This is a genomic window from Psychrobacter sp. 1Y11 (assembly GCF_052259045.1).
Lineage (GTDB): Bacteria > Pseudomonadota > Gammaproteobacteria > Pseudomonadales > Moraxellaceae > Psychrobacter.
In genome coordinates this window covers 173,014-288,356 of record NZ_JBQQER010000003.1, presented here as the reverse complement: position 1 = coordinate 288,356, position 115,343 = coordinate 173,014, and the positions used below count along the sequence as shown (strand labels likewise).

General features: G+C 44.6%; 101 protein-coding genes, 1 tRNA gene and 1 pseudogene (2 of these 103 only partly in view). 54 read left to right on the top strand and 49 right to left on the bottom strand.

Translation table 11 applies throughout. The features are described from left to right. Both ACTXGJ_RS04370 and ACTXGJ_RS04365 read left to right on the top strand, forming a co-directional pair. Positions 1-116: the end of a glutamate synthase subunit beta gene (locus ACTXGJ_RS04370; RefSeq protein WP_439241889.1), read on the top strand. It extends 1,306 nt beyond the left edge of the window; 116 of the gene's 1,422 nt are visible here — the last part of the coding sequence; its start codon lies off the left edge, out of view; it ends in the stop codon at positions 114-116. 180 nt (positions 117-296) lie between these two features. Next, positions 297-1,541: an FUSC family protein gene (locus ACTXGJ_RS04365; protein ID WP_439241887.1), complete on the top strand. Its 1,245-nt coding sequence runs from the start codon at positions 297-299 to the stop codon at positions 1,539-1,541. 89 nt (positions 1,542-1,630) lie between these two features. On the opposite strand, the gene ACTXGJ_RS04360 is transcribed toward ACTXGJ_RS04365, so the two are convergent. Continuing rightward, entirely contained in the window at positions 1,631-2,764 is a 1,134-nt protein-coding gene (locus ACTXGJ_RS04360) for an ABC transporter substrate-binding protein (RefSeq protein ID WP_439241885.1), read from the bottom strand. 238 nt (positions 2,765-3,002) lie between these two features. On the opposite strand from ACTXGJ_RS04360, the gene ACTXGJ_RS04355 reads away from it, so the two are divergent. Together ACTXGJ_RS04355 and ACTXGJ_RS04350 are read left to right on the top strand one after the other, a co-directional pair. After that, the gene (locus ACTXGJ_RS04355; protein ID WP_439257390.1) at positions 3,003-3,797 is read left to right on the top strand and encodes a 3-oxoacyl-ACP reductase; all 795 of its coding nucleotides are present in this window, start codon (positions 3,003-3,005) and stop codon (positions 3,795-3,797) included. 52 nt (positions 3,798-3,849) lie between these two features. Beyond that, positions 3,850-4,113: a hypothetical protein gene (locus ACTXGJ_RS04350; RefSeq protein ID WP_439241881.1), complete on the top strand. Its 264-nt coding sequence runs from the start codon at positions 3,850-3,852 to the stop codon at positions 4,111-4,113. Between the two features lie 244 nt (positions 4,114-4,357). Here ACTXGJ_RS04350 and ACTXGJ_RS04345 read toward each other — a convergent pair whose 3' ends face one another. Then, the gene (locus ACTXGJ_RS04345) at positions 4,358-5,188 is read right to left on the bottom strand and encodes a Cof-type HAD-IIB family hydrolase (protein ID WP_443565231.1); all 831 of its coding nucleotides are present in this window, start codon (positions 5,186-5,188) and stop codon (positions 4,358-4,360) included. A gap of 33 nt (positions 5,189-5,221) precedes the next feature. Continuing rightward, positions 5,222-6,733: a cryptochrome/photolyase family protein gene (locus ACTXGJ_RS04340; RefSeq protein WP_443565230.1), complete on the bottom strand. Its 1,512-nt coding sequence runs from the start codon at positions 6,731-6,733 to the stop codon at positions 5,222-5,224. A 196-nt stretch (positions 6,734-6,929) separates the two neighbouring features. On the opposite strand from ACTXGJ_RS04340, the gene ACTXGJ_RS04335 reads away from it, so the two are divergent. Continuing rightward, positions 6,930-7,553, top strand: a complete 624-nt coding sequence (locus tag ACTXGJ_RS04335) for a hemerythrin domain-containing protein (protein ID WP_439241875.1) — start codon at positions 6,930-6,932, stop codon at positions 7,551-7,553. 116 nt (positions 7,554-7,669) lie between these two features. Here the strand turns inward: ACTXGJ_RS04335 and ACTXGJ_RS04330 are convergent, their stop codons facing one another. Next, a complete protein-coding gene (locus ACTXGJ_RS04330; protein ID WP_439241873.1) occupies positions 7,670-8,677 on the bottom strand; it encodes an NYN domain-containing protein in 1,008 nt (335 codons plus the stop codon). Next, positions 8,677-10,980 (bottom strand): DNA topoisomerase IV subunit A, encoded by a 2,304-nt coding sequence (parC, locus tag ACTXGJ_RS04325; RefSeq protein WP_443565229.1) that lies wholly within the window; start codon positions 10,978-10,980, stop codon positions 8,677-8,679. Before parC ends, ACTXGJ_RS04330 begins: the two co-directional genes overlap by 1 nt. A gap of 311 nt (positions 10,981-11,291) precedes the next feature. Between parC and ACTXGJ_RS04320 the strand changes: the two genes are divergently transcribed. The 6 genes from ACTXGJ_RS04320 (at position 11,292) to ACTXGJ_RS04295 (ending at position 19,682) form a co-directional block, all read left to right on the top strand. Continuing rightward, positions 11,292-13,094, top strand: a complete 1,803-nt coding sequence (locus ACTXGJ_RS04320; protein ID WP_443565228.1) for a vWA domain-containing protein — start codon at positions 11,292-11,294, stop codon at positions 13,092-13,094. 301 nt (positions 13,095-13,395) lie between these two features. Further along, positions 13,396-15,123 carry an AMP-binding protein gene (locus ACTXGJ_RS04315; protein WP_439241867.1) on the top strand — a complete coding sequence of 576 codons (1,728 nt, stop codon included), beginning with the start codon at positions 13,396-13,398 and terminating at the stop codon, positions 15,121-15,123. 280 nt (positions 15,124-15,403) lie between these two features. Further along, positions 15,404-17,155, top strand: coding sequence for an AMP-binding protein (locus ACTXGJ_RS04310; protein ID WP_443565227.1), 1,752 nt, complete (start codon positions 15,404-15,406; stop codon positions 17,153-17,155). A gap of 160 nt (positions 17,156-17,315) precedes the next feature. Then, the gene (gene rph, locus ACTXGJ_RS04305; protein WP_201558964.1) at positions 17,316-18,032 is read left to right on the top strand and encodes a ribonuclease PH; all 717 of its coding nucleotides are present in this window, start codon (positions 17,316-17,318) and stop codon (positions 18,030-18,032) included. Between the two features lie 90 nt (positions 18,033-18,122). Then, positions 18,123-18,620 carry a hypothetical protein gene (locus tag ACTXGJ_RS04300; RefSeq protein ID WP_443565226.1) on the top strand — a complete coding sequence of 166 codons (498 nt, stop codon included), beginning with the start codon at positions 18,123-18,125 and terminating at the stop codon, positions 18,618-18,620. Between the two features lie 330 nt (positions 18,621-18,950). Continuing rightward, positions 18,951-19,682, top strand: a complete 732-nt coding sequence (locus ACTXGJ_RS04295) for a hypothetical protein (protein WP_443565224.1) — start codon at positions 18,951-18,953, stop codon at positions 19,680-19,682. 96 nt (positions 19,683-19,778) lie between these two features. Here the strand turns inward: ACTXGJ_RS04295 and hemJ are convergent, their stop codons facing one another. The 6 genes from hemJ to serB form a co-directional block, all read right to left on the bottom strand. Then, entirely contained in the window at positions 19,779-20,213 is a 435-nt protein-coding gene (gene hemJ / locus ACTXGJ_RS04290; protein WP_439241857.1) for a protoporphyrinogen oxidase HemJ, read from the bottom strand. 69 nt (positions 20,214-20,282) lie between these two features. After that, positions 20,283-21,464, bottom strand: coding sequence for a biotin synthase BioB (bioB, locus tag ACTXGJ_RS04285; RefSeq protein WP_443565222.1), 1,182 nt, complete (start codon positions 21,462-21,464; stop codon positions 20,283-20,285). Positions 21,465-21,609: 145 nt separating this feature from the next. Then, a complete protein-coding gene (locus ACTXGJ_RS04280) occupies positions 21,610-22,116 on the bottom strand; it encodes an SCP2 sterol-binding domain-containing protein (RefSeq protein WP_439241853.1) in 507 nt (168 codons plus the stop codon). Between the two features lie 267 nt (positions 22,117-22,383). Further along, positions 22,384-22,785, bottom strand: coding sequence for an AciT family ciprofloxacin tolerance protein (gene aciT, locus ACTXGJ_RS04275; RefSeq protein WP_439241851.1), 402 nt, complete (start codon positions 22,783-22,785; stop codon positions 22,384-22,386). Positions 22,786-22,927: 142 nt separating this feature from the next. Then, positions 22,928-23,926 carry a DUF368 domain-containing protein gene (locus tag ACTXGJ_RS04270; protein ID WP_439241849.1) on the bottom strand — a complete coding sequence of 333 codons (999 nt, stop codon included), beginning with the start codon at positions 23,924-23,926 and terminating at the stop codon, positions 22,928-22,930. Between the two features lie 179 nt (positions 23,927-24,105). Beyond that, the gene (gene serB, locus ACTXGJ_RS04265; protein WP_439241847.1) at positions 24,106-25,338 is read right to left on the bottom strand and encodes a phosphoserine phosphatase SerB; all 1,233 of its coding nucleotides are present in this window, start codon (positions 25,336-25,338) and stop codon (positions 24,106-24,108) included. Between the two features lie 403 nt (positions 25,339-25,741). On the opposite strand from serB, the gene ACTXGJ_RS04260 reads away from it, so the two are divergent. From ACTXGJ_RS04260 to ACTXGJ_RS04230, 7 genes are all read left to right on the top strand, one after another. Beyond that, positions 25,742-27,253, top strand: coding sequence for a hypothetical protein (locus ACTXGJ_RS04260; protein WP_443565221.1), 1,512 nt, complete (start codon positions 25,742-25,744; stop codon positions 27,251-27,253). Between the two features lie 140 nt (positions 27,254-27,393). After that, positions 27,394-27,639 carry a PA3496 family putative envelope integrity protein gene (locus ACTXGJ_RS04255; RefSeq protein WP_439275990.1) on the top strand — a complete coding sequence of 82 codons (246 nt, stop codon included), beginning with the start codon at positions 27,394-27,396 and terminating at the stop codon, positions 27,637-27,639. 156 nt (positions 27,640-27,795) lie between these two features. After that, positions 27,796-28,356 carry a UPF0149 family protein gene (locus ACTXGJ_RS04250; RefSeq protein WP_443565220.1) on the top strand — a complete coding sequence of 187 codons (561 nt, stop codon included), beginning with the start codon at positions 27,796-27,798 and terminating at the stop codon, positions 28,354-28,356. Between the two features lie 72 nt (positions 28,357-28,428). After that, positions 28,429-28,902 carry a YbjQ family protein gene (locus ACTXGJ_RS04245; RefSeq protein ID WP_439241839.1) on the top strand — a complete coding sequence of 158 codons (474 nt, stop codon included), beginning with the start codon at positions 28,429-28,431 and terminating at the stop codon, positions 28,900-28,902. A 78-nt stretch (positions 28,903-28,980) separates the two neighbouring features. Continuing rightward, complete coding sequence (locus tag ACTXGJ_RS04240) at positions 28,981-29,484, top strand: YbjQ family protein (RefSeq protein ID WP_443565219.1); 504 nt, start codon at positions 28,981-28,983, stop codon at positions 29,482-29,484. Between the two features lie 57 nt (positions 29,485-29,541). Then, entirely contained in the window at positions 29,542-30,450 is a 909-nt protein-coding gene (locus ACTXGJ_RS04235) for a hypothetical protein (RefSeq protein WP_443565218.1), read from the top strand. 428 nt (positions 30,451-30,878) lie between these two features. Next, positions 30,879-31,772, top strand: coding sequence for a bile acid:sodium symporter family protein (locus ACTXGJ_RS04230; protein WP_439241832.1), 894 nt, complete (start codon positions 30,879-30,881; stop codon positions 31,770-31,772). Between the two features lie 140 nt (positions 31,773-31,912). Here the strand turns inward: ACTXGJ_RS04230 and ACTXGJ_RS04225 are convergent, their stop codons facing one another. Further along, a complete protein-coding gene (locus ACTXGJ_RS04225) occupies positions 31,913-33,094 on the bottom strand; it encodes a formate/nitrite transporter family protein (RefSeq protein ID WP_443565217.1) in 1,182 nt (393 codons plus the stop codon). 295 nt (positions 33,095-33,389) lie between these two features. Between ACTXGJ_RS04225 and ACTXGJ_RS04220 the strand changes: the two genes are divergently transcribed. From ACTXGJ_RS04220 to cspE, 4 genes are all read left to right on the top strand, one after another. Next, a complete protein-coding gene (locus ACTXGJ_RS04220) occupies positions 33,390-36,350 on the top strand; it encodes a valine--tRNA ligase (protein ID WP_443565216.1) in 2,961 nt (986 codons plus the stop codon). Between the two features lie 345 nt (positions 36,351-36,695). After that, entirely contained in the window at positions 36,696-37,184 is a 489-nt protein-coding gene (locus ACTXGJ_RS04215) for a hypothetical protein (protein WP_439241805.1), read from the top strand. Positions 37,185-37,400: 216 nt separating this feature from the next. Further along, complete coding sequence (locus ACTXGJ_RS04210; protein ID WP_439241802.1) at positions 37,401-37,823, top strand: YbaN family protein; 423 nt, start codon at positions 37,401-37,403, stop codon at positions 37,821-37,823. A gap of 239 nt (positions 37,824-38,062) precedes the next feature. Continuing rightward, complete coding sequence (gene cspE, locus ACTXGJ_RS04205; protein ID WP_025644841.1) at positions 38,063-38,272, top strand: transcription antiterminator/RNA stability regulator CspE; 210 nt, start codon at positions 38,063-38,065, stop codon at positions 38,270-38,272. Between the two features lie 235 nt (positions 38,273-38,507). Here the strand turns inward: cspE and ACTXGJ_RS04200 are convergent, their stop codons facing one another. Next, the gene (locus ACTXGJ_RS04200; RefSeq protein ID WP_439241800.1) at positions 38,508-39,590 is read right to left on the bottom strand and encodes a YeiH family protein; all 1,083 of its coding nucleotides are present in this window, start codon (positions 39,588-39,590) and stop codon (positions 38,508-38,510) included. Between the two features lie 248 nt (positions 39,591-39,838). Here ACTXGJ_RS04200 and ACTXGJ_RS04195 point away from each other — a divergent pair, with 248 nt between their 5' ends. Beyond that, the gene (locus ACTXGJ_RS04195; RefSeq protein ID WP_443565215.1) at positions 39,839-40,768 is read left to right on the top strand and encodes a LysR substrate-binding domain-containing protein; all 930 of its coding nucleotides are present in this window, start codon (positions 39,839-39,841) and stop codon (positions 40,766-40,768) included. Between the two features lie 227 nt (positions 40,769-40,995). Here ACTXGJ_RS04195 and ACTXGJ_RS04190 read toward each other — a convergent pair whose 3' ends face one another. Beyond that, entirely contained in the window at positions 40,996-41,451 is a 456-nt protein-coding gene (locus ACTXGJ_RS04190) for a universal stress protein (protein ID WP_439241795.1), read from the bottom strand. Positions 41,452-41,599: 148 nt separating this feature from the next. Then, positions 41,600-42,061: a universal stress protein gene (locus ACTXGJ_RS04185; RefSeq protein ID WP_443565213.1), complete on the bottom strand. Its 462-nt coding sequence runs from the start codon at positions 42,059-42,061 to the stop codon at positions 41,600-41,602. A gap of 276 nt (positions 42,062-42,337) precedes the next feature. Between ACTXGJ_RS04185 and ACTXGJ_RS04180 the strand changes: the two genes are divergently transcribed. Beyond that, the gene (locus ACTXGJ_RS04180; RefSeq protein WP_443565211.1) at positions 42,338-45,388 is read left to right on the top strand and encodes an insulinase family protein; all 3,051 of its coding nucleotides are present in this window, start codon (positions 42,338-42,340) and stop codon (positions 45,386-45,388) included. Between the two features lie 84 nt (positions 45,389-45,472). Here the strand turns inward: ACTXGJ_RS04180 and ACTXGJ_RS04175 are convergent, their stop codons facing one another. Beyond that, on the bottom strand, positions 45,473-46,036 hold the full coding sequence (locus ACTXGJ_RS04175) for an NUDIX hydrolase (protein ID WP_439241788.1): 564 nt from the start codon (positions 46,034-46,036) through the stop codon (positions 45,473-45,475). Between the two features lie 341 nt (positions 46,037-46,377). On the opposite strand from ACTXGJ_RS04175, the gene ACTXGJ_RS04170 reads away from it, so the two are divergent. Further along, positions 46,378-47,151, top strand: a complete 774-nt coding sequence (locus ACTXGJ_RS04170; RefSeq protein ID WP_443565210.1) for an NUDIX hydrolase — start codon at positions 46,378-46,380, stop codon at positions 47,149-47,151. A 40-nt stretch (positions 47,152-47,191) separates the two neighbouring features. Here the strand turns inward: ACTXGJ_RS04170 and ACTXGJ_RS04165 are convergent, their stop codons facing one another. The 3 genes from ACTXGJ_RS04165 to nhaA form a co-directional block, all read right to left on the bottom strand. Beyond that, complete coding sequence (locus ACTXGJ_RS04165) at positions 47,192-48,547, bottom strand: oxygenase MpaB family protein (protein WP_439241783.1); 1,356 nt, start codon at positions 48,545-48,547, stop codon at positions 47,192-47,194. Between the two features lie 144 nt (positions 48,548-48,691). Further along, positions 48,692-49,264: a DUF2799 domain-containing protein gene (locus ACTXGJ_RS04160; RefSeq protein WP_439241780.1), complete on the bottom strand. Its 573-nt coding sequence runs from the start codon at positions 49,262-49,264 to the stop codon at positions 48,692-48,694. A 91-nt stretch (positions 49,265-49,355) separates the two neighbouring features. Then, positions 49,356-50,555, bottom strand: coding sequence for a Na+/H+ antiporter NhaA (gene nhaA, locus ACTXGJ_RS04155; RefSeq protein ID WP_439241778.1), 1,200 nt, complete (start codon positions 50,553-50,555; stop codon positions 49,356-49,358). A gap of 454 nt (positions 50,556-51,009) precedes the next feature. Between nhaA and ACTXGJ_RS04150 the strand changes: the two genes are divergently transcribed. Continuing rightward, on the top strand, positions 51,010-51,765 hold the full coding sequence (locus tag ACTXGJ_RS04150; RefSeq protein ID WP_439241776.1) for a TSUP family transporter: 756 nt from the start codon (positions 51,010-51,012) through the stop codon (positions 51,763-51,765). A 107-nt stretch (positions 51,766-51,872) separates the two neighbouring features. On the opposite strand, the gene ACTXGJ_RS04145 is transcribed toward ACTXGJ_RS04150, so the two are convergent. Both ACTXGJ_RS04145 and radC read right to left on the bottom strand, forming a co-directional pair. Continuing rightward, positions 51,873-54,845, bottom strand: a complete 2,973-nt coding sequence (locus ACTXGJ_RS04145) for an acyl-CoA dehydrogenase (protein ID WP_443565209.1) — start codon at positions 54,843-54,845, stop codon at positions 51,873-51,875. A gap of 298 nt (positions 54,846-55,143) precedes the next feature. After that, the gene (gene radC / locus ACTXGJ_RS04140) at positions 55,144-55,827 is read right to left on the bottom strand and encodes a RadC family protein (RefSeq protein WP_443565208.1); all 684 of its coding nucleotides are present in this window, start codon (positions 55,825-55,827) and stop codon (positions 55,144-55,146) included. A gap of 348 nt (positions 55,828-56,175) precedes the next feature. Between radC and coaBC the strand changes: the two genes are divergently transcribed. Continuing rightward, complete coding sequence (gene coaBC / locus ACTXGJ_RS04135) at positions 56,176-57,528, top strand: bifunctional phosphopantothenoylcysteine decarboxylase/phosphopantothenate--cysteine ligase CoaBC (RefSeq protein WP_439241768.1); 1,353 nt, start codon at positions 56,176-56,178, stop codon at positions 57,526-57,528. Positions 57,529-57,551: 23 nt separating this feature from the next. Here coaBC and ACTXGJ_RS04130 read toward each other — a convergent pair whose 3' ends face one another. The 3 genes from ACTXGJ_RS04130 to ACTXGJ_RS04120 form a co-directional block, all read right to left on the bottom strand. Continuing rightward, positions 57,552-58,472 carry a histone deacetylase family protein gene (locus ACTXGJ_RS04130; RefSeq protein ID WP_439241766.1) on the bottom strand — a complete coding sequence of 307 codons (921 nt, stop codon included), beginning with the start codon at positions 58,470-58,472 and terminating at the stop codon, positions 57,552-57,554. Between the two features lie 125 nt (positions 58,473-58,597). After that, on the bottom strand, positions 58,598-59,380 hold the full coding sequence (locus tag ACTXGJ_RS04125) for a YbjN domain-containing protein (protein ID WP_443565207.1): 783 nt from the start codon (positions 59,378-59,380) through the stop codon (positions 58,598-58,600). A gap of 83 nt (positions 59,381-59,463) precedes the next feature. Continuing rightward, positions 59,464-60,576, bottom strand: a complete 1,113-nt coding sequence (locus ACTXGJ_RS04120) for a hypothetical protein (protein WP_443565206.1) — start codon at positions 60,574-60,576, stop codon at positions 59,464-59,466. Positions 60,577-60,799: 223 nt separating this feature from the next. Here ACTXGJ_RS04120 and ccmA point away from each other — a divergent pair, with 223 nt between their 5' ends. The 5 genes from ccmA to ccmE all read left to right on the top strand — a co-directional run bounded on the left by ccmA (position 60,800) and on the right by ccmE (position 64,566). After that, positions 60,800-61,474 (top strand): heme ABC exporter ATP-binding protein CcmA, encoded by a 675-nt coding sequence (gene ccmA, locus ACTXGJ_RS04115; RefSeq protein WP_443565205.1) that lies wholly within the window; start codon positions 60,800-60,802, stop codon positions 61,472-61,474. 134 nt (positions 61,475-61,608) lie between these two features. Next, the gene (locus ACTXGJ_RS04110; RefSeq protein ID WP_439241758.1) at positions 61,609-62,367 is read left to right on the top strand and encodes a heme exporter protein CcmB; all 759 of its coding nucleotides are present in this window, start codon (positions 61,609-61,611) and stop codon (positions 62,365-62,367) included. Positions 62,368-62,613: 246 nt separating this feature from the next. Further along, on the top strand, positions 62,614-63,402 hold the full coding sequence (gene ccmC / locus ACTXGJ_RS04105; RefSeq protein WP_439241756.1) for a heme ABC transporter permease CcmC: 789 nt from the start codon (positions 62,614-62,616) through the stop codon (positions 63,400-63,402). A 214-nt stretch (positions 63,403-63,616) separates the two neighbouring features. Beyond that, positions 63,617-63,826 carry a heme exporter protein CcmD gene (gene ccmD / locus ACTXGJ_RS04100; RefSeq protein WP_439241754.1) on the top strand — a complete coding sequence of 70 codons (210 nt, stop codon included), beginning with the start codon at positions 63,617-63,619 and terminating at the stop codon, positions 63,824-63,826. A gap of 239 nt (positions 63,827-64,065) precedes the next feature. Then, positions 64,066-64,566: a cytochrome c maturation protein CcmE gene (ccmE, locus tag ACTXGJ_RS04095; protein ID WP_439241752.1), complete on the top strand. Its 501-nt coding sequence runs from the start codon at positions 64,066-64,068 to the stop codon at positions 64,564-64,566. A 123-nt stretch (positions 64,567-64,689) separates the two neighbouring features. Here the strand turns inward: ccmE and ACTXGJ_RS04090 are convergent, their stop codons facing one another. Beyond that, positions 64,690-65,538, bottom strand: a complete 849-nt coding sequence (locus tag ACTXGJ_RS04090; protein WP_443565204.1) for an aldo/keto reductase — start codon at positions 65,536-65,538, stop codon at positions 64,690-64,692. Positions 65,539-65,905: 367 nt separating this feature from the next. Between ACTXGJ_RS04090 and ACTXGJ_RS04085 the strand changes: the two genes are divergently transcribed. Together ACTXGJ_RS04085 and ACTXGJ_RS04080 are read left to right on the top strand one after the other, a co-directional pair. Next, entirely contained in the window at positions 65,906-67,120 is a 1,215-nt protein-coding gene (locus ACTXGJ_RS04085) for an MFS transporter (RefSeq protein ID WP_443565203.1), read from the top strand. 56 nt (positions 67,121-67,176) lie between these two features. Next, positions 67,177-68,433, top strand: coding sequence for an amidohydrolase family protein (locus tag ACTXGJ_RS04080; RefSeq protein ID WP_443565202.1), 1,257 nt, complete (start codon positions 67,177-67,179; stop codon positions 68,431-68,433). A gap of 98 nt (positions 68,434-68,531) precedes the next feature. Here ACTXGJ_RS04080 and ACTXGJ_RS04075 read toward each other — a convergent pair whose 3' ends face one another. The 6 genes from ACTXGJ_RS04075 to ACTXGJ_RS04050 form a co-directional block, all read right to left on the bottom strand. Beyond that, positions 68,532-69,488 carry a MetQ/NlpA family ABC transporter substrate-binding protein gene (locus ACTXGJ_RS04075; protein ID WP_439241743.1) on the bottom strand — a complete coding sequence of 319 codons (957 nt, stop codon included), beginning with the start codon at positions 69,486-69,488 and terminating at the stop codon, positions 68,532-68,534. A gap of 303 nt (positions 69,489-69,791) precedes the next feature. Next, positions 69,792-70,478, bottom strand: coding sequence for a methionine ABC transporter permease (locus tag ACTXGJ_RS04070; protein WP_443565201.1), 687 nt, complete (start codon positions 70,476-70,478; stop codon positions 69,792-69,794). Between the two features lie 30 nt (positions 70,479-70,508). Then, the gene (locus ACTXGJ_RS04065; RefSeq protein ID WP_439241739.1) at positions 70,509-71,279 is read right to left on the bottom strand and encodes a methionine ABC transporter ATP-binding protein; all 771 of its coding nucleotides are present in this window, start codon (positions 71,277-71,279) and stop codon (positions 70,509-70,511) included. Positions 71,280-71,542: 263 nt separating this feature from the next. Next, positions 71,543-73,654 carry a sensor histidine kinase gene (locus ACTXGJ_RS04060; protein ID WP_443565200.1) on the bottom strand — a complete coding sequence of 704 codons (2,112 nt, stop codon included), beginning with the start codon at positions 73,652-73,654 and terminating at the stop codon, positions 71,543-71,545. Positions 73,655-73,735: 81 nt separating this feature from the next. Beyond that, entirely contained in the window at positions 73,736-74,455 is a 720-nt protein-coding gene (locus tag ACTXGJ_RS04055; protein ID WP_439241735.1) for a response regulator transcription factor, read from the bottom strand. A 386-nt stretch (positions 74,456-74,841) separates the two neighbouring features. Beyond that, positions 74,842-76,095, bottom strand: coding sequence for an efflux RND transporter periplasmic adaptor subunit (locus tag ACTXGJ_RS04050; protein WP_443565199.1), 1,254 nt, complete (start codon positions 76,093-76,095; stop codon positions 74,842-74,844). Between the two features lie 402 nt (positions 76,096-76,497). Here ACTXGJ_RS04050 and pilG point away from each other — a divergent pair, with 402 nt between their 5' ends. From pilG to ACTXGJ_RS04015, 7 genes and pseudogenes are all read left to right on the top strand, one after another. Beyond that, positions 76,498-76,875 (top strand): twitching motility response regulator PilG, encoded by a 378-nt coding sequence (gene pilG, locus ACTXGJ_RS04045; protein ID WP_025644776.1) that lies wholly within the window; start codon positions 76,498-76,500, stop codon positions 76,873-76,875. A 91-nt stretch (positions 76,876-76,966) separates the two neighbouring features. Then, a complete protein-coding gene (locus tag ACTXGJ_RS04040) occupies positions 76,967-77,329 on the top strand; it encodes a response regulator (RefSeq protein ID WP_025644774.1) in 363 nt (120 codons plus the stop codon). A 3-nt stretch (positions 77,330-77,332) separates the two neighbouring features. Next, complete coding sequence (locus ACTXGJ_RS04035) at positions 77,333-77,863, top strand: chemotaxis protein CheW (protein WP_439241730.1); 531 nt, start codon at positions 77,333-77,335, stop codon at positions 77,861-77,863. 506 nt (positions 77,864-78,369) lie between these two features. Continuing rightward, positions 78,370-79,419 (top strand): annotated as a pseudogene (locus ACTXGJ_RS04030) (methyl-accepting chemotaxis protein); the annotation flags it as partial. A 64-nt stretch (positions 79,420-79,483) separates the two neighbouring features. Continuing rightward, positions 79,484-79,648: a hypothetical protein gene (locus tag ACTXGJ_RS04025; protein WP_439241728.1), complete on the top strand. Its 165-nt coding sequence runs from the start codon at positions 79,484-79,486 to the stop codon at positions 79,646-79,648. Next, on the top strand, positions 79,632-85,538 hold the full coding sequence (locus ACTXGJ_RS04020; RefSeq protein WP_443565198.1) for an Hpt domain-containing protein: 5,907 nt from the start codon (positions 79,632-79,634) through the stop codon (positions 85,536-85,538). Before ACTXGJ_RS04025 ends, ACTXGJ_RS04020 begins: the two co-directional genes overlap by 17 nt. A gap of 126 nt (positions 85,539-85,664) precedes the next feature. After that, complete coding sequence (locus ACTXGJ_RS04015) at positions 85,665-86,213, top strand: hypothetical protein (RefSeq protein WP_443565197.1); 549 nt, start codon at positions 85,665-85,667, stop codon at positions 86,211-86,213. 219 nt (positions 86,214-86,432) lie between these two features. On the opposite strand, the gene minE is transcribed toward ACTXGJ_RS04015, so the two are convergent. The 5 genes from minE to ACTXGJ_RS03990 all read right to left on the bottom strand — a co-directional run bounded on the left by minE (position 86,433) and on the right by ACTXGJ_RS03990 (position 91,141). After that, complete coding sequence (gene minE / locus ACTXGJ_RS04010) at positions 86,433-86,723, bottom strand: cell division topological specificity factor MinE (protein ID WP_439241722.1); 291 nt, start codon at positions 86,721-86,723, stop codon at positions 86,433-86,435. Between the two features lie 2 nt (positions 86,724-86,725). Then, the gene (gene minD / locus ACTXGJ_RS04005) at positions 86,726-87,538 is read right to left on the bottom strand and encodes a septum site-determining protein MinD (RefSeq protein ID WP_439241720.1); all 813 of its coding nucleotides are present in this window, start codon (positions 87,536-87,538) and stop codon (positions 86,726-86,728) included. A gap of 362 nt (positions 87,539-87,900) precedes the next feature. Next, positions 87,901-88,731, bottom strand: a complete 831-nt coding sequence (gene minC / locus ACTXGJ_RS04000) for a septum site-determining protein MinC (RefSeq protein ID WP_443565196.1) — start codon at positions 88,729-88,731, stop codon at positions 87,901-87,903. Positions 88,732-89,001: 270 nt separating this feature from the next. Beyond that, positions 89,002-90,057: a hypothetical protein gene (locus tag ACTXGJ_RS03995; RefSeq protein ID WP_439241716.1), complete on the bottom strand. Its 1,056-nt coding sequence runs from the start codon at positions 90,055-90,057 to the stop codon at positions 89,002-89,004. 94 nt (positions 90,058-90,151) lie between these two features. Then, positions 90,152-91,141 (bottom strand): acyltransferase, encoded by a 990-nt coding sequence (locus ACTXGJ_RS03990; RefSeq protein WP_439241714.1) that lies wholly within the window; start codon positions 91,139-91,141, stop codon positions 90,152-90,154. Between the two features lie 546 nt (positions 91,142-91,687). Here ACTXGJ_RS03990 and ACTXGJ_RS03985 point away from each other — a divergent pair. The 7 genes from ACTXGJ_RS03985 (at position 91,688) to ACTXGJ_RS03955 (ending at position 100,000) form a co-directional block, all read left to right on the top strand. Continuing rightward, positions 91,688-92,344: an OmpA family protein gene (locus tag ACTXGJ_RS03985; RefSeq protein ID WP_439241712.1), complete on the top strand. Its 657-nt coding sequence runs from the start codon at positions 91,688-91,690 to the stop codon at positions 92,342-92,344. Positions 92,345-92,588: 244 nt separating this feature from the next. Beyond that, a complete protein-coding gene (locus tag ACTXGJ_RS03980; protein WP_439241710.1) occupies positions 92,589-94,034 on the top strand; it encodes an imelysin family protein in 1,446 nt (481 codons plus the stop codon). Between the two features lie 353 nt (positions 94,035-94,387). Then, a complete protein-coding gene (locus ACTXGJ_RS03975) occupies positions 94,388-95,935 on the top strand; it encodes a di-heme oxidoreductase family protein (RefSeq protein WP_439241939.1) in 1,548 nt (515 codons plus the stop codon). Between the two features lie 45 nt (positions 95,936-95,980). Then, positions 95,981-97,141, top strand: coding sequence for an imelysin family protein (locus ACTXGJ_RS03970; RefSeq protein WP_443565195.1), 1,161 nt, complete (start codon positions 95,981-95,983; stop codon positions 97,139-97,141). Positions 97,142-97,207: 66 nt separating this feature from the next. Next, entirely contained in the window at positions 97,208-98,659 is a 1,452-nt protein-coding gene (locus ACTXGJ_RS03965; protein WP_443565193.1) for a DUF1513 domain-containing protein, read from the top strand. 12 nt (positions 98,660-98,671) lie between these two features. Next, positions 98,672-99,361 (top strand): M48 family metallopeptidase, encoded by a 690-nt coding sequence (locus tag ACTXGJ_RS03960; protein ID WP_443565192.1) that lies wholly within the window; start codon positions 98,672-98,674, stop codon positions 99,359-99,361. 36 nt (positions 99,362-99,397) lie between these two features. Beyond that, a complete protein-coding gene (locus tag ACTXGJ_RS03955) occupies positions 99,398-100,000 on the top strand; it encodes a methyltransferase domain-containing protein (protein ID WP_443565191.1) in 603 nt (200 codons plus the stop codon). Here ACTXGJ_RS03955 and ACTXGJ_RS03950 read toward each other — a convergent pair. Beyond that, complete coding sequence (locus tag ACTXGJ_RS03950) at positions 99,981-100,664, bottom strand: HD domain-containing protein (protein WP_443565190.1); 684 nt, start codon at positions 100,662-100,664, stop codon at positions 99,981-99,983. The two genes, ACTXGJ_RS03955 and ACTXGJ_RS03950, sit on opposite strands and share 20 nt — an antisense overlap. A 7-nt stretch (positions 100,665-100,671) precedes the next feature. Further along, on the bottom strand, positions 100,672-101,580 hold the full coding sequence (locus ACTXGJ_RS03945; protein WP_443565189.1) for a hydrogen peroxide-inducible genes activator: 909 nt from the start codon (positions 101,578-101,580) through the stop codon (positions 100,672-100,674). A 387-nt stretch (positions 101,581-101,967) separates the two neighbouring features. Between ACTXGJ_RS03945 and ahpC the strand changes: the two genes are divergently transcribed. After that, positions 101,968-102,534: an alkyl hydroperoxide reductase subunit C gene (gene ahpC / locus ACTXGJ_RS03940; RefSeq protein ID WP_439241697.1), complete on the top strand. Its 567-nt coding sequence runs from the start codon at positions 101,968-101,970 to the stop codon at positions 102,532-102,534. A gap of 153 nt (positions 102,535-102,687) precedes the next feature. On the opposite strand, the gene ACTXGJ_RS03935 is transcribed toward ahpC, so the two are convergent. Then, positions 102,688-102,936 carry a YdcH family protein gene (locus ACTXGJ_RS03935; protein ID WP_439241695.1) on the bottom strand — a complete coding sequence of 83 codons (249 nt, stop codon included), beginning with the start codon at positions 102,934-102,936 and terminating at the stop codon, positions 102,688-102,690. Positions 102,937-103,394: 458 nt separating this feature from the next. Between ACTXGJ_RS03935 and ahpF the strand changes: the two genes are divergently transcribed. Then, complete coding sequence (ahpF, locus tag ACTXGJ_RS03930; protein WP_443565188.1) at positions 103,395-104,981, top strand: alkyl hydroperoxide reductase subunit F; 1,587 nt, start codon at positions 103,395-103,397, stop codon at positions 104,979-104,981. Positions 104,982-105,066: 85 nt separating this feature from the next. Here ahpF and ACTXGJ_RS03925 read toward each other — a convergent pair whose 3' ends face one another. From ACTXGJ_RS03925 to ACTXGJ_RS03905, 5 genes are all read right to left on the bottom strand, one after another. Beyond that, on the bottom strand, positions 105,067-105,927 hold the full coding sequence (locus ACTXGJ_RS03925; RefSeq protein WP_443565187.1) for a bile acid:sodium symporter family protein: 861 nt from the start codon (positions 105,925-105,927) through the stop codon (positions 105,067-105,069). Between the two features lie 301 nt (positions 105,928-106,228). After that, on the bottom strand, positions 106,229-106,561 hold the full coding sequence (locus tag ACTXGJ_RS03920; RefSeq protein WP_443565186.1) for a protein tyrosine phosphatase family protein: 333 nt from the start codon (positions 106,559-106,561) through the stop codon (positions 106,229-106,231). Positions 106,562-106,665: 104 nt separating this feature from the next. Continuing rightward, on the bottom strand, positions 106,666-106,992 hold the full coding sequence (locus ACTXGJ_RS03915; RefSeq protein ID WP_443565185.1) for a protein tyrosine phosphatase family protein: 327 nt from the start codon (positions 106,990-106,992) through the stop codon (positions 106,666-106,668). Between the two features lie 142 nt (positions 106,993-107,134). Then, complete coding sequence (locus ACTXGJ_RS03910; protein ID WP_439241685.1) at positions 107,135-108,844, bottom strand: SulP family inorganic anion transporter; 1,710 nt, start codon at positions 108,842-108,844, stop codon at positions 107,135-107,137. 87 nt (positions 108,845-108,931) lie between these two features. Continuing rightward, positions 108,932-109,213 carry an ArsR/SmtB family transcription factor gene (locus tag ACTXGJ_RS03905; RefSeq protein WP_439257395.1) on the bottom strand — a complete coding sequence of 94 codons (282 nt, stop codon included), beginning with the start codon at positions 109,211-109,213 and terminating at the stop codon, positions 108,932-108,934. A 392-nt stretch (positions 109,214-109,605) separates the two neighbouring features. On the opposite strand from ACTXGJ_RS03905, the gene ACTXGJ_RS03900 reads away from it, so the two are divergent. The 3 genes from ACTXGJ_RS03900 to trxC all read left to right on the top strand — a co-directional run bounded on the left by ACTXGJ_RS03900 (position 109,606) and on the right by trxC (position 111,680). Then, positions 109,606-110,475 carry an MBL fold metallo-hydrolase gene (locus ACTXGJ_RS03900; RefSeq protein WP_439241681.1) on the top strand — a complete coding sequence of 290 codons (870 nt, stop codon included), beginning with the start codon at positions 109,606-109,608 and terminating at the stop codon, positions 110,473-110,475. Positions 110,476-110,520: 45 nt separating this feature from the next. Further along, complete coding sequence (locus ACTXGJ_RS03895) at positions 110,521-111,141, top strand: class I SAM-dependent methyltransferase (RefSeq protein WP_443565184.1); 621 nt, start codon at positions 110,521-110,523, stop codon at positions 111,139-111,141. Positions 111,142-111,245: 104 nt separating this feature from the next. Continuing rightward, positions 111,246-111,680, top strand: coding sequence for a thioredoxin TrxC (gene trxC, locus ACTXGJ_RS03890; RefSeq protein WP_443565183.1), 435 nt, complete (start codon positions 111,246-111,248; stop codon positions 111,678-111,680). Between the two features lie 123 nt (positions 111,681-111,803). On the opposite strand, the gene ACTXGJ_RS03885 is transcribed toward trxC, so the two are convergent. The 4 genes from ACTXGJ_RS03885 to ACTXGJ_RS03870 all read right to left on the bottom strand — a co-directional run bounded on the left by ACTXGJ_RS03885 (position 111,804) and on the right by ACTXGJ_RS03870 (position 114,075). Further along, on the bottom strand, positions 111,804-112,205 hold the full coding sequence (locus ACTXGJ_RS03885) for a hypothetical protein (RefSeq protein WP_439241675.1): 402 nt from the start codon (positions 112,203-112,205) through the stop codon (positions 111,804-111,806). 84 nt (positions 112,206-112,289) lie between these two features. Continuing rightward, a complete protein-coding gene (locus ACTXGJ_RS03880) occupies positions 112,290-112,649 on the bottom strand; it encodes a SirB2 family protein (RefSeq protein WP_443565182.1) in 360 nt (119 codons plus the stop codon). A 70-nt stretch (positions 112,650-112,719) separates the two neighbouring features. Further along, positions 112,720-113,049, bottom strand: a complete 330-nt coding sequence (locus ACTXGJ_RS03875; protein ID WP_443565181.1) for a BolA family protein — start codon at positions 113,047-113,049, stop codon at positions 112,720-112,722. Positions 113,050-113,262: 213 nt separating this feature from the next. Further along, positions 113,263-114,075: a M48 family metallopeptidase gene (locus ACTXGJ_RS03870; RefSeq protein ID WP_439241669.1), complete on the bottom strand. Its 813-nt coding sequence runs from the start codon at positions 114,073-114,075 to the stop codon at positions 113,263-113,265. A gap of 420 nt (positions 114,076-114,495) precedes the next feature. Here ACTXGJ_RS03870 and ACTXGJ_RS03865 point away from each other — a divergent pair. Beyond that, a tRNA-Gly gene (locus tag ACTXGJ_RS03865) sits at positions 114,496-114,570 on the top strand. 124 nt (positions 114,571-114,694) lie between these two features. Here ACTXGJ_RS03865 and ACTXGJ_RS03860 read toward each other — a convergent pair. Then, a protein-coding gene (locus tag ACTXGJ_RS03860; RefSeq protein WP_439241667.1) for a class I SAM-dependent methyltransferase crosses the window boundary here: on the bottom strand, positions 114,695-115,343 show its 3' portion. The gene runs 887 nt beyond the window's last position; only the last 649 of its 1,536 coding nucleotides appear in the window; its start codon lies beyond the right edge, outside the window; the stop codon is at positions 114,695-114,697.

The following is a 115,343-nucleotide window of genomic DNA, read 5'->3' as shown; positions in this document are numbered from 1 at the left end:
ACAACCCCAAAATATTTGCCGGTGGCGATATGGTGCGTGGCTCTGACTTAGTCGTTACCGCGATATGGGAAGGCCGAGAAGCCGCTGAAGGTATTTTAGATTATTTAGACGTTTAAAAAGTAAAGATCAGATATAAAATAAGTTTTTTAAACGCTATTGATAATATAAATAACGTCTTTTAAACGCGCACAAGTTTTAATTTTTATATTCTATGCTAGCATGTTTATATCCATAACGCCTTTTGTCCAGTAATGGATAACAGGCGTTTTTTATTATATTAATAAGAGTGTTGTTCAGTGAAATCGTCCCTTTGGCAGCGTATTAGTGCGCCATTCGTTGAGCCTTATGCACGGTACTTGCATGCCGATGTTTTGCATGCCATGCGCTTAGGTGTGGCGGTATTGACCGCTTTGCTGCTCAATAATCTGACCAACTTACCCCATGGTGAGTGGACGACTATCACCGTGTTTGTGATTTTGGGTTTGCTGCAATATCAAGGCGCAATCTATACCAAGGCCAAAGAGCGTATCTTAGGAACCATACTTGGGGTGGTAGTAGGTTTAGGGTTTATTTGGCTGAGCAAAGACATCGGTGAGTGGATATGGCTTTACTACCTATCGATAGGGGTAATTAGCGGGATTATAGGCTACGTCGCGGTCAAGCAGCTAGGCTACATCGGACTGCTTACCGGTATTACCATGTTGATGATTGTCTCAAGCCCTGATCAGAGTAATATCGGCCAAGACGGCTTATATCGCGCTTTTAATATCTTAATTGGCGCAGGCGTTGCAGTAGCCGCCACGCTGATTTTGCCACTGAAATCGACGCTGATGTGGCGGTTTTTATTGGCTAATAATTTAGAGTCTTGTAGTAATCTCTATGCTGGGGTCGGTGATCATATCGATGCCGAGAGCCTAACCGATAGACCTTTTCAGTATGCTGAGGTGACAAGCTTACCTGATCTTATTCATCCGACTTATCCGGCTAGGAGCGCTATCCCTGATGTCCCTGTCAACAAGGCGCTGATTAAAGAGCTACAAAAGATTAATAAGCGCCTGCTAGCCGTGCGGCCCCATATGGCAGCAACCGCTAGCGAGTCTGGTATTGACAAAGAAACCCTTGAGACCATCCAGCGCTCACATCGCAATATCATTGGTACTATTGATTTGTTGTTAAGTGCGGCGCCCCGCTTAGCCAATATCGAGATCGACGAGGACAATCACATCCTGCTGATGCATTATCAGCACGAGTTGACCCACGCGATGCAGCATATGGCGGCCGTACTACGCAGTCCAAGCGATGAGGTGTTTCGCCCGATTACTCGCATCAAAGTGATTGAATATCCAAGCGTGCAGCATCTCGCCTTTGAATGGCAAGGCTATTTTTGGTTAACGCAAACCTTGCAAGCGCAGTTGCAGCGGCTTAGTGATCTATTACAAACCACTAATTCGCAGTGGTATTCAGCCTCTGGTCTGAGATATCAACGCCGCGAACAGCATAGAATGAGAGAGCAAGGTCATGAGACGGACTTGCACTTATAAGCAATGTACAACAGACACTAAGCTCAAAGAATAAAAAAACGCTAACGATTAAAGTTAGCGTTTTTATTATTTATGATCAACTTTTTTATTTAACGACTTGTCTTTAGCATATCCCAATACTGCTGATACACTTGCAGTGCTTCATCACCGACATCTTCTTGGAATTCGGCTTTAGCAAGTACTTCTTTAGACGGATAAATCGTTGGGTTATTACGCACGCTCTCGTCCATCAACTCACGCGCTGCTAAGTTAGGCGAAGCATAACCAATCTCTTCGCTAACGATTTTGGCATTTTCAGGCTGCAAGAGATAATCGATAAATTGATGCGCAGCGTCGACGTTTTTAGCATTTTTTGGAATGACAAAGTTATCCATCCACAGTATCGCGCCCTCAGTTGGATATTTATAAACTAAGCTCGTTAGACCTTCGTCATTCGCCATCACCGCTTCACCGTTCCAAGTCATCCCTAGATTGGTCTCGCCTTCGATATAAGGGATACGGGTGGCGTCTGAATTAAAGGTTTTGACATTGGGCATGATAGTGGTGAGCTTATCATAAGCCGCCTTAATCTCGTCAGGATTTTTACTATTGCCAGAATAGCCTAGAGTCAACAGCGCCATACCGAATACTTCGCGCATGTCATTCATCAGCATCACCTGATTCTTGTACTCAGGACGCCACAAGTCATCCCAGCTATTGACCGTCGCCGGATCAACCGCGTCACCGTTAATCGCAAGGCCCGTGCTGCCCCACATATAAGGGATAGAGTATTTATTATCGGGATCGACTTTAGTATTAGTAAAGGAGGTATCCAAATTGCTAAAGTTGCTCAGCTTTGATTGATCAATCTCTTGCAATAGCCCTTCGTTTGCCATTTTTTCGACATAATAAGTAGAAGGCACGGCAAGATCATACTGGCTTGAATCATCGAGTAATTTAAGCTTGGCATACATCGCTTCGTTAGAGTCAAAAGTGGTGTAATTGACCGAAATGCCGGTCTCCTTCTCAAAGCCATCAAGGATCTCTTGCGGCATGTACTCTGACCAGTTATACAAGTTCAGGGTGACTTCGCTATCAGCCGCGCCTTCGACTGCTGAATTATCAGAGTTGCTACAGCTTGCTAGTGCTAAGCCTACGGCTATGCTAAGCAATAGTTTTGGCATAATTGTTACAACCGAGCGAGTGGCAGGATTTGCAGAAAATCCGTGTAATGATGGGCTCAAAATATCTCTCCTAAAATAAATATAAGTCAGTAATGCCTATTTATATCTTTATGGTTATGATTTAGCCTGATTTAAAGGCCATTGTCAAAATCAGCTCGCTCTAATAGAGAATAATAAACTAAGGGTAGCTAGGTTAATGCGCGCTGTAAATAATGCTAGGTATGCTATGATTGCTAAAATTTATGTCAGCACCGATAAAACGTCCAATATTAACTATCATAATATAACAAAGGATAAAATGATGACTCAGATGGCTATACCCAAACTTCTTATTGATAAAGTAGTCCTCGTCACCGGTAGTAGCCGGGGCCTTGGAGCTCAAATCGCTCAGCAAATGGCTGCTGCTGGCGCTCATGTCTGTGTCAATTATCTAAACAATGAAAAGGCGGCCGAGCAAGTCGTTACCGATATCAAAGCCGCTGGTGGCCAAGCTTTTGCTTATCAAGCGGATGTCACTGAGCTAGAAGAAGTGCAAGCGATGGCGCAAGCAGTGATTAAACATTTTGGCCGCCTTGATGTATTAGTCAATAATGCCTTGCCTCATTATCAATTTGACCCTAGCGCTGACAATACCAGTATCGAGACCGTCGAGTGGTCGCATTTCTCTCAGCAGATTGACGGCATCGTCAAAGGTGCGGTCAACACTGTACAAGCGGTGTTACCACAGATGAAAGCGCAGCAAATGGGTAAGATTATCAATATCTCAACCAACCTAATCTACAACCCTGTAGTGACTTACTATGATTACACTACCGCCAAATCTGCGCTAGTAGGGCTCACTCGCAACCTAGCCAGCGAGCTTGGACCGCACGGTATTCGCGTTAATTTATTAGCAGGCGGGCTACTAAAAACCACTGACGCCAGTAGGTTAACGACTGAGGAGGTGTTTGATTATATCGCCACCACTACGCCGCTGCGTCAGGCGACCTCGGTTGCCGACTTTGCCAACTCAGTATTGCTAATGGCTTCAGATTTGAGCGCCGCTATAACCGGTCAGTCCATCGCCGTTGATGGCGGTTTGACCATGCCCTAGAGCTTGAGGGTGATAAATATAATAAGAAGAATATTAAGATAAGAGAGATGATATGAACAACCAAAAACGCGCAGGAATCATAACCGCTCTAATCGGGCTAGTCGCTTTAATTGTCTTACTAAACGCTAGTACTTCTGCGTCTATTATTAATTGGCCAATGGAAGCTTACTTAGGGACGGTCTTCACGATTGGATGGATGACGGGCGTGCCTGACTTTTTAGCTTATATTTTAGCAATTGTGGTTTTTGTGGTTGTCATTGGCGTTTGTTATAAATTGGGCAGTTGGCTTTATAAGATAATGTCAGCGAAAGGGTAGTTGTTCAGAGCGTGGCGTGAGTGTGTATGCTTGATTAACCGCATATAAAAAGACAAAAAATATTAAAAATGGCCTCAACATCGCCTTCTTTAACAGATAGAAATATGCAGGTTATAGGCCATCTTTCTTTAATGGTTTAGCTCGGCGCTTGTCCCTCGCGCAAAAGCAGAGCATAGCTTTCCCTTTGCAGACGGGCAAAGCAGTGCTTTGCTATTTCCGTCCTCACGCACAGCTCTCGGCTTCTTTAAGACGCCAAATCCAAACGCTCAAGCACCGCTTGAATGCCGCGCTCCTCAATAGTGCCCGTGACAAAGTCAGCGCGTGCTATTAAGGCAGGCTGCGCATCGCCCATCGCCACCGCGAAGCCAACCAGATCAAACATCTCTAAATCATTAAAACCGTCACCAAACGCCATACAGTCACTAGCATCAACGCCGTAATGCTGACAGACATCCAAAATACCGCGCGCTTTTGAGGCTTCAATCGGTAAGATATCTGCACCCGTATTGTGCCAATGCACAAGCTTGAGATCGTACTTGGCAAAGTCCACCTCTTGCATCTTCTCTTGCTGATTATTAAAAAATACTGAGCACTGATAGACTTCACTAGTCTGGTGATAAAAGGGATCGACGATAGAGTTTGGCGTACGCGCATTAAACTCACGCAAGCGCTCATTTTCACCTGACCAGGCGATATGGGTCGCTGAATCAAACTTGTGTATCAAATCGCTGGCTTGGCATAGCTCTACAATTTTGGTTGTTTGTTTATTCGACAAGGGATAGTGACTGATTCTATTATGATTATCAAAACTATATTGACCATTCATACAGATGATCGAATCGAGTACGTTGGCCTCTAGTAGCACCAAAATATCAGGCGGCAGTATCGCTTTTGAGCGCCCTGTCGAGATGACGAGTTTGACATCAGACTGAGCTAGCGCTTCAAGCGTCGCTTGATTATGCTTAGCTATAATGCCTTTACGGCTGAGCGTGTCATCGATATCAAAAAAGATGATCTTGGGTGTCGGGATTTTACTCGCCGCTCGCGCACCGCTGGCTTTGAATTCGGTAAACATAGCTATCCTTGTCTTACTTAAATTTGCATTCTTTTAAGCTTCTTTATCTAACTGCGCTAAAAACTCATTGGCATTTTTTAGGTGCTCTTTTTGCTGAGATTTATCCATCTTATCCCACATCGACAGCAGCATACCGATACGCGGGTTCTTTGCAAAAAAGTCGCGATGTACATGCATAAAGCGCCAAAACAGTCCGTCCCAAATAGCCGCCCATTCGAGTAGCTCGCCTTTGGACTTGGTCTGATAATCACTCATTTTATTAATATAGTTACTACCACTGATATAGGGTTTCGTCGCCATTAGGCCACCATCGGCGAACTGACTCATGCCATAGATGTTGGGCACCATCACCCAATCATAGGCGTCGATAAATAGCTCCATAAACCACTGGTAGACCTCATCAGGGTCAAACTCACAGAGCAGCATAAAGTTGCCAAAGATCATGAGGCGCTCGATGTGATGCGCATATCCTGTTTTCAGCACTTTTTTAATCGTCGTATCGATCGGCTCAATGCCAGTATCACCGGTATAAAAACTTGGCGGTATTTTGCGCGTAAAGCCCCAAAAGTTACTGCTGCGCTGTTTGCGACCGATATACTCGTAGAGTCCGTACATAAACTCGCGCCAGCCAATAATCTGGCGGATAAAGCCCTCTAACGAGTTAATCGGAATATCGTATTCCTCGCTAACCTCAAGCGTACGCGTCACTACTTGCTCAGGGGTGAGCAGACCCGTATTAAGCATGGGCGTCAATATACTATGATGCAAGACATGCTCGCTTGCGACGATAGCGTCTTCATATTTACCAAAGTCTTTAAAGCGTGTCGCTAAAAAGTCCTCAAGCCACACTTCCGCCTCGTCATGAGTGGTCGGATAGCGAAAATCAGGATTCGCCTCGCCATAATGGCTGCCAAAATTGTCCTCAACGTAGCTTATCGCTTCCTCGTACCGCTCAGTTAACTTAGGAAACTTGATCGCAGGCGGCGTCTGTTTACGTGGGTATTTTTTACGGTTGTCCTCATCAAACGACCACTGTCCGCCGATAGGCTCATCGTCTTCATTAACGAGTATCTTTTCACGCTTGCGCTGCTCTATATAGAAGTCATGATGGAACAGGCGGTTGTCGCGAAAAAACTCGCAATAGACAGGCAAAGGATTCAAAAACATCGGCGTTGGTGAACAATCAAAGTCAATATCAGCGTCTAGTACGGCCTGCTGGACGTACATACTCAGCCAGTCATCAACCAGATCAATACAATAAATTTTTGCAATAGCAGCATCGTTTTTGCTGCTGACAAAGCTCGCAACCAGCTTGCGGCAGTCGCTATACTCATGGCTTGATTCGATGTAGTGTACGGTTTTGCCCGCGTCCTTTAGAGTTTGCTCATAAGCTTTCATACTCGCGCGGTGCAGTACTAGCTTTTGCTTATGAAAGGGATACTGAGTAAAGTATAAATCCTCTTCAATTAGGTAGCACACGTCCTGCCAAAGGCTCACGTTGGCAAACAGCTGATGCGGGAAGATTAAGCTGACTTTTTTACTCATAAGTTAAGCTTATATTAACTATGACAACTCATTATAAATGAGCTATTGCCGTGTTGTAAGGTAGGGTTGTGTTACTGATTAAGTGCTAAAACGCTACGTAAGATTTTATTGTTGCCCATAACCGAAAAGACTTTTGTTTTAGACGCTCTATAAATCACATGGCAAAACCACCATATACGTAAGCACTAAACCGAGTATGAATAACAAAAATGAGAGCGAGCCAATGACCACAGCGACCAACGACACAAGCCAGCGAGAGCGCGACGATGATTTATTTAGCATCACGCCACGTCACCCTGATAGTCGCCTTGAGGCGGATTGGTTGTTTCTGTATAACAAGTTGCCGCCTGATCAATGGTTTGGCGCGGATTACGCCTACAAGACCTCAGGCTGGCTAAAAGTGCATACCAATATACGCAAACGCCAACGTATATTGATGCAAATCAGTGACGCCTATCAAAACGGCGAGTTTGATTGGGCAGAGTATCGCTCGCAAATCCTTAAACGCATCAATATGCATATCCTAAAGTTGCATCAGCATCATGGGGTAGAGGACGAAGGATTCTTCCCTGAGTTTGTCAGTATGTACCCCAAGCTTGCGCCTGCCTTTGAGATACTGGGTAAGGATCACGACTATCTCAACGCGCTGCTTGATGAATTGCAAATTCAAAACGATGCGCTGGCAAGAAGTGAGGTAGAGGATAAGGCGCTGGCTAAGGAATTGCACGACACGCTAGTCAAAGTGACCGATTTACTGCAGCAGCATCTGACCGATGAAGAGGATTTAGTCATTCCTATATTGGGGCTGAGGCAGAGTTAGGGGTGATTTATCACTTTTAAAGTGTGTTCTACGTATCTTTTCAAGATGCTACTAACTCAATCGGTGCGTGAAACGTATTCTACGGTAATTTAGTTTTTTAAACCAAAATCCATATTTTAAGACACAAATTGAATAAGGCTTCTGTCGTTGTTAAAATTAACATATTTTGAATCGATGGCTAATATTTTTTGTTCAATTTCATGCTCTGAAAGATGCTGCAATATCGTATGGTTTGGAACTTGAGACTTCAACTTATCAACTAAGTTAGATAAGACAACCCAGTTTTCGGTGTTATTGTTTTCTTTAGATATTTGGATAACCGTTTTATCAACTATATCAATAAAGAGGGGAAAGTTGAATTTTCTGACAAACATATGGCTGTCTTCGATTTTGCATTCAAACTTAACTAGTTTTTTTAATAGTCCTGACAGCTTGGCTCGTCCATACGTTCGGGTGTCAAAGTCTGGTCTAACGTTATTAATATAATTGCCTATTATCGCTAAACTCGCCCAACCTTCATCATCTGAATTGTCTTTAATAGCTTTATAAATTAAATTAAGAGTAGGGATATCAATATCAGAGTTTTTACTGTCAGTTGAGCTTGATTGCACACCTGCTAATTTGCTCTCACTTCTGATTTTATCTGAGCTAACCTGAGAAGCTGTTTCGCTTGCTATTGATATTTTATTTTCAGAGTCAGTTAGTAAATTTTCAACATAAATAAATTTATCACAAGCATTCACGAATGATTTAACAGTACTTTTTTTCCCAAACCCATAGACAAGCAAGCCGCTTTCACGAATGCGAGAGGCAAGTGGAGTGAAATCACTATCACTTGAAACTATACAGAAACCATCGACATCTCCTGCATACAGTATATCCATAGCATCAATAACTAATTTCATATCGGTAGCATCTTTTTGAGCAACATAAGCAAACTGTTGCACAGGTGTGATAGCGTTTGGCAATAACTTATCTCGCCACGATTGAAGTGCTTCTACACTCCAATCACCATAGATACGTTTGACACTAGCAATGCCATATTTTGCAATCTCTTCTAAGATAGGCTCTATACTGCGATGTGATGAGTTATCAGCATCGATTAATACGGCAAATTTTTTCATCAACCAACCTCAACCCCAGTCACATTCTGAAAGCCCCTCGGCAACTGACCACCGCGATTACCACGACTGCCTTTATAATTTGCCAAATCCATCGGCTTTAAGGTCACATGACGTTTGCCAGCGGTGATAATTAAGCTGTCCTGTAAGCTTAATGGCGTGACAGCCAATACCTCTTCATCGCCTTTAAGCGTAATCATCTTATTACCTTTGCCGCGCGCTTGTTCCGGTAAATCATCAAGCGCAAATATCAGCAAGTAACCTGCATTCGTCACCACAGCGACATTATCAGGGGCAGCTTTATTGGTACTATCACCGTCTTCAGTGTTAGCGCTATTCTCTATTGCTGTATCGATACGAACGACAGGCAACAACTTGCTATCCGTCGCTAGAGTGATGATTTTCTTACCTGCTTTTTGGTTACTATCAAGATTACCGATAGTATTGATAAAGCCATAACCTGCGGAACTGGCAAGAATGATACGTTGGTCGTCCGCGCCGGTTAATAGCTGCTCAAAGCTTGCGCCTGCAGGTGGTTTAAGGACACTAGTCAGCGGATCGCCTTGACCACGCGCGGAGGCGAGATTGTGCGCATCGATACTATAGCTACGTCCGGTACTATCGAGCACGTAGATTTTTTCGTTAGACTTACCGCGTACATAAGCTTGATAGCTATCACCAGAGCGATAGCTCATACCTTGGGCATCGACTTCGTGACCTTTAGCGGCGCGTATCCAGCCCGCTTTAGATAAGATAGCGGTAATCGGCTCGCTAGGTATAAGGTCTGACTCTTTGAGCGCTTGCGCTTCATCGCGCTCGACCAGTGGCGACATACGCTCGTTGCCGTGCTCTTTCATATCCGCCGTTAGCTCATCGATAATAAGTGCTGTTAGGCTCTCTGGATTATCGAGATATTCTTGTAGTTTGGCACGCTCAGCAGCGAGCTCGTCTTGCTCGCTACGCAGTTCGATCTCCTCAAGTTTAGCCAATTGACGCAGACGTATGTCCAAGATAGCATTGGCTTGAATGTCAGTGAGATCATAATCTTGCATCAAAGTGGCTTTGGGATCGTCCTCTTCACGGATGATACGAATCACTTCATCGATATGCAGATACGCTATCAATAATCCTGCCAAAATATGCAAGCGCTTATCGATTTTATCGAGGCGGAACTGAACGCGGCGGGTAACCACCGAACGCCGGCAGACCAGCCATTCTTCCAAGATTTCTTTCAAGTTTTTGACTTGCGGCTTACCGTTAAGGCCAATCATATTCATATTGACGCGGTAATTGCTCTCAAGATCGGTGCTGGCAAACAGATGACTCATCACGCGCTCAACATCAACCCGCGTTGATTTGAGCTCTAAGACGATACGGCAAGGGTTTTCATGATCAGACTCATCATGGATATCGACCACCCAAGGCAGTTTTTTATCCGTCATGAGCTTAGCGATTTGCTCTTGAATTTTATTACCGGAGACTTGATAGGGTAGAGCGTCGATGATGACGAGGTTCTTTTCTTTGGGGTCGATATGGAAAGTGGCGCGCATTTTATAGCTACCGCGTCCGCTCTCATACATAGCTTGCAGATCTTTTTTACTGGTGATGATCTCAGCAGGAGTTGGCAAGTCTGGTGCCGGTATCGATTGTGTCAACTGTTTAACCGAGAGCTCAGGATTTTTTAGCAGGCGAATTGCAGCGCGCACCACCTCATTAAGGTTGTGCGGCGGGATATCCGTTGCCATGCCTACCGCGATACCTGTGGTGCCATTGAGTAAGATATTGGGCAGACGCGCGGGCAGAGTCATGGGCTCTTGCATAGAGCCATCGAAGTTATCTTGCCAATCGACTGTGCCTTGTCCCAGCTCGGCAAGCAAAGTATTGGCATAAGCGGACATTTTGGCTTCGGTATAACGCATCGCGGCAAAGGATTTGGGATCGTCAGGGCTACCCCAGTTGCCTTGACCGGTGATCAGCGGATAGCGATAGCTAAACGGCTGCGCCATCAGCACCATGGCTTCATAACAGGCGCTGTCGCCGTGTGGATGGTATTTACCAAGTACATCACCGACGGTACGCGCTGACTTTTTTGGTTTGGCGCTCGCTTTTAGACCCAGCTCGCTCATCGCGTAGACGATACGGCGCTGTACGGGTTTGAGACCATCGGCGATATTGGGTAGCGCGCGATCCATGATGACGTACATGGCATAGTTGAGATAGGCTTGTTCGGTGAATTCCGCCACAGAACGACTATCCATCGCCTCAGTTGCTAAGAGGGCAGGATCGTTATCGATAATATCAGACATAACTTGAGGTTCGCTTTTGCAAAGGGATTATTTTGGAATGATGTTTTAAAATGACGATTAAAATTGGCGTCATACAATGCAGTTATTGATTATAAAAATAGCTATATTATAAAGATAAAAGGAATAAGGTATAAAAATTCGTTAGTGCTATCGTAAAGCAATTTATGCTATTTAAAAAGACCTATAGCACAATAGACGACAGGTCATGACGCCCTGATACTCTATCTTAAATAGGGCTTTAGGGATGGATTTTATAGAGGGAGTTCAGTAGTATAAATAAAGGCCTACCTCTCATTACAAGGATGTTACTTATGTCACTCTCATCTACTAAGGACTTTCGCTTGCAAGAATTGTCGACTAGTACCTTACTTGTCAGTATTTTGGCGGCTCTAAGTTTAAGCGCTTGCAGCTCACAGCAAAGCGTCGCGACGGCTAGCGACAATAGCAGCCGCATGATAGAAAGTGAAGTTTCAGTGACTTCTGCGCCGGTTGTAGTGTCAGCGCCAGCATCTCAAGTCAGGCGAAAGGCCACAAACTCGCAAGCGACAAGCCAATCTATGAGCCAGGCCAATGTGCTCTATGATATCTCCTCAGAGCCAGCCATTATTAGACCTGCGCCTATAGTAGTAGAGCAAACCGGTGATAATTACCAAAAAAACATCGCCAATCCTATCAATCGTACGATAGATAATCCAGTAGCGACGCTATCTATCGATACCGACACCGGCAGCTATAGCAATGTGCGCCGCTATCTCAACGAAGGCCAGATGCCGCCTGCCGATGCGGTCAGAATCGAGGAGATGATCAATTATTTCCCTTATGATTTTTCCAATAGTCAGCGTTTAGGGCAAGCGCCATTTGTGGTAGAAACAGAGATTGTCGATTCGCCTTGGGATAGAGTCGATCAGGCCAATCAAATTCTGAAGGTCGGTATCAAAGCTGTCGATCCGGCCCAGTATACCCGTAGCGTGAATACTCAGCTGCCACCGGCCAATTTAGTGTTTTTGGTCGATGTCTCAGGCTCTATGAATTCCTCTGATAAATTGACGCTTGCTAAAGCCACTTTAAACTTACTTGCTAAGCAGCTGCGCGCTGAGGATACTATCAGTATTGTCACTTATTCAGGTAGTACCCGAGTAGCGCTAGCACCGACGAGCGGTGATAAGACAGCCACCATCCAAGCGGCAATCAATAGTCTAAAAGCAGCGGGTAGTACTAATGGCGAGGACGCGCTCAAGCTCGCTTATGAACAAGCCAGTCAAACGTTAAAGAAAGGCAGTATCAATCGTATCTTGATGCTGACCGATGGCGATTTCAATGTCGGCATTAGCGATGTCGATGAGATGCTAGATTTGGTCAAAGCCAATCGCGATCGCGGTATCTCCTTATCCACCTTGGGCTTTGGTCGCGGCAATCTCAACGATTATATGATGGAGCAAATGGCGGATAACGGTAATGGTAATTATAGCTATATAGACAGCTTAAGCGAGGCCAAAAAAGTGTTGGACGATGAATTAAATGCCACCTTCAATACCGTCGCTAGCGATGTGAAGATTCAGCTAGAGTTCAACCCTACACAGGTCGATGAATGGCGTTTAATAGGTTATGAAAATCGTGTATTAGCCGAAGAAGACTTCAATAATGACAAGATTGATGCCGGCGAGTTAGGCGCTGGCAAGGCCGTAGTCGCCTTATTTGAACTTACGCCCAAAGGGGAAAAAGGTGCAACCTCGCCGCGTCGCTATGCTGATAATATAAAAACGGCAACTAGTAATAAAGGTAATAATAAAGAGCTAGGCTTTTTGAAAATTCGCTACAAAGCGACCCCGCAATCATCCTCACAATTGCTGGAGGTGCCAATTGCTACGGTAAATAAAAGAACTTCCTTAATGAGCGCGCATCCCGATACCCAGTTTGCGGTGGCAGTAGCGAGCTTCGGACAGCGTCTACAACAAAGCCCTTATATTAATGACTGGCAGTATCGCGATAGCACCCAGCTTGCCAACCAAAGTCTCAGCTATCAAACGGTCAATGACACTAATGGTCTGCGCCGAGGCTTTGTCGAATTAACGGAGCTTGCGGAAGCTCTACAACCTATAAAAAACAAACAATAGTAGGTAGTAGGAGAGCAGCGATTACCGAAAGCTAGCGTTATTATTCGTGAGCAATTTCAAGGATGGTTGAACAGGAAGACTTTAGTTTGGTAAATATTATTACTACTTTCATTGATGCAGTACTCTTTATCTAACTAATAAGGAATACTTTTGATTAAAATAGTAACCGTCAAGTCAGTTTGCACACGCAAGTAACATTCTTTTATATTGAGTAGTCTGTACAAAGTGTGTATGTTAAGGGTTACGCGGGTGTCCAATCAATTATTTTACCCTTTACTATTTTATTAGGAGCAAGAAGATTATGGAAAATCAAGTAAACTCAACCCGTAATAATAACCCTGTTTGGCTAAAGACTTATGAAGATCTCGGGCTGACTTATGATATCAAAATGCCGCCTGAAAACAGCTCACTTATCGATATCGTCGAAAAGAGCTTCGTCGATTTTAGTAGTAGAACAGCTTTTATTTGCATGGGCTCTTCTATTACCTTCCAAGAAGTAGATGAATATAGCAAGCAAGTCGCTGTTTATCTGCAGTCGCTAGGGCTGACGAAAGGCGACAAAGTAGCCGTCATGATGCCGAACATCTTACAGCTTCCCGTTACCGTTATCGGTGTGCTACGCGCAGGCCTCACCTTAGTTAACGTCAACCCTCTATACACCACCTCAGAGCTTGAGCATCAGCTGACAGATTCAGACGCCAAAGCGCTAATCATGGTCGAAAACTTCGCCAAAACTTACCAAGATATCGGCCGTGACGTCGTTGATAATGTCGTCATCACTGGTATGGGCGATATGATGGGCGCGCTTAAAGGCTTTATGGTCAATACGGTCGTACGCCATGTCAAAAAGATGGTCCCTGATTACAATATTCGTAATAGCATCAGCTTCAAAAACATGCTGAAAAAGAGTCCAGCCCGTAAGTATAAGCGTCCAGATGATATTACTATGAGCGATATCGCTGTACTGCAATATACAGGTGGTACAACTGGAGTCGCTAAAGGCGCTATGCTCACCCATAGAAACTTAATTGCCAACTTAGTGCAAAGTAATACTTTCTTGGGAAGCGCCTTTGATGAGTTTGATAAGCGCGGCGAGCAGCCTGTTATTATGACCGCCCTGCCGCTGTATCATATTTTCTCCTTTACGGTCTGCGGCATGTTCGGTATTTATCGCGGTTGTATTGGTCTATTAGTGCCAAACCCACGTGACTTAGATAGCCTGATGAAAGCTTATGAAGCCAATCCGCCTTCGTTCTTCCCGGCGGTCAATACCTTATTTAACGCGCTTGCCATCAATGAGAAATTCAAAGCCATGGATCATAGCAAACTGCTCGTCTCTATGGGCGGCGGTATGGCAGTACTAAGCTCAACCGCTGAAAAATGGCGTCAAGTGACCGGCAACATTATCCTGCAAGGCTATGGTCTGTCGGAGACCTCTCCAGTATCAACGGCAAACCCAATCAATAGCACCACCTTTACTGGAACTATCGGTGTGCCTATGCCGGGCACTGAAATCGCCATTATCGATGATGAAGGTAATGAAGTCGCGCTAGGCGAGCGCGGTGAGATTGGGGTGCGAGGCCCGCAGGTAATGAAAGGCTATTGGCAGCGTAAAGAGGCCACCGCTGAGGTCATGACTGATGATGGTTATTTCTTAACCGGTGATATCGGTATCATGGGTGAGGATGGCTACGTGACGATTGTGGATCGCAAAAAGAATATGATCTTAGTCTCAGGTTTCAACGTTTATCCGACTGAAGTTGAAGAGGTGATGTCAGGTCATCCTAAAATCGTTGAGTGCGGCGTCATCGGTATCGATAATGGCGAGAGCGGTGAGGTGCCAAAGATCTTTGTGGTGCGTCAAGACGACAGCTTAACCAAAGAAGAAGTATTGAAATATAGCCAAGACAACCTTACTGGCTATAAGCGCCCGCGTTATGTTGAGTTCATCGATGAGCTACCAAAGTCTAACGTAGGCAAGATTTTGCATAAAGATTTGCGTGATATGGAAGCCAAAAACAACGCTTAAGTTAAATTTAGCGAGTGATAAGCTACTATTCAAACCAGGTTAAAAATTTCAGATATTAAATGTCTGATATTAGCAAATAGAGATAAGGTGGCCACGAGCTGCCTTATCTTTTTTTTGTGCCACTTTTTTTGTATCGCAGGGTTTTGCTTAGCGATAGAGAATTTTTAGCAAAAATGCTATAGTCGCTAGCACTAGAATCCTGTAATTTTACTAAATAAAGAGTGCTTTTTAATAATGACATTCTAAATACTACCTTAAATTGACTCATTTAGGACCATTTATGACTGAGAATAACAAGGCTTCATCGCCCGCCATCCAAAATGAATTTCCGACGATACCGAACATACCTAGTGATAGACCTTGGCTCAATGCTTATGAGCGTTATGACATCGATGCTACTATTGACATGCCAGAAGACGATACTTCACTGCTTGATGTTTTTGAGCGCAACTTTCGCCGCTATGGTAAAAAGAGCGCTTATATCTGTATGGGCGCATCAATCAGCTACCAGCAGCTCGATCTCTATAGTCGCCAGATCGCCAGTTATTTACAGTCCCTTGGTCTCAAAAAAGGCGATAAAGTCGGCGTGATGATGCCTAATATTTTGCAGTATCCTATTGTGGCGCTTGGCATCATTCGCGCGGGCATGATCTTAGTCAACGTCAATCCTCTTTATACTAGCCGTGAGCTGTCGCATCAGTTGCATGACAGCGGCGCCAAAGCGTTATTCATCGTTGAGAACTTCGCTAAGACTTATCAAGAAGCTGAGGATAAAGGTCAAGTTAAGCATGTTATCGTCTGTAAATTGGGTGATATGCTCGGAGCGGTCAAAGGAGTAGTCGTTAACTTAGTCGCCCGCCACATCAAAAAAATGATTCCTTCTTATAACCTGCCCAACAGTACCTCATTTAAGCAAGCGCTAAATTCCGTATCCGCTAGCAAATATCAGCGCCCTAATCTCAATCTAAGCGATGTGGCGCTGCTGCAATATACTGGTGGCACAACTGGCGTGGCCAAAGGCGCAATGCTATCGCACGGTAACTTAGTCGCCAATATGCTACAGATCAGTGTACTGATGAATAGTGCTTTTGAGGATGACGCCAATAGCGATGATGTGATTTTAACCGCGTTGCCGCTGTATCATGTCTTCTCATTTATGGTCTGCGGCATGTACGGTATGTACCAAGGCTATACGGGCTTACTGATTCCTAATCCGCGTGATCTCGACGGCTTGATTAAAGAGATGGATAAATATAAGCCTTCCTTTATCCCCGCCGTCAATACTTTATTCAACGGCCTTGTGCATCACGATGATTTTGCAAAACTAGATTTCTCTAATCTAAAAGCAGCTATCGGCGGCGGCATGTCTGTACTCCCAAGCGTTGCTAAAGAATGGCATAAAGTCACAGGCTTACCTATTGTAGAAGGCTATGGCCTGTCTGAAACCTCACCAGTAGTAGCTTTCAATCCAATGACTATTGCCAAATTCACCGGTAAGATAGGTATTCCTGCCTCCAATACCGACATTGTTCTTATCGATGATGATGACAATGAGGTAGCCATCGGTGAGCGCGGCGAGATCTGTGTGAAAGGCCCGCAGGTGATGATAGGCTATCAAAACCGTCCTGATGAGACCGCAGAAACCTTTACCAAAAACGGTTATTTGAAAACCGGCGACATCGGCATTATGGATGAAAAAGGCTTTATCAAAATCGTTGATCGCAAAAAAGATATGATATTGGTCTCAGGCTTTAACGTGTATCCAAACGAGATTGAAGAGGCAATGAGCGAGCACGCTGCGGTAAAAGAGGTCGGAGCTATCGGCATTCCTAATGACGAGCGCGGCGAAGATCCAAAGATTTTTGTGGTCAAAAAAGGCGATGTCACCGAACAAGAGCTTATTGATTTTGGTAAAAAACAACTGACCGGCTACAAGCGTCCTCGCCATGTACAGTTCGTTGATGAGCTGCCAAAGTCCAACGTCGGCAAAATCTTACGTAAAGAGTTACGTAAAATGGAAGGTTTAGAATAAACGGCATGTTCTGCTGTTTGGCATTCATTAAACCCGAATTGCTCATAGAGCCGTACGGCAACGCGCCAATCTTGCTATTAGCGCGCTGCCACGTTAGGATATCTTCTATATTTTATAAGGGATTTTATACCCTTATCGTAACTCTACCTTAGGATACTATATGCGTAATGATAACCGTGAGCTTGACCAACTTCGTTCAATCAGCTTTGAGCGTCACTATACCAAACATGCTGAAGGCTCGGTGTTGGTTAGCTTCGGCGATACCAAAGTGCTCTGTACCGCCAGTGTCGAATCCGGTGTACCGCGCTGGCTAAAAGGTAAAGGTAAAGGCTGGGTGACTGCCGAATATGGTATGCTGCCACGCGCGACCAATACCCGTAACCAGCGCGAAGCGGCGCGCGGTAAGCAGTCGGGTCGTACCCAAGAGATTCAGCGTCTAATCGGTCGTAGCTTGCGCGCGATGATCGATCTTAGCAAGCTGGGCGAAAACACTATCTATCTTGATTGTGATGTGCTGCAAGCGGATGGTGGGACGCGTACCGCAAGTGTCACCGGTGCGGCAGTCGCATTGATCGATGCGTTAGAGAGCCTACAAAAAACCAAAAAGCTCAAAGCGGATCCGCTCATTGGTTTGGTCGCTGCAGTGTCAGTCGGTATGAAGGACGGTCAGGCTTATCTGGATCTCAATTATGAAGAGGATTCTAATTGTGATACCGATCTAAACGTGGTGATGACGCAAAAAGGTGAGTTTATTGAGCTGCAAGGTACTGCTGAAGATAAGCCGTTTACCCGTGCGCAGGCTGATGATATGTTGGCGCTAGCCGAAAAAGGCATCAGCGAGCTAGTCGACTTACAAAAAACAGCTTTAGGCTGGTAAGGTATCTAATTAGCTAGAGGGTTATGCTAGTTATCTTCTAGCTACGGGCCAAATACGAGTTGTTTTATTATTCTGTGACAGGTTGTCTCTATGCTTAAGTTGACTGATGATGGTGCGAAGATTAGCTTACAAGGACAGCCGCCTACTGGTGATAATGGACTATTTTGGTTTGGCTCAGCACTGTTGGTTGGCGCAGTTGGCGTGGCGATGGCGATGAGCCTACTGCCTGAGCGCCTCTCTATTGGCGCTTTGGCGTTACTTATTATTGGTAGCTTTTTCTTTAATAGACAGCGCCAGCAGCGTAAAAAACAGCTCAGCGGCGTTATCAGCAGTGGTGTACTGTGGGTGCGCGCAGGCGAATTGGTTCATGATAGCAATGGCAAGCGCAATTCTATTCAGCTCAGCGAAGGTGATAAGATCACGCTATTCGGTGAACAAATCCAGATTTTAGATGCTAACGATAACCGCAAATACCATATTAGCGGCTTTGATAGCGTACAAGAAGCTAAAGCGGCGCAAGCAATCTTGCAAGGTCAAACGCTGAGCAAACGTCACGTCAATATTAAGATGCAGGATAGCTCAGATTAAAGCTTTGTTTCTCTTTATATCAACTAAATACTTAGCCGCTTTCTTTTTACTTTATATTTATAGATGACAGTGAAAAAGCTCGTCTATATTTTCATTTTCAGCTGTCTTTTTTATTACACCCTCCCTCAATGGATCATAATACCGCTTATCTAGCTTTTATTACTCTTTGTCGGTAATATTGCAGTGATAATACTTGCAGATTCCTATATAAATAGTTTATAACTGAAGTTATTCGCTTTACCTAAGCGGTATCAAACCATTAAGGCTTGATGTTTATTATTAGATATTTACTATTATAAGTACAATGACTATGTTGACAGGGAGTGGGTCATGTCGCGTTTTTCGGTTTGCTCAAATGTATACTTAGCTGGCGCGTCATGCTTAATGGCAGCGTTGTGGATAGCAATGGCAGGCCAAGCTCATGCGGATAGTATGAGCGCACTTATTGCGCAAAAGTCAGCGCAGGCCAGTGCCCGCTATACGCCTTCGTATTCGACAGTGCCAACTGCTACAGTGAGTACTCGTTCTACCATTAAGCGGGCTAATGCTACTCGTAGCGATAGCCTTTATCAATATCCGCAAACCTCTTATCAGCCACAAGTCTTGCCTGCGTTTTTATCCGGCATTTATGATAATGTAGATAGTGAATACTTGCCAATATTGAGCCAAGCTGAAAGCCAAAGTAGTACGGCTGCGCGCGAGGTCATTAGTACCGCACGCACTATGGCGCTCAATGAGCGCGCCATCATTCAAGGCGGCTGCTGGGACTATCTAAATGCAGTATTTAAGAGAGCAGGGGTGACTCGCGATACCGTGCATAAAGGCGTCTATCGACAAGGCCCGTATGCAGCGAGTCACGAGATACAAGCGGGCGACTGGCTGTATTATATTAATCATGGCTATAACGGCGTCGAGCACAGTGGTCTGTTTGTTGGCTGGGTCGATGAGTCCGCTAAGCAAGCATTAATGCTTAGCTACGCTGGTGAAAACCGCCGCGAGCCTGCGCGCTATAAGGTTTATGATCTCAGTAATGTCTATCAGATCATGCGTCCAACTATTTAGCTGCAATTACAGACACTCTTAATGAATACGCGTAAAAAAGCGTCCATAGCTGTATAAGCTGTGAACGCTTTTTAATGATAGCCAATAGTGAGCGCTCTAGAAGGGCTTAACGACCACTAAGATAACAATAATTACTAAGCCAAGTACCGGCACTTCATTGAACCAACGCCAGAAAACATGCGACTTATACTGCGGATTATCAACCAGTTTTTTACGATAAAAGCCGCAAGCGCCATGATAAGCTGAGAGCAAAATGACTAACATTATTTTAACGTGTAACCAGCCCTGAGTCTTATAAACCTCCCAACCCAATCCCACCATCCATAAACCAAATATCCAAGTGGCAATCATCGATGGGGTCATGATGCCGCGGTACAGTTTGCGCTCCATTACGATAAAACGTTCTTGGCTGACAAGATCATCGCTCATGGCATGATAAACAAACAAGCGCGGTAAGTAGAATATCGCGGCAAACCAGCAAACCATAGATATAATATGCGCCGCTTTAATCCAGTTAAAATAATCTGCCATAACTTACTCTCTATTTTCAATACGCTTATCTATAATGCTCTATAAGGGTTTTTACTAGGGCAAAGCGGCTTATTCAGTAAGTAATACTTCTGACTGCTGACCGCTTGCCGCATCAAAAACAGCAACGACTTTTGGGGCTTTAGGCGCTGCTATCTGCGGGGTTAAGCCCAGCTCTTGCATCAATCGGTTGTCATTGGCTTGGCTGGCATTACCTGTGGTTAGCAGCTTGTCGCCATAAAAAAATGAATTAGCGCCCGCCATAAACGCCAATGCTTGCTCGGCATCAGATAAGCTCTCACGCCCTGCTGACAGGCGCACATAGCTTGTCGGACAGCAGATACGCGTCACCGCAATCGTACGAATCCACTCCAGTACCGAGAGCTCGCCCTCGCTTAACACCTTATCACCGAGCGGTGTGCCTTTGATAGGCACTAATAAATTGACAGGGATAGATTCTGGCGCTTTTGGCATCTTTAACAGCTCATGCACCCAATCAATGCGATCGTCTCGGCTCTCTCCCATACCAACGATGTTACCGCTACAGACATGGATACCTGAATTACGGACATGGCTAATGGTGTCTAGTCTGTCATCATAGCTGCGGGTACTAACGACTTGATCGTAATAATTTCTAGAAGTATCGAGGTTATGATTGTAGTAATCAAGCCCAGCATCGGCTAATTGACTTGCCTGCTCTGAATCCAGCATTCCCAAGGTCATACAAGTCTCAAGCCCTAACGCTTTGACCTCCTTTATGAGCTCAATTACATAAGGCATATCTTTATTACTAGGATGCTTCCAAGCCGCTCCCATACAAAACCTGGATGATCCGCTAGCTTTGGCGCGTTTGGCAGCGGCAAGTACTTTATCTACTGCTAAGCGTTTTTCGGCTTGTAATTGGGTCTTATCACGGTGATGGCCAGACTGCGAGCAGTAGCCACAATCCTCAGGGCAGTTGCCGGTCTTAATAGATAGTAAAGTGCTAATTTGCACCTCATTAGCAGTAAAGTTCTCTCTATGAACGCTTTGCGCTTGCAACAATAGATCCATAAGTGGCAAATCAAAGAGTTCTGCTATCTGTGTACGACTATGCTTATGAGCAAAAAGGCGAGTCTGATTCTGGGTGGCGTCGGTTGCTAGAGCAGCGGCTGATTTAGCAGAATGTACGAAGGTAGAAGGTACAAAACTGCTGGTATCATCTGCTTTATCATTAACTGCATTAGGCTCTGAGATACTAAGTAATCCTGCCATAATTAATCCTTTAATTTCTATAGAACGTCAGACCAAAACACAAACCTTAGGTCATAAAAAAAGTTACGGTATCTAGTATACCGTAACCCTAATTAAAATACTTAACGCGAGGAAATAAAGCTACTCAGTCGCTATTTGGCAAAAATTATTTGCCTAGCTTATGTTTAGCGACGCCTACCCAATGCTCCGCAAACTGCTGGGCTTTATAAGCGTAAGGTTTAGCTTTAGTGATATAAGGCTCACACTCTTCTGGGATAGCAGGCACGATGTGCTTAGCAAGCTTATTGAACCACATCATTAGGCTATAATCACCATCAATGCTGAGATTACCTTCTTGTACCGCCGTCATAAAGGCTGGCAAGCTACCTTTCGTTAATAATCTTACGCCCGTCATGGAATCCTTGAATTTGATCGTCAGATCCGCTTTTTCAGCAGAGCCGCTTTTTTGTTCAAATTGACCGTTATCGAAACTAAAGTGACGAGCAATGTCTGCTTCTTCACTAGCGATTTCTATCACCACCTGACGATCAGCTAGTAGCTGTTGAAACTCTTCATTATCACTATCAGCAAGCATGGATAAGCGGTAGCCGACAACTGCGAGCAATACATCTAATGGATCAGACTTGATATCTAAAACAGGAACAGTAAACATAATAAGACTCCTAAGGGTCAGTAAAATAAAGCGTACTTTATAGTAATTATGACTATAAGCATATACTTAAATGATAACTTATGCGTGCAAAGCAATTCATTAGTAGTTGCGTAGAGACCGTTAAGTATCGTGTAACAATAGCTCATTGTTATCTACTGCAGCTCCTGTGTTTTGAGTTGTAGCTTCTTTGGGTGTGATGGCTACTTTTAAGACAATAAAAAATGCGCCGGAGAGTCGCGCATTTTTGAAGTACAAACTAAAAGAGTATCACTCGAAGCGCGGCTGGTAATCGTCATAAATAGGCGAGTGTTCCACATAACGCGCTGCCGCGAGTGCGCGCTCTTGCTCCATCGCTTGACTGACGTCCTCGTAGCGTAGAGCGCGATACAGCACCCAAGCAAATAAGGGCAGCCAACTGATCCCCATCGCTGCCACATATCCATGCCAATCTGAGAGCGATGTCCAGAGCATCAGTCCACTATGCATCATCTCAACAGCTAACCAATAGGCGACGCCGCCCAATACATACCATAGCAGCCAGCGCTGCGAAGAGAGGACAATCGCGACTATGAGACTGGCTAATAAACCATAACCCAACAAAGCGCTCGCATTGCCAGTCACACTTAAGGTCTCAACACTGGCTATAGAAAATACAGTTGATAACATCATTCATCTCGCTATTCATAAGGTGAATTCCAATGACCTATTATGAAAGCAAAAGGGCAAAAGCTAAAGTGAGAAAAGCGTGGTTGCGACAACAGTTGACGTCTCTTTTTTTAGGCTATCGATCTTTATTGTTTATCACTCATGACTAATAATTCGAGCGCGCTCGCTGACTTTGATATCCCCACAAAGACAGTAGTGATACTAGAACCGCGCCTAGTAGCATCAGCCCCAAAGTTGTCAGCCACTGCGCGCCAGTAGGGTAGTGCCAAGGCGCGACATTATGAATCGCATCGCTATTGAGCGTACCGAGCGCATCCACTTTCCACGGCCAAACCTTGACTAAGGAGCCGGCGATAAAGCCTGTTAGCAAAGCCAAAGTCGCTTGATAATACTTTGATAATAGCCACTTGAGCAGACGGGTAAAAAATAGCAACCCCGTCAGCATTCCTGCCATTAAGGTAAAAATAACCGTCAAATTAAAAGTGTCTACCGCTTCTAACACGGCATCATAAGCGCCCATGAGCAATAGGATAAACGAGCCTGAAATACCGGGCAGAATCATCGCACAAATGGCAATCGCTCCGGCAAAAAATAAATATGGCAAGCTTGGAGTGGCTGAGGATATTGGTAAATTACTAATGACGACCGCAACGAGCAATCCTGCGATAAACAAGCTTGCGCGCGCAGCCGTCCAGCGTTTGATCTCGCTCAGTAATATCACTACGGTCGCGATAACTAAGCCAAAGAAAAACGACCAAATTAGCAAAGGCTGATTATCCAATAAGTACTTAATCATCCCGGCTAAAGTGGCAAAGCTAGTAACGATACCTAATAGCAAGAACAATAAAAAAGTCGCATCAACTTGTCGCCAAACCGCAAGCAAGCCTTTTATGCCACCATCAGTACGAAACACTTGCCACAGGCTAGGCCCAATACTACCAAGCGCGTTAATAAGACGCTGATAAATACCCGCGATCAAAGCAATAGTACCGCCAGACACTCCTGGTACGATATCAGCGGCGCCCATTGCCATACCTTTTATGTAGACACCAATGTACTGTTTAGAGTGATCTGACTTACTAAGGGAGGAGGTGTTAGGTTGATGAACGGGCGGCGCATCTGGCCGCGGTGAGGGTGATGTCATTATTGACATTCCTTATAACAATGAAACAGTTAGAGAGGATTTATAAGCTTATAGGCGCAACCTTTAGCGTCCGAGGTACTGTGGTCTACCAAAACGCTAATAGCGCTGAGCTAAGGCAATAATATTAGCCCAGCGTGCTTAGCTTAACGGACGATAAAGGAGTTTGTCGCATTTTATGCTTAGCTGACTGGGGAAGCCGGCGTTAATTCGGGATAGCCAAGCGCATAAAGTACGCCTTCTAGTCCGGTGACATTGACCGCGGCGTCAGCGCGAGCTTGGACGATAGGCTTGGCATTATAGGCGACTCCTAAATCGGCAAGCGCCATCATCGGTAAGTCATTAGCGCCATCACCCACGCAGACCACTTGCGACATCTCGATACCTAAGTGCTCAGCGGTATGTTTGACGATCGCTGCCTTTTTATCCCCATTGACGATAGGCAGTTGAATATGCCCCGTGACTTCGCCTTCTTCTATATCCAAAAAATTGGCATGCACTTCATCGATGCCTAATTGTTCAGCGATATAATCGGCAAAGTAAGTAAAGCCGCCCGAGACTAATACGGTATGATAGCCCAAAGCTTTTAACGCGGTGATAGTGGTACGAGCGCCGGTAGAGATCGTCAGACGCGCACAGATCTCATCGAGCGCCGTCGTTGGAATGCCTTCGAGTAAAGCCACCCGTCTGACAAAGGATTCATCAAAATCAATCTCACCGCGCATAGCGGCTTCAGTAATCGCTTCAACTTCTGCACCGATGCCTGCGGTTTTGGCCAGCTCAACGATGACCTCTTGCTCAATGAGAGTGGAGTCCATGTCAAAACAAGCTAGCTTATGCGTGCGTAGCATATGACCGATAGACAAGATATGACAGTCGACTAAATTATCGCTATCTAGGCTCGGATTGACTGTATTATCAGTGCTTTGATAATCAGTATAGTGCTTAGCCAAATCATGACGCAGACGGGTAGTCAGCTGATCGTCGATAATGTGCGCAGCGGCCACCTTCTTGGCCGGATGCATTAAGGCATTAGTCACGGGTACTAGCAGATAGCGGAACACTTGTGCGGGGACAAAGGCCGCTTGGTTGTTGGCGTGTGTATGGTCAGTAGCAGCTGAGTCGCTCGTAGCAATATTAACATCAATTTCAATAAAGCTTGCCTCAGCATCCTCGGCTACCGTGACCAAATGCCAGTTTGGCTGCTCATCAACCCAAGATTGCACATAGTTATGAATATCTAGCGCTGGCACATGGGCGGGGAGCACCACAATCAAAGCAAAGACGGGTAGCGATTGCAAAGCATCAAAGTCAGTCAAGCTAGTGCCACTAGGCAGCAGCGCGGCAACAGAATCGACGGCTTGTTGCCATGCTTTGCTGTCTTTTGGTAACGAGTAAGGCGTATTTTTTGGCATGGCTAAATTGTCCCTTGTATGCGCAGATAAGATTAGGAATAATAACAGCTTTAGTACGCTAAGCCTATATGTGAGGCACAAACTATCTAGCAAGCGAAAAGCGTCATGGCAGACGCAAAGTGACTGCTTGCGCTAGATAATTCTCTAAACTGCCGACAGCAGGATTAGTGAATACTTAGGCTTAAACCCTAGAGTATTAAATTTATTATAGGCATAAACTATGATAGCCATGATGATGATATAGTAGCTATTAAGCCTGTTAGCGTTCAGCGATAAAACTCGCTTGCCAAGCACAAGTTAGCTTATCTATAGAGCAGTTAGCCGCTAATTGACAATATGATTTTCCCAAAAACGATCGATAGTGTCGTTTTTCACTCTTTCTTATAAAAAAGTTTACTCTACCATGACTTATTTAGCGCCGCGGCAAGGATTGTTTGCCATCATTATCTTGATCAGTTTTTGTTTGCAAACCTTACTGTTAGTCATTAGTACTGATCAGCAATTAAGTAACAGCCGTCAGCTAAAAGGCGAGCAGATGGTCGCTCAGCTTATCGATGAGGCTCGCTTATCTTTAGAAAACCAAGACCGTGTCAGCCTGAGCGTTATTGCCAATCGCTATACGAGTGAGCAAGACGTCACGCGACTGGTTATTAAGGATAATAACGATGAGGTGCTAGTGCCCGTAGGCAATGCGCCTATGCAACAAGGCAATACTATTAGCCAAATAGCGACTAATGGCGATGCGGTTATCGGTAGCGTGGCGCTAACCCTAAAGGATATCAGCAAGGGTGAGATTATCACTATGCAGTGGCCCTTTGTGATTGGCTCGATGATTTTGCATTTGCTGCTGTTATTGGTTTATAGCTATGTTGCACGGCCGACAAAAGAGCAGATCAGCGCGCTAAGCCAAGACATAGAAGATGTGCATCGTGAGCAATATGCGCGCCGAGCGCAGGCTCATAGTCGTTATCCCGAGGAGATCAGTCAGCAGAGCGAGACTGATGCTAGTGCGCAAGCAGCGCCTCAAGACAGCGCCGGTGCGCCAATGGATACCAAAGCCGCCCCAGTCAATACGGCAACGATTCATAGTGAGTTGAACGCTTATCTTAAATCCCAGCAGTCAGCCGATAATCAATCAGCTGACAATCACAGTGCCGCTCAAGGTAATGACAGCGCTGAGCAGACCACCATGAGTGCGGCTATAGCGCAAGCGGAGCGCGAAACTGATGCCACCGAAAATAGCACAACCGATAGCGTAAGCGCCCCAGGATATCATGCTGCTAAGCCTGCTCCGCAGAGCTCTAGACTGTCCTCTTCTCGCGCCCTTGGGACGATAAGTGTACATATCACCTTTCATGATGAGTACAATATGCTCGAGCGCTTGGCGCCAGAAACGCGTATGCCTTATCTAGCCTTGTGCACACAGCTACTGCAACAAGCCTTGACTGAACTGCTAAAACAGCCTTTATTATTGGGCATTAGCGCGGTCAATAAGCCGTATTTTGATGAAAATGGCGCCTTAGCGGTGCTTAAAGCAGATAATAGCCACGCAAAAGTGGCGCTAGCAGGAGTGATGCTAGGCAAGCTGTATTTGATGCTCAATAAGATTATCCATGATAAGCATATTGAGCTGTCTCGCTTCGCGCTACCGGCCAAAATAGGCGTTAGTGATGAAGCGCAAGTGGAGGCAATGACCCAACTGCTCGCCAGCGTCGGAAAAAAAGAGCAAATGCTTATATTATTACCTCACGCGGGCCTAAAACAAATCGGTAGCTACGTGCAGGTACAAAGTGTCAAGCGCCCAACCACCGTCTATGAGCGTGAATGTGCGATATTTGACGGGGGGAATGATGCTATGATGCAGCGCTTAGCCGATGTGCGCAACTCAGTGCTAATGACAGAAAGTGAAGCCTAAATAGCTTAGATAATAGAGAGCGTTATGAAGATAAAATGCGCTTAATGACGAAAAGCATTGACAAGACCCTTTAGAGACTTTATAAGGCATATATAAAGTGAATGATTTTGAATTTTTGGTACAAATAATAGGAGTTTGTCATGAGTGATCCTGATATTGATGATTTTGATGATGAATTTGCCGATGACGATGATGCAAAGATGGTAGAAGAGGCAGAGACTAGTGTACGTACGCGCCTTAGCAGTTTAGAGAAGCGTCGTCTCATTGATAATTTATTAGAAGAAAAGCGTCTAGCAAAAGCCTTAAAAGACGACTTAGCAGATGATAATGACGATGATCTCGATGACGATTGGGATGCCGACTGGGATGACGACGAAGAGCTCTAGCTCTCAACGTCTTTATGCCCTTTTGCCAAAAAGGGCAACACACTTAGCTGAAATAATATATTTGCTAATCGTGTTAAGCTAACACATCCCAATCTAGTACATCCTAATCTAAAAGTAGTCTTAAAATTTGCCAACCTAACAATAAGGAAGCGCCTCATGAGTAGCGACCCATTGAGCTTTGATCAATTACTAGATTTTTTGGACAATCAAGAGAGCCTATATGTGCTCGATAGTATCGCTACCCATGGGTTTTTGACTGCTACGGTGATCGGTCGCCCCCTGCCAAATTGGTTAGAGTCACTATTCGAAGGTCAAGCTGACAAACTACCAGAAAACGTGGTAGATGGCGTAAAACGGTGGCGTCAGGCTATCCTTGCTGAGCTCAAAAATGAGCAGCCAATCGAGCTACCATTTGATGAAGATACAGAGCATGAAGACACTGCGATGGACTTCTCTGAAGAGTCAGATATCGTCGCTTGGTCGATAGGATTTGTCGATGCGATGTATGCTGATGACGCTGAGGACTGGTTTGAGAACGAAGAGACTGCTGAGGATGTCGCTGTCTTAACTTTGCCTATGATCGTATTCAGCGGCATCGATGATGAGGATGAGGAGCTGGTACAAATGCGCAGTGATGACAATAAAATGGCACAAATGGCTAACAGTATTGAAGGTAACTTGACTGAGCTATTTTTGTTATTTCATACCGACGATTAATTTTGAGTCACAAGCAATACATCAATACTGCATAGATGTTTTTAATGAGTCAATGACTAACAGGGCCATACCATGAGCGTGCAACTCTCCAATATTGAGCACTTACCCGGCTATCGTATTACTGAGCGCTTAGATGTCGTCTATGGCAGTACCGTACGCTCAAAGCATGTCGGCAAAGATCTATTTGCAGGTCTAAAAAACATCGTTGGCGGCGAGCTGACGGCTTATACTGAGCTGTTAGAGGAGTCGCGACAAGAAGCGATAGATCGTATGGTAGTCAAAGCAGAGGCTATAGGAGCCGATGCTATCGTAGGCCTGCGTTTTTCGACTTCTAGTATTGCCCAAGGAGCCTCTGAGCTTTTTGTCTATGGCACGGCGGTCAAGGCAGTACCCGCAGAGCAGCCATTACCAAATCAGTATCCTAGCGATACTGGTTATCAGTCTTATCAGACTCCTAATAACCAAGCTTCTAATAATCAGGAGCAGCCAACGTCTGCCAACCCTCCAGCAGATGACTTGCCTCGATTTAATCCTTTTGGTGAGTAGTGCCTTTTCACCAAGCTAAACCATACCGCTAAATCAAGCCGTTAAGCGCTTAGACCTTTTTATCACTAGAGACGGGTTATGAATAACTCTTTAACGCAGATGTTGATCAACTATGCACCGCTTATTATTTTATTTATAGTAGGGTGGTTCTTTGGTGCGCGCCATGAGCGTCAGCATTTAGGTCGTTTATCGGTAGCAGAAAAAGAGCTGAGCCATATTATCGTTTCAAGCGAGCGTTTTTATCGTCCCAAGTTACAAGTTGATAGTGAAGGGGAGCTAGTACTGGGCAGCGTTGTCATCGCTCAAGACTACTTCAAAATGGTCATTGCCAAAGTGCTTAGCTTATTTGGCAAAAACCTCACCACGTACGAGACTTTGTTGGATCGCGCTCGCCGTGAAGCGCTCGTGCGTATGCGCGCGCAAGCGCATAGCAAAGGCTGCAATCATATCTATGGGCTGCGGCTTGAAGTCAGTAACATCAACCAGCTTGGCAGTATGGTCGAAGCTATCGCTTATGGCACCGCGGTCATTAGCTTTGACAATTCTCAAACCTCGCTACCACCATCTACTAGTTCGCTGTAAACAAGGTTTCAAACTCGTTTAAACCACCCTTCCTTTACTACCTCTTAGGTATCCCTTATGAAAAATATATTGGCATTTAGTGTACTTTTGGGCGCCTCTATAGGGCTTGTCGCTTGTGGTGACGATGATTCGTCCTTTAACACGGTAATAGCGCCTGATAAACCAGACGATCACGCTACTGAAATAGCGTATTCAAAGATAGCGCTTGGCTTTAGCGAGGGTTTAGCATACTCAGAGCGCTCAGATATAGTCCTTCGTGATGGACAAATTCAAACCACGTCTAAGATCTTTAAAGGCGTTAATAATAGCCCTAATTTATCATTTCCTTATACTTATATTGCGTCCAACTATTACCGAGCATTTGAAGCTACTGATGAAGAGTTTAAGGCGCTTATTAGTCCGACATTGAAGGTGTTAACGCCTACCTCCTACTCATACACTTTAGATTCTTTGACAAATAATAAGTCATTAACGCTTAACCCTAGTTTAAAAGCATACGATATATCGGGTATAACTACAGCCGACGAAGAACGTTTTTTTACCCCGCTATCGCTTTATGAGCTCAATAACGCCCAGTTTCCAGCTAACTCAATTTGTTATACCGAGAGTGTTGAGAAGGTAAGCTTTCCTGTCTTTAAAGTTGGATTCGCATTTTTTAATGAAAATACTATCGAGGAGTGGCTAGACCAAGCTAATGCCATAAACTCAAATCAGTATGATTATGAAATAGTACAAGTTGGTGAAGACAATCAACACCGTGCCATACGATTAGTAGACCCTAGCAACTATAAAGGTGAGGTGGGCTATGAAGCAGCTGTAGAGATTGATGGTAGTGTTTATACCGCTGATTATATTGTCGACGGTTATCGCCAATATACAGGTGCTGATAGCAGTAGTGTCAATTGTACTTATTTTAATGAGGTAGCCGCCGATTATTTAGAAAACCAAATTTTAATGGAAGATTAACTGGCTCAGCCTCTTAAAGGAGTACACGAGACTGATAAGAGGCAAAGTATAAGAAATGCTTAGCCACTTTTATTGCTATGTTATTAGCAGCGATACTAGCCTTAATTCAAACACAAAAGCCCAATGTTGACTGGAGAGTAGTGCAATTAGCATAGTTGATAACGAGATAACCTCGCTATACTAATTTGCCGTCTTTATTTTTATGGTTTGTTTAGAGGGTTTTATTACGGCTACTAGCATTCGATAAAAACGGTGAAATTTGTAGCGAACCATTGCGGTAGTAGCCTAAAGGTACAGTGAAAATATCAGCAGTAATCGTTGATAGCCTTAGTAAAATTTTTTTTATTTAATCTTGCGCCATGGATTAGGTGGAGGAATTAAAATTATTAACACATAACCTTATTGGTTATGTCTACATGGATGTAGTTATGGATAGTCTTCAACTAGTTACCTTTGTCAATTCAGTCGTTATTCCGATCTGTTTATTCTTGATCATGATGGGTATGGGCTTGACCCTAGTCGTAAACGATTTTAAACGAGTGGTAAAATTTCCTAAAGCAGTAAGTATAGGGTTAGCCAATCAGTTAATTATGCTACCGCTTATCGGCTTTGCCCTTGCCAATATTATGCCGCTGCGTCCTGAATATGCAGTAGGGGTAATGCTATTAGTCTTATGCCCAGGCGGAACCACTTCTAATCTATTTACATTTTTAGCCAAAGGCGATGTGGCACTCTCGGTGACGATGACTGCTATCGCTAGCGTCATTACGGTCTTCACTATCCCAGTTGTACTGAGTTATTCGCTTATTCACTTTATGGGCGCAGGCAGTGAGTTTCAGTTGCCTATCGTCAAAACCATGATTTCACTGTTTGTCATTACTATCTTGCCTATCAGCATTGGCATGCTAATAAAGCGCTATAAACCTAAATTAGCCGATAGCTCGCAAGTGCTTGTCTCCAGATTTGGAGTCACGTTTTTGGCGATGTTAGTAGTGTTTTTGAGCTATGTGCAAAGAGATATCATCGTTGAAGCTTTTGTTAATACCGGTCCGGTTTCGTTGATTCTCAATCTAGTTACTATGGCGCTCGGCTACTTCTCTAGTAAGCTGCTGGGTTTAAACTTAGCACAAAGAACTTCGATTACGATGGAGGTTGGCCTACAAAACAGTACGCTATCGATATTTATGGCGCTGACACTATTGTCTAACTATGATATGTCGATGACACCGGCTATCTATACGCTGATTATGTTCTTTACCGCCGGTATCTTAGTTAAAGTATTCAGTGGTAAGGCCAGAAAAGAGCAAGCGGCTTATGCTTAATTAGTAAAATAAATAAAGTTTATTTACAGTCGCTCGTACAGAAAACCCCATAGTTAACTTCTATTACGAAGCTAGCTATGGGGTTTTTGGTGGTTTGTGCGGAATAAAAACATTTCAACACAAAAACTTTTAGTCATTTTTTAACGCTCGCGACCGTTAAGCCTTGCTAACTTATTAGACTTATCCTCAGCGCTTTCTTCTCGAACTTTAGCCACATCGAACAAGAAAGTCCGGTTTTTAAGTACCGCCACAAACACCACACCACCTACGGTGTTACCAGCTAATACGACGAATAAAAACAGCATATAATTGGCGAGGGTGACGTAGCTACCATACATCAAAGCGGCGAAAACCTCGATATTACCAACGATACTGTGATGCAGTCCCAAAAAGCCAATGCTACCGGTGATAAGTGTCACCAAGACAATACGGCTAAGAGTGTCGCGCGCAGAGGTCACAAGCCAAGCGGCGATACCCATCATCCAGCCGGCGAGTACCGCGCTGCCAAATATCACCCACCATTTAAAGCCCAATACGTGCTCGGCATAAGCATCGATATTAGCAACGGTAAATAAGCCCATATTGAGACCTAAGCCAATCATCAACGCAGCAAACAGGCAGCCGCCGACAACATTACCCGCGATGACGATGCCCCATAGCCGCAATAACTTATGCAAAGGTTCAATCTTGTTAAGTACCGGTAAGCTCAGTAGAGAGGTTTGCTCAGTGAACAGCAAGGATTGACCAATAACCACGATAATAAAGCCAATGGGGTAGAGGAGTGAGGCTAGAACCATCGCGTATTTATTCGGCATAAAGTCGCCAATCAACGTAAAGGCCGACAAGATGACAAAAAAGCTAATGCCAATCTCAAGGCCTGCGGTAAAGGCGCTGGTGAATAATGAGCCTAATGAGCGACCAAAAGTTTCTTTGGCATCGATGAACTGCTCAACTAAGATACTCGCTGAGCTTTTGGCTTTACTTAAATTATCGTCGCTGGCGACCTTTTTTATGGTCTCTTTTTCTTCGTCGGAGAATTCTTCTGGGAAGTCCTCGTCCGTTAGGTTTTCGGTGACATCACTACTAGACTCGCTATCGGCTTGTTGCGAGTCCTCTTTGTCATTATTAGCTTCGCTATCATTAGCATTGTTTTCGCTAGTTTCTAGATCCTCTTTATCACTCGCTACCGAATCAGAGTCAATATTAGAAACAGGCTTAGAAACATAGTCAGAATCGGTACTTTGCCCTTGCACATCTTGCTGACTTTGAGTATCAGAAGTGTCGTTTGGTACATTCTGTGTTTTATCGTCATTTTGAGGCACGGCAGGCTCGCTATTTTTTGTGTTTAGTAACAATATTTTTAATATTCTTAAATTTTAATATTTCAGTATCAAGCAGTCGCTGTGAAAGTACTATACTCCATTATATTTAGCATTAGGCGGATTGCTGTTGTTGATTGTTTAATGAGAATTAATAATAGCGCTGAAATCTGCGCTGATAAATCACCTTAACGCTAACAAAAACTAGCTATCTGCGTTAAAATCACTCTATTCGTGATTAACCTTATATTTATATCTATATTTTTTACCTTCATTATTAATAAAAGACCAGGCCCTTATGAGCAATCCTAATTCTAACACCAATCTAACCCAGTCTATCCAAGCCGCACTAAGCCAATTAGAGAACGCCTATAATCCGAGCGCAGTAGAAGCGGGTATGTATCAAGGCTGGGAAGAGAGCGGCTACTTTCAGCCAACTTTTGATAAAGACGACTCCTTCTCCATCGCTTTGCCGCCGCCAAATGTCACCGGCTCCCTGCATATGGGTCACGGCTTTAATAACGCTATCATGGATGCGCTCACGCGTTTCCATCGTATGGATGGCGACAATACTTTATGGCAGCCAGGTACCGATCACGCCGGTATTGCTACACAAATGGTGGTAGAGCGTCGACTCAATGCCGAGGGCATTAAGCGCCATGATTTAGGTCGTGAAGAATTCATCAATAAAGTTTGGGAATGGAAAGCCGAATCGGGCGATAATATCACTACCCAGATTCGCAGGCTTGGCAGCTCAGTCGATTGGTCGCGCGAGCGCTTTACCATGGATGATGGTCTGTCTAACGCGGTGAAAGAAGTGTTTGTGCGTCTGTTTGATGAAGGGCTTATTTATCGTGGTAAGCGTTTGGTCAATTGGGATCCTAAATTTCAAACAGCGCTTTCTGATTTAGAAGTCGAAAACCACGACGAGAAAGGCAACCTTTGGCATTTTCGTTATCACTTCACTGATAAAGACGTGCGCACGCAAGACGGCAAAGACTATCTGGTTGTCGCCACCACCCGCCCTGAGACGCTACTTGGTGATACCGCTGTCGCGGTCAATCCTAGCGATGAGCGTTACGCGCACTTAGTCGGTAAGACCATTACCTTGCCGATTACCGGCCGCGTCGTACCTATCGTCGCCGACGATTATGTCGAAAGCGACTTTGGCACCGGCTGTGTGAAAATCACCCCTGCGCATGACTTCAATGACTATGAACTCGGCCGCCGTCATAACTTACCGCTGATCAATGTGCTCGACGCCCATGCCAATATCTTGGCTGAGATGGAAGTCTATCCTGATCTGCAAACTCGGGAGCCTAATCTAGAAACAACGCCAAGCGATCATGAGGGCAATGCTTATGCAGGCCTTGAGCGCTTCACTGCCCGTATCAAGATGGTGGCACAAGCACAAGAAGAGGGCTGGCTTGATAGCATTGAAGACTACGAGCTAAAAGCGCCACGTGGCGATCGTAGTGGCGTCATCGTTGAGCCGTGGCTGACTGATCAATGGTATGTCGCGGTGAATAAACTTGCGGGACCTGCTATTGACGCGGTCGAGAATGGCGATATCGAATTCGTCCCCGCACAATATAAAAACATGTATATGGCGTGGATGACCGATTTGCAGGACTGGTGCATCAGTCGTCAGCTGTGGTGGGGACATCGTATCCCTGCGTGGTATGACGATGCGACTGGTGAAATCTATGTCGCCCGCGATGAGGCCGAAGTACGCAGCAAGTATAATCTAAGCGACGACGTAAAACTGCGCCAAGATGATGATGTGCTCGACACGTGGTTTAGCTCAGGTCTATGGACGTTTAGTACGCTTGGCTGGGCTGATCCGTCTGCCGATAAAAAAGTGCTTGAGACTTTCCACCCGACTAGCGTCTTGGTCACCGGCTTTGACATTATATTCTTTTGGGTGGCGCGGATGATTATGCTGACCATGCACTTTGTGAAGAATGACGATGGCAGCCCGCAAGTACCGTTCAAAACCGTTTATGTGCATGGACTGGTCCGTGATGGCCAAGGACAGAAGATGTCTAAGTCCAAAGGGAACGTGCTAGATCCTATCGATATCATAGATGGGATTGATTTAGAGACGTTAGTAGAAAAACGCACTAGCAATATGATGAATCCAAAAGACGCCGCCAAAATTGAAAAGCAAACGCGTAAAGAGTTCCCTGACGGCATCGCCGCTTATGGTACGGACGCGCTGCGTTTTACCTTTACCTCACTTGCTAGTACCGGTCGTGATATCAACTTTGATCTCAAGCGTGTTGAGGGCTATCGCAACTTCTGTAATAAGATCTGGAACGCCAGCCGTTTTGTGCTAATGAACTGTGTCGATAAAGAGGGAAGCGCGCTGCCTATCGATCAAAACGCCAAGCCAGAGGTCTGGGAGCTACCCGAAAAGTGGATCATGAGCCGACTAAACTCGAGCATCAAAAATATCCATCAGCACTTTAACCAGTATCGCCTAGATATGGTCAGCCATGATATCTATGAGTTTATCTGGAACGAGTACTGCGACTGGTACGTTGAGCTTGCCAAAGCCAGTCTCAATGATGACTCAGTATCGGACGAGCGTAAAGCACAAATCCGCTACGTGCTGCTGCATGTGCTTGAGAGCTCCATGCGCTTCACCCATCCGATTATGCCGTATCTGACCGAAGAGATCTGGCAGACTATCGCGCCGCTATTAGACCGTAAGACCACGGACAGCATCGTCATCGCGGACTATCCGCAAACCGATAGTGCGCTTATTAGCGAGCAAGTTGAGTCTGATATGGACTGGCTACAAGAGCTCATCGCCAGCGTGCGTAATATCCGCGGCGAGATGAAACTGGGTAACGCCGTGCGCCTGCCTGTGCTACTAAAAAACATCTCCGATGAAGAAGAGCAGCGTCTATCGCGCATTGCCAATCAGTTTAAGGCACTAGCGAAAGTGGAGAGCTTAACCCTTCTAAAAGACGGCGATGAGGTGCCACTATCGTCCTCCAGTATGATTGGGCAACTACGCGTCCTTGTACCGATGAAAGGGCTGATTGACCCAACCGCTGAGCTAAAACGCCTTGATAAATCCTATGAGAAATTGCAAAAGCAAGCCGAAGGTATCTCACGTAAACTCGGCAATGAAGGCTTTGTCAGTAAAGCACCTGCGGAAGTGGTCGATGCAGAGAAAGCGAAACTGGCTGAGCTTGAAGGGCAAATTAAGGCTATGGCTGGGCAGATGGAGGAGCTTCGGGCTTTGTAGAAAAAACCATTTCAACACTGCTATCATTTTGTAATTTCAGATTATGCATATTTGCATAACACCTGTGAGGTAGCTATAAGTAATTTACAACTCACCCTTAGTATCTAAAATTCAGTTTTCAGCTTACCTAGGGCTAGGGAAAAAAACCGCTACCACATCAAGCCGTAGCGGTTTTTTTATGTTTGCATATTCATCAAATAGGTTTAATAGCTCCACGATTTCTACAGTCATCGCAGTGTAGCGAGACTAATAACCAATGCGTGCACTTGTTAGTCTTATTAATACATAATATGATTGATATAAATGATATATTGAACGCATAATTATATAAGTCTTGAGGTAGTTATGAGCTTGAACTTGTACGTCTTTTTGTGGATTGCCTTTACTTTTTTTACCTTCCTGATTACGGTCAGTAAGATAAACTCTTATAGAGCCGTCGGAAAAAGAGGAGCGGCCGAAGTTGGCCATGCTGAAAGTCACTTCGGTATTGAAAACAGCTTTTATAGAACCACGGCTTCTTGGCACGATATTATCTTTTTTCATGCCTCCGCATCGGGGCTTGCCGCCGTACTATTGATACTGGTTATTAAAGGTAAAATTCTGTTCCCGGGCACGGAGACCTTTTTTGGTATCGTCTCTCCGGTAGTGATCTTCATTATCAGTATCACGCTATTGGCTTTAGCTTTTTACTTCTTTGCCATCTCTATGCTCAAGCTTGGCACGACGCTCAGTAAGATCGAGATTAATAATAAAGAGATTAAGACATTTTATGCGATTGCGGGCGTCTTTATTTACTTCGTCATCTTCACTGTGATTGTGCTGCTATTAGTATAAGCTCCTTTTAAAATGAAGAAAAAACCACTTTGGCGTCTGCTGTAAGTGGTTTTTTTTGGTCTGATGGTTGAGACAGAGCGCTAGATATGAAACAACCACATAAAAATGCAAAAATAATATTGAGCCAGATTAGTCTTTATTGCATGATTGTCGAATTATAAAAATAGCTTTGACAATCCCATTAGCGAAACACCCATTAGCATTGATGTAATCAATATGACTGACAAAAAAGCCTTTTACTATCGTCCCAAGACCAATCAGTCTAATAGCCCAACGGTGCGCTGGACGTTTGTGATACTAGGCTGGATATTTTTTGTGCTGGGTATCATCGGCGTATTGTTACCAGTGATGCCGACCGCACCTTTTATACTCTTGGCAGCAGGGTGCTGGGCACGCAGCTCAAGACGCTTTCATTTTTGGCTGATTAATCATAAGTATTTCGGTAAGTTTGTCCGCGATTGGGAAGAGAATCATGCGGTGCCTTGGTACGCCAAATGGCTTGCGACTATCATGATGGGGTTATCTACGGCGATGCTATTTTATCGACTGCCCGATGATGTTATGTGGATGGCTTGGCTCGTCGCGATCGTCTGTACGGGCGTTGCTATCTATCTTTTCCGCTTACCAAATGCTCAATAAAACAACAAGTTAACCATGAATAATGCTTATTTGTAACCAGTTACACAAAAAGCTATATATCGCTTGCGATAGTGCGATAAGGCTTCTATAATACCCACAAGCTTAAGAGCAGTTCTGCACAAATCATTACCTCGTAGTATTAGTTATAATCCTTCGTTTTAATATTTATCGTCAGTAGCTATTTGCAAGCGTTACCGGTCAATGAGACCACCAATAAATTAAAAAGTAGGATTATCAACATGTCAGACGTTCAAAAAGGTACAGTTAAGTGGTTCAACGAAGCTAAAGGCTTTGGTTTTATCGCTCCAGAAAACGGCGCAGACGTTTTTGCTCATTACAGCGAAATCTCTGGTTCTGGTTTCAAAACTTTGGCTGAAGGCCAAGAAGTTGAGTTTACTGTAACTCAAGGCCAAAAAGGCCCACAAGCACATAACATCGTTGCTATCTAAGTTGTCTTTTTAATGACAAATGATTAGATAAATAGATGTAAAAAAACGAGCCTAAGGGTTCGTTTTTTTTTGTCTACGATTTGGATTTAAGCGTTTAATTAACCTTTAAACTTGTTCTCACAGGGTGAGGTTAGTGCAGTGTAACCCGCCGATAGTAACAGACATTAAAAAACCTACGCTAAGATCATGCATCGCGTAGGTTGCTCTGTGTTTTTATTTATGCTGCTTATAAATATTAAATAAAGCTAATACCTATATTGATTAGGCCACCGCCAAGGATCAACCAGCCAAACATAATAGCGCCTAAGATAAGCGGTTTGGAGCCAGCCTGCTTGATCGCACTTAGATGAGTGGTTAGTCCTAGCGCGAACATTGCCATAGTCAGCAAAACATCATCGAGCAGGATCATTCTACTCTCAAAACTCTCTGACATAGTTAACCAAGTATGCATCAACACAATTAAGATAAAAATAAAAGCGAACCAAGGCACTTTGACTTGTTTAACTCGGCTCATGACCGACAGTTTCTCGCCCTCGCCATTACCGCTTTTGGTTAGCGCAAACGACAAAATCAGTAAAAATGGCGCTAGCATCATCACGCGAATCATCTTAGTCACTACCGCCGTATCGCCAACCTCTGCGCTGATGGCGTTACCAGCGACGACCACTTGCGCGACCTCGTGAATGGTAGATCCAGTGTAGACGCCATAGTCTTGCGGGCTGAGCCAGACTTGTAACCAGCCTAGATGATAAAGAAAGGGATATAGTAGCATGGCAAGAGTGCCGAACACTACGACAGTTGCCACCGCGATAGTGACTTTGTGCGCTTCTGCTTTGATGACAGGCTCAGCGGCGATAACTGCCGCCGCCCCGCAAATACTCGCACCAGAACCAATGAGCAAAGTCGTTTCTTTATCGACTTTTAACAGCTTAGTACCGATCCAATAGGTTAATAAAAAGGTAGAAGTCAGCACTAAAGCATCACTCAATACTGCAGGCATCCCGACGCCAGCCACTTCTGTCAAGGTCAACTTAAAGCCATAAAACATAATAGCCAAACGTAGAATCTGAGCTTTAGCAAAGCCAACTCCAGCGCTCAGACTGGCTGCAAACTTGGGATAAATGGTGTTGCCCAAAACCATGCCAAGTAAAATCGCCAGCGTTAACGAAGATAAGCCTATAATGCGCCCTTGACTCCAGATGTCCAAACGAGTATTTAGCCATAAGCAAAATAAGCTACCGATGAGCACGACGATCAGCCCTGCTAGATGGCGAGTCCGAGGCATATAATCAGTTATGGCTTGTACGAAAGAGGGCATACTCATATCCTAACGGGCGTTTTTTGCTCATTGACTGCTGTTGTTAAGACTATTTGAAGGCGTTGCCATCATACTTACTTATAGTCTTAATAAGCATTAGCTTATGTGTAGATATTATAAGCAAAGCTCGTATATAATAAAAACAGATTGATAAGATAGGAGCTATCGATTTTTTAGGTAAGTGGGTATCTATAAGCTTGATTGTATCTGTCTAGCAATGGCTTACTCGTTATAGGATGTTTATTTTAATGGAAAAATCTAGCCAGACACTGCCAAAGATTACCCTAAAACAGCTTTCGGTCTTTGTCAGTATCTATCAGACGGGGAGCACTAGCCGTGCCAGCGAGCAGCTGCATTTATCACAGTCAGCGGTCAGTAGTGCCTTGGCCGCGCTAGAAGAGCGCTTGCAAATGCCGTTATTTGAGCGCGTAGGCCGTAGCCTCAATCCTCATAGCAATGCCCAAGCAGTTTACGTGCAAGCACAGGCTATATTAGGGCAGGCGCTTACTCTTGAGCATTACCATAAGCATCAAGCGGGTCAGCTGCATATTGGCGCGAGCACCACTATCGGTAATTATGTTTTGCCCGAGCTAGTGGCTAAGGTATATGAGGCGCTGCCCAAAGCCAGTATCGAGCTGTATATCGCTAATACGCGCGAGGTCGTTAGCGAAGTCGAGCAACTCAATATCGATATTGCCCTTGTAGAAGGTATGCCAAGACCTAGTGATAGCAAGGTGTTAGAGCAACGCGCTTGGCGTACTGACACTTTGATGGTGTTTTCTAAGTGTCATAGTCGATGGTTGAGAGGGATAAGTGATTATAACGAAGCGGGCGGGTATTATGAGCTGACAACCGAACAGCTTTCAAAGCTGCCCCTGCTAGTGAGAGAAGCAGGCTCAGGCACTCGGCAAATTATTGATGAGCAATTACTACAGCATCTGCCCGGTGCTGAGGTGATTCGCGCAGTCGCGCAGTCAGAAGCCATAAAAAACATGGTCAATGCCGATATCGGATTGGGCTGTCTCTCGCAGCACGTCATTGAAAAAGAGCTTGCCGAGAAAAGCTTAGTACCTGTCAAAATTCAGGGAGTAGATCTAACACGGACGTGGTGGCTAGTTTGGCACAAAGCTCGGCATCAAAGTCCAATTTGGCAGACCTTTATTGATATTATTCAATGAATGAAGCGCTATGCAGTCTCTGCACAGCACTTTTGAGTAATATAGTCGATTCTAAATAAAATAGAGATATAGTTTTTCAACGCGGAACTGGTATAGATTTTACTGGCGTGCTGTGCCTACGCATATAGAGGCTGCATAAAATTCATCCCAGTCCCGCTGTATCGTTTTTATAATGAACTGACTATAGCTTATATAATTTTTAAGCAGATAGAATATTAAAGCGGTAGCTAGTCTGGTTTATCGAGTCTAACGACTAAGCTGTCGCAGGGCACGTTTGGTAGGATGTTATCAGCGGTGGCTCCGCTTAGCCAAGCAACGATACCGTGACGCTCATGGCGACCGATAACTAACAGATCGACTTCGTGTTTATGACAATAATTGACAATGCCTTCGCTGTTAGAGATAGCGGTAGTCACTTGCGAGTTGACAACATTTAGCTCATTGCGATCCAAAAACTGCGCTAGCTTTGCGCGCGCCTCTTGGCAACGTTCATCATCGATCTCATCATATAGGCTGGACGCTGGCACCAGCTCATAACCGAAGCCGACCATCGTATCTTTGACAATGTGTAGCACTGATAACTTAGAGTTTGGGCGGTTAGCCACGATATGCTTGGCTTTTTGGGCGACGATATCAGCATCTGGCAAAAGATCGGTGACTAATAAAATATGTTGATAGCTCATAGTGTCTTCCTCGTGTCATATACTATTTACTATAGCACTACTGATAGCCGCTGTTAAGTAGCGCTCATAGCTATTTGCTGCATATGATAGGGGATGTTGACCGAGTCGTGTTCGCCGTATTAACCCATGTTTACCGTAATGACCTTAGCTATTTTGCTACTGGTTCGTCAAGCTTGACTACTAAGCTATCACAAGGCGCATTGGGCAAGATATTATCGGCGGTGGCCCCAACTAACCAAGCTGCGATACCGCGGCGCTCATGGCGTCCAATAATTAGCAAGTCAACGTCCTTTTTATGGCAGTAATTGACGATACCTTTATCGTTGGAGATCGCGGCTGTCACTTCAGAGTTGACCGCATGTAGCTCATTACGCTCAAGAAATTGTACCAGCTTCGCTCTAGCTTCTTGCCAGTGCTCACCATCTTTTTCGCCAGATAAGCTAGAGGCTGGTACCAGCTCATAACCGAAGCGCACCATGTCATCTTCAACGATATGTAATACCGATAATTTGGCTCCAGGAGAGCCTGCAAGCACGCGTTTCGCTCTTTGGGCGACGATGTCGGCATCTGATAGTAAGTCTGTGACTAATAAGATATGTTGATAACCCATAACTCACTCCTTTGTTGACGTTGCTTTAATTCATAGTAGCAGTAGTGCTGAGCTTTGTTAAGTAAAATCCATAATATAATTGTGGTTATAAAGAAAGCTATACGCCTAAAGTTCATGAGCGCGAGTCGAGTAGTGATAGTTATCGCTTGTAGCTTGACTTATCAAACCACTAGCCCCATCTAGCAGCAACGATACTTTTTAGAAAACTCATCAGTAAAAGCACTAACTATTTAAAGAACGAACTAAAGAACAAAATAATAGCCCACAAGGATCTTTATGACTGATACATTTACCGCAGATCTTACTTTGCATCCTGAATTTGCGCTTATCGAACATCGCCACATCGAAGCGCTCTCTATCGATGTACTCATCAGCCAGCACGTCAAAACCGGCGCTATGCATTATCATTTGGCGCACCCTAGTGACGAAAATGCGTTTTTGGTGGGCTTTCGTACGCAGCCGATGGACTCCAAAGGTGAGGCGCATGTGTTAGAGCATGTTGCGCTGTGTGGCTCTGAGAAGTTCCCAGTGCGTGATCCTTTTTTCTCTATGATTAAGCGCTCGTTAAACACCTTTATGAATGCAATGACGGCAGCCGATTGGACCGCATATCCTTATGCAACACAAAACAAAAACGATTATTTTAATTTATTAGAAGTCTATCTTGATGCCGCTTTTTTTCCGAATATTCATCCGCTTGATTTTGCGCAAGAAGGCATTCGTGTTGAGTTAGATAGTGAAGACAAACCTCAATTTAAAGGTATTGTATTTAATGAGATGAAAGGAGCAATGAGCGGCGAGATTGATCAGCTCTATCATACGGTCGCGCATCACCTATTCCCGACGACGACTTATCATTATAACTCTGGTGGTGATCCTGCTGATATTCCTGATTTGACCCATACTGAGCTGGTGGAGTTTCATCAAAGCCATTATCATCCCTCGAATAGCGTCATCATGAGCTTTGGTAATATTCCCGTTAGCGAAACGCAAGCGCGAATTCATAACGATGCGTTAACTCAGTTCGCAGCGGGAAAAAAACACGTCTCGCGTCCAGAAGTACGCCTATCGGCTCCGATTAGCGCGATCGATACTTATACCGCTGATGAAGCGGGTCCAAATCAAACCCATCATGTCATCGCTTGGTTGTTACCCTCGATTACTGATCCCAAGCAGCGCTTGGCTTTGCGCTTGCTAGAAGGGGTGCTGATCGAGCACGCCGGCTCGCCACTACGGGCTTATCTAGATAGTCATCCACTAGGCACGTCACCAAGTCCGCTACTAGGCCTTGACGATAGCCATTATGAAATGGTGTTCTATACCGGACTGCGCGGCTCTGAACCTGAACATGCTGAGGCGGTCGAGCAAGGTGTTATGGACTTACTCACCGATGTCGCAAGCAAAGCTATCGAGAGCGAGACTATCGAGACGATATTGCATCAGATCGAGATTGATCAGCGTCATATCGGCGGCGATAGTATGCCTTATGGCCTAAACTTGATGTTAGAAGGCTTTAGCACCGTCATTCACGATGGCAATCCTATCGACGTGTGGGAGGTTGATGAGCATCTGGCGTGGTTACGCGAACAAGTGAAAGATGAGCAGTGGTTGCCCAATCTGATTAAGACGCATCTACTCGAAAATAACCACCGAGTGCGCGTGACTTTGGTTCCTGATAGTGAAAAATCAGCGCGCCTAGCTGCCGCTGAGCAAGTGCGCCTTGATACTATCGCGATGGATTTGACCGAAGATGATAAGGCAATCCTTGAGAAGCAAGCGCTAGATCTAGCGGCGCGTCAAGCTGCGCCTGACGATTTGAGCTTATTACCCAAAGTGGGCTTAGAGGATGTGCCAACAGATATTAGCTTTAAGCATGGCAAGCAAAAGCAGATCACGTTAAGCGGGCAAGACAGTACGCTATTTGAATACGAAGCGGGGACCAATGGCTTGTACTATTATCAAGTGATTGTGCCGCTGACCGATGCTATCAATGGCAAAAGTGCTGAAGAGCTGCCGGTTAATGAGGTGATCAATCATCCGCTACTGCCTATCTACTTAAGCTTACTCTCAGAGCTTGGCACAGATCAGCTAGACGCTTATGAGATGCAAGCCAAGCAAGCGGCGCACTCATCCGGCGTGACCGCGCGTATCAGCCAACGTACCGCTATCGATGATAGCCACGCGATTAGCAGCTATTTTGTGGTGGCGACCCGAGCACTGAACCGGAAGACTGAAGCGATAGAGTTGCTAAAAGAAGTGATGCAGCATAGTGTCTTCGATGAGCACGCGCGTATCAAAGAGATTTTGCAGCAGCGTCAAGCCAGTTGGCAGTCGCGCCTCGGTAGTGCTGGCCATGCTTACGCTCTACAAACCGCTAGCCGCGCGATGAGCCGTCAAGCGCAGCTTGAGTATGTGCGTAGCGGTTTGCCGGCGCTTAATGCCTTAAAGGACTTCTTGGGTCATGCTAGTAGTGACGAGACAAAATGGGATCAGCTTGCTACTAGCTTGATGGCGCTACATCAGCGTCTACTCAGCTTGCCAAAGCACGCGGTTATCATCTGTGAAGCCGAGCAAACCGAGCGCTTAAGCGACTTGATTGTGGATAGCTGGCAGGACGGTAAGTCATCAATAGCTAATGCTAAGCTGATAGAAGATAATATCCCAAGCGAGTTCACTCAGCTTGAATTAGATCCAACGTTAAGCGGTGAGTCAGATGCAGTCAAAGCGCTTGAGAGTGATCCTATCGCCGAAGACTTAGCTTGGCTAGTCGCCACGAACGTCTATCACAACGCTAGCGCTTATAGCGTACCTGCTGCTGATCACCCAGATACGGCAGCCCTAATGGTACTAGCGCCATATCTACGCAATGGCTATTTGCACAGCGCCATTCGTGAGCGCGGCGGCGCTTATGGCGGCGGCGCAGGTTATGATGCCAATGCTTGTGCCTTTAAATTCTTCAGCTACCGTGATCCGCACTGCGCTGAGACTTTTGCGCACTTTGAGGCCAGTATTGAGTGGTTACTTAATGAGCCACAAAGTGCTGAGCAGTTAGAAGAAGCAATACTCGGCATCATATCTGGTATGGATAAGCCCGGCTCTCCGGCAGGCGAGGCGATAAAGGCTTGCTTTGCCAATCTGCATAATCGCGGCGAGGACTGGCAGCGTAAGATGCGAGCCGCTATCTTGGCAGTGACTATTGAAGATATACAGCGCGTTGCCAAGCAATACTTGCAAGGCCAAAAGCACGTGCGTGCGGTGCTAGCGCCTTATGATAAAGAGGAAGCTGTAAAAGATCTGGGCTTTAAGGTCTGTAAAATCAACAGCTAACCGATACTGAGGTTTTAAGATAAGAAAAGCCAAGCATAGTGCTTGGCTTTTTTGCGTGAAGAAATAAGCTATTATGTTTAAATTTTAATACCGCTTAATACTTTTGTCTTTAGCAATCTGATCTTGATGAATCGGAAAGCTCTCGCGCTTATCGAACCGTTTACGATCAGCGAAGTAGTTGTTTAGTGTGCGTCTGACCGCTTCAAAGGCGATCTCATCCCACGGGATATCTTCTTCTTTAAAAAGAGAGCTATCTAAGCTCTCAGAGCCAATACCATAAGCGCCGTCCTTTAGATCGTTTAAGTAAATCACGTATATCTGACCGATATCAGGAATGTCATAGAGGCAATAAAGCTGAGGGTTAATGACTACCGCATCCGCTTCCTCAAAGCTTTCGCGCGCCGCGCCTTCTGCCATAGTCTCACCGTTTTCCATAAAGCCTGCTGGCAACGTCCAAAGGCCATATTGTGGCTCGATAGCACGGCGACATAAGAGCACTTTGTCTTCATAAATTACTAACGATCCACAGATGACTTTAGGGTTTTCATAGTGAATGTAGTTGCAATTAGGACAGACTAAGCGCGGCATATTATCCGTAGGAGGAATTTTGCGTTCGGCTTCATGACCGCACTGGAGACAATATTGCATAACAGCTGCCTTATTTAATTTAAAATCTAGAGAAGTTTAGCTTTCGAATATTTAGAGCTTAAGCTTAGATAGCTCTAAGATAGCATAGTTTTTAGTTTTAGCAGGGAGCGATATCATAATGCTCTCATTCTAGAATAAAAAAACACCATATAAACGGTAATGCAGGAGCAGGTGTTAGTTATTGATGCGATATACGACAAGCTGTATAGGCGGTGTATGAGTTATAGACAACTTAAGGGACAGGGCAGCTAAATTGGCCTACGCAGTCATCAACACCATATGACTGACATGCTAAGATGATCCTTTATATAGGCTACTGATGACGAAAATAGGCAGTAACAATGACAGTAATCCATGATTTTGAAAGCTTCGATGAGCTAGCAGTAGCGCGGCCTGCTTTTATTCGTCATCCTAGGCTCAGACAGTTGGCGGAGCGTGTACAACAACAAACGCTACAGATGTTATCTGAGACGCCACCTAATTCTTTAGTTAGCGCATCCCCTTTTACTCTCTACGACAAAAATTATAACAACCGAGTGTTACAAAGCCTATATCAGACTCCTATCGCTGATGCGTCTGTACTCGTAGCGATTACTCGTGAGCGCCGGCCTAAGCTGCTACTGACGCGCCGCGCGGCGCACATGAAAAGTCATGCAGGAGAGGTCTCATGTGCGGGGGGTAAGTATGAGCTGAGTGATGGTAATAACGTAGTCACCGCGCTGCGTGAAGCTTGCGAGGAGACCGCGCTGCCGCCCAATAAAGTTCAGCTCATCGGCCAACTGCCTATCCAGACCTCAAAAAGTGGGATGAGTGTCCGTCCTATCGTAGCGCTTATTGCGCCAGACCTACCATTAGTACCTGAGGTCGGTGAGATATCTCGTATCTTTTGGGCGGACTTTGAGACGCTCATCACTCAGCCGACTACGGAGTATGCAATAGAATATACGATGCTTGAGCAGACGGCAACGATACTTACCCCAAGCTGGGAGGTCGATGGTGAGACCGTTTGGGGCCTGACGGGCAAGGTTATTGCCAACTTACTAGAGACCGGATTCGATCGCCAGCTTGAGTGGTATTACCGTCTAAAAGATTCAGGGATAGAGTTAGACCGCTAACCAAGCGCTCTAATCCAAAGTCATTTTTAACAGACGCCAACTATGACTCTTTATAATAGCCGTCGTTTTTCTTCAGCCACCAGTTCATATTATCTTGGCGCTTAGCGCGGAACTGTTCAAGCTTCGCAGCCATAGTGCTATTATGCTGGCGTGCAGTATCGAGAGCAAAAAGAATCGGCACTGAGGATAATACGCCGAAACGAATTCTCGATTTGGGCAGTCCTAGCCCATCGCCAATATCGTCACCGACTAAAGTGCGAGTGACACTAGCATTGACCATCTCTACAAAGCGCCCGCGGCGATTGTCCTCGCCCATGAGCTGACGCGGTAAGTCGTGCAGCGCTTTAGCTAACGGTTGACCCATCTTAAAGTCAAGCTGCTGAATAGATAGGTAGGTATAAAGCCACTCCCAACACGCCGCTTCAGTCTGCGGTAAACGCTTTAAGTCTACTCCCATCCAGTAGCTGGCTAGATTCCATAAATGTAAGATACCTTCAGCTTCCTCGCTACTGATACGTGCTCCTAACAAGCGCAGGCCGCGCATGATCAGTAAAGAGAATTGCAAATGAGTAGCAATCATATCGGTCTGATTGATTGGTAGACCCCAATAGTCGCTATTCCAGCTGCCATCAGGGTTATGATGCTGAGCGCTCGCGCTAATCACCCCATCCGCTGCGGTAAGTTTGCCGGTTAACAGTTTTTGTCGCACTAAGGTATGGATTTGCCGCACCTTAATAGACTGACGCCAGCCCTCAGAGCCAATCGCTAACACTTGTGAGAGGGGTGCTTTGTTGTTAGAAAAGTCGTTTAGGTGTGGATGCTCAGAGACGGCTAGAATATAAGCATAAGTACGCATCAAACGCGGCAGCGCATCGTGCATCAAAGCCCCAGTCTGAATCAGCGGTAAAGACAGCGCTGGAATGCTATAGCCTGCCATTAGCGCCACATTACGCAGCAACCAAATAAGCATGAGCGGATAACGGCGATAGGCGACAGCGCCAATCTCTGCTAGCTTTGGATCGAACCAATCAGGATGAGCGCTAAATTGCTCAGTCATAGCTACAAAACCAGGATGAGAGCGAATATTGCCCTCTATACTATCGTTATCAAATAGCTTATGATTTGTCTGAGCATCGCCAGTATTTGCTTGCAAGATGAGCTGCTGTAAAGGCTTGGCAAAGCGGATATTATCAGCAGCCAGTTGATCTGCTAAGGGGTCACCAATGTCGTAACCCTCGACAATCTCAGCCAATAACTTCAGGTCAATCTCAAAACCTTTGGGTAATAAATAACGCTTAATGCGCTTGAGTACTTGCAGATCACTATGGTCATCAATAGCAGTGCTACGACCATGATGCTGATAGCCGTCTGTTTTCATGTCGTTATAGTGAGCCATATTTGCAGCACCGTTTCGATAGGGATTCATAGCTTTATTATAGCATTGAGGTTGCCACTCACAAGATGGGGTCCGCCTCATAAAGCGCCTACAGCAGCTAGTTTGAATGTTCTGAGCCCGGACGACATAACGAGTGAATCGTGGTTAGTAGGGATCAATATGGTCTAAGCGATTGAGTCGTCTCTCAGTGCGGCTTATTTGGCGTTCGAGCCTTCGAAGCTCATTCGGCAGAGATAGCAAATAGCGACGTGCTTCTTTTTCGTCTTCAAAATCGAGCATTTGACCATCGCGCAGCTTGATATACTCTGCCTCGTACTTATCTAGCAGCTCCTTATCATCGCTAAGCTGTTTTTTCAAACGGTAATACTCGCGGCCTTGTTGGTTGGCTTTTTGCAGAGTACGGCTTATTTTGGCGGGGCACACGCTATTTAATTCAAGACCACGTAGACCGATATTATAAGCGTTACTCACAGTGCAGTATTTTTCTAGTCCTAATTGGCGGCCGCGCTCCCAGGATTCAAAGTCCACGGCGACATCCGCCTTAGCGCAAGCCTTTGAATGCGCGGCAAGCCTATTAGCAGAGTAGCCTGCCACACCGTCATTGTAGCCGATAGCTTGCCAGTTACCGACCACGCATTCTTCCACTGATAACGTCGCGCAGCTTGAGAGCAACGTAACGCTACTAACAACGATAAAGATTAGCTTGGTAAGCCGCATAGTAAGCTCTCTTTTATCCGCTTTATTTAATAAATGCTAAGTCTTTAGGTCTGATATATCTGCCTATTCAAAGTGATTATTAGTCCCCGTATTAATGACGAGTCAAGTCCACAGAAGTGCTACTAATATTATCCTTTAGAGTCGCTTTGAGCATGAGATAACCGGCGATACCAGAGACGATAGAACCCATGATAATACCTAAGCGCTCATCGAATAATGGCGAGCCACCACCGAATGCTAGGCCGCCAATAAATAAGCTCATGGTAAAACCAACACCGCATAACAGCGCGGCGCCATAAATTTGCTGGAAGTTCATACCGCTTGGCATTTTTGAAATACCAAGTTTGAAGATCAGCCAACAAGCGAGCATAACGCCAACTTGCTTGCCGATAAATAGGCCTGCAGCAATACCGAGTGGTACAGAATGGAATAACTCAGCAAACCCTGCGCCTTTAAGTGAGATACCAGAGTTGGCAAAAGCGAACAGCGGTAGAATACCATAAGACACGGTATTTTGTAGATCGTGTTCAAGCTCTTCAAGCGGGGAGTGCTCAGGATCAGTGCGATCAAACATCGGAATAAATAATGCTAATACCACCCCGGCTAAAGTGGCATGAATACCAGATTTTAGTACCGCTATCCACATGATTACACCAACGAGGATATAAGGGGTGATAGTAGTCACATTGCGGCGGTTAAGAATATATAGAACAGGTAGACAAAGCGCCGCGAAGCCTAAAGAGCCAAGCGATAATTCATTGGTATAAAATAAAGCAATAATTAAAATAGCGCCAATATCATCAAAAATAGCAATCGATACTAAGAACACCTTTAGAGAGTTAGGGACTCGGTTGCCAAGCAGGCTTAAGATACCGAGGGCAAAGGCAATATCCGTAGCCGCCGGAATCGCCCATCCTTTCCAGTACTCTGGATTATTTAGATTGAATAAAATGTACACGATGGCCGGAAAAATCATACCACCGATAGCGGCACCGGCCGGCAGGATGATTTGTTTGACGTTAGAGAGCTCACCGATAAGTACTTCGCGTTTGAGCTCAAGACCGACCAAAAAGAAGAAAATCGCCATCAAACCATCATTAATCCAATGATGGGCATCTTTGGCGATTGCAAAGCTACCTATTTGGATGGCTACTGGCGCATGAATAAAGGATTCGTACCAAGTGCTAAGAGGACTATTGGCAATAATCATCGCTACGATAGCTGCTAACGCTAATACAATGCCGCCTGACGCCTCGAGCTCAAGAAACGCTTTAAATCTTTTTACTGCCATATCATCCTCATATGTTCAATGAATACTGTCAACTTAAGTAGCTCTACTTATATTTTATAAGGTGACAAATAGTTTGCTTTAGTTTCTCACAAATCTCTCAATATAAAAAATTTAATGCATTAAATGTCACTATAAGACAATACAAATGAGCAAAAATTTTTTGATTTCTAGGGTCAATTACTTAAAGTTAGAATGGTTTGTTATTTTTATCATAAAAAATATTGGTCAACCCCTAGAGCATATAAAGTACTTTAGACAAATTTAGCAGACTTTGTCATGCTTTTGGGTTTTCTTGTCGATTTGACTCTATAATGAGCTATTTTAACCGTCTTGTTCCACGATTTTACCAATACAGGGCTTAGAGCATGCTAGTCTCTGGAGCTTGAGGCTTAAATAACATTAAAACCGCTAATCAGCAGTTCTTTCGTCATAAAGTATTTATAAGGCCAGTGACATGGACGTATCGCTCTCTTTAGAGATTATCTTAATGCTGACGGCAGTCGCAGCGCTGGCCGGCTTCATTGATGCTATTGCAGGTGGTGGCGGCTTACTGACTATTCCGGCCATGCTGCTTGCTAATATTCCGCCAGTGCTGACATTAGGCACCAATAAATTACAAGCGGCATCAGGAGCGCTTGCAGCGTCCCTCACTATGATCAAAAAAGGGGTAGTGAAACCAGCTCGTATAAAGACAGCTATTATCGCCGCTTTTATTGGTTCAATTATTGGCGCTATTGCCGTACAGCTATCGCCTCCTGATATGCTAGAAAAACTCATTCCGTTTTTTATCGCTGCTATTGGGATTTATACTTTATTTGCCCCTAAGCTTGGTGAGGTGGAAGCTGCGCCGCGTATCTCTGAGGGCAAGTGGCAAAAAGTAGCTGCTCCTCTCATTGGCTTTTATGACGGTTACTTAGGTCCAGGCACTGGCATGTTTTTTGCTTTAGGCAACGTAGCGCTACGAGGCCAAAAGATCGTTGAGGCAACGGGCGCAGCAAAAGTGCTCAATCTATCTACCAATATTGGCTCATTAATATTTTTCATTTTAGGCGGTAACGTGCTTTGGATTGTGGGACTCGCGATGATGGTTGGGCAAACGCTCGGGGCTTATTTTGGCTCGCACATGGTGGTCAAAGGCGGCAGTAAACTGATTCGTCCGATGATTGTTATGGTTTGCTTAGCTATGATCACGAAATACGTTTTTGGCTGAGCCAAGCGTAGCCATTGTTAGCTAGTAACAACTGACTTATCGCAAATAAAAACTTCAGCCTATTTTAGACTGAAGTTTTTTGGTTTTGGCGTTGAGCAGCTATTTATCTATGCTTTATCGCTTTCATCGGCTTCACTGCGACGTAGACCATCTTGCCATTTACTGGTTTTGGTATCGCTTAGGCCATGATCACGACTATGAGCAGGCTTATCTGTGGTCTCAGCAGCATCGCCCGCTTTGGTGAACGAGTCTTGAATAGAAGCCGTATCGTTATCTTGAGAGCCATTAGTTTTTAGAGCGTCACTACGACTGTGATTATAGCTCATGCGCTCATTCAGCGTAGATTCTGCATCGCGATGACGATGTTTAAGCGCCTCTTCTTCAGGATGAGCTTGCGCAAAGTTGGTTTGCTCAGTAGTTTCTTTAACGGTATCGTGCTCGCTGAGCATCTCCACATCACCATCCTCTTCATAGCCGTGATTGGGATTGGCATCACCGGTCTGCTCATGAAAGCTAGGTGTCGCTTCATCATGAGTGGGTGATGGCGTGTTTTTAGCTGCGGCGTCACCACTGAGCTCTGCATAATCGGTAAGCTTATGGACGGCATTCTCTAGACTATGAGGATTATCCCGCTCCTGCGCTTGCTGCAGATGCTTATCAAAGACATCTGTCAATAAAGAATCGTAACGGATTCCGTTATAACTGATTAACTGCTCCGCTTCACTTTCAGTAATATCACCATTTTGACTGGCTTGCACGACATGATCTTCAAAAGTCAGACCAGCAAACTCGCCTTTGTGCTCCGCTTTTTTAAATTTCTCCCATAACGGCTCAACCTCAAGCAAGGTTTGATAAGCGTTTTCCATGCGGCCATTAGGATCATTAGGATCTGTATTATAATAGACCATAGTTTTGAGATAATCGCGGAACGGGTTAGCTTCAAAATCGTCCATAAAGGTGTCGCCAAGCTTCACCTTTAGCTCATCGCTTGTCGGCGTAAAGATACGACCACTAGGGAAAGTAACAAAGCTAACTACGTTTGCTGCTATCCGGTTGGGGAAGTTGGCAAACAAAGAGACAAAGGCTTCTTGGATAGTGTACAAGCTATCTTGTAGAGCGACCTCAGCATGCAAGCGTTCTGCTGCTGACTTGCTACCATTTTCATAAAACTGCAAAATAGCCGTAGCAATAAATAGGTGACTGTGGATATCCGCTAGGCGGCCAGAGAGCATCTCTTTGCGCTTTAAGTCGCCTGCTAGTAGCCCAAGCGCCATGTCTGCGGTTAGTGCGAAGCTAGCACTCAAGCGGTTGATGTGCTTGTAATAAGGGCGAGTGAAGGTATCGGCAAAGCTTGGCGCTTTATTACTACCACCAACATAGCCTGCTACAAAGGCACGCGCACCGCGATTAAAGGTATAGCCTAGATGTTTAAAAAACAAAGTATCGAATTCTTTAACAGCGCTTTGCTTATCTTCGCTTTGTAGGAGTTGTAGCTCATCGAATAGATAAGGGTGACAGCGCATAGCGCCTTGACCAAATATCATCAAAGAGCGTGTCAAGATATTAGCGCCTTCAACGGTAACGGAGACGGGAATAGCTTGATAAGGCGTAGATAAGAAGTTGCGTGGACCCATCTGGATACCGCGGCCACCCAAGACATCCATGCCATCGTTGACGACTTCACGCATGGTCTCTGTAGCATAGTATTTTGCCATAGCAGTCATCACCGAAGGCGTACCCCCTTGATTAAGACCACAAGTCACTAGATGGCGAAAGGCTTCAAGCATATAAGTTTGGCTTGCCATCCGGCTCGTTGCATCTTGCACACCTTCAAACTTACCCACTGAGATTTTGAACTGCTCACGTACTTTGGCAAAAGCACCGACCGAGAGGTAAGTCATCTCGCTTGCTGAGGTCGAGAGCGCCGGCAAGGAGATACCGCGGCCTACGCCTAAGCACTCCATCAGCATCCGCCAACCGCGCCCCGCATTTTCGACCCCACCGATAATATAATCAAGCGGAATAAAGACATCACTGCCATCGACTGTGCCATTCATAAAGGGCGAACCACTAGGATGATGACGAGGGCCAGTAATAACGCCCTCGTGGCTGGCTGGAACTAAGGCACAAGTAATACCATAATCTGTCTTATCGGCATCGCCAAGTAGACCTTCTGGATCGTACATCTTAAAGGCTAGACCGACCACCGTAGCAATAGGTGCTAAAGTAATCCAACGCTTAGAGAAGTTCATACGTAGGCCAAGGACTTGCTTGCCCTCATGATTGCCATAACAGACCACACCCGTATCAGGGATAGCGCCTGCATCTGAGCCGGCTTCTGGTCCTGTCAAACCAAAGCAAGGAATCTCCTCACCACTGGCGAGCCCCGGTAACCAGCGCTGCTTTTGCTCGTCTGTACCATAATGCATGAGCAGCTCACCTGGACCGAGCGAGTTTGGTACCATACAGCTGACCGCCGCTGTGGGCGAGCGTGAGGCAATCTTACTCATTACTAGGCTTTGCGCGTAAGAGCTAAATTCTAGACCACCAAACTCTTTAGGAATAATTAAACCCAAAAAGCTATTATCTTTGATAAATTGCCAAGTCTCTGGGGATAAATCCTTATCTTCATGTTGAATCTGCCACTCATCGATCATCGCGCAGAGCTCTTCGACTTCATTATCGATAAAGCTTTGCTCCTCAGCAGATAGCTTGGGATAAGGGTATTCAGCAAAGGTATTCCAATCAGGCGCCCCCATAAATAGCTCTTTTTCCCACCAGCTCGTACCCGCATCGAGTGCTTCACGCTCAGTATCACTCATGCTAGGCATCGCTCCGCCTAAGGTTTTGTACACAGGCTTAGTAATGAGCGCTTGCCGGACAGGAGCAATAAGCAGCACTAGGCATAATAGGGCGACAGGCACCCCCAAAATCAGCGACCAAGGACTGATAAAAGCAGTCACTATTACAGTAGCAATAGCGACTATGCTACCCGTCACCCTTGATAATGACATTAAAAAGATGGCCAAAATCACGGCTAACTGAATAAGTATTGCCAAAATAAATAAACCAATCGCCATGATGGTCTCCTTAACAAGCGCTAATAAAAACTAAAAAATAGTGATAAATAAAGAGTCGTTATAAAATTATGGTAGTCACCAGTAGGTGACTCTCGATATAACGTCAAAGAGTGCAATGATTGCAACAGAAATCTAACGATCAAACTTTCAGTCTGCAATAACACAGTAATGTGATTTTATCTCTCAATATGAAATAATACTTGACAATTATCAAGGATAAAAATGCTGTTCTATGTCGGGAATATGTATCCTCTGATAGCTGATAACTTTTATAATCCTCATTTAAGATAATGAGTATTCAAGCAAAAGGGGCTAAGCCTTTTTCGGCATAAGACAACGTATCATTGCGGCCAACGATGATATGATCGACTAGAGACAGATCTAATAAGTCGCAAGCTTTTTTGAGTTCATAAGTGAGTATATTATCTGCCGCTGAAGGCTTAGAGTCGGTATGAGGATGGTTGTGAGCGATTATCAGCTGGCTAGCGGCATGAGTGAGTGCGTGGCGTAATACATGTTTGATGCATACAGAGCAGGAGGAGATACCGCCGGTGAATAGTATCTCAAAGTTCAGCAGACTTAAGGCATTATCTAAACACAAGACGGCAAAGACCTCTCGCGGTTCGCCGCGCAGCTGAGTGCTAATATAGTCTTTGACCACTTGCGAGCGACCTAGCGCTTGTCCGGTTTTGAGCTTGCTATCTAAGTAGCGCGTGCCCATCTCAAGCGATGCCAGTATTTGTGAGTATTTGGCAGGACCAATGCCATGGCAGGCAAGGACGACCTCCTTTGGCGCAGCTAATAGCTCGGCAAGTGAGCCAAACTCATCGATTAAGTGCCTTGCTAGCTCGATAGCAGACTGCGATTGGGTACCGGTACGCAAAAATATTGCCAATATCTCAGCGTCAGAGAGATGACTGGCGCCAAATTTTAGTAGCTTTTCTCTTGGTCTATCGTCTTCGTGCCAGTCCTTGATCGCCATTATTTTTCCTTTCTTCGCTAAGATTCATAGAAAGATTTGGAGCGCGTTTCTTAACTGAGTTATAGTCAGTTGAAATGAAAACTATCATATGTTCAAGAGCGCTACTGGTATAAATTTTACTGGCGTGCTGTATTTTTTCGATGCTACGTAAAATTCATACTAGCAGCGCTATACCGTTTTTAAAATGTATCGGCTATAGGTTAATCATAAAGCTAGCTATAGTTTTAGTTATAAAAATGGCTTAGCTATCGATAGCACTATAAAACCTTACCTAACTTATCTCATACTTGTTACTATAAGCGCAAATTTTATCTTTTCTTTTACCTTTTACCTATCGATGTCATGCTTATGTCAAAAGTTCTACTCGCTATCACCGGTGGTGTCGCCGCTTACAAATCTGCTTTTTTTGCCCGCTTATTGATTAAAGCAGGGTTTGAGGTGCGCGTCATCATGACCACAGGGGCGCAAGCTTTTATTACCCCGCTCACCTTGCAAGCTCTGACGGGCAATGAGGTGCATACCTCACTGCTCGATGAAGAAGCTGAAGCTGGCATGGGGCATATTGAGCTGGCAAAGTGGGCCGACTTAGTCATTATCGCTCCCGCTTCTGCCAATACTTTAGCGCGGCTGGCGATGGGGATGGCGGATGATTTACTAACGACGGTCTGTTTAGCGACTACTGCGCCCGTTATCGTTGCTCCTGCGATGAATCAGCAAATGTGGGCGCATCCGGCGGTCAGTCTCAATGTGCAGACTTTGCGTGATATGAATTATCATATCATTATGCCAGCTAGTGGCGAGCAGGCCTGCGGTGATGTTGGTGCTGGGCGCTTGCCTGAGCCTGAGCAGCTGTTGGCTGAGGTGCAATTGTTCCATAAGCAGCAGTTTATTGAACAGCGCTTGACGGGCAAGCGCGTGGTTATCACCGCAGGACCAACGGTTGAGGCGATAGATCCGGTGCGCTATTTGTCCAATCACTCTTCTGGCAAGATGGGCTTTGCTTTGGCTAATGCCTGTCGTGATGCTGGCGCTGAGGTGGTGCTCATTGTCGGCGGTAAGGTGAGCCTACCAACGCCGCTAAATGTCACTCGCATCGATGTTCTGTCAGCCGAGCAAATGCTCATCGCCGCGCAGCAGTGTGTCGATGGCACTCATAGCGCGTTGCAAATGATACCAACCCTATCGTTCGATCATAAGCATAGCTACGACCACGAGCATAGCGACTGTTGTGATTGTGAGGAGACGGATAGCTTTACAGAAGATAGCGGTCTAACTAAATCGGCAGATATCTTTATCGCTACCGCTGCCGTTGCCGATTATCGGACTCGCGACGCTGCTCCGCAAAAAATCAAAAAAACTCAAGACGCCATGTCGCTTGATCTGGTTAAAAACCCAGACATTTTAGCGTCGATTTCTTTGGCGCATCCAGAGCTGTTCGTGGTTGGGTTCGCTGCTGAGACTCAAGACGTTGAACGTTATGCGCGTGGTAAACTTGCGGCTAAAGATTTAGACATGATTGCCTGTAATGATGTCTCCCGAGCAGATATAGGCTTCGCTAGCGATGACAATGCTATGCAAGTGTTTTTTGCCAAAGCCTATGATCAGGACTCAGTGGTGCTCGATAAAACCAGCAAAGATAAGATCGCAGAGCAGTTAACCGCTCTGATCGGCGGAGCGCTGGGGCAACGCCGTAAAAGCTAACATAATAAGTAAGCACAAAAAAACTAGGAGTTAGCGGTTTTACCAAAATAAAGCCGCTGCGCTACTCGAAAAGTATTACAGTGCGCCTCAACCACATCCTCAATATCCTCTGAATAGCCGCCGCCCATAACGATAGCGACTGGGGTATCGGCGTCTTTTGCTTGCTGCAATACATACTCATCACGCGCTTTGCAGCCCGCATGCGTCAAGGCTAATTTGCCTAACTTATCAGTGGCTAAGATATCGACCGCCGATTGATAAAAAATCATATCGGGGGCGACTTCTGCTATCAGGCGCGGCAAAGTCTGCTCTAATACCTGCAAGTACTCTTCATCGCCGGTATCGTTATCGAACTCAATATCTAAGTCAGAGACTTGCTTGCGAAAAGGGTAGTTTTTGGCGCCATGCATGCTAAAGATAAAGACTCTAGGCTCATTCGCCATAATACTGGCGTTGCCATTGCCTTGATGTACGTCCAAATCGATAACGAGTATTTTATTAGCCTGTCCGCGATTTAGTAGTAAATTGCTGGCGATACAGACATCGTTAAACACACAAAAACCCTCACCATGGTCAGCAAAAGCGTGATGAGTACCGCCGGCGACATTCATTGCCACCCCATACTGTTGGGCATACAATGCACACTCATAAGTCGCATGCGCGATATGACGACCTCGATCGACCAAAGCCTCCGTCATCTCAAAGCCAATAGGTCGCGCCTCTTTGCGAGTCAAAGTTTGAGTCTTGAGCTTATGCCAATATTCCGACGTATGCGTAGTTAAAATCTCCGCTTCTGTCAGCCGTTTTGGCGCAAAGAAGTTATCGGGAGTAATCGTACCTTCACGCAGTAAACGCTCAGGAATCATGGTGTACTTTTGCATAGGGAAGCGGTGTCTTTCAGGCACTGAATAACGAAAAACTTCGGAATAAGCTATTTTTAACATAATTCAACTTTTTATAACGGTGTTTATTTAAGGGTATAATGGATAAGCTAATAAAGTAGCAGTCGATGATTTTGGTTTGTTTTTATTTAGCAGTAATAGTGTTTTCATAGTTTTGTGTAGCGCTGCTATTGCATTTTTTTGCTAGCTAAGAAAAAAGTACGCGCATCCGCTTGCGCGCGTAATTCACCTAATAGGGTGGGCATATCTTCGCTAGGCTCTTGCGTATTCAGCAAGTCACTAAACACCTCATAAGCGACAGTGGTCATAGCGACAACGCTTTGTAGTAAATGCTCGATAATTTCGTCATCGAGCCCTAATACTTCGACATCAAGCGCGTTTTTGTAGCGTATTTCACCATCATTCACATCCATCTCCAAATTACCAACGATCATATCGTAGTTGATTTGGGTAATCAGTAACATCGCCGCACTTTGATGACTCTCTGGTATCAAAAACGGTAAAATCCCATAAACCGCGAGTAAACCCTCTTTTTCTTGTACTCGAAATAAGTAGCCGCAATCTATTTTACGATTCCTCATGCGCAGTGATAGATGATGTGACTGCTGAGCGTCCGAGATCCTTGGCTTGTAGTGAGTATAATGCCAGTGTTTACTACGAAAATAGAGCTTCAAATAATCGATAATCGGCGTCTGATTAGGACCAGTAACAGAGTCTTTGCTTAAAGAGATTTTGGCCGACCTGCTAGTGGTGGCATTATCGGCTGCACGGTTGGCGTTTTTATTATTATCATCCTTTACACTGTGTTCAGCGTTTAAGCTTTCAGGCTTTATAGTGTCAGCATCGACAGCATTTTTAACATTGACAGCAGAACTGATGTCTTGCGGCGCTCTACTGGTCAATAGCCGTTTGAGTTTTTGCCATAAGCTGAGTTTAGACTTACTATCCATAGGTTTCGTCTTATAAGTTTGAGCTAATTAATTCAGAGATAATCCATTATCTTCTCGTTTGTAAAATAATAGCAAATAAGCGACTATTCGTCTTTTTTTGCTAATGCCTGTTGAATATTAGGCTGTCTATAAAATGCTTGCAACATATCCCGCATATGAACGCTGAGCCATTCGCTATTGATGGCATCATTGATGATAGGCAGTAGAGTAGGAGTGAGTTTCGATACGGCTAGCTCATCAATATTGACGCTAGCGGCTAAGGCTGCGATAGTGTCGGCCTGATGGTTATCATACCAAGTCTCGACACTAGCAGCGACTAAACTGCGCAGATAAGGCGAGAGCCGCAGACGATTATAGCTTTGCTGCACGCTGGCTTCGATATGATGAATACTGCCATTATCAGGGTCGTTATCTAAGTAGGTTTTTAATTGGCTAACTGGCTGATCTTTAATACGGGCCCAGCCCATCACTAGCAGCCTTGAGACTTCGTCGTTGGACAAATGCGCTTGGGCATTCGCTTCTGCTTTATTCGTCAAGTCCTTAATATTACGGTGTAAGTAAGTTTGTAGTTTTTCGTCTAAGTTACGATTGGTGGCTTTTTCAAAAGAGCTGCGCCCCATTTTCATCAGCTTGCCGACGCCGCCAGCTTTATCAAGGGTGCTCTCCATAAAGTCATTGATAGCGTGGTATAAGGTTCGAGTCAGCAGATCGGCAAAGGTATCATTACCGATGAGCGCGTGTATCAGCCCATTACGCTGCTGCTGATGACTGCCGATATAATTCGCTAGCGTATGCACTTGCGTTTCATCCACCAGATCAGCTAGCGGCACATTATCATTAACAGGATGATAAATAACGGTCTGCAGGATAGTTCTAATATCCGTGCGCATGACCTCAGTCATTGGTTGACTCAATAGCCAGTCATTAATGAGACGCTGCAAGTCCTCGTAGCTTAGGTATCGACTCATCGGCTGGGCGCTGAGCCATTGCCAAGCTTCATTAGCCAGTGGCTCAGCTTGCTGAAGGAGCCACTGCTGCATAAAGTCAATTTGCGCCTCTATTAGCTCATACAATGAGGAGATGGGCAGCTGCTCTTTATTGACATCATGGCTTGGTTTATTGTCTTGTGAAGTATTAGGCATAGAGTGGTTTGAAGGCTTTGCTGATGTCGTGTTTGATGAGATATTTGCGGTCATATTTACAGCCATATTTAGAATTATGAGATTCGACTATTTGTTATACTATAGGTTTGCAGTGGTTTTATTAGCATAGCGTATTATGACATGAAGGTAACGGATGTTTTTGGTGAATGTTAGTGTCGGTGAGGACTATTTATAACAAGTACTTAGAGCATATTTTAAATCCGCTGCGAGTTTGCGTCTCAAGCTGTGCCAAGACATTAATAACTAAGAGGTTGTGATGAGCGAGTCATCTTTTTCTGCTACTCAAACGTCGCCTGTGCTAGCGCTCGATAAGGTGACTGTGCAGCGCGGTGAGACGCCTTTGTGTAATGGCGTCGATCTGCAGTTAGCGGCTGGCGGTATTTGTCATCTCATTGGTGCTAACGGTACTGGTAAAACCACACTACTTATGCAGCTGGCTGGACTGTTACCTGTGCTAACTGGCACGATTGAATATCAAGGCCGCGCCGGTTTGCCTATACAGCCGCTATATATCTCGCATCAACTTGGTATTCATCCCAACCTTACTGTTGCACAAAATCTGACTTTTTTGCTTAATTTATATGGTATAGCGCCAAGTCTTGATGATATCGACGAAGCTTTAGCTTGGGTAGGCTTGCAAGGTTTCGAGACCGTCAGCTCAAGCCATTTATCAGCTGGGCAGACGCGGCGGATTACTTTAGCCCGCCTCTATTTATTGACACCCGAAGTCACACCGCTATGGCTACTCGATGAGCCTTTTACGGCGCTCGATGTGGATATGGTGGCGCGAATGCAGCAGCGCTTACAAGCGTTTGCCGCGGCAGGAGGGGCGATAGTGATGACCAGTCATCAGGCGGTCGGCGTGGCCAATCAAATGCTTGATTTGTCAGAGTATGATTTATCAGATACTGATATAACAGAGCCTGATTGATCAGATTATGAGGATTTAGATATACCGTGATTGTCTGAGGTAGCGACAGTTTTTGAATAATAGCAAGGCTAGACACTGATTACTTTAATCTATGATGCTATATAGATAAAATAAACGGCTAGAAAGGGTAACGAATGACGGAGAGCCACATACAAAATATAAATAGTGAGCGTATCAATAATAATAGCGGCGCTAATGTTAGCGATATAAGTTATGCTGCCCTTGCTATTAGCTTCACTCAGTTGTGGCGGCGCGAATGGCAAGTCAAGCAGCAAGGAGCGGTACAATGGTTATACCCGCTAGTACTGTTTTTGGTGATTATTACTTTGTTCCCGTTGGCAGTTGGTAGCGAGCCGCAGCTCTTACAACGCTTAGGCGTTTCAGCGGTGTGGATTGCCGCTTTATTGTCGCTAGTGATGGGTATCGATGGGTTATTTAAGCCCGCGCTCGACAATGGCACGCTCGCGCAATTAGTAGTCGCCAAAGCCTCACTGCCGTTATGGGTACTGATGCGCCTAACCATTCATTGGATCTTTAGTAGTGGAATTGTGGCGCTACTGAGTTTATTGGCTGTACCGCTATTTGGGTTGAGCTGGTTTGAGGCGGGTATTTTGATGGCGTCGATTATCGTTGGTAGTCCGATGCTACTGATGCTCTCGGCGATTGCTAGTAGTTTAACCTTATCGCTGAAAAACGGCGCGGTGCTAGTGCCGCTGATTGCGCTGCCGATGCAGCTACCGGTGTTGATTTTTGCGACGGGCGCCGTGGATTTGTTTGCGACCGGTCTCAATGGGTTACCTATTTTGGCTTTATTATTAGCCGGTAGCATTGTCTCAGTACTGGTGATGCCTTGGGTGATTGCGATGACGCTGAAGATGTCTTGGCTGAATTAAAAAACGCGCTTTAGCGACTATCTTGGTAAAAGCCTAAGCTTTGGGTTTGCAACGTGGTTAAAAGCGCCAACTTTGCTATAATAGAAGGCACTCGTTATTGTTGGTTACCTAGTAGTGATAAGTTGACCAAATAGTGACTATAAACAAGACGTTAGCAATAATAACCAGCTTAATGTTGCTAGCTTTGATATTCATTAGTAACCCATTAGAATGCTTCATCCACTTGCTGTGTAATAGGTCTATTCCATGCCCAACCTAAACAATGTCTCATCGCCAAACGTGTGGCAGCGCCTCTGGCAAGGTTTCTTGATTACTGTAGGGACTAAGCAGTTCTTTCGTATCTTTGCACCTTGGGTGAAGTGGCTTGGTATTTTAGCAGCTATTTGTCTGACTGTAGGCAGCATTTGGGGTTTGGCTTTTGCGCCGCCTGATTATTTACAAGGCAATAGCTACCGGATTATCTTCATTCATGTCCCCGCTGCCAGCCTTGCGATCTCCATCTATTTTGCCCTAGCCGTATTAGGGGTAATCTTTATGGTATGGAAAATCAAAACAGCTAGCTTAGTGGCGCAGGCACTAGCGCCTTTTGGGTTTTTATTGTGCGTGATTAGTTTGTTAACGGGCTCTATTTGGGCCAAACCCACTTGGGGCACTTACTGGGTGTGGGACGCGCGTCTAACCTCGATGCTAATTTTAGCGTTTTTATACGCAGGAGTGATGGCGTTATTTGCTGCTTTTGAGCATACGCCTAATCGCGGTAAAGCCGCCGCCATTTTATCCATCGTTGGCGCGGTAAATCTGCCTATTATTAAGTACTCAGTTGAATGGTGGAATACGCTACATCAAGGCGCGACCTTTACGCTGACCGAAGCGCCAAAAATGTCAGCAGATATGTGGCTGCCATTGCTGCTAATGGTGATTGGCAGCTATTTATTAGTAGCAGCGCTTGCGATCTATCGGACTAACACCCTGATCTTAAATCGTGATCAAAGCAAAGCTTGGGTGAAAGAATATATCCGTAACCAACGTAAATAATGCCAAAATGCTCTGAGTGTTTTAGCATAGCGTTATGGTAGATTGCGGTTAACAAGTATAGTTAATTCTAAATAAAACAGATGTGTTATGTTGCAACGCGGAACTGGCATGAATTTTTTTGGCGTGCTGTGCCTACGCATACAGCGGCTGCAAAAAATTCATTCTAGCCCCGCTGTATTTTTTATATTGAACTCACTGTGTCATAGGAGAGCAAATGCAGCCTTACTTTTATAGCCTCTCAGAATTTCTTGCTATGGGTGAGCATGGTGTTTTTGTCTGGTCTTGTTGGGCCATTACGGTAGGTATTGTTTTAGCCTTTATCCTCTATAGCCGTGCTCAAAGAAAGACTTTACTGAAACAATTGACTATTCAACAAGCGCGGCAAGCACAGCGAAGCAGCAGAGCGCCTAAGCATAAAACTTAAGTCTCTATTTCTCAGAGGTTATTCAATAGGCTAACTCAAACCTTTTAATTCGCTGATAACTTACTGTTTTTATTGCTATTAATGTATTAATACAATGACGGAACCATTTTGCCTAATGATGACAGCTGTCATTGATTTGTATGATAAAGGCTACCATATAAAAGCTGTAAGGTTTTATTGAGCATTTTGAGCTGATAAATCTAAAGTTTGTAAAAGCGCCATTTTTAATGAGGTAAGATATGAACGCCGTTCGACGTAAAAAGCTTATGTGGGTTATGTTTACGCTAGCAGGTGCGGCTATCGCTGTGGTGCTCGTCATCTATGCTATTGGTCAGCAGACGGACTACTATTTCGATGCAACGGCGATTGCTCAAGGCGAGGCGCCGCAAGATAAGCGCATTCGTGCTGGCGGCATGGTGGTTGCGGGTAGCGTACAGCGAGCTGCTAGTGATCCTTTGAATGTTGAGTTCGCTATTACTGATTTCCAATCGACAGTACCCGTCACCTATCAAGGTATCTTGCCAGACTTATTCGCTGAAAACTCAGGAGTGGTTGCTACTGGTAAAATGCAAGGCGAAACTTTTGTCGCCGGCGAAGTATTGGCTAAGCACGATGAAAACTACATGGCACCAGAGGTCGCAAAATCGCTAAAAGAAAATAACCGTGCGAGTGTTACGCCGTCATCAGAACAATACAATCCTGCTGAACCTATCCATAAAACTGAAACCTTACAGCAGTAAAAACAGCAGTTAAAAATTTAATTCGCTCAAATAAAAAAGCCACCAATACTTATATCGGTGGCTTTTTTGCGTTTAATGATTTTATTTTAAAAAGTAATTAACCTACTGAAACACCCTTTAAAATCAGTCGTCCCATTCAGGCGTATAATCAGGGTGCTCGATTTTGCGGCCATCACTACGAGCCAAGTTGCCGATTTGCTCTAGCTCATCAGCGCTTAGTTCGAGCTCAGTCGCGTCTAAGTTACCTTGTAAGTGATCAGGGTTGGAAGTCTTGGGAATAGCGACGCGATCCTTATCTGAGAGTATCCAAGCTAATGAGACTTGCGCTGGGGTAACATTATGTTTATCAGCGATTTGTTTAATCACCTCATTATCGAAGACATCGCCGCGCGCTAGTGGCGAGTAAGCTTCTAATAAAATATGGTGGTTGTTTAAAAAGGTCTGTAAGGTATTTTGCTTAATAAACGGATGAAACTCGACTTGGTTGACTACGATAGGCACATCAGCGTGTTTTTTCGCTTCGATAATGTTAGCAATGTTGAAGTTAGAAACGCCAATATGACGAGTCAGGCCTTGCTTTTGCAGCTCACACAGTGCAGGAATCGTCTCGGATAAAGGTACGCGATCATCTGGCCAGTGTAGCAGCAATAAATCCACATAATCGGTATCTAAGTCTTTTAGCGAGTGCTGTGCTGAAGCTTTTAATTTCTCAGGCTCAAACTTCATATCATCTGGGAATATCTTAGTGGTCAAAAAGAATTTATCGCGAGCCACGCCAGATTGCTTGATACCTTGACCGACTTGTTTCTCATTACCATAAGCCTGCGCGGTATCGATGTGCTCATAGCCCATCTGTAGCGCTTGGCTAACGACTTTAACGCAGTCATCACCTGTCGATTGCCAAGTACCCAAACCTAATACCGGAATGTTGGCTTGACCCGCTGTGCGAATATTATATTTTTTTGTGCTCATATTATTATCCTTATCATCTGTATTTACTGTTTTTAGCTATAGAAAAGCGCGCTAAAAGGTGGGGTGGAAGGTAAATGAAAGTTTAGGAGTCTTTAAAATCATTCAATTACTATAAGGAAAAATTATTCAATGCAAAAGAGGAAGTGACGCTTTCCTACAAAGCACAAACAGCTTGTAACGTCCGCTAAATTTTGACGCTATCTTACTGGCTTACAAATCCTTACTGCGATAAAGGTTTTATATATACCCTTTATGCTATAGTTGAATTAAAGAAAATTTAGAATAAAACGTATATTAAACAACTACTAATAACAGCAAATACTAGGTATAGAAATACTGTTTATAAACAGGATTGTCAGGAGTAATCATGTCAGATGCTATAACCGATAGCGCTATAGGAGCGGGTGAACCTATGGCGCAAAAGCCTATTTCGTGGTTTATCTTTGGGCTGATGGCGAGCGTCACCTTTATCGGTATTCTCTCAGAGCTGATGCCGTCAGGTATTTTGCCGCAGATGACCGCGGGATTAGGCATCGAACAGACGCAAGTGGGTTTTTTAGTTGGTATCTATGCGCTTGCCTCAGCGATATTTGCTATCCCGCTTATCAGTGCCACCTTATGGGTCAATAGAAAAATCCTGTTGATGGTTCTACTGGCAGGTTTTGCAGTTTCCAATATCGTCGTTGGGCTAACGTCCTCTTATTATCTTATCGTTGTCATGCGGATTTTGGGCGGGATCTGCGCTGGTATCATGTGGCCGATGATTGCCGCTTACGGTACCGCGCTAGTGCCCGAAAACATGCATGGGAAAGCGATTACTATCATCATGGCGGGTAATACTTTTGGCGTCAGTTTGGGACTGCCGATTATGACCTTTATCGGTACTCATGTCGGCTGGCGCATGTCGTTCTTGGTCCTTGGTGGGTTAGGTGCCCTTATTGCCCTACTGGCGATGAAGTTTTTGCCAGCGGTAAAGGGTGAGAAGCTGACCCAAAGTAACTCGCCGCTTGCGGTGTTGAAAATCCCTGGCGTTTGGATTGTGCTCGCGCTGACCTTTTTGGCTGTCGTTGCCCATTATAGTACTTATACGTATATTACGCTTTTGGTAGAAACGATAGCCTTTACTGGCGGTATTAGCCTTGCGCTGCTGATCTTCGGTATCGGTTCGGTGATTTCAGTAATATTATCGGCTCGAATCATCGATACCCATTTGCGCGGTTTAATCGTCTCAATGTTGGGCGGCGGCCTTATAGCGATGTTGCTATTTGTCTTCTTTAGAGGCGCTAATGGTTTTGCACATATTGCTTTTTTATTGTGGGGGCTGGCGTTTGGTCCGCTAGTGACTATGTTTCAAACGGCAGTCAGTCATCAGGTTACCGAAGCTAAAGCCGTTGCTACTTCAGTACAGTCTAGTGTGTTCAACTTCTCGATTATGATTGCCACGTGGCTAGCGGGATTGATTTTAGTCAATATGCCAGAGACTGGGGTCTTCGGTATTGTCTATTTGTCTATTCTTTGTTTTATCCCTGCGATAATCATTACTTTCATATCAAAGAGAACTTTAGATGCCCCTACTGTTTAAAAGAGCTTAGTTAATGACTTGTTTAATTACTTATAAATCAATAATAGGAGTTTGTTATGATTAAATTTACTAACGCTAATATTTATCGCAATGAAGATGCCAATGAAATCCTAGTTAAAGACGGTATCATCCAGCAGATGGGTAAGAATTTGCCTAGTGCCGAGGAAGAGATTGACCTAAAAGGTCGCTTGATTGTACCGCCCTACGTCGATTCGCATCTACATCTAGACTATGTCTACACGGGCGGCGGCGATGATGCGAAGAACGCATCTGGTACCTTGTTTGAAGGTATCGCGCGTTGGCACGATGTCAAAAAAACCCAGTCTTTTGAAGATGCCAAACAGCGTATGCTAAAAGGTATTCAAGAAGAAGTCTCCAAAGGCGTGCAATATATACGGACCCATATCGATATTTGCGACCCTGACCTCACCGGACTCAAAGCCATGCTAGAGCTGCGTGAAGAACTCAAAGACAAGGTCACCATTCAGATTGTGGCGTTCCCGCAAGAAGGCATGTATGCCTATAAAGGCGCGGTTGAGCTGATGGAAGAGGCGCTGAAGATAGGCGCGGACTGTGTCGGCGGTATTCCGCATTTTGAGTGGGCATATGAGTTTGGGCAGGATTCGGTGCGTAAAACCGTCGAATTAGCGCTGAAATATGACAAGCTTATCGACGTACACTGTGATGAGACCGACGATCCCATGAGTCGTCACGTCCAGCTATTGAATGCTTTAGTGATGATAGAAGATATCGGTGCGCGTACGGCCGCGAGTCATACTTGTTCCTTTGGCTCTGCTGATGATGCTTACGCGTTTCGGATGATGGGACTGTTTGAGCAATCAGGTATGAACTTTATCGCCCTACCGACTGAGAACGCTTATCTACAAGGTCGCCAAGATACTTATCCTAAGCGCCGTGGTCTCACGCGAGTGAAAGAATTTTGGGAAAATGGTATTAATATCTCCTTTGGCCAAGACTCTATAAACGACCCTTGGTATCCAGCGGGTAATGGTAATATGATGAATATCTTGGATAACGGTATTCATTTAGCGCAAACCATGTCACTGCCGCAGTTGGATGTCTGCTTGGACTTTATTACCTTTAATGGTGCAAAGACTTTGAACATTGAAAAGGAGTATGGTTTAGAAGTCGGCCGCGCCGCGAACTTCTTAGTGTTAGATGCTGATACACCGTTTGAGGCGGTGCGCCAACGCGCTGATGTGCTAGCCTCTATTCGTAACGGTCAATATCTGTTCAAAAAACCCGAACCTAGTTATGAGATTGAGTTGGATATGTATCGAGCGACTAAGTAGTGATAAGCGACATGACTACATGCTGTCTTTAAACTAAAAAACGCCCCTTACCTTAATAAGGGGCGTCTTTATGATAAAGCTTTTATACTCAAATCGGTTTATTCAGCTACTGCAACTTCACCAGTAGCAGACGCAGTACCAGCAGTAGCGGTAACTTCGTTACTATTTGCATCCCAGATTTTTGGATATTTATAACCAGGGAAAGTGTCATGCGCGTATTTTTTGAAAGCTGCAGAGTTATAAGCGTTAGTGACATCTTTAACCCATTTCTTATCGACGTCGGCTGATTTAATCGCTGACCAATTGACATAGTTAAAGCTTGGTTCTTGGAATAAAGCTTCAGTCAATTCGATACCGGCATCGGTCGCATAGTTGCCATTGATAACCGCGAAGTCCACTTCATCACGCGCGCGTGGCAGCTGCGCCGCTTCTAATTCAATGATATCGATATCATATTTGCTATTGTCAGCGATATCTGTTTTGGCTGCGGTTAGCGGATCGATATTATCCTTTAAAGTAATCCAGCCCAGATCATCCATCATTACTAGCGCACGAGCGAAGTTGCTCGGATCGTTTGGCGCTGAGACGCTCATGCCTTTATAAGCTTCTTGCAGATCACTCTTTTTACCTGAGTAAATCCCTAGCGGTGCAGTTGGTACCTGAAAGACTTCTACCAAATCTAAGTTGTTTTCAGTCTTAAAGGTATCGAGATAAGGCTTGTGCTGGAAGATATTGATATCTAAGTCGCCATCAGCCAAGGCTAAGTTAGGACGGACATAGTCAGTAAAGGTAATCAGCTCAACTTCATAACCTTGCTCTTCTAGCGAACCTTTGACTTGGTTGCGCACCATGTCTGCAAAGTCACCTTCGGTGGTACCGATGACAATTTTGCTGTGTTCAGGATCGATGTCGGTTGCCGCTGCAGTCTCGTTAGTTGGTGCTTCTTTGGTCGCTTCTGGCGCTGATGAGTTATTACAGCCGACTAATACTAAGCCCGAGACGCCGACAGTGGCAAGTCCAAGCGCTAATTGGCGGCTGATATCTGTTAATTTCATAAATTATCCTTAATAAAAATGCATTAGGGGTCACGGCTTAGCAATCAGCCATTAAAAAGAACGATTGGAGTCTGTTGGAGATTCACAACAAGGAAATGCTGCTAAATAACATGCGAATAAAAAGAGCACAAAAGTAACTTTAGTACCGTATAAAGTCAAGCCTTTTGCTTATGAGTAATCTGCATCAAAAGTGGAGTAATATTCATAAGCTCGTATTAAGCAGTGAGAGTCGATAAGTCCATTCTATCGGTATCAGCATCAAAATCAGCGCTAACAATAGCGTCTTGACAATAAAGTCTGAGATTAACGCTTATCTAAACGTGTCGCGAGCCAGTTACCAAAAGCTTGAATGGAGACGACCATCACAGAGAGCATAATGACGATAAACACCATAACTTCAGTCTGATAACGATAGTAACCGTAACGAATAGCTAAATCGCCCAAACCGCCACCGCCAATCATACCAGCCGCTGCAGAGTATGATAGCAGGCTGATACATAGGATAGTCACCGACAGCACTAACCCTGAGCGTGCCTCATTGAGTAGTACTTTTATGATGGTGAAGGGGCGGGCGCCCATTGATTCAGTGGCCTCAATGATACCACGCGGGACTTCGCGCAGGTTCTGTTCGACCAAGCGCGCAAAATAAAAGGAGCCGGCAATAGCAAGCACTAAGGAGGCGGCAATCGGACCGATACCTGTACCGACGATAGCTTTAGTAAAAGGACTCATCGCGATCATCAAAATCACGAAAGGAAAGGCGCGCATAAAGTTTGTGACGCCGCCAAGCACAGCGTAGAGCACTTTGTTTTGTAAAAACTGTCGGTCACTAGATAAAAATAAAAATATCCCGAATAGACCACCAATAGTTACCGCAGCGGTAGTAGAGATACCGAGCATGATAAAAGTATCGAGGGTAGCCTGCCAGATCTCTTTTTTTAGAGCCAGCAACTTATCAATCGAGGCGGATAATTCAGCACCAGTCAACATATCTATTTCTCTTGCCTTATCAGGTTATCTCTAATCTTCGTGGACTAAGCCTTGGCCTATCGGAGTGGTGGCTTGAATTAGACCATCTTGGACTTGGGCAACTTCAAGTAACTGCCCCTCGTGCAGTAGGGCGGCGCGATCACACAATCTACGAATGACGCTCATTTCATGGGTAACAATAACAATAGTCACCCCAAGCTGCTGATTGATATCACGCAGACAGGTGAGTAAGCTACGGGTAGTTGCAGGGTCGAGCGCACTGGTAGGCTCATCGGCAAGTAATACTTTGGGACTCGGGGCGATAGCGCGGGCGATACCTACGCGCTGCTTTTGACCGCCGGAGAGCTGCGCGGGGTAGTGGCTGACGCGGTCTGTGAGATCGACAATCTCTAAGCATTCCATGACGCGTTTGTGAATATCACGACTAGGGTAGCCTGATACGGTCAAATTAAACGCCACATTGTCAAAGACCGTGCGATTCGACATCAGATTGAACTGCTGAAAGATCATACCGATGTTATGACGCGCGATGCGTAAGTCGCTAGCTGTCAAGGTGGTCAAGTCCGTACCATCGATGATGACTTGCCCGTTATCGGGACGCTCTAACATATTGATTAGACGTAATAAGGTCGATTTACCCGCGCCTGAATAGCCCATGAGACCGAATATCTCACCTTGTTTGACCGTCAAAGAGGTCGGCTTAACAGCGGTAAACCAATGCGCCTTACCATCTGCTCCTTTTATGGAGCGATCGCTCATAAAGCTTTTGGTCACATCATTTAGGACGATCATGTCACTCATGGAATGCTCAAAATTTGATAGAGAATAAAGTAAATAAGGACTAGCGTTAACGATAGAATAAGGGGCGGTAATATAGCATATTATTGAGTAATATGGCACAGGCAATTGTCAATCGAGCAGTAGAAATAGAGTGAATAATTCAGATGAGCGACAAGGTCAAACAAGATAAGAATAGGTAAGCGCTGTTAAGCCCACAATAAAACGGCAGCGGTTTTGGATGTTTAAGGTAGACGAATCTCACAAACTGACATTAGATCTGCCAATCAGCGATTAGAGTTAGGTTGTACGCTTTGGCTTTCTTTATAACTATAATGCGGATCATGCTTGACCGGTATCACGACCAAGAAGCGAGTATGCCCATTAATCGTATCCGTTAGAATGTGGCCTTGATGCGCGGTGACGATTTGTGAAACTAGCGATAACCCTAAGCCTGAGCCTTTTTTCTTTTGTTGTAAGCGCACAAAGGGGCTAAAGATTTCTTCGCGCTTGTCTTCAGGGATACCCGAGCCCTCGTCAATTACTGCAAGAACAGCGTATTTAGGAGCGGGGCGCACAGGGTCGGCTTTTGCTTTTTTGAGATGCTTTTTGAATAAGCCTTCTTTCTTTGGTGCTATCGTCGTTTCGCTCTTACGCTCGTCAGCGTCTGCTTTTACGTCTGTCTTATCATTAGCCTTTTTTGCAGAGCTATCGTTAGTGACTGAATGAGTAGAGTCAGCGGTAAGCTTCATGAGATTGCTAGCAGAGAACTGCGTAGGAATAGCTTGCCAAATCTCTTTTTTAATACTATCTATCCGCTCGGCTGTGAGCATAGGGTAGCGAGCAGTATAAACGTTAGCTGTAGCAGACGAATGGGTTAGTGCTGATGTTTGTTTGAGGCTTTGCGTTAAGGGGTCTGTTGCTTCGTTAGTGGTTACATTAGTGCTTATATCAGCGACCCTATTAAGGTCTATAGACTGCTCATCATCACTGGCCGGATCAATACTGATACTCTCACCGTTACGATAAATCGGTGGCAGAGGTGCTGCCGCATTTTGTCCCTCTGCTGTATTATTAAAAGTATGGTCTTCAACAGGCGAGCTCATAAACAGATCGAGCTCATTACTTAAGGGCTGATTGTTAGTGTCTAACGTCTCATAATCCTTATACTCCAAATTATCATGATCAGCAAAGCTACTATTGAGTACTGATTGCAGCAGATAATCAGGTACATTGCCCGCTTCTTCAATCTGCTGTACGCCATACAGAAAGACAGTAACAGGAGGGACGCCGTGTAGCATCGCATTATTTAGTAGATTGCGGATCAAATGAGTCAGCATCGCCGATTGACCATCGATGATTAGGTGTTCACCAATCAAAGTGGCTTCAGAATAATGCTGGCGCTCCTGATTGATCAAGTCATACAAATCTAGACGCTCAACTTGCTGCAGCACGTGACCGGCGTCCAAGCGACTGACCAATAAGATGCTCTCAACCAAATCATTAAGGCCCGATAGGTCGCGATTGATAGCTTGCGCGCGTTTGTCAAACTTCTCTTTGGTGTCTGGAGGCATAACGTTCGCTAGCATATCCATCATTTCGATCTGCAAACGAATACGGGTAATAGGAGTGCGCAGCTCATGTGAAGCATGCGCTAATAGTAAATTATTGGCATCGATAAGATGCTCAATCTTTTGCGCCGCCTGATTGAAGCCATGAGCCAGAGAAGCAATCTCATCATTGCCGCGAGCATTGACCCGTACGCTAAAGTCGCCGTCACCCAACTGAATCATTTGTTGACTTAACTGATTGATTCGCCAAGTCATTGTCCGGGCAATCCACCAAAGAACACCAGCCATAATCAAAAGTAGTAGCAGCGTTCCTGTAAAGAGATTAAGGACGGCGGAGAATACTGGTTTTTTTGGCGGTAAACGAGACTCATATAATAAGGTATAGCCTGTACTGCTGTAGACTTGCGCTTGCTGATTGGGCGGAGTATCAGAAAAGGAGGGGAAAACGCGAGTCATCAAAGAGGGCTCGTCAGGCAGTAGTAACGGCAAATCGCTATTGTCGGTCTGCATCAGCAGATGACCTTCGTTGTCATATAAGCCCATCTTCGCCTGTAAGGACTCATCAAAGATATCGAAGCTTTTTTTGACGACCGCTAGCATAAAGCGAGCTTGCAGACGATTATCCTTACTGACAGCGATGTTTAAATCATTTAAAAAAGGATCTATCTGCCCCAGGATTTGCGTCGCTAAAACTTCTGAGCGGATACCCGCATCTTTATCGTGTACCAGCTGCGTCAAAAGCACCATAGCGACTGCAAACAAGATAAGTGCCAGCATAACACTGGCAAATAACTTGGCAAAAACAGAACGAAAACCGAGCTGCTGCATCAAAGAGTCTCTACTATCAGGCGCATATGTGTCATAGACGTATAGGCATTAGCATACTAGATACTAGTATATTAAGCACTATCATACCTGATCAGTGGCAAATTGATAGCCAACGCCGCGCACAGTAATAATGCGTTTGGGCTGGCGTGGATTGTCTTCGATCAAAGCTCGCAGGCGCGAGATATGCACATCGATGGCACGATCAATATTATCTGAGCTATCATCGTTAGGCATCGCTTGCCAGAGCTGCTCACGATTTAATACCTTGCCTGAATGAGTGGCAAAATAATGCAATAATTGGAACTGATGTGTTGTCAAGCGTACTGGCTGGTCGTCGATAGTGACTTCATGACTATCGGGAAAGACGCTCAAACGGCCAAAGGTCAAACTATCTGATTGGCTATCTGCTTGGTTTGGTTGCTCATGGCGACGAATCACTGCGCGAATACGAGCTAATAGCTCACGGGGTTCGAACGGCTTAGCAATATAATCATCCGCGCCCATCTCTAGCCCTAACACGCGGTCGGTCGTATCACCTTTTGCAGTCAGCATAATAATAGGTACCTTATTGGTCATACTATTATTACCGCGAATCTTCTGACAGACTTGCATACCATCCATGTCCGGTAGCATAAGATCAAGCACGACCAGATCAATGTCGCGCTCTTTGGTGTCTAAAATATCTAAGCCTTCTTGACCAAGACCAGCATGATGAACGTCATAATAGTTCATCGTTAAATAGTCGCTGATAAGTTCAGCCAAATCTGGATCATCTTCTATTAATAAAATCTGTTTACTCATGGTTCATCTCCTAAAAATACTTCCGGTGATAGATAGTTGCCATCATCTTAATAAGTACTATTTTATAAGGGCTACGTCATTATTATTTATATTGAGCTTTTCGATCCCTTTTTTTAGTGCCTTTTAAAGTGAGCGCTATTTTGAGATAAGTTACTTTGCGCTTAATCTTTTGTGCTCAATCTTTGTATTTAGTCATCAGTTTGCCAAAAAAGCACCTAAGCAAACAAGACGCGCTTTGTTAATATTTCTACACAATGTAACTGTCTATTTAGGAATTTAGACGCTATTTAAGACCGTAGTAGAACTAAAGTAACAAAGTATTAAACCTACATAAACGAAGCTGCGTTAAAAAAGATAGCGCAGGACAATTATGCTGTAGTTACACGTTAAGAGATAACTACTTTTTTACCTGCTGACTCAACGGGTAAATCAGCCAAGCAGATCAGACTGTCGTTATTGACTCCAGCAATCAGGTATTGCTCTGTATTTGGGTTATATTCGATGATCTCGATAGGTTGGCGAGTCAAGCGCTGATCTTGTTTGATAATCCAAACGTTTGCGGTAAGCGGCGCTAACGGCTGATAAGGAGGGCGTTTTAAAGCGCTCAGATCAGCATCATGTATGGCGAGCTCAGGCACGATAGTACCTACCGCTATTTGACCATAATTAACGCGACCTGTAGCAATCGTACCTACTTTAAGACTACCTTCGCGGCTGGCATCGTTCTTTAATACTTGCACATGAACTTTTAGTTGGTTCGGGTTATCGCCAACGCTAAGCTTGCTGATTTGGCCGGTAGCTTTTTTGGCATTATTGTCAGTACTGAAGTTGACGGTCTGACCGACAGAAAGCTGCGGTTCAGCCTGAATAGGTAGGGTTGCAATGAACTGCAAATGAGTATCATCCGCTAAAAATAAAAGCGCCGTACCGGCTGCAAGCTTATCGCTACTAGCCACAGGCAGCTTATTCACTCGTCCAGAAAAACTGGCCCGAACAATAATAGTGGTGTCTGGCGCTTTTGTCTGGGTCTGTGTGTCTAGTTGTGATTCTGATTGTGTTTTTAGGGCGGATTGTGGGTTGGTCTGCTTAGCGGCTTGCTCAATACTCTGTGCCTGCTGGTTGTCAGCGCTATCGCTACTTGCGGTCTCGCGGCTCGTATTGTCATTTATATTTTCATTGGCACTGTCGTTTATATTATTACTTGCAATATCATCAGCTTGCTTCTCAGCTTTTTTATTATGTGACAATGACTCTGCACCATTAGCAGTTTTATCTTCATTGCTAGCCTGCGCTTCTAAGATGAACAATGGCGAACCTTCTTCTACCCACTGCCCTTGTTGAACCAGCACTTTTTGTACGGTGACTGCTTTGGCAGTGACAAATTGCGACTGCCTGATAGGTTCTATCTCACCTTGTAGGCCGAGACTTGGCTGATAGCGTGAAGATTTGAGGTTTAAGATGCTATCAGAGGATAACGTAACGGTATCGTCGCTGATGATGAAAGATAAATCTGCGTCCTTAGTCACCGTCTCACCTTGCGCTATCGCAGATTGACTCGTATCTTCAGGTGGTTGGCATGCTGTCAGTAACAATACACCGATGAATAAAGCAGTATTTTTGTTATAAAAAAAACGTATCATATCAGTCACCGTGGACAGCAAATAGCTAAGTTAGAAGGAATATATAACCATATTTTAGGGTAAAGTGTCTAAAAAGTGACTTGAGCGGTTTTATTAATTGCAAATCAATCTTGTATTGTTAATACTTTGTTTAGTATATTATTAAAATAATTATAACTTTCGTCTTATATAGGTAACTTATCTTACACGATTATAGTAATGCTGTTAGGTTACCGTCATATTGCAATAGTTGATTTTTGGATGAATTTTAGATGTTATGCGACTGATATTGCTCTAATTATAAACAAAATAACAAAGTAGATAATAGTAGAAGCATAATAGGGCAAAATATTAGCTATTTATAGTACCTTCTATAGTACCTTAGCTATGGATAGTAAATTTAAAGTTTATAGGATAGTGAGAATGGATAGTAATTTTGAAGGGCTAACCGTCATGGTGATTGATGATTCAAAAACCATGCGCCGTACCGCAGAGACCTTATTAAAAAAAGCAGGCTGCGAGGTAATTACCGCTATTGATGGCTTTGATGCGTTAGCAAAAATTGTAGATAACAATCCGGATATTATCTTTGTCGATATTATGATGCCACGCTTAGATGGTTATCAGACTTGTGCTTTGATAAAAAATAATCCTAATTATGCCGATAAGCCTGTCATTATGCTGTCATCCAAAGATGGGTTATTTGATAAAGCTCGCGGGCGTATTGTTGGCTCTGATGAGTATTTGACGAAGCCCTTTAGTAAAGACGAGCTATTTGAGGCTATCAGTCATTATCGCTAATTGCTTTTGGGTTTTATAGATTATACTCGCTACTCGTTTTGGCATATTTTTATAACAGATCCTACGGATACTTAATACAAAGGAAACAATCATGACCACTGTTTTAGTCATTGATGACTCGCCGTCTGAGATGGCAAAATTTCGCGATATATTGGCTAAAAATAACTTTCAGGTTATAGAGGCTACCAATGGTATCGAAGGCTATCAGATGGCTACCGAGCATGTACCAGATGTGATTTTGATGGACGTAGTCATGCCTGAAATGAATGGTTTTCAAGCCACTCGTAAAATCACTCGCGATCGTACTACCAAGCACATCCCAGTGGTAATTATCAGCACCAAAAGTCAAGAAACAGACAGAGTATGGGGTAAGCGTCAAGGCGCTACTGAGTATCTGACCAAGCCTATCAACGAGCTTGAGCTTATGCGCATTATTCGTAAAGTTATGGAGTAAGTTGTGGCTTCTAGAGGGTTTATTGAGCTTTTGCGTCTGGCTGATTTGGCTAATGCGCGCAGTAGCGGTCGTCAGGGTAGAAAAGACTACGACTGGCGCGGAGTAGTCTTTGAGAGTAGTGGCCAACGTCTAGTTGCGCCTCTAGGCGAGGTGGCGGAGATACTGACTATGCCCGAGTATACGAGTATGCCGTTAGTTCAGCCTTGGCTGCTGGGTATTGCTAATGTACGTGGCCGATTGTTGCCACTGACGGATTTAGCGAAGTTCTTACAGACACCGAGCACCTCAGCCCAAGACAGCTCAAGAAAGGTATTGGTCATCGATCATCATACGGTGTTTTCAGGACTCATTGTCGACAAAGTCTTAGGCATTGAGCAGTTCACCCAAGATCAATATCGCCCTGAAGCCCTACCTAGTGATTCGGCTTTCGCGCCTTATAACCATGGTAAGTTTCACAAAGATGAAGAAGATTGGTTTGTCTTTATGCCAAGCTTACTGGCGCAAGATAAGCGCTATATAGACGCCGCTATATAAGTTCTGTCTCAAGCCTTGGCAATCAAAGCTTGCGACTGTAGTTTTTTGAGTACGCTCGTTATGATAACCGCTAGATAAATAAAGCAAAGAGTAGACCCAGCACGCACAATTAATCAATTCAGTCATGATATAACTTAGACCACTGTTTGAAAGGAATAAGCACGATGAGTGATGTTATAAAAAGTCCTAGTACTGGTGCCAGTAACCAAACACCAGCTGTAAAAGATGCTGCAAGCAGGTGGAGAGTTGTATTAGCCGTTTTTGCTTTAGTGAGTGTGGCCTGTTTGATATGGCTGATCAGCTCACTTGCGTCGATCAGCCAATATGTGAACGATTTTAATCAGCTGATATCTTTGCCTGCTATTATATTTATAGTAGGGCTTATTGGGGCAGCTTACGCTTTGTCACGGCTGCTTAAAGAACGAGGTGCCAACGAGCGCTTATTGATTGAACAAGAAACGCTGCGTCGTCGTCAAGAAGCCAATATCGAATCAGAACGCTCAAGTCAAATTCAAGAAGAAAATGAGCGTAACCAGATGGCTATTTTACGCTTGCTTGATGAGCTCGCTGACTTGGCAGATGGTGACTTGACCGTAAATGCTACGGTCTCAGAGGACTTCACTGGGGCGATTGCTGATTCTGTTAACTTTGCCATCGAGCAGTTACGCGAGCTGGTACTGGTCATTAACGAGACGGCGGATAGGGTGACAAACTCTACCGAACAAACTCAGGTCAACGCCGTAGAGTTGGTGGAAGCTTCTGAAAACCAAACGCAAGAGATTGCTAGCGTCTCTAAAGCTATCAGTGAGATGACCGTCTCAATTGACCAAGTTTCTGACAACGCTACTGAGTCGGCGAATGTTGCCCAGCGCTCGGTTGCTATCGCTCATAATGGTGCAGAAGTGGTTCAGCGTTCGATAGAAGGTATGAACGTCATTCGAGATCAGATTCAAGAAACCTCTAAACGTATTAAGCGTTTAGGTGAGTCCTCGCAAGAGATTGGTGATATCGTCAGCTTGATTAATGATATTGCGGATCAAACTAACGTTTTGGCATTGAACGCCGCTATTCAGGCATCGATGGCAGGGGAGGCCGGACGAGGCTTTGCGGTCGTTGCCGATGAAGTACAGCGCCTAGCAGAGCGCTCAGCCAACGCTACTAAACAGATTAAAACCTTGGTCAATACCATTCAGGCCGATACTAGTGAGGCTGTGACATCAATGGAGTCAACGACCTCAGAGGTAGTACGCGGTGCTCGCTTAGCAAAAGATGCTGGTGAGGCACTAGAAGAAGTGCAAAAAGTATCGAATACTTTGGCCGATCTGATTGAGAGTATCTCAAATACCGCACAGCAGCAGGCCGCTTCTGCCGGTCACATTTCTAACACTATGACGATTATTCAAGGTATTACTTCACAAACCTCTTCAGGTACGATGGCAACCGCGCGCTCAGTCGGTGAGCTAAACGAGATGGCAGCCGCCTTGCAGCAATCAGTCACTGGTTTCAAAGTCTCTAATGACGACGAGCATTTTGAAGATGTCGAAGAGATTGTTTAATACCTTATTGATGTTAAATGGCACTACAAGCATTTGCTAGCTAGACCACTGCTCAGGATCAGGGATGAGTCACAATCTATCGTTATCGAGCTATGATTATAACGACTTTGGTCATTATAATCATAGTGTGATAACCAATCTTTGTGGCTTCGCCGCTGTCAGCAAGTCAATACTTGATAAGACTCGCAATATAAACGATTTGGGACCACCTTATGAAAAACCAGCCTAATGATATCGCGGCGCTAGGATCATTGCTGCCTTTGTCAAAAGAGCAATTATCACAGCTGTCTGATGGCTGGCAGAGCAGCACGGATGCTACTGCTGAGCAAATCACCCAATTTTATAAGACGATCAGCTCTTTTTTGACTGAGGCTAATGCGCCTAACTATCTCCCTAAATACTCGCCAACTGAACCTCTAAAGCCGAAACACTATCAGCAGTTGTTGACCGGATGGCGTCAGCAAGTACAGCAACTATTAAATACCAACACCAACGAGCCTGCAGCCTTAGCCGCGCTCGCAAAAGCTTGTCATTACTTATGGCAAGGTGTGGACTTGTCTCAAGAGCATCATAGTAAACAGCAGCGCTTATGGTATTTAACGGAGCTTTGGCTACATAATTTAACTAACAACCAAGTGCCCTTACCACAAGACTACGTGCCACTATTATCAGGATTAGATCAGCTGCTTGAGACGAGCTATCAGCAGACTGCCGCCCAGCAAGAGAATGCGAAAAAGAAAGGCACTAGCGCAATAGAAAGCTTAGACAATCGCTCTTTTGATGCTTTACTCGATAAGCTATTGGTGACGGTTTATATTAATATAAGTTCTCTTGCCACACTAGATGACTCATCGCGCGCACTGATTGACAAGTTGTCCGAGCAAATGACGATGATGCATAACGCTAAGAGCGATGACGCTGATATTAGTTTTGCTAATACTGATGTTACAAATGCTAATCAGGACCGCTTCGACGACGATGATTCAGTAGCCTTGACAGCTTGGCAAATGGCAAGAGCGCAAGTGCAGCCTGATGTTTTCGATATGAATGAAGAGATCCGCCAGATCTTTATCGAGGAGGCCACAGAAAGTGTGGCGGAGTTAACGAGCTTATTACCTGTTTGGCAACAAGATATCGATGACTTGACGCCATTAACAGCGATACATTATAACTTTTACACCCTCAAAGGCTCAGGACGGATGATTGGCGCTTTTAGCATCAGTGAGACGGCGTATGCTATCGAAAATCTACTGATTCATCTACTAGACCAGTCTTTGCCAGTGAACGATGAGGTCGTCAGCTTAGTGGCGCAGGTGGTAGAGCAGCTACCGACTTTGATTGCTAACTTTAGCGCCGCTCAGCCGCCGCAATTCGATCCTGCTTTGATTATTTTGCAAAGCCATAACTTACTTGCCGGCTTGCCGTTATCTCATGGTATGGAAGCGCAAGATGAGCTTAACGAAGCCAATGTGACAGAGTCATCTGCTCTTGAGTCAGAGCTGCAATTTCAATCACAGCAACCAGTAACCACCGAGGCTGACCAGACTGCGGCGATAGAGATACCGGCTGTGCTTCTGCCTTTTGTAGAAAAAACAAAACAGTTGCCTGCGGACGCTGATGACGCTGACCCCGATATCAAAGAGATTTTTATAGAGGAAGCCTATGAGGTCTTAGAGGAGATTGTGCCACTTTATGATAATTGGCAACTAGACGATACAAATATCGCTAGCTTAACTGATATTAGACGCGGTTTTCATACTCTAAAAGGCTCAGGTCGCATGGTAGGTGCTAACTACAGCGCTGAGCTTGCTTGGGCATTAGAGTCTATGCTTAATCGATTCTTAGATAAGAGTCTGACACCATCGAAAGATATGAAGCAGTTGGTTGCTGATGTCTTAGCTGCTTATCCTGAGATCATTAACACTTTTGCGGAAGGCAAACAGGAATATCCGGCTATGGTGCCACTATGGATCGCTGCTGCAAACGCTTATAGTCAGCAGTTGGGCGATGAGTTCAGTTATAGTGCGCTATCTTCTAAAGGAGTGTCAGCGACAAGCGCTGCAGCTATAGACAATACTGCTACTGATGAGGTCGCGGCGGTAGACGGCCCTGTTGTTATGAATGATATTGATGATAAGAATATTCAAGATAAGCTGGCTATTCATGAGGTCAGTAGCGCTGAGACGATGTTAAAAAACATCCACTCTATCAACGATATGATGACCGAAACGCCTATCGTTATAGCGGCACAAAGCAGCGAAGAGCGCGAAATATTGGATATATTTGTAGAAGAAGCTAAAGAGTTATTGCAGCAAATTGATGACTTTATCAGCACTCATCAACACCAGCCGCGCGTACAGGTAAGTGAAGAGATCGTTAGGGCTTTTCATACGCTGCGTGCCGCTTCGGGTTCTAACGCATTAGCAGCCATTAGTGACGTTAGTGCAACTATTGAAAAAAGCTTAGAGCATTTGCAGCAGCATGACACCCCGCTCAATGCTCAGCATATAGAGGCATTAGCGCAGTCGGTAGCGCTAATTAAAGGTTATCTACAGGCTTATGAGGAAAATATTCAGCAGCATTCTTCGGCAGCGACTAGCCAAAGTAAGCAAGATGTAGAGTCTCTACAAGCGATGCTAGATATCTCAGAAGAGCCAAGCACACAAACCGATAACGAGTTGAGCATAGAGCAGCTACTAGCACTAGATATTGATACTTTGTTAGATGCGGAATGGCAATTAGAAGAGGCATTCACTGAGCTTAGCATAGAACCGCTTAAGGCTTATATCGAGCAAATAGCACAGCAGATTGCACGCTTAGCAAACCGTACCTCGGAGTCGCCAAAATTTACAGCGATACTAACCGCGCTAGCCGCCAGTTATAGCTATCTTACTAGCTCACCCCAAGCGAGTAATGATACCCATATTCAAGCTGCATTATTAGCCGCTCATACTCATTTAGTGGCTTTATTTGATTCGCTTGCGGGCCGTATGTCGTTTAAGGTGAATCACTCAATACTCGATGACTTACAAGCTGCTATCAGTGGCCATCGTCAGCATCATGCCGGTGATATCGCCGCTACTAGCGAGAATTTTACTGATAATAAAGCGCGGTTATCAGCAGCAAGTGAGACTTTGGATGTACAACCTGTCGTCGAAAGCATCTCGGTGGAAGAGTTACAATTAGAGGCAGTCAATACCGACGTCGAACTATTGGAAATCTTTTTAGAAGAGGCGCAGGAGCTTGATAGCGCTATTGCCCAAACCTTTAATCAATGGCGTCAAGACGTCACTGATATTAGCACGCTAAAAGTACTGCAGCGTCATTTGCACACCATAAAAGGCGGCGCACGGATGGCGGGTATCCGTAGTATTGGCGATCTGACGCACGCTGCTGAAAGTATCTATGAAGCATTTATCACTGATAAAGTAGCAGCGACGCTACAATGGGTCAATGTCATGCAAATGATACAAGATACCCTGTCATTGCAGCTCGAATACGTCGCGCGTTATCAGCAGTCATTTTGGACTCGTGAGCTCATCGAGCAGCTAAATGAGTTTGAGCAACATAGCGTGCTACCGCAAACAGTTACTCTAAAACTACCGATTCTCAAGAATCCTGCGCAGACGACAACGCCTGACAGTGAGGAACAGGTAGATCCAACCACCGCCGCTGAGTCTATCAGCTTAGAGTCGTTAATAGTCAAGTCTTGGTCAAAGGGCTTACCTGATGCTGATATTTTGGAGGTTTTCTTAGAAGAGGCAGAAGAGCTGGTCGAAAACAGTCAAAAATATCTGCAATTATTCTTAAATAACACTAGTGATGTGGCAGCCGTACAGACCCTACAGCGAGACTTGCACACCATCAAAGGTGGCGCGCGTATGGTAGCGGCCAATGGTATCGCTGATCTTGCGCATCAGATGGAAAGCGTCTATGAGTCTTTAGCGATTGGGCGTCGTCCAGCGACCAAGGTTATCTCTGAGCTGTTGATTAGCTGTCATGATTGGCTAAAAGATGCGGTATTTATCCTCAAACATCACGTCAATCCTCCTATGCCAACGGCGCTGATTGACGCGTTACAAGACTTTAGTAAAGACACACTGTCCTCTAGGCATATACCCGCCGAGTCGTTACAGACAGAAATTAGCGCGATATTAGCCGTGCAAGCCAAGCAGCGAGAGGTACGCGGCGACATAGATATCAGTCAGATGCCTGCTATGTCCGGTAGCTTTGCTGAGCCTGAGCGTAGTATGGATAGTAGTGATGAGATGATCCGTATCTCTGGTAGTCTAGTTGAGCATATGATTAACCTATCAGGGGAGTCTGCCATCAACCGCGCACGTATCGATATGGGTATGAGCAGCCTGACTGGAAGTATCGGCGAGATGAGCGCTACGGTCCAGCGTTTAGCTGATCAGCTGCGCCGTATGGAGATTGAGCTTGAGGCACAGATCTTATCGCAAATTGATGAAGAGTTAATCCAGTCTGAGGATTTTGACCCACTCGAGATGGATCAGTACTCCTCACTCAATCAGTTATCAAAATCATTGTCAGAGTCCGCTTCAGATTTAATCGATATTAATAATACATTGCTCGAAAAAACCCGAGATAACGAAAACTTGCTGCTGCAATTATCTCGTACCCAAACTGAGCTGCAAGATAGTCTTATGAACTCGCGAATGGTGCCGTTCCTACGCTTAAAACCACGCTTAGATTTAATTGTAAGGCAAACTGCAAATGAGCTGAATAAGTCGGTAGACCTATCGATTATTACTGCGGATGATGAGCTAGATAGAACCATCTTAGAACGTATTACCTCGCCTTTAGAGCACATGCTACGTAACGCGGTGGATCATGGCATTGAGAGCCCACAAGAGCGCTTAGCGACAGGTAAAGATCGTAGCGGTCATATTACCCTAGAGGTATTACGTGAAGGTAGCGAGGTGGTTATTCATCTCACCGATGATGGCCGCGGTATCGACGTTAATGAGGTTCGCGAAAAAGCAGTCTTAGAGGGTTTAATCAACCCAAGCGAGTATCAATATACTGATCTAGAGATTATGCAGTACGTCTTCAATGCTGGGGTAACGACCTCAAAACAAGTCACTCAAATCTCTGGGCGCGGGGTCGGCATGGATGTAGTCGCCAGCGAAATTCGCCAGTTAGGTGGAGCCGTCTCTGTTAGCTCTGAGACCGGCGCGGGCACACGCTTCACTATGCGCATACCATTGACGGTAGCGGTCTCTGATGCCTTAGTCGTCCGAGCAGCGGATCGCTACTATGCTATCCCGCTGATTCAAATCGAGAGGGTAGTCCGGGTTAATCCAGAAGTGCTATACGACTATTATCACTCCGCTAAAGACACCATGCAGATTGAAGATAAAGACTACCGTGTTCGCTATCTCAATGAGCTAATATCAGGTAGTCAGTTCAATGAGCTGATGATGAACACTAACACTAGCTTACCGGTGATCATCGTAAAAAATAGCTCAGGTCAGAATTTAGCCTTACAAGTCGATCAGATTGCCGGCTCCCGTATCGAGGTGGTGGTTAAACCTATGGGTCAACAGCTGTCGCACTTAGCAGGAATCTCAGCCGCTACTATTATGGGTAATGGCTCAGTCATGCTGATATTAGATATTATTGCATTGTTACGTCAATCGAATATTAAAACAGTGACGACAACTAAAGCTGCTAAGCCAAAGGCTGATCTCGAGGCGGCAGAGCGCAAAGCGACTGTCTTAGTAGTCGATGACTCTGTAACGGTACGTAAGGTGACTTCTCGATTCTTAGAGCGCCAAGGTCTAAGCGCTGTAGTCGCCAAAGACGGGGTCGATGCTATGGAGATTCTGCAACAGTCTACGCCTGATCTGATATTGCTCGATATCGAGATGCCGCGCATGGATGGCTTTGAGGTGGCGACCCAAGTCCGCAATAATCAGCGTTTGCAGCAGATTCCTATTATCATGATTACCTCGCGTACTGGTGACAAGCATCGCACGCGAGCGTTCGAGGCTGGCGTTAATGACTATATGGGTAAGCCTTTCCAAGAAAGCGAGCTACTAGAAAAAATTCAGACATTGCTAAATATAAAAATCGATGACAAGCAACAGGTATAAGGCTTATATCTACAGCTTTAACGACTGATAATTAGCGATAATAACTGAAGAAAACCAGAGCCTTTGTTAAGCCTCCAAAGGCTTAATTTGACGCTTATTAAGTAACCTATCTACTGTGAGTGATGTATGAGTCAGATAAAGAAACATTCCTTCGAAGCGGTTAGTCTATTGACTGCCGCTAACGGTATGCTTGAAGCTACTATTATCCCGGCGATGAATCAACCAGACTGGATCGTACCAAGCTCACTGATACTAGATAGCGTAGATTATAATGAGGATCATAGTGATGCAGCTCAGAGCAGCAGCGAGGAGTCTGTTGAGACTTATGCTTGGCAGCAGCAGTCAGTTGCGGTATTTCATTTGCTCGCTAAAGATCAAGTGCCAGATAAGGTGGTTATATTGGAAGGTAATACGGTACAGGAGCGTTTAGCTTTATATATCAGAGGTGAGCTACGCCGTATTGAAGTCAGTATCTCCGAGGTTCAAGATAGCGAGTTACCCACAGAGTATGTAGAAGATAGCGTCATGGATAAAAGCGCAGAAGCAAAAGATGGGGAGGTAAGTGAAGAATCAATCACCTCTTATTTGTTTCAAGCGATTGTCATTGAAGAGACGGCCTATATCGTACCAGATCTAGACAAAATCGCGCATCAGCTAGTCATTGTCAGCCAGTAAGTCTTTTGAAAGTATCGTCTATTTTATTTAATCTATGTAGAGTGATGACAGTAACAACGCTAACAGAGAACCGAAAGGATGATAAGTCTAGAATTAATAAACTTAAAAATTGATAAAAACAGCGCTAACAATAAAGCCCTAAATACTTGTATTTAGGGCTTTATTGTTAGCGCTGTTATCGCTATTTACAGAATGCTTAGAGTAAGTCAGCTAACAAGATCAGCGCTTGTGTTCAGGCAAATTAATATTCATCTCTAAGACATCAAGGCTGTCTTCAGAGCGGTGATTGATATTGACATCATCTATCTGAACGCCATTGACGTATTTATTGACCACTTCTAGTATTTCACGTTTCATTTTTTCGATACGGTCTGTAGTCAACCGACTATTTAAGCGGTTTTCACTAGCAACGATTACTTTTAATCGTTCGGTGGCCATATTAGCACTGCCGGCATTGCGGTTGTCTTCTGTGCCAAATAAACTGCTCCAAAATCCTTTCTTTTTACTCATCCTTAACCCCCAAACCAGCGCTGTAATAAACTCTTCTTCTTCACATCAATATGACGTAGTGGTCGCTCTTCTCCTAAGAAGCGCGCAACAATATCGTCATAACATTGACCTGCTACCGAATCGGTGTAGTGAATGACCGGCTCGCCGTGGTTAGAAGCTTCAAGTACAGAATGACTCTCAGGAATAACGCCAAGTAAAGGCACTTTTAGAATGTCGTTTGAGATAGTATCAATGTCCATCATTTCATTGGCCGCCGCACGTTCAGCGTTATAGCGACTGATGATAAGATGCTCGCGCACTGTTCCTTGATTCTCTTCAACTTTCTTAGTGCGACTTTGCAATATACCGATGATGCGATCAGAGTCGCGTACTGATGAGATCTCAGGATTAGTGACGATGATGGCTTCATCGGCATAGTACATGGCTAACTGTGCTCCGCGCTCGATACCGGCGGGAGAGTCACAGATAATATAATCAAATTGTTTAGACAGCTCAGCCATCACCTCAGCGACGCCTTCATCAGTAAGCGCATCTTTGTCACGAGTTTGACTGGCAGGCAATATATATAAATTTTCAAGCTGCTTATCTTTGACCAAAGCTTGTGATAAGCGGGCGTTACCGTTAATGACATCAACGAAGTCATAAACGATGCGGTTTTCACAGCCCATGATTAAGTCTAAGTTGCGCAGGCCGACATCAAAATCAATGACCACTGTCTTATAGCCACGTAATGCTAAACCGGCGGAAAAAGAGGCGCTAGTCGTGGTTTTGCCGACACCGCCTTTGCCTGAAGTGATTACAACAATCTTTGCCACAGTGGCACACTCCTATGAATGAATGAAAGCTAGAGTCCACTCTAGACCCTAATAAAACAGCTATTGAATAAATTTTAACTCGCCACGCGCTTACAGTTATTGGAACCACTAATAATGTTTGAAACTTAAGATTTATTTACAGTCTGCGCTCGTAACCCTAACATAAATCGATAGAGAGTTACAGTTGCTACCGTTATTATCCTTTAAGCTATATTAATTCAATGTTTATAAATAGTATATAAAAACAACTAACTATAATGGCGGATTAATAAGGTTATGATAGCGCAATTTTGTTACTGTAAATTACCGTTATATTTCTTATGAGTCAATACTCTCTTCTAAACACTTACTGACAGTAGGAATTAGGCACCATCCATAACCGTAAATACTAAGCCTTCACCTTCTACAAAACGCACCTGCACTGATTTGTCGATGATATCTTGTGGTAGGTTGTCACGTAAACAATAAGTGCCGGCGACCGAGACTAACGATGGGTTAAATACTTGGCAGAATATACGAGCGTCTTTGTCGCCTGTTGCCCCAGCGACCAGGCGCCCTTGAGCACGGCCATACACGTGTAAGCTATTATCAGTGATAGCTTCAGCGCCACTGTTGATACTATTTGTCAAGATTAAGTCGCCACCAACATGATTTAGGCTCTGACCTGAGCGTAGCATTTGATCATAAATCATACTGGTGATATGTTCAGTAGGCAGCCAAGATTCGGAGTCTGTCGCTGTTATAGAGTAACTAGCTTGAGGATCAGGTGTTACCGAATCTGCATCATTGCTAGTGCTATTATTAGAATTATCAGTAGCTTCAACACTGCTGTCGGCTACTGGCTGCATGACGGGCTTTTTAACAGGTAAAATCCGTTCAATACGCTTACCGTCAGCAGGAAATATGGCCAGACGCTGCGCGCGCGCTTGCTCTTCGAGTATGCCAGTGACTACGCCGATAGGCTGTATACCCCATGACCACAGAAACTCAACCAAAGCAGGCAAGTCTTGTTCGACACTACTATCGATAATCACGGGTATATTACTAGTCTTATTACTAAGCGTAGTAGCCAGTTGTGCGTCAATCAGGCTCAAGTCGTTAGTATGTAGTTGTAAGCGCGAAAACGTCAGCATTTTGCCATACAAAGTCATAGCAGGAGCAGCCGTTTGACTATCAGTATCCGTCATGGTCATTATATAAATCCTTAAAAGACTAAGCTTAAAACACTACAGGGTAAGAGTAACAGAGTAAAATGACGTTTTTGGTAGTTGTCAGACATTTACTATTATTAAGCTGACAGTGTACTAAGGGTAGCTAGAGATTAACAAGCCTTTACGTATAAAAATTAGCAGGTTCAACAGATTCGATTATTCTTGCTATAAAAGCGCCCATTTCTGCATTTTTATAAAAGTATCAATCAAGAAACTACTAATAAAAAACAGCATTAATAAAAAAAGTACCCATCAAAACCTCAGCATATCCTGATGTTTCCATTGCTGTACTTTTACTTGTGCTTCAAAGGCGACTAAACTGTCACTGATAATTTTTGCTATCAGGGTGTTTAGAGCGGGATGGTCAATATCAAGCTGTGCCACTCCTTTGGCAATAGCAACCATGAGAGGATCTAGGTTTTTATCAGCAAGCAGACGCGCATTGAGTGAAGCGGCTGTATTGACGCCAATATTGTGCCCGATACTTTGCAGTTGCGACTCGATAAGACTGCCAGCGATAGGAATTAAACGTAGCAAACGATGCAGCTCAGGAGTATTGGCGATGCCGTCTTGGATAGCATTACCGACCTCTTTGGCTATAATATCCTCACCAGTGGATTGGTTATTAATTTTGCGTAGCTGTGGTACCAGCTCAGAGCGCAGCAAATCTAGTAGTACCGCTTCGATATCATCGCGATTGCTGCCTAGGCTTGATTCGATAAGTGATTTTTGGGTAGTCGGGTTAGTGAGCTGTTGCCGATAGTTGTCAATAGCGGTCAGTATCACCCGATCTGACAACTCTTCTAATACTAAGTCGATATAAAACTTAATTCGATTCAACCAAGGCTGAGGCAATACTTGATAGCCAAGCTGATAGAGACGACGACCGATAATCACGACTCGAAACAAACGCAGCGCCCGCAATTGCGGGAAACAACCAAGCACTTCATACCAGTGAACAAAGGGGAAGAAAAACCAACGATAATAGATCTTTTCTTTGATAGCAATAGCCCAGCGCACTAGCAGCTCAAAAATCAAAAACAGCGTAAAAAATCCACCCAAAGTACGTAGTGGGTCGTGCAGCACTTCTTTATACCAGCTCAGCGCTTCCGTTAGTGACAGCCATCCTGCAACATTACTACTAAAACTACTCATCAAGATAGCATCGAGACTAATCAAAAACAGATCGATACTGATAACGATAATCATGATGATATCGTAAGTCAGCTTGAAGCGATTGGGCTTGGGACGATCTGGGGATAGCTTTGGGTCTATAGTTGGCTTTTCAGCGCTATGAAGTGCGGACACAGTTATCCCTTTTTGTTAAGTAGTGAGTGAATAAAATCTGCGATGGTTAATACTTAGTATTGCCTTATAAAATCTAATCAAAGCAAGTTATGTATTAAGAGTTTAGCGTAGTTTGCGCCGCAGACACAAAATCATTTTCAGGGTTTTTTTCAAAATCGGCGAGCATATCAGTAATTCGCTGATCTTTTTGCTGCCAAGCCTGCTCAACCCAAGCAAAAAACTGCTCTTTTACCGCGGTGTTGGTTTGATAATCCTCGCTTTGCATATCGCTCAGTAGCTGTTTGGGTATGTCGATATAGCGCACATCGACTCCTAACCGCTTGATATTTCCTTTCCATAAATCACTATAAGTCGGTATGCCATCGGGATAAACAATGGTCATATCCAATATCCCATCAATCTCATCTCCTAAAGCATTGATAGCAAGTGATAGCCCTCCTGCACGCGGCTTGAGCAAATGCGTATAAGGAGCGTTTTGGGCATCGCGCTTCGCTAGAGTAAAGCGAGTGCCTTCTATGTAGTTGAGTAGGGTGAAGGGTTTGTTTTTTAGCAAAGCGCAAGCGCGTTTGGCCTCCTCAATGTCTTTACCTTTAAGTGCTGGGTTTTTGGCAATCGCCTCTTTAGAGTGCCGGCGCATCATAGGAAAGTCCAAAAAATAAAAGGCCTGACCGATAACTGGGATATAAATAAGTTCAAACTTGGTAAAAAAGCGCGTCAGTGGCAAACGGTTTTCACTAATATACTGCACAATGCTGGTATCGACCCACGACTGATGGTTACTAATCAGCAGATACTTACCCTCAGGGCTGACATCCTTAGGCAGGCTGATACGCCAATCTTTTTTAGGTAGGATATTATCTATCAGCGCGTTGTTACTATGGATCCAGCGATTGGTCACATTAATGACTGTCTTATCAGCTATCTTTGAGCCGGTAATGACTTTGGCGACCCCCATAAACCATACTGGTAAGCCTGCTGCCATACTAGTGCTAGTAATCACGCCAGTAGCAGTGGTCAAAGAAATCGCTTTACCAAGCTTTGGCGTGCGCTGATGGAGCTTTTGCATTAGTGTTGCTAATTTCATAAAGTATCCTTACTGCTCTTAAGTAGCGCCTACTCAGTGACGATGATTAAAAAATAGCATCGATTCTAGCAGTTTTTTCGCTGAGTGTACGAGTGTAAACGTAAATAATAATACAAAAACTGTCGGCACAATGACTCAATTACTACTATCGGTAACTATGCCAATAGTCGAGAAGTCATTAAGTTTGTATTATTTTATTGACTCTACGCGATGAATCTAGGTTTGTTCAGTAATAAATGGAATCAATCAAAGACAATTCATGCAGTTCTTGTACAGAGGTATGACAAAATATTACACATAGAGAGCTCCGCCTGGTCATAATAGTATCGATTGTTATTGATAACTAGTAAGCTATTTTTTGTAATTGCTATGGTTTTTGCTTAAGGATAAGGTAAAAATATAATTAACTAGGAATATAGCTTTCAGAAAAGTTTAGCTGTTTGAACTAGCTTTTTAATCACTAGTTATCAGAATAAAATAGCAACGTTTTCAAGTGCTACTATATATTATATTATAACTATTCATTTAATTTGAGAGGAAACAATTATGCGTAACCAACTTATGATTGCAGCAGTAGCTTCAGGTCTAGCCTTAAGTGGTTGTACTACTGATCCAAATACTGGGCAACAGCGTTTGAATAAAACCGCTCTAGGTACTCTAGCCGGTGCAGCAGGCGGTGCGGTAGTTTCTAAAGCGACAGGCGGCGACAAAACAGGTCGTGACGCAGCTATCGGTGCAGCTTTAGGGGCAGGCGTGGGCTATTACATGGAACGTCAAGCCAAGCAGCTTGAGCAGCAAATGGCAGGGACTGGCGTGACTGTTGAGCAAAATCCAACGACAGGTAATATTGATTTAGTCATGCCAGGTAACATTACTTTTGGATTTGATGATGCGACTCTAAGCCCTTCATTCAAGCCTACGCTTGATAAACTTGCATCTACTATGAATCAATATAACCAAACTACTGTAAACATCGCAGGTCATACAGATAGTCGCGGTGCTGCTTCTTACAACATGGGTCTGTCAAAAGATCGCGCGTATTCAGTAGCGAACTATTTAAGCGCTCGTGGCGTATCTTCTAGCCGTATCAATGTAGTGGCTTATGGCGAATCGCGTCCAATCGCTAATAACAACACTGATTATGGCCGTCAGCAAAACCGCCGTGTTGAGTTAACTATTAACTCTCCACAGAGCATTAACTAAGCCATAAACTAAAGCTATAGCTAATATCATGGCTAGCGTATACAGTTAAAATCATTATTTAAAAGTCAGCTCACGCTGGCTTTTTTTTGTTTAAACAATATTTCTAAAGAACATGGGCTTTGTATGAGAGCAGCATAAGAGGAGATTAAAATCGAGCTAATTTATAGTTGATAATAGTTATCAATAACAATATAATTCGCAAACAGAATTATTTTATATTTACTAGGTCTTACTAAGGATGCCCATGACTATTAATACTGTGCCGAACCGTAGAATCCTGCCTACAACTTTAGCAGCGACTCTAGCTGGTTTATTGCTGCTATCGGGCTGCACAAAGCAGACCGATGAGGAAGCTGTAGCGACTGATGCGCAAACGACGCAGACAGAGACCACTAGCTCACAAGCAGCGACAGAGCAAGCGGGTATCGATAGACTACTTGTCAGCTATGCAGATATGGCGCATGCCGCTTATAAAGACTCGCTAGAGACTGCAAAAACCTTACAAAACGCAGTAAATACTTATGTTGAGACGCCAACTGAGGACAACCTAGAAGCGGCAAAAGCGGCCTATAAAGCAGCACGTCAACCTTACTCGCAGACGGAGATTTTTCGGTTCGATGAGGGCTTTGTCAGCGCTAATGATGAGCGTGAAATAGGTAGCGTCGATAGCTGGGAAGGGCAAGTCAATGCTTGGCCACTTGATGAAGCGCTAATCGATTATGTGAGCGACAGCTATCAAGGCGAGTACAATAGCAAAGACAATATTATTAATAGCGATAGCATCGCGGTAGGGAGTGTCAAACAAGATACTAGTACCATTACTCCTGAGTTGCTTGCTGAGCTGAGTGAAATTGGTGGTAGCGAAGCCAATGTGACTACCGGCTATCATGCGATAGAGTTTCTACTCTGGGGTCAAGATATCAATGGCGTTGGCGAAGGAGAAGGTATACGTCCTGTTAGCGACTATCTAACTGCGGAGGGTCAATGTACCAACGGTGATGCTGTCAATGCCGATGCTAGTGTATGCGAGCGCCGTGGTGAGTATCTAAAAGCAGCGACTCAGTTATTAGTTGATGATTTGAGTGCGATGGAAGCCGAATGGCAGCCTGAGAGCGAGAATACTTTACGCAGTGATTTACTAGAGCGCCGAGGCGACAATGCACTACGTCAAATCATGTATCAGATGGGCAGTTTAGCGCTTGGTGAGCTGGCTTCTGAGCGCATGCAAGTTGCCTTTGTCACTGGCTCCACCGAAGATGAGCATGAGTGTTTCAGTGATTTGACTCATTTGAGCTACGCCAATAACGCTCGTGGTATCCAAAATGTCTTCAATGGTAGCTATAAAACCGTCGCTGGCAAATCAGTTGGTGGTTATGGTGTCAAACAGTACCTCATTGATAAAGGTCATAAGTCCGAAGCAGACAAACTCACTGCTGACTTTAAGCGCGTAGAAGACGCCTTTAATGTATTAGTTGAAAAAGGCGAAAACGAAGGCATCAAAGTCGATCAAATGATAGCTACTGTTGGTCAAGCGACTAAACAGGGCGTCACTGCTGAAGAGCAAAACAAGCGCCGTGGTTGGATTGAGAATGGTATTAATAGCTTACAAGAGCTGACCGCTGGTATTGAAAGCGCGGCCAAAGCCGTCGGTATCGATAATTTAGATGCGGATGCAGGCTCACAGTTTTAGAGAGAAGATTTTGCTATACTTGTTTTATATATTTTGACGATACAACAAGCACGTTGTTAATGACTATTAGCAGCGTGTTTTTTTTTAAAGAAATTGTTAATCAAACAATTAGACAATCAGATAATTAAAGGTATTACCAATATCTCTATTATTCTTTTCTATCAAACGCTTATCAGCTATATCACAGTAAGCTTGTCCTGCTAAAGATAAATAGTACACAAGGTAACTCTATGAGTGTCATCCTCTCATCCTCTAAGCTTGGATCAGTACAGTCTCTGCGCTTTAAACGGCTCACTCTTAATGCTTTATCTCAGCAAACCGTATTAAAAATAGCGATAAGCTTAGTATCGGTAATGGTTTTGAATGCTTGCCAACCTATTGATAGCGTCTCAGATAAAGACGCTAATACCAAAGAATCAAAGCTAGAATCAGCGCTATCTGCTGAGCGCACGCAAACCATAGAAGCTATCGCTGGTGTACCGATGCAGACACTGGCTACTTTTGACCCACAAGAGATCAAGCAAGGCGGTGACACCGGTATCACTATCACCAGTAGCGAGAGCTATTCAAAACCGTCATCTAATTTGAGCGCCTCACGTAAAGGTGATTTTTTTATTGGTAATGCTTTTTTTAAACAGCCTTGGGTGATAGCGCCTGCTAGCACTGATAGCCGCGATGGTCTTGGGGCGCTATTCAATGTCGCCGCTTGTCAGTCTTGCCATGTCAAAGATGGCCGCGGTCACGCGCCGATGACTCGCGAAGATGACGCCGATAGTTTGCTGATACGCTTAGCTATGCCAGCGACTACTGATGAGGAGCGGCAACTTTTAGATCAATCCCTTATCGAAAAAGTTGCTCATCCTATGTACGGCGGTCAGCTGCAAGATCGCGGTATTCAAGGCGTGCCTGCTGAGGCGCGAGTATCGGTGAGTTGGGCGGATAAACCAGTCACTTTCGCCGATGGTCATATCGAGACTCTGCGTGCGCCAACCTTTAAGCTGACCCATCCAGGCTACGGTGATTTTGATGATGAGCTAATGGTCTCACCAAGGGTGGCTTTACCTATGATAGGGCTAGGATTGCTCGAACAAATCCCTGATGCAGATATCAAAAAACAAGCCGATAGCGAGGACAAAAACAACGATGGTATTCGCGGCACTTTTAACTGGGTTATGGATCCGCAAACGGGCAAGACGGCACTAGGTCGCTTCGGCTGGAAAGCAGGGCAAACTAAGCTATTAACGCAAAACCAAAGCGCCTTTAATGAAGATATGGGTCTCACCTCAAGGATACGTCCTACTGAGTCTTGTACACCGCTACAAACCGCCTGTCTTAATGCCACCACTGGCGCTGATGACCAAGGCGATGGTAAATCGCCTGTCGAAGTCAGTGATGAAGTGGCAAAATTCGTAGAGTTTTATACTCGCAACTTAGCCGTACCGCATCGCCGTGATGCTGATAGCGAGCTAGTACTAGCGGGTAAAAAGCGCTTTTATGAGATGGGTTGTCAAAGCTGTCATACACCCAGATATAAGCTACCAAAAACGGACGATGATCATCTTGAGCAGCATGGACAAGTGATTTATCCTTATACCGATTTATTACTCCATGATATGGGCGATGATCTTGCCGATCGTACTATCGCCAGCAAGCTGCCACCAAAGGACTTACAAGTAGAATTCCTTGCCAACTCTTATCAATGGCGTACTCCAGCGCTATGGGGCATAGGTCTGGCACAAACTGTCGATCCGCAAGCAACATTTTTGCATGATGGGCGCGCGCGCACACTTATGGAGGCGGTGCTGTGGCATGGCGGTGAGGCACAAACGCAACAACAAAAAGTGCTGAAACTCGATAAACAAGGCCGAGCTGAACTTAATGCCTTTTTAAAATCGCTATAGTCGATAATAAATACAGTAAATTGAACTAAATATACCGAGAAAAATATGAAAAAAAACAAAGCTAATCCTACTTTAGTAATGGTTCTATCTGCTTTGAGCGCGGGTCTACTTATCAGCTGCGTTAAGCCTGCTGATGAAAAGCAAGCGACTGATAATGATAGTCCAAAAGTGGTAGAAGAAAATAGCGCGACTACAGATACAACCGATGCAAATGCTAGTGCTACAGCTGCCATTGTGCCTGTAAATATTAGCGTAGAGACCGAAAAAACCTATCTAACTCATGTCGCTGATGATCTTATCATTCCCGCTTACGCTAATGCTGCTAAGCAAAGTGCTATCTTGCATGATTTAGCCCAAAAGCATTGCAAAAGCGCTCCTGTTAGCGGTGAAGCATTACAGCAGCTTCGTGATCAGTGGTTAGTGTTAGCGCAAGCGTGGGCAGAGGCTGAGATGATCAACTTCGGCCCAGCAAGTGAGAGCATGAGTAACTTATATATCAACTACTACCCCGATGAGCGCGGCTTAGTGCATAGTGGCGTCGCCGATCTTATCGCTGCCAATCCTAATCTCACCAAAGAGCAGCTCGCTGACGAGAGTGCTATTGTGCAAGGCGTCCCTGGTCTAGAAGAAGCCTTGTATGCCAATGAGAGCTTAAATGCAGCGCAGTGCGCTTATGTATTGAGTGCCAGCGATGCTCTAAGCGCGCGCCTAACAGAAATTGAGAATAATTGGCAAAATAATGCGACTGAGCTGCTCGCTATTGATAAAACTGCAGATAGCGACCAAGGCCTCAATCAATGGTTTAACTCTTTACTATCAATGATTGAGACCACCAAATCGAGCGCTATTGACCAGCCGTTAGGTCTCACCGGTACAGCTAAAGGTCACGTACCTGCCGCTACGGCTGGACAAAGCCGCGCGATTATCAATGCTAAGCTTGCGACCTTAAACAAAGCACTGACAGATCCTGTGCTGAGCGCTATCTTAAATAGTAATCAGGAGAGCGTCGTCGGTAATAATTTATCGACTATACTAGCTCAGACGACGACCTTACTAGCGCAAATGCCGGAAGATATCACACAAGCGGATAAAGCCGAGCAACAGCAATTGCTTGAGCAAATGGCAGAGATTACCCGAGTTATCAAACGTCAATTAATTCCGACGCTGGGTATCCGTGTCGGCTTTAATAGTACCGATGGTGATTAAAAAGTTATTCTTGGTGTTTAGATAAGAAAATTATAGTTTGTATAAATGGTGACTCAAAGGCTTATGATGGCTGACCATAAAAAATACGAGAAAATATCGATGCAAAGTAAAACGTCAAACGATGTTTCTAGTGCTTTTTTAAGTACTCTATCAGCGACTGTGACTGCCACAGTCGCTTTAGTGTCTATTCATCATTATTACCGCAAGCAGCAACAGCCAGAAGCTCGTTTACAAGACTACGTGGTTGGCATCAACGCTAAGCTGAATTCATCAGCACCACTACCACGACTACAGCACGCTTATCAACAAGCTAAATTAGCTTATCAAAATTACCCTGAAGATAGTGTTCATGATGCGGTTGTTAATGCTGCTGTTATTCAGGGTAAGGTCAGTGGGGTAGCCGAGCGTCATACCACTACTATGTTACCGCGTGCGGTCTGCTGGGTGAGCGGGGTGGCGGCTATACCCAAGCGTTTGATCTCGAATGACGGTAACGACAATTATAACGAGAATGATTTTGGGGTAGTCGGTATCGATGCCGATCGGCAAATCGTTTGGCAAACGACCATGCCCGAGCGCGTGCATGACATCGTGGTGCAGCCTCTTTTTAGCAGTCGTGAGAAAACTGAAGCTCGCGATGTCGTGGTCATGGGTCGCCGTCCTAGTGAAAGGTTCTGGGTGCTAGATACCGCTACTGGTCAAGTAAAGTATGCTATCAAAGCCGCCACCGATCGCCATTTTTATGGTCATGCTTGCTATAGTTTGGACGGTACGAAACTATATATTACCGAAAACGATACTGTCAGTTTAGACGGTAAAATTGGTATATACGATGCGATTAATAACTACCAAAAAATTGCTGAATTCGACTCACATGGCATTGGTCCGCATGAGCTAATTATGCACCCTGATAGCGAGACTTTGATCGTTGCTAATGGCGGTATCAAAACCGAACAGGCCTCACGTGAGGAGCTGAATCTAGATAGCATGCGTCCATCTTTAGTTTATCTCAAGCGTCATACTGGAGAGTTACTAGAACAAATAACACCTGAGCATAATCAGATGAGTATTCGGCACTTGGCTATGCATGATGATGGTACGGTGATGATGGGAATTCAGTTCCAAGGCGAGAAGCATATTAATGTGCCATTAGTGCTGACGCATCAGCGCGGTGATATTGAATTTACCCCGCTAACTATGCCAAATAATCAATGGCAGCGTTTCCATCAATATATCGCAAGCGTCGCGGTCGATAGCGAGCGTGATCTACTTTGTGTAACCACACCTATTGGGGGCTGCGCGGCTATCTACGACTTAAACACTTATGAGCTTATTGATTCGATTGCTTTGCTTGATTGTGCTGGAGCCTCAGTGAGTGTAGGCGAGCAAGGCGGTTTTATTGTTAGCGATGGGCAAGGGCAGTTAACAACTCTAAGTGTCGATAAGCAAAATAGAATGATTACCAGCGATCAGCGACACCATAAAATGTCTTTTGATAATCATTTGCAGGCGCTTTGATGAGAGCACTCTATGCCTAGCCAAAACCTTGCTGCTAAAAATATGAATATGACGCCTTTGTTACAGAGCGCTATCGAGCGCTTGGCGGCAGCTAATATTAAGCTGCAGATCAGCAAAAAACGTGTTAAAAATATTAATTTCCGGCTAAAGCCCAATCTACTAACCGTTTCTGTTCCCACCTCCATCAGTACCACTCAAATGGCGCAATTTATCGATAGACGTGTCTCGTGGGCGCTGGCCCACCATCAGCAAGTGCTAGAGAATTATCAGCGTAAACAAAACCAGCACCCACAATCTAACTCAGTAAAAAAAGCTGAACCGCTTTGGTTATGGGGAGATAAGCAAACCTTTACGCTTAATCATGACAAAAAAATCGCTCTTTACCGTCAGCAGTTATTACAAGTTATGCCTGAGCTGTTTGAAAAATGGCAGCCGATAGTCGGGACTAAAGCGACAGAGACGCGTATCAAAAAGATGCACACGCGCTGGGGCAGTTGTAATATGCGCGTCGGCCGTGTTTGGCTATCGGTATACCTGCCTGCTTACCCTATCGAATGTACCGAGTACGTCATTGTCCATGAGCTATGTCATTTGCATCACGCCAATCACAGCTCGGCATTTTGGCAAACGGTAGAAACAGCGATGCCGGAGTATAAGCAGTGGCATGATAAGTTAGCGGGTAAAGATGGGAAGTTGGATTAATTTCCAAAACTTTTTTTAAATGAAAAAGGATAAGTTATGGACAACGTCAGCCAAGCCGAATTTTGGCAGCAGCGTTACCAGTCAGACAGTATTAGGTGGGATATGGGCGAGGTATCGCCACCGCTCAAAGCTTATATCGACCAATTGCCTGAATCTGCCAAGCATGATGCTATCTTAGTGCCAGGAGCGGGCAATGCTTATGAAGTCGGTTATCTCTATCAGCAAGGCTTTACCAATGTCACGTTGGTTGATTTTGCGCCTGCGCCAATTAATGACTTTGCCGAGCGCTATCCTAGTTTTCCGTCTGAGCAGCTAGTCTGTGCGGACTTTTTTGCATTATCACCTGAGCGCTATCAGTTCGATTGGGTACTGGAGCAGACGTTTTTTTGTGCGATAAACCCGCAGCGCCGTAATGAGTATGTACAGCAGATGGCAAATTTATTAAAGCTAAAAGGCAAGTTAGTAGGTGTGCTGTTTGATAAGGATTTTGGCAATAGTCATCCACCGTTTGGTGGTGATAAGCAGGAGTATAAGCGACGCTTCGAGTCGCACTTTGATATCGAGATCATGGAGCCTTGTTATAATTCACATCCCGCGCGCCAAGGTAGTGAGCTATTTATCAAACTATCAGCGAAGTAATCTCCCGTCCAATATTCTCACGAGCCTGAACTTCTAACCGCTGATAGTAATAATCGCTGAAATACAGTCTTGGATGAGCGAGCAAGCCTGCTAATACCTCAGTGCGTCCCATGCGATACTTTGCTTCTGCAACCTGACTATACTCCTGCCTTACTGCTTTGGCATACTGTTCGTATTCAGACCAAGCCGCACCTAGAACAGATAAATCCATATCTAATAAGTAGGCGGCGTCGCTATTATTGCTACTACTAGGGTCACTAATATCAGCGTCATTTAATTGATGATCTGCGGTCATTATTATCAGCTTATAAATACCTTCAACTTGAGCATCTGTTAAATACTGACTTAATACCTTCTGTGCATAGTCAGCGCTTTTGAGCTCGTTATCTGCCCTTGTCGGCTCATAAATCACATCATGATAGAACAGCGCCAAGGCAATGATAGACGGCTGCTGTAGCTTATGCTTAATCTGCTCAAACTGACTAAAAAGCTGCTGTAAATGCTCTAGCGTATGATAAGCGCGCCTAAGCTCATTATAACGAATAGCGATATCTTGCCAAAGCCCGTTAACTTGCGCTGGCTTGATATCGCTATTCGTAACCGATAATAAATGCTGCTCAAAGCAGTGACTAAGATTAGAGGAGGCCGGCGAGATGTCTGTCATATTTTCTCTAGCCCTTATCAGCCGACTCTTCTAACGCTTGTTTAAACACACTGCCCAACAAATTCACATCATCGACACGGGCATAATTTAGGCGAGTGACAAAGGCGATATGACGATGCGGACCTGCTTCGCTTAATGGAACAGCGACCGCATTTTGGTTGTGCAGATGCAGCTGATCTAGCGCCATCTCGGGGACTAGTGTTGTGCCCATATTAGCTAGCGCCATCTGAATAAGCGTGTTCAAGCTGGCATCAGAAAAGCTCGATTTCATCTGTTCACGATCGAAATGACAGACGGATAAAGTTTGGTCGGTTAGGCAGTGTCCTTCGCCCAATAGCATCAGATTAGCGGTCGCTAGCTCATCAGAATTAATGCTATCAAGCTTGGCATGTACATCGTCTTTGGGGAATACGGCAAAAAAATCTTCCGACCAAAATTCAAAACTATGTAAACCATCGACCGCATAAGGCAGCGCAATAATAGCGGTATCGATATGACCGTAGCGCACTTGTTCGAGTAAGCGCTCGGTCTGCTGCTCGACTATGGTCATGCGAAATTCAGGGTGGTGTGCTCGAAGCGCGGGCAAGACCTTAGGCAGCAAGTACGGCGCGATAGTCGGAATGATACCAACCGTCATCGGGTAAGCCAGCGGCGCTTGATGGCTATGAGCGCGAGTCGTGAGATCATTGACCTCAGAAAATATACGCTGTGCGCGTGTCAAGATATCTTGGCCAATAGGGGTGATCAGCACTTGCTTGTTATTGCGCTCAAAAATCTGTGTATCGAGTTGCTTTTCTAGCTCCGCTATACCTAAGCTCAAAGCTGATTGCGAGATATTGCAATCTTCAGCGGCGCGTTTGAAGTGACGATGCTTGGCAACGGCCAAGGCAAATTCGAGTTGACGTAAAGTAATCATAGAAGCTCTCTAATGCAATTTAGAAGTTTTGTAAAAGTATTGGTTTTATCTTATCGCTCGCAAATCGATAGAGATAGGCGCTTTACGTATTATTATTTAATGAGTAATAGCGATAGAATAGTTTAACAAGATTAATAAAACAAAACATCAAATTAAAAACTTTTAACTGGATTAACCATAGAATTCGCGTATAGTTTGTCTTGTAACCCAGATAGGTAAAGCCTATAGCAAGATTTATTGCACCATCAAGAACGGCAATTAATCGCAGTTAGCGTGGTAGGCAATATTAATGTAGACAGCTTCATTATTTTAGCTACTTTATAGTAACCTATCGATTTAATCATTATTATTTTTATAACCACAAACTTAACAAAAAAGGAGCCACTCATGGCCGCTATTATTAATCAAGAAATCCCAGAGTTTTCAACCGAAGCATATGTAAACGGTGAATTTAAAACCATCACTTCAGAAGACGTCAAAGGCAACTGGGCGATCTTTATGTTCTACCCACATGACTTTACGTTTGTTTGCCCAACTGAGCTTGAAGATATGGCAAACCATTACGAAGAGCTAAAAGGCCTTGGCGTAGAAGTATATTCAGTATCGACTGACACTCATTTCGTACACAAAGCTTGGCACGATTCTTCAGAAGCCATTGGCAAAGTACAATATCCAATGCTAGGTGATGGTACAGGTAAAATCACTCGCGGTTTCAACATCATGATCGAAGAAGACAACGCCGCTCTTCGTGGTACTTTCTTAGTGGATCCAGATGGTCTTATCAAAGTCGCTGAGATTCATGACCTTGGTATCGGTCGTAGCGCAAAAGACATGGTACGTAAAGTAAAAGCAGCTCAGTACGTTCGTGACAACGACGGCGAAGTATGCCCAGCCGCTTGGGAGCAAGGTCAAGCAACTCTAAAACCAAGCCTTGATTTAGTTGGTAAAATCTAAGTCATTGCTTGTTTAAAAGTAGCTGATTAGCTATTTAAAATAGTAAGCTACAAATAGTAAAGCCCTCATCAGCATTGTTTGATGAGGGCTTTTTTATCATTATCTACTGTTCTTTATGTCTACATAAAAATCAATATTGGTTTTGAGTCATGATTAGGCATGTGACTGTAATTTGTTCTTATCAATGATTCTATAAATCTCATCTTTAAGCTGTAGCTTTCGTCGTTTCATCTGTTCGATCTCATCGTCCCAGCTCGCTTGTGTGACGCGGTCTTTTTCTAGCCTATTAATTTGCTCATCAAGCTGAGTGTGTTCATCAAATATCACCGCGAAGTGGCTGTCTTTTTGTCTAAGCTCGTCAACAATCTCTCTATTATCTTGCAGGGTATCAGTCTTTCTCATGTTTTCATCCTTGTTAGTAAGCGTAAGGTCGTCATGAACGACTAGCGACGCATAGTGATTAAAACTATTAATGAATTTAAGACTCTAAAGCGCTAAGAGTTACGGTTATAAAAGCCTTTTATTTACCAGAGTAATTGCTCTTAAAACCAGTTGTTTTTCTTACCACTTCTCTCGATTGTAGCGAAATAAAAGGCTAGGTTCTAGGGTGTTTTATTAATAATAGGTTTAAATTACTAGATTATATTGATTTTATGATTTGTTTTATAAAACGTATAGTTTGGATTTATCCGCTTGTTCATAGCTCTGAAACGTCCGATAATAGCTCTATCAAAAGTTGGTAGCCTAAGGGCCACAGCGTATTAGCGAGCTAAAATTAAAGCTACATTAAGCCCGATACTCTAACTTAAACCGAATTTACTCTCTTAGTATTTTTTGTATTATAAAAATAAGGATTGATTATGATTGACCAAAGTTTATTAGACGCAGTAAAAAGCTATAGCGAAAACATGACTCGTCCTATTAGTTTCGTATTAGGGTCAGGCGAGCACGAAAAACGTAGCGAGCTAGTCAACTTTTTAACAAAGATTGCTGGAACGACAGATAAGATTAATTTTGAGCTGGACCAAGCGGACTATGTTGACAGCAGCTTACCAAGCCCAATCAGCTTTGCTGTGCGTAGCCATATCGATAACGAAGTCGTTGATAACGGTATTGTTTTTAGTGGTATTCCAGGCGGTCACGAATTTACTTCGCTTATCTTAGCTATTTTGCAGGCTGGCGGTCATACGCTCAAGCTCGATGAAGGCATCCAAAAATTAGTGAAGCGCTTTAATAAACCGCTTCAGTTTCAGACTTATGTGTCGTTATCTTGCCACAGCTGCCCAGAAGTGGTACAAGCCTTGAACCAGTTCGCCATACTGAACGACGATATCAGTAACGAGATGATCGATGGTGCGCTGTTCCAAGAACAAGTCGAAGCCAATAATATTCAGGGCGTGCCGGCTGTATTCTTAAACGGTAAGCCTTTTGCTAATGGTCTTATCGATACGGCTAAACTGATCGAAAAGTTACAAGAGCAGTTCCCTGATCTGTTAGCGGAAGGCGATGATGACGCAGAACAACTAGAGCAGCAAGATGTCACTATTATAGGTGCCGGTCCTGCTGGAGTGGCAGCGGCGATTTATACCGCGCGTAAGGGTCTAAAAGTGACCATGGTTGCCGATCGTATTGGTGGTCAAGTCAAAGATACACAGGATATCGAAAACTTAATCTCGGTACCTTTGACCACAGGTACTCATCTATCAGCGGACTTTGAAAAGCATCTGCAAGAGTATAATATCACCCTTAAGCAGCATGTGACGGTCAAAGAGATTGATGAGACTAAGGAAGAAAACTACAGTATCCATCTCAATACTGGCGAGCAGTTTGAAACCCGTAGTATTATCCTTGCGACTGGTGCGCAGTGGCGTAAGCTTGGCGTCCCCGGCGAGGAAGAAAATATCGGTAAAGGCGTAGCTTACTGTGCGCACTGTGATGGTCCTTTCTTTAAAGATAAAGACATCTCAGTGATTGGTGGTGGTAACTCAGGTATCGAAGCGGCGCTTGATTTGGCCGGTATCGTCAAACACGTGACCGTTCTTGAATTTGCCGACGAATTAAAAGCCGATCAAGTGCTCATTAATAAAGCCAAAGAGAAATCAAATATCGAGTTCATCACTAGCGCGGCAACGCAAGAGATCAAAGCGACTGACGGTAAAGTAAGCTCTATCGTCTTTGAAGATCGCAGCACAGGTGAGACCCATGAGCGAGATTTGGCAGGGGTGTTTGTACAAATTGGCTTAGTACCGAACACGGAGTTTATCAAAGGCTTTGTCGATCTAAACCGTTTTGGCGAGATTGAAATCGATGAAAAATGCCGTACCGATCGCAAAGGTATTTTTGCTTGTGGTGATGTGACTACTGTGCCGTTTAAGCAGATTAATATTGCTATGGGCGAAGGGTCGAAAGCGGCGCTAAGTGCTTTTGAATATTTAGTAATGCAATAAGAGCTTTATTCATTAAGCCTCAAAAAGACCATCTCACATATGAGGTGGTCTTTTTTTATGGAAGGTCGCTCTAGTACGATTTAAGCTAGTTTTTATTGCGAATAACCGCAATCACTGGAAGAGCAACTAAATACATCAGCACGCCATAGACAGCAGCAGGTAGCGCGATAGCAGGTAGACCCGCTGCTGCTGCCATAATAATGGGCGCTAAAGTAATAGCGGTAGTGCTGTTTTGAATACTGGTCTCTATCGAGATGGTCTTAGTATCGAACCAATTCAGTTTGAAGGCTCTAGCTATTACCATACTTAGCACAAATAATATGATAATAATTGAGATAAGCTCGAAGCCGATTGCCGTCGCTTGTGATTTGAGTAACTCCCAGTTAGACGCTACTGCCGCTAGGACAACCAGCACAAATAAGAGGCTAGCTATAGCGTTTAGAATATTACTTTTACGCTCCATAAAGCCTGTGAATTTGCGGCGAGCGAGCATACCCAAAGTCACAGGCAGCGCCGTCAATAAAAACATTACTAGACCTATTTTTACCGCGCTAACCGTGCCTGCTTGGTCCTGCATAAAGTGATCAAATGCTAAAGTAATTAAGATAGGCAAAGTGATGACTGAGAGCAGACTGACGACACCGGTCAATGCGATAGAGAGCGCCACATTACCTTTGGCATAAAAGGTCAGCATGTTACTGGTCACACCACCTGGACAGAAGCTGATTAGCATAATGCCGAAGGCGATAGTTGGCGGCGGCATAGTGATTAAGACTACTGCTAAAGCCACTAACGGCACTAAGATAACTTGATTTACTAACCCGACAAAAAAGGCTTTGGGATGGGCGGCAATCACTTTAAAATCGCTTAATTTTAGTCCTGTACCCAAGGTGAACATAATATAGGCAAGCGCTAGAGGGAGTAGGGCTAAGGCGATACTATTCATAAAACAGTCCTTGTAAGATCACTTATCGTATGCGACTGAAGATAACACAAGCTAATGATATTTTACTAATACTATCCTTGTTTTATTAGTTGTTGAATTTTATAGCATGTATCAAATTTTATCTTAGGTACTATGAAAAGTGTGTGTGATCTTAAGTAGTCTTGCTTTGATTGTCTAATCTTTAATTACTTAAGGTTTATCAAACAATAAAATAGGTATCAAGTAATAAAAAACGCCCATTCAGATTTGAAAGGGCGTTTTGTTATCAGTAATAGAGTAAGGCTATCTTAATCATCAAACATTAGTCATCTAATAAATCCATCTGCTTAGCGGCTTCATAAATGCCTGTTGAGCGATTACCGGTACGGCAGAATATCAAGATCGGCTGCTCGGCTTGATTAAAGAAATCCGCGAATTCTTCGACGTGATTTTGATTGAGCTCATTACCGGCAAATAGCACTTCTTTATAAGCCAGTCCTGCCTCCTTTGCCGCGGCCTCGATATCAGCGTTGACGGGCTGGTTGGGTTCTTCGCCATCAGGACGATTGTTAATAATGGTCTTAAAGCCGTTTTCGGCGATCATTGGCACTTGGTCAGGGGTGATTTGACCGGTAATACTGATTTGATGGCTCATACGAGCTCCTTTTTTATTATTGATACAAAGGGTTTGGGAGGTGAAACATTCAATAAGTAGGGTAGGATGAAACGCTTTAGAATAAAAGATAAGCTATGTAAAGTTTATAGCAGACCTTGCATCAGGGCGCTTTGATATAAGAGTTTGGCGCGCGCGCCCGTTCCACAAAACATCAATATTGGTTTGGGGCAGGCGTGATAAAAGCTAGCGAATTGCTCAACCGTCATCTTACTTAGACGCTCATCATAGAATGGCAAATGCTGATAGGCCAAATTGGCTTGCTGACTAGCACTTGCCAAATCAAGGCTCGTCGGCTGTGTGATATGCTCATCATCAGGGCGAATATTGATGACTGAGCGATAGCCAAGCTCCGCAAGCTTCGCGCATTGCGATGGATATATTTGCTTATAAATTGTGAGGTTGTCAGTCATAAATTCAGTCGGTTATCTCAAGAAAGTTAAAAGGGTTTAAACGTGGTAAGTAACGGTTCATTGTAAAACGATATGCACTAGATACATAAGAGATAAGACTATAATAACAATAAAGTATCGTCATTACTAAAAAATTGAGTGGTTACAGATCTTTTAGAGCATTTACCGCCGCGTTGGTACTTAAAAACACTTGCCCTGATAGCTCCGTGATCAGCGGCGTATGCTCAATCTTATCCATCACCGGGCCTTTGATAAAGCTAAAATGCAAATGCTTACCATCGGCGGCAAGCTCTCTATTTAAGGTAATCAGCATCTCTTGCGCGGTGAGATCAATGTGATTGACCGCTGACATAATCAGGATGATCTCATGAGCGTCGCTATAGTCTTTGGTCGCTTGCAGAATGCGGCGATGAATAGAGTCAGTATTACCAAAGAACAAACTCTCATCGATACGTATCATTAACAGATGCTCATAAGTGACTACGCTATGGCGATGGATATTGCGGAAGTGCCCGGTCTCTGCCAGTTGACCGACAATAGCCACGTGTGGATGACTCGATTGCCAAATCAGGCTAGCAAAAGACACCATTAGACCGATGACTAGACCAGTATTGAGACCAAATATCAATACCCCTGCAAACGCAGCGATAAAGCTAGCGGCATCCAAGCGATCGCGCTGCCAAGCCGACTTCAAAGTTGCGATATCTATTAAACCGATGATAGAGGCCATGATGATTGCGCCAAGAATCGCGTAGGGTAGGGGCGCAAGTATATGACCAAAGAATATCAAAGCCGCGACCATGACTGCTACTGTGACGAAGCTTGCCAACTGCGTCTTAGCCCCTGAGTCGGCATTAATCGCTGTACGCGAAAAACCGCCAGCTACCGCAAAGCTCTGGAATAGACCGCCTGCAATATTCGCCAGTCCCAAGCCGGTCAGCTCGCGATTGGCATCGAAGCTCTCATCGCGCAGTCGGGCATAGGTACTAGCGACTGAACTACTAGAGACGAACACAATCAGCGCCATTAGTCCTGCGGTGGGTAGCAGGTTTGCCGCTTCGCGCAAGTCTGGCAGATGCGGTAGCGTCAAGCTGGGCAAGCCTTGTGGAATGCTACCGATAGTGGCGACGTTATGAGCGGACCAGTGGCTGACCACGCTGAGTAAAATAGCGATCATTAATAAAATAAGCGGAAACAGGCGCTCAGCCCACTTGGCATAAGCCGCCGATAGCCAAGAGCGCCAAAGCCATTTGCCGCCATAACGATTGGCGATTAGTAATAAAAAAGAGACGATACCGATAGCCAAGGTCAGCGGGTGCAGCTGCTGCGCGAACTGCTGTAAGCTGGACAAGTAACCTATCAAGCTATTACCAGTGACTGGGATAGCGGTGAGGTATTTGAGCTGACTGACAAAGATAAGTACGGCCGCGCCGCTGATGAAGCCTGCGGAGACCCCGCGACTGATAAACTGCATAATCCAGCCAAGCTTTAGCCCGCCTGCAAGCCATAATAACGCGCCTACCATTAGGGCAAGCAGGCTTGCCATCAGTACATATTGCTCAGCTCCTTGATCGCCATAAGTGCTCAAAGCACTAGCGGTCATAATCGCAGTGATCGCCACGGGGCCGACCGCTTGTACATTGCTCGAGCCGATCCACGCATAGACGATAACGGGCACAATAGCCGCGTACAAACCGTAAACAGGTGGTAGTCCTGCAAGCACCGCATAACCTAAGCTTTGCGGTATCACTAAGATACCGACTACTAGCCCAGCAATCACATCAGCAGGCAGAGCCGCCAACTGGTAGTGACGCAGCCAAGCCGGTATCAGACGAGTGGCAATAGAGGACATATCAGTACGTCTATCCTAATACAGTTTTGCTTGTTCAGTGGCAAATGAGAGCTATAAAGAGCTTAGAATTCATCAAGACTCTTAAAGCTATTTGACACAAAAGCGCTGATATAGCAGCTGCAACACTGCCAAGGCATCGTCGCTGGCGATGCTATAGTAAATCTGCTTACCTTCGCGGCGCGTCGCTACTAGCTCGTCTTTACGCAAGATGCCGAGCTGCTGCGATAGGCTCGGTTGACCGACACCGACTAAAGTCTCAAGCTCGCTTACGCAGTACTCGCCTTGGGTTAATTGACAAAGTAATAATAAGCGATCAGGATGCGATAGTGACTTGAGCAACTGGCTGGCTTGCTGTGAGGACTGTTGCATTTGCTTGGCTAAGTCAATAGCTGCCAAATCCTGCGTGGTGTCATCCCCTGTATGGGTCGATGACCTCTTATCTAAGGTAGAAGTAGTCAGAGTAATCTCCTTGGAATATCACGGTTATCTTATTGATATAAATTTTGGCCCTATTACTAGGGCACGCCCTAATAGTGGCTGGCAGTATTTGGCAATGACTAACCGCCTTCAAAGATTAATTATCAGTATTCTAACATTCAATAAGCTAAGACGCTTTATAATAAACTATATTATCATAAATTACATTATATAAATTTATAAATAGTAGTATAGATGTTATATTAGGGCTATAGAGTTAAGCGTTATAAAAACAATAAATTCTAAGCTTAGAATAACTGAATCATCAATAAAACGAGGTAAGCATGCAAGTACATTCTTTTTTACATCAGGATACCGAAACTTATACTCATATCTTAGCAGATAGCGATCAGCAGCTATGTGCGATTATCGACCCGGTATTGGACTTCGATGCCAAGTCGGGTAGGACGAGCACAGACAGTATCGATGAGGTGCTTGAGTTTGTGCGCGATAAGAGCTGGCAGCTGGTTTATATTATCGAAACTCATGCTCATGCCGATCATTTATCCGCAGCCATCCATGTCAAAGACGAGCTTGGCGGCCAGTTGGTCATCGGCAAATATATTACTGAAGTACAAAAGATATTTAAGCAAGTTTATAACTTCGATACCAGTTTTCGCACTGATGCCAGCCAATTCGATATCTTGACCGATGAAGATAGTGTTTTACAGTTGGGTGGTATCGAAATAAGCGTTCTACATGTACCAGGGCATACACCTGCAGATATGGCTTATGTGGCTACTGATAATGAAAAGAGCGTCGTGTTTGTCGGCGATACCATCTTTGCCCCAGACGTAGGCACGGCTCGTTGTGATTTCCCAGGCGGCGATGCCAAGACGCTCTACCGATCTATCCAAAAGCTCTTGTCTCTACCAGAAGATACGTTGATTTATCTGTGTCATGACTATCCTAGTCAAGGCCGCAAGCATTGTCCTAGTACCACCGTTGCTGCGCAAAAGCTAGGCAATATCCATGTCAAAGACGGGATCAATGAAGCGGAGTTTGTACAGATGCGTGAGCGCCGCGATGCGACCCTTGCCATGCCAAGACTGATTATTCCCTCAGTACAGGTCAATATTGATGCAGGGCAGTTGCCAAAGCCTGAGGCCAATGGCATTCGTTATCTAAAAGTGCCTATTAATGCGCTAGGCTAATCGCTAAAATGACAACTTGCCAAAGCTAAATTGAGGAAGAGCGTCATGAATATCTATCAGCAATATGTACTACCGAAGATGATCGATATGGCGTGCGGTACCGGACAAGTGATGAAAGCACGTACCAAAATTGTGCCGCAAGCGACAGGGGAGGTGCTAGAGATCGGCATAGGTAGCGGTCTTAATTTAGAGTTTTATGATGCCAGTCAAGTCAGCTCTATCATCGGTATTGACCCTGCCGCGCAAATGCAGGCATTAGCTTATAAACGGGCCGCGCAAATTGCTATTCCGATTGAGATCATCGCCGCTGATATATATGAGATTGATGCAGAAAGTGCGCGTTTCGATACCATCGTGATGACCTTTACCCTGTGCAGCATTGATGATTCGATACCGGCGTTAATAGAGATGGCAAGGGTACTCAAGCCTGAGGGGCGGCTACTGTTTTGTGAGCATGGTCTCGCACCAGAGGCGAGCGTAGAGCGTTGGCAGCGCCGTCTGACACCGCTATGGAAACCTATGGCGGGCGGCTGTCATTTAGACCGTGACATTGCTGCGCTGATTAAAACGGGTGGTTTTAGTATCGAGGAGTTGAGCGAAGAATACTTACCTGGGCCAAAACCTATGAGCTACGTTTATAGCGGCTCGGCTAAGAAAAAGCTATAGAAGATACTGCTTAAACAACTTAGAATAATAAATTGAGCTAAGTTTTTGCATTGGTAATATAAACAAATCAATGAAAACATAATAAATAAAGAAGGACTAATTTTATGAGTACTGAAAATCTGCATATCATCTGTCCCAACTGCCAAGCGACCAATCGTCTGCCAAGCGATCGTCTCAGTGCCGCGCCTAACTGCGGCAAATGTGGACAGTCTTTATTGACAGCAAGTCCGCAAGAGCTGACGGCGCAAACCGTAGCTAAGACGATTCAAAAGAACGATGTGCTTACTATCGTAGACTTCTGGGCCAGCTGGTGTCAGCCGTGCTTGATGATGGCGCCGCAATTTAAAGAGGCGGCTGATCAACTGCCGCAAGTGGTGTTTGCTAAACTGCAAACCGACAAGTACGAACAAGCAGCTGCCCCTTATAATATTCGTAGTCTACCGACGATGGTAGCTTTCCGAGGGGGTAAAGAGGTCGCTCGGCAATCAGGAGCGCTGCCTAGGGATCAAATCGTGCAGTGGGTGAAAAGCTTGCAGTAATAAGGTTCATAATTAGATGAATAACAATAAAAAAGCCAATACGTTGATAGCGTATTGGCTTTTTAGCTTTAAAGCTCATTATGAAAGTAAAGCAGCTTTAGGGTTTTTTAATAAGTACTAGTACTACTCACCATAGATCTTAATACCATTCGCGAAGCTACAGCGTTTTATACGCGCGGTTTGAATGATAGCGTCCGCTTCGCCGTATAGACGCGATAGCTTGGCATCACGCGCTTTATTATCGTTACTTCTACCAACGCCAAAGCTGATATTAGGTGAGATACCCCAGCGTCCTGCAGAGACGCCAACGCCTACTCCTGAGGCAGATAAAGTCGACTGCTGCTTTTGCGTAGCGTTAACGTAGCGCTCAACGCGATTGTACTCTTGGCTCAGCGCTTGACAGTCGTAGCTTTGATAAGTGCTTGGCGGTACATATTGCGGGGTTAGGTTGCCACTGGTTGCACAGCCTGAAAGAGCAAAGATGCCAGCGGTTGCAAGTATAGCCGTTGCGGTAAAGGTTTTCATAAAAACTCCGTTGAACCAGTAGGAGGTATTTAAGATAGCAAATATAAAGCGTCTATGATATTAAAAATAGCGCACTCACTGATATTAAAACAAATTACTGGGTTTTGCGTAAGCTAAGATAACAATACCTATATAAGCGACACCGGCGATAAGAATACCGATTTTACTTTGACTTGGTGCAGCATTGACGTTGAAAGCTTTGACGCTAGCGCTGATCGCCGCGACTAACAATATAATTTTGGCAAATACCCACTGTACAGGCGCGTTAACACTCATCAGCTGCATCAGCATCCAAGCACCTGAGAGTATCACTAAGGCATATAAAATATGGTTGGCAATCTTCACCGGACGCGGGGCGCGACGATTAGCGCTTAACACCAAAAAGCTCTGGTATATAAATAGCCCGATTAGTATAAATACCAGTAGCGTATGCAGATGTTTCATTTAATCCTATTCCTTGTAGAGTAACGCTCAGCACTAGTCAGTCTAAGCTCATTTATCACAGTGATAGCGTCTATTTATTTTGTCCTGCACACAGGGGACTCTCAGGGCTTTGGGTTTGCTGTTGCCACTCAGTAGGAGTATAAGCGTGAATCGCTAGCGCATGCACAGTGCCGCCTTGAGAGGTCAGTAGCGGATCTACTAGCTGATAGACGAGCTGATGACGCGTCACTAAACGCTTAGCTGTAAAGGCCTCACTAACTACCGTTAGCTTGAAGTGGCTTTCTTTACCCTCAAAGTAGCCGGCGTGATTCATAGATTCATTGATCAAGTCCAGATATTGCGGCTGTAAATCCTGCAAAACTTCTTTAAGCTCGATAGCAGTAGGTCCGGTAGTGGTCATAACAGTCCTTCAACAGTCAGTAATGTATAGACTTGATAAGTGGATAACAAAAAACAGAGAAAGCTATTATAACAGAGCGAAGCTAGCAAGTGCTAAACGCTGTCGTTGTCAGAGCCTTAGGATGCTTATCTTTATCACAAAAAACATTCGCCATAAAAAACAGGGCATGAATATATATCCAAACCCTGTTATTGAGGCTATTAATATTAGTAATTAGCGGCGCGCTTTTTGATACAGTGGCATCACTTTAGGCATTAACGCTTGCATCTGCGAGATTCGTGTACCACTAGTCGGGTGAGTGCTTAAGAACTGAGGTGGCTCGCCTTGGCTAGCGCGTTGCATCTTCTGCCATAGCGTAATAGCGGCTTGCGGGTTGTAGCCGGCACGTGCCATTAGCTCAAGCCCAATCTGATCCGCCTCAGACTCTTGGGTGCGGCTATGCGGACGGCTCAAACCTAGATCACCTGCGAGACCAGCTAGCTGTGCTTGACCTTGCGAAAGACCGAAGACACTGGCAGCAAGTCCGATACCTGTCTGCGTGGCATATTCCCGCGAGATACGTTCGCGCGAGTGCTCACGCAGCGCGTGCGATATCTCATGCCCCATAATGGCAGCAATCTCATCATCGGTTAAGTTGAGACGATCGATAATGCCAGAATAGAATAGGATTTTCCCACCTGGTAACACTGAAGCATTGAGCTGTTCTGACTTAATAGTATGAACCTCCCAGTTCCACTGAGCAGCGTCAGGACGATAAACACTCACTTGACCTACTAAACGATTGGCAATTCTTTTTAGACGTTGAAGTTGCGCTGGATTGGTATCCAAAACTCTCTCTTGACGCGCTTTTTGCAGCACTTGATTATAGCTTTTAGCAGAAAGTTGCAGAACCTCTTCATCAGATACTAATAACAACTGCTGACGATCGACGCCAACAGCGCCTGTACTAGTGGTACTCGTGCAACCGACAAGCCCAAGTGTTGATAATGAAACCGCCATCAGTGACGTAGTAAGCAATTTTTTCATGGTAAACATCCTCGCTGTTAATAATTAATACTAATGATTAAAATCAAAATAAAACAAATATAAAGCCAAGCATATCTAGTCTAAGATATGCAATAGTATAATAAGCCTACCGTAACAAGACCAGTGCAGTAAAAGTAACATTACTACGTGCAAATGTAAGTAAATCTCTAGCGTAAGCAATGTTTGACAGCAGAGCTTAAATTTATAAATTAAATCAAAGCCAAATCTCAATAGTACATGGTTCAATAAAAGCCAAATTATCAAATAGATAAACGAATACCTGATAGTTTTGCAGCGGCGAAAGCTATTAAATTGAGAAAAATTCAAAAAAATATATTGACACCGGCAGAATAGTTGCTAAAATAGCCAACCTATCGAGACGTAGTAATTAATATAAATTAATGATACGCTTTGATCTATGCGGGATTAGCTCAGTGGTAGAGCATAACCTTGCCAAGGTTGGGGTCGAGAGTTCGAATCTCTTATCCCGCTCCAAATATGGCTACTGTATCTTATAGATATTATCTATAAGATACATAGCAAAAACCCTCACTATTATATCGATAGTGAGGGTTTTTTTTGTCTGCATTTTTTGAGCGTTAATCATTGAGGTTGAGCATTAAGTAACGATTTGCAAGCGCTTAGCGAGGGGTAGCGTGTTTTTTTCAAAGTCCTCAACCATACGATTTAACTCCGCAATATTATCTTTTTCTTCTCTTAGAGTGTTACCGTCTTTGAGCAGCAGCTGGCCGTTTTTTTTCAGCGCTTGCCAAGCATAATCAACCCATTGTTCCCGCGTGTTTTTACCTCGAGTGTAAGCGTGCAAGAATATCAAAGGGAAGCGGCTATAAGTCAGCGCACTACCAGTCAATGGACTTACTAAGGCGTTGAGCTCGGGACTCACTAGACTTTGCTGCATGACATAGGCATTAAGCTTATTGCAGCGCTCTCGCACCTTGTCGATGGTATCGTCATCTTGTAGCAACACGATAGCGCCTTGGCTGTATAAAATCGCCAAAGACTCAAACAGCCAACTTTGCTGAAAGTCATCTGGCAGTTGCTGCTGTAGCGACGCTACTTGGTGAATTTGATAGTCACTAAGTAAGGTGATGATCTGTTTATAAATATCCTCACGTAGGCTGATATTACCAGCCGCGCCATTCACTTCATATTTGATATCTTCGGCGCTACTGATCATCATAAAGCGTAATTGGTGCCACGTTTGTTCTAATTTGGCCGTAGACACTTTACGCGCGCCTTTTACCCAA

Excerpts from the sequence above, each read along its gene's own strand:
- ACTXGJ_RS04355 (WP_439257390.1), top strand. The coding sequence starts at position 3,003 with ATGATGACTCAGATGGCTATACCCAAACTTCTTATTGATAAAGTAGTC.
- ACTXGJ_RS04350 (WP_439241881.1), top strand. The coding sequence starts at position 3,850 with ATGAACAACCAAAAACGCGCAGGAATCATAACCGCTCTAATCGGGCTA.
- ACTXGJ_RS04345 (WP_443565231.1), bottom strand. The coding sequence starts at position 5,188 with ATGTTTACCGAATTCAAAGCCAGCGGTGCGCGAGCGGCGAGTAAAATC.
- ACTXGJ_RS04340 (WP_443565230.1), bottom strand. The coding sequence starts at position 6,733 with ATGAGTAAAAAAGTCAGCTTAATCTTCCCGCATCAGCTGTTTGCCAAC.
- ACTXGJ_RS04335 (WP_439241875.1), top strand. The coding sequence starts at position 6,930 with ATGAATAACAAAAATGAGAGCGAGCCAATGACCACAGCGACCAACGAC.
- ACTXGJ_RS04330 (WP_439241873.1), bottom strand. The coding sequence starts at position 8,677 with ATGAAAAAATTTGCCGTATTAATCGATGCTGATAACTCATCACATCGC.
- parC (WP_443565229.1), bottom strand. The coding sequence starts at position 10,980 with ATGTCTGATATTATCGATAACGATCCTGCCCTCTTAGCAACTGAGGCG.
- ACTXGJ_RS04320 (WP_443565228.1), top strand. The coding sequence starts at position 11,292 with ATGTCACTCTCATCTACTAAGGACTTTCGCTTGCAAGAATTGTCGACT.
- ACTXGJ_RS04315 (WP_439241867.1), top strand. The coding sequence starts at position 13,396 with ATGGAAAATCAAGTAAACTCAACCCGTAATAATAACCCTGTTTGGCTA.
- ACTXGJ_RS04310 (WP_443565227.1), top strand. The coding sequence starts at position 15,404 with ATGACTGAGAATAACAAGGCTTCATCGCCCGCCATCCAAAATGAATTT.
- rph (WP_201558964.1), top strand. The coding sequence starts at position 17,316 with ATGCGTAATGATAACCGTGAGCTTGACCAACTTCGTTCAATCAGCTTT.
- ACTXGJ_RS04300 (WP_443565226.1), top strand. The coding sequence starts at position 18,123 with ATGCTTAAGTTGACTGATGATGGTGCGAAGATTAGCTTACAAGGACAG.
- ACTXGJ_RS04295 (WP_443565224.1), top strand. The coding sequence starts at position 18,951 with ATGTCGCGTTTTTCGGTTTGCTCAAATGTATACTTAGCTGGCGCGTCA.
- hemJ (WP_439241857.1), bottom strand. The coding sequence starts at position 20,213 with ATGGCAGATTATTTTAACTGGATTAAAGCGGCGCATATTATATCTATG.
- bioB (WP_443565222.1), bottom strand. The coding sequence starts at position 21,464 with ATGGCAGGATTACTTAGTATCTCAGAGCCTAATGCAGTTAATGATAAA.
- ACTXGJ_RS04280 (WP_439241853.1), bottom strand. The coding sequence starts at position 22,116 with ATGTTTACTGTTCCTGTTTTAGATATCAAGTCTGATCCATTAGATGTA.
- aciT (WP_439241851.1), bottom strand. The coding sequence starts at position 22,785 with ATGATGTTATCAACTGTATTTTCTATAGCCAGTGTTGAGACCTTAAGT.
- ACTXGJ_RS04270 (WP_439241849.1), bottom strand. The coding sequence starts at position 23,926 with ATGACATCACCCTCACCGCGGCCAGATGCGCCGCCCGTTCATCAACCT.
- serB (WP_439241847.1), bottom strand. The coding sequence starts at position 25,338 with ATGCCAAAAAATACGCCTTACTCGTTACCAAAAGACAGCAAAGCATGG.
- ACTXGJ_RS04260 (WP_443565221.1), top strand. The coding sequence starts at position 25,742 with ATGACTTATTTAGCGCCGCGGCAAGGATTGTTTGCCATCATTATCTTG.
- ACTXGJ_RS04255 (WP_439275990.1), top strand. The coding sequence starts at position 27,394 with ATGAGTGATCCTGATATTGATGATTTTGATGATGAATTTGCCGATGAC.
- ACTXGJ_RS04250 (WP_443565220.1), top strand. The coding sequence starts at position 27,796 with ATGAGTAGCGACCCATTGAGCTTTGATCAATTACTAGATTTTTTGGAC.
- ACTXGJ_RS04245 (WP_439241839.1), top strand. The coding sequence starts at position 28,429 with ATGAGCGTGCAACTCTCCAATATTGAGCACTTACCCGGCTATCGTATT.
- ACTXGJ_RS04240 (WP_443565219.1), top strand. The coding sequence starts at position 28,981 with ATGAATAACTCTTTAACGCAGATGTTGATCAACTATGCACCGCTTATT.
- ACTXGJ_RS04235 (WP_443565218.1), top strand. The coding sequence starts at position 29,542 with ATGAAAAATATATTGGCATTTAGTGTACTTTTGGGCGCCTCTATAGGG.
- ACTXGJ_RS04230 (WP_439241832.1), top strand. The coding sequence starts at position 30,879 with ATGGATAGTCTTCAACTAGTTACCTTTGTCAATTCAGTCGTTATTCCG.
- ACTXGJ_RS04220 (WP_443565216.1), top strand. The coding sequence starts at position 33,390 with ATGAGCAATCCTAATTCTAACACCAATCTAACCCAGTCTATCCAAGCC.
- ACTXGJ_RS04215 (WP_439241805.1), top strand. The coding sequence starts at position 36,696 with ATGAGCTTGAACTTGTACGTCTTTTTGTGGATTGCCTTTACTTTTTTT.
- ACTXGJ_RS04210 (WP_439241802.1), top strand. The coding sequence starts at position 37,401 with ATGACTGACAAAAAAGCCTTTTACTATCGTCCCAAGACCAATCAGTCT.
- cspE (WP_025644841.1), top strand. The coding sequence starts at position 38,063 with ATGTCAGACGTTCAAAAAGGTACAGTTAAGTGGTTCAACGAAGCTAAA.
- ACTXGJ_RS04200 (WP_439241800.1), bottom strand. The coding sequence starts at position 39,590 with ATGCCCTCTTTCGTACAAGCCATAACTGATTATATGCCTCGGACTCGC.
- ACTXGJ_RS04195 (WP_443565215.1), top strand. The coding sequence starts at position 39,839 with ATGGAAAAATCTAGCCAGACACTGCCAAAGATTACCCTAAAACAGCTT.
- ACTXGJ_RS04190 (WP_439241795.1), bottom strand. The coding sequence starts at position 41,451 with ATGAGCTATCAACATATTTTATTAGTCACCGATCTTTTGCCAGATGCT.
- ACTXGJ_RS04185 (WP_443565213.1), bottom strand. The coding sequence starts at position 42,061 with ATGGGTTATCAACATATCTTATTAGTCACAGACTTACTATCAGATGCC.
- ACTXGJ_RS04180 (WP_443565211.1), top strand. The coding sequence starts at position 42,338 with ATGACTGATACATTTACCGCAGATCTTACTTTGCATCCTGAATTTGCG.
- ACTXGJ_RS04175 (WP_439241788.1), bottom strand. The coding sequence starts at position 46,036 with ATGCAATATTGTCTCCAGTGCGGTCATGAAGCCGAACGCAAAATTCCT.
- ACTXGJ_RS04170 (WP_443565210.1), top strand. The coding sequence starts at position 46,378 with ATGACAGTAATCCATGATTTTGAAAGCTTCGATGAGCTAGCAGTAGCG.
- ACTXGJ_RS04165 (WP_439241783.1), bottom strand. The coding sequence starts at position 48,547 with ATGGCTCACTATAACGACATGAAAACAGACGGCTATCAGCATCATGGT.
- ACTXGJ_RS04160 (WP_439241780.1), bottom strand. The coding sequence starts at position 49,264 with ATGCGGCTTACCAAGCTAATCTTTATCGTTGTTAGTAGCGTTACGTTG.
- nhaA (WP_439241778.1), bottom strand. The coding sequence starts at position 50,555 with ATGGCAGTAAAAAGATTTAAAGCGTTTCTTGAGCTCGAGGCGTCAGGC.
- ACTXGJ_RS04150 (WP_439241776.1), top strand. The coding sequence starts at position 51,010 with ATGGACGTATCGCTCTCTTTAGAGATTATCTTAATGCTGACGGCAGTC.
- ACTXGJ_RS04145 (WP_443565209.1), bottom strand. The coding sequence starts at position 54,845 with ATGGCGATTGGTTTATTTATTTTGGCAATACTTATTCAGTTAGCCGTG.
- radC (WP_443565208.1), bottom strand. The coding sequence starts at position 55,827 with ATGGCGATCAAGGACTGGCACGAAGACGATAGACCAAGAGAAAAGCTA.
- coaBC (WP_439241768.1), top strand. The coding sequence starts at position 56,176 with ATGTCAAAAGTTCTACTCGCTATCACCGGTGGTGTCGCCGCTTACAAA.
- ACTXGJ_RS04130 (WP_439241766.1), bottom strand. The coding sequence starts at position 58,472 with ATGTTAAAAATAGCTTATTCCGAAGTTTTTCGTTATTCAGTGCCTGAA.
- ACTXGJ_RS04125 (WP_443565207.1), bottom strand. The coding sequence starts at position 59,380 with ATGGATAGTAAGTCTAAACTCAGCTTATGGCAAAAACTCAAACGGCTA.
- ACTXGJ_RS04120 (WP_443565206.1), bottom strand. The coding sequence starts at position 60,576 with ATGACCGCAAATATCTCATCAAACACGACATCAGCAAAGCCTTCAAAC.
- ccmA (WP_443565205.1), top strand. The coding sequence starts at position 60,800 with ATGAGCGAGTCATCTTTTTCTGCTACTCAAACGTCGCCTGTGCTAGCG.
- ACTXGJ_RS04110 (WP_439241758.1), top strand. The coding sequence starts at position 61,609 with ATGACGGAGAGCCACATACAAAATATAAATAGTGAGCGTATCAATAAT.
- ccmC (WP_439241756.1), top strand. The coding sequence starts at position 62,614 with ATGCCCAACCTAAACAATGTCTCATCGCCAAACGTGTGGCAGCGCCTC.
- ccmD (WP_439241754.1), top strand. The coding sequence starts at position 63,617 with ATGCAGCCTTACTTTTATAGCCTCTCAGAATTTCTTGCTATGGGTGAG.
- ccmE (WP_439241752.1), top strand. The coding sequence starts at position 64,066 with ATGAACGCCGTTCGACGTAAAAAGCTTATGTGGGTTATGTTTACGCTA.
- ACTXGJ_RS04090 (WP_443565204.1), bottom strand. The coding sequence starts at position 65,538 with ATGAGCACAAAAAAATATAATATTCGCACAGCGGGTCAAGCCAACATT.
- ACTXGJ_RS04085 (WP_443565203.1), top strand. The coding sequence starts at position 65,906 with ATGTCAGATGCTATAACCGATAGCGCTATAGGAGCGGGTGAACCTATG.
- ACTXGJ_RS04080 (WP_443565202.1), top strand. The coding sequence starts at position 67,177 with ATGATTAAATTTACTAACGCTAATATTTATCGCAATGAAGATGCCAAT.
- ACTXGJ_RS04075 (WP_439241743.1), bottom strand. The coding sequence starts at position 69,488 with ATGAAATTAACAGATATCAGCCGCCAATTAGCGCTTGGACTTGCCACT.
- ACTXGJ_RS04070 (WP_443565201.1), bottom strand. The coding sequence starts at position 70,478 with ATGTTGACTGGTGCTGAATTATCCGCCTCGATTGATAAGTTGCTGGCT.
- ACTXGJ_RS04065 (WP_439241739.1), bottom strand. The coding sequence starts at position 71,279 with ATGAGTGACATGATCGTCCTAAATGATGTGACCAAAAGCTTTATGAGC.
- ACTXGJ_RS04060 (WP_443565200.1), bottom strand. The coding sequence starts at position 73,654 with ATGCAGCAGCTCGGTTTTCGTTCTGTTTTTGCCAAGTTATTTGCCAGT.
- ACTXGJ_RS04055 (WP_439241735.1), bottom strand. The coding sequence starts at position 74,455 with ATGAGTAAACAGATTTTATTAATAGAAGATGATCCAGATTTGGCTGAA.
- ACTXGJ_RS04050 (WP_443565199.1), bottom strand. The coding sequence starts at position 76,095 with ATGATACGTTTTTTTTATAACAAAAATACTGCTTTATTCATCGGTGTA.
- pilG (WP_025644776.1), top strand. The coding sequence starts at position 76,498 with ATGGATAGTAATTTTGAAGGGCTAACCGTCATGGTGATTGATGATTCA.
- ACTXGJ_RS04040 (WP_025644774.1), top strand. The coding sequence starts at position 76,967 with ATGACCACTGTTTTAGTCATTGATGACTCGCCGTCTGAGATGGCAAAA.
- ACTXGJ_RS04025 (WP_439241728.1), top strand. The coding sequence starts at position 79,484 with ATGAGTCACAATCTATCGTTATCGAGCTATGATTATAACGACTTTGGT.
- ACTXGJ_RS04020 (WP_443565198.1), top strand. The coding sequence starts at position 79,632 with ATGAAAAACCAGCCTAATGATATCGCGGCGCTAGGATCATTGCTGCCT.
- ACTXGJ_RS04015 (WP_443565197.1), top strand. The coding sequence starts at position 85,665 with ATGAGTCAGATAAAGAAACATTCCTTCGAAGCGGTTAGTCTATTGACT.
- minE (WP_439241722.1), bottom strand. The coding sequence starts at position 86,723 with ATGAGTAAAAAGAAAGGATTTTGGAGCAGTTTATTTGGCACAGAAGAC.
- minC (WP_443565196.1), bottom strand. The coding sequence starts at position 88,731 with ATGACCATGACGGATACTGATAGTCAAACGGCTGCTCCTGCTATGACT.
- ACTXGJ_RS03990 (WP_439241714.1), bottom strand. The coding sequence starts at position 91,141 with ATGAAATTAGCAACACTAATGCAAAAGCTCCATCAGCGCACGCCAAAG.
- ACTXGJ_RS03985 (WP_439241712.1), top strand. The coding sequence starts at position 91,688 with ATGCGTAACCAACTTATGATTGCAGCAGTAGCTTCAGGTCTAGCCTTA.
- ACTXGJ_RS03980 (WP_439241710.1), top strand. The coding sequence starts at position 92,589 with ATGACTATTAATACTGTGCCGAACCGTAGAATCCTGCCTACAACTTTA.
- ACTXGJ_RS03975 (WP_439241939.1), top strand. The coding sequence starts at position 94,388 with ATGGTTTTGAATGCTTGCCAACCTATTGATAGCGTCTCAGATAAAGAC.
- ACTXGJ_RS03970 (WP_443565195.1), top strand. The coding sequence starts at position 95,981 with ATGAAAAAAAACAAAGCTAATCCTACTTTAGTAATGGTTCTATCTGCT.
- ACTXGJ_RS03965 (WP_443565193.1), top strand. The coding sequence starts at position 97,208 with ATGGCTGACCATAAAAAATACGAGAAAATATCGATGCAAAGTAAAACG.
- ACTXGJ_RS03960 (WP_443565192.1), top strand. The coding sequence starts at position 98,672 with ATGCCTAGCCAAAACCTTGCTGCTAAAAATATGAATATGACGCCTTTG.
- ACTXGJ_RS03955 (WP_443565191.1), top strand. The coding sequence starts at position 99,398 with ATGGACAACGTCAGCCAAGCCGAATTTTGGCAGCAGCGTTACCAGTCA.
- ACTXGJ_RS03950 (WP_443565190.1), bottom strand. The coding sequence starts at position 100,664 with ATGACAGACATCTCGCCGGCCTCCTCTAATCTTAGTCACTGCTTTGAG.
- ACTXGJ_RS03945 (WP_443565189.1), bottom strand. The coding sequence starts at position 101,580 with ATGATTACTTTACGTCAACTCGAATTTGCCTTGGCCGTTGCCAAGCAT.
- ahpC (WP_439241697.1), top strand. The coding sequence starts at position 101,968 with ATGGCCGCTATTATTAATCAAGAAATCCCAGAGTTTTCAACCGAAGCA.
- ACTXGJ_RS03935 (WP_439241695.1), bottom strand. The coding sequence starts at position 102,936 with ATGAGAAAGACTGATACCCTGCAAGATAATAGAGAGATTGTTGACGAG.
- ahpF (WP_443565188.1), top strand. The coding sequence starts at position 103,395 with ATGATTGACCAAAGTTTATTAGACGCAGTAAAAAGCTATAGCGAAAAC.
- ACTXGJ_RS03925 (WP_443565187.1), bottom strand. The coding sequence starts at position 105,927 with ATGAATAGTATCGCCTTAGCCCTACTCCCTCTAGCGCTTGCCTATATT.
- ACTXGJ_RS03920 (WP_443565186.1), bottom strand. The coding sequence starts at position 106,561 with ATGAGCCATCAAATCAGTATTACCGGTCAAATCACCCCTGACCAAGTG.
- ACTXGJ_RS03915 (WP_443565185.1), bottom strand. The coding sequence starts at position 106,992 with ATGACTGACAACCTCACAATTTATAAGCAAATATATCCATCGCAATGC.
- ACTXGJ_RS03910 (WP_439241685.1), bottom strand. The coding sequence starts at position 108,844 with ATGTCCTCTATTGCCACTCGTCTGATACCGGCTTGGCTGCGTCACTAC.
- ACTXGJ_RS03905 (WP_439257395.1), bottom strand. The coding sequence starts at position 109,213 with ATGCAACAGTCCTCACAGCAAGCCAGCCAGTTGCTCAAGTCACTATCG.
- ACTXGJ_RS03900 (WP_439241681.1), top strand. The coding sequence starts at position 109,606 with ATGCAAGTACATTCTTTTTTACATCAGGATACCGAAACTTATACTCAT.
- ACTXGJ_RS03895 (WP_443565184.1), top strand. The coding sequence starts at position 110,521 with ATGAATATCTATCAGCAATATGTACTACCGAAGATGATCGATATGGCG.
- trxC (WP_443565183.1), top strand. The coding sequence starts at position 111,246 with ATGAGTACTGAAAATCTGCATATCATCTGTCCCAACTGCCAAGCGACC.
- ACTXGJ_RS03885 (WP_439241675.1), bottom strand. The coding sequence starts at position 112,205 with ATGAAAACCTTTACCGCAACGGCTATACTTGCAACCGCTGGCATCTTT.
- ACTXGJ_RS03880 (WP_443565182.1), bottom strand. The coding sequence starts at position 112,649 with ATGAAACATCTGCATACGCTACTGGTATTTATACTAATCGGGCTATTT.
- ACTXGJ_RS03875 (WP_443565181.1), bottom strand. The coding sequence starts at position 113,049 with ATGACCACTACCGGACCTACTGCTATCGAGCTTAAAGAAGTTTTGCAG.
- ACTXGJ_RS03870 (WP_439241669.1), bottom strand. The coding sequence starts at position 114,075 with ATGAAAAAATTGCTTACTACGTCACTGATGGCGGTTTCATTATCAACA.